The organism is Spirosoma areae (genome assembly GCF_054781775.1).
Genome location: NZ_BAAGTT010000010.1, coordinates 57,672 through 173,014 on the forward strand (window position 1 = coordinate 57,672; position 115,343 = coordinate 173,014).

Below are 115,343 nucleotides of genomic sequence, written 5' to 3' on the forward strand. Positions count from 1 at the left end.
AGCCGATGGTTTGGTAATGGTGCCATACGTAACCCGCCAGAAGCGCCATAATCAGCGGTTTGCATCCATACTGCAGCCAGCGAATGGACAGCGTATCGCCGAGCATTTCGAGCAGGGTAATCAGAATAAACGTGAACGTAAACAGCGCGCTGGGTTTAGCAGTCATGGGTCCGGAAATTAGTTAACCAGTCGTAGCGTTGGGCAAGGTAGCGGAGCCTTTACCTGATAAGATAAAACCATTTGCTGCTCAGCCCGTTTACATAGGTAGTATTTAACAAAAAATAGAGACAGATGGATAAGGCACAGAAATTTGAGCTGATGAACAAAATTGTTCGCGAACTGGAAGATTTGCAAAATAGTCAGACAGCGCTCATGACAAAAATCAGCCAGATTGAAGTCGATAATATGAATGGACTAAATGACTCCTATCTGGAAAAAAATCTGGGGACGATGCACGCCAAAATTGCTGAAAATGTTGATTCGGTTACCGAAATTTTCGCCCACTTTGAACAGCAGCGCGACGAATTCGCCACCGCCAATCGGTCAGCTATTGAGGCCATCGAGGCTGCGGCTGCTATTGAAGCAGTGAAATAAATAACTTTGTTGACTACAAAAAGCCGGATCGTTCATCCGGCTTTTTGCGTTTACGGTAGTTCAATCAGGCCAGTTCCTCACAGGCGAATCCGGCGTTCTGCATCACGCCAATAATGTCGTGAGCCGTAACGGGCCGCTCCAGCCTGCTCACCCGTTCAACACGAAGGATTTTGTCGCAGTCGTCTAAGTCAGCACTCCAGCGAAGGGCATCGCCAAATTGGCTGAAGGCGGCAGCAACCGTACTTCGGCAACCGTCGCCGACCATACTTGTCTTAAAAACCAGCACATTCATACCTGTTCGGTCGTATCCCGCAAGTGCCGGAAGATTTTGTAGTCGGCATAGAACGTTCCGCCTGGAATGATCGACGCCAGTAAGGCCAGCAGGGTTTTTCCCAGCGGCCAGCCATATTCAGTTTTGGCCTGAATGACCGTGAGTACGTAGAGCAAAAACAGCAGCCCGTGAATTGGACCAATGAGTTGCACGGCTTCAGGATGGCCGCCCAGCCGTTTCAGGGGCACAGCGATAAACAACAGCAGCAAATAGGAAAGCCCCTCGGCGAATCCCACGGCCCGCAACCGGATTTTAGGTGAGTTGAAGAAATTCATGCTGGTAGTAGTACGTATTAAGTTAGTAAGTAACAGGAGGGTAAGTACCTGCCACTTAAAAGAAACGAACCCACGAGCGACTTGCCAGGGGCGAAAACGGCCAGGGAATGGCCACCAGAATTAGTAACAGAGCAATGGTAAAATAAATAGCGGTGGTTTTAAATTTCTGCCGGGCCTGGGTCTGGCGTTTAGCCTTACTCGAACCGACCGTCATGACAACAATAGCCGTAAACATCAGGCTTATGTGAATCAGGCCAAAAAAAGGAAACTCCACTGATTTGCTGAAGGCAGACGAATCCAGACCGGGTTTAAACGTCCAGTAATACGCCACAATCGGGCTGATGACATACAGATAGAAACCAACCAGCAGTTGCGTGTGGGCAATCGACGTAGCCACTACGCGCAGCATCTGCGGTTCAACGATCGGGCCGGGACGGGGCCGCAGCCAACCCCAGTAACTACGGACTAAGGCGGCCAGCAAACTGCCCAGCACCAACCACCGCAGGGCATTATGGAGGAATAGAACAAGTGGATAAATCATTGGAGAGCACCGCTTAAATCAGGCGCAAAGTTCGGCAGAACTACCCCGTGCCGATTCGGCCAGAAGAAGCGAAGATTGGCCTGAATCAATCATTCGTCCCGCCCGGCATCGGCAACCCGGCCAGACCGGTCAGTATAGTGACTGCGGAAATGAGTCGGGCTGATACCGGCGTATTTCCGAAACAGCTTGCCAAATGTTGACTGATCATCGAAACCCAACTCGGCGGCAATCCGGGCAATGGCCAGGTCCGACTGAAACAGCCACACTTTGGCTTCCAGCACAAGGCGCTCATCGATCCATACCGACGGCGATTGACCCGTGCGGGATTTCACGACTTTGTTGAGGTGATTGGGGCTAACGTGCAGTCGTTCGGCATAATCGGCAACGAGGTGATGCTGGCGAATCTGTTTATTCAGCAGGTCCATAAAGCCCTGCAACAGCCGCTCACCGGCATCGGCTCGGGCGGGCGTTGTGCTGGCATATACCCGGTTGATTTCGCCCAGCAGGGCCAGCAGATAGGGCCGAATCAGGTCGGTTTTTTGAGCACCGTTCGCCGAGTATTCGGTTGCTAACCGAATCAATACAGGCATCATATACCCCGTTTCGGTGGGTGTCAGCGGCATAAACGGGTTGCCGGTCAGTTTCAAAAAAGCGAAGTCGTGATCGGCAGACGTTGTGCTGATCAGTTCAGGACTGAAAAAACACATAAACCCCGTTGTGTCGTCCCGAATGCTGTTTATCGAGAAAATCTGCAAAGCCGGAACGATGACCAGCGCCTGCGCCGGGAGCGTGTAAGCCTGATACCCGACCGTCATCTGAATGTGCCCGCCGGTAACCAGAAACAGGGCGTGATTGCCGGTTCGACCGGGTGGAACGGGCAGCTTGATCACAGGCGCGCCATCTTCAATGGTGCTGATAATGAACTGATTGAAATTCGGCTTGAAGCGCGTGGCCCACGACTCATCTTTGATTAGAAAACGCTCACGAGCCATCTCCGGGCTGATGGCGGGAAAGGGCTGGTCGGTTGTCATGGCTGATAGAGTAGTTTACCCGCCCGAAACGGCCCATCGGCGGTTTGCAGCAGCTTGGCCCGCAGGCGTGGATTATAGGCCGGGCGGTCAGCCAGAAAGGTACGGACTAAGCGGGCAACTTCAGGCGATTGATACGCCGACAGGGTGGACCGGAGCCAGGATTCAGGAAAGAAAATGTCGCCCGTGCGCTGGATTTCTTCCAGCAACTCCAGGCTTTTGGGCAGATACGCTGCCGACGTTCCGGCTCGTAGCGGGTGGTGCAGGTACCCCAGCGCGGCCGTCACCCAGGCTTCGTGGTCGCGGTTGGCTTCGGTGGCCAGCGATGCAAAGAAACGGTCTCGCTCAGCCACATCACCCGACAGGGCGGGCATCATAAAGTGCAGACGCTTCTGGCGGTCGGCGTTTTTGATACGGGTTAACTGTTTCAGCAGAATGCCGTCGGCAGGGTAATCGCGGACCGCCAGCGCAAGAGCCAGTGCGGTGTAATCATCTTCGGTAAGGGTCACACCGGCCGGTGCTTTTTGTTCGTTCCAGATGGTGTACAGCCGGAGTTGCGCGTCGCGGCTAAGGGCGATGGTTTGATAAAGCCGAAACAGCAGTTTCCGGCGTCCGGGGGTAGTTGCCTGCTCCATGGCCTGCCAGGCATCGCGCTCAACGTCAGCCGCCAGAGCCGCCCGGTTTTCGGGTTTGGTGACATTCCAGACGATGTCCGACAACTGGCCCGTCAGCAAGCGCAACGTCAATTCTTCCGGCTCTTTGTCCAGCAGATGGCGGTATGTTTCGGCCAACTGAGCCGGCCTGATGACTGACGGGCCGGTCAGCATTGTTTCGTAGAGATTGATGTAAGCCGATGCCCGCGTTACCGGATTTTTTAGGGAAGCCAACTGCGGAATCATCGCTGAATCGACCGGAAAAATCCCGTACCCTTGCCCCGACGAATTAAACACAACAAACAAAGGCGTGGGTTTGCCTACGGCTGTCTCCAGCGCAATCGTCGGCTGGGTCATGTTCACGGTCAGTTCGTCAACATGATCGGCATACACCAGCGCCACCTCGAACCGCTGGGGCCACAACCGGTTCGAGCCATCCTCACCGCGCTGCGAAACAACGAATCTGCTTATTTTATTCTGCTGTTTATCAAGTTGGTAGCTAATTATTGGCCGACCGGTTTCCTGAACCCAGACGTGGTTCCAGGCGGCAAGGTCGGTGGGGGTTCGGGCATCCAGAATGGCAATCAGGTCGGCCCAGGAAGCGTTGCCAAAGGCATATTTTTTCAGGTACTCCCGCAGGCCATCCCGCAGGGCCGTTTTGCCCATGATCTGCTCCAACTGCCGCATCATAATGGGCGCTTTGTGGTAGATGATGCCGCCGTAGAGCGTCCCGGCTTCCTGCAAATTGGCCAGCCGCTGGCCAATCGGATTGGCTCCTTCGGTGCGGTCAACAGCATAGGCCGCCGGAAAATGATCGACCACAAACTGAAGGTCGTCGTTGGCGTCTGGTGAGGAGGCTTCGCTGATTTTATCAGCCATGAAATTGGCGAACACTTCTTTCAGCCACACATCATCGAACCAGCGCATGGTCACTAAATCGCCGAACCACATGTGTGCCGTTTCGTGGGCAATGAGCGTTGCGCGGGATAGTTTCTGGTCGCGGGTGGCCCCGTTATCTAAAAACAGTGTCGACAGCCGGTAGTCAATGGCGCCCGCGTGCTCCATGCCGCCGTACTGAAAATCGGGAATGGCGGCAAAATCGAATTTCTGGAACGGATACGGAAGCTGGGTATACTCCTCCAGAAATCGCAGCGCGTCGGCATGGAGGGTGAAAATTGGGTCGGTACTCAGCCGGATTTTGGTGGTGTCGGTTTCCCGGTGCAGGAGAGTCATGGGTCGCCCCTGCATGGTTCGGGAGACGGCGGTAAACTTGCCCGCTACGAAGGAAAACAAGTAGGTTGGAATAACAGCCGACGGCTGGAAGTTGATCGTTTTGCGGCTGCCCGCTATAGTGGAGTCCAGCCGTGGAGCATTGGCCATTGCCTGCCAGTGAGCCGGAACCGTAAGCGAGAGGTGAAACGAAGCTTTCAGATCAGGCTGGTCGAAGCAGGGGAAAACAGTTCGGGCGCGGTCGGGTACGAGCAGCGTGTAGACATACTCGTCGTTGCGATTCAGGGATAAATTTCCCGCCGTAAACTGAATGGCGATCACGTTCCGGCCCGCCTTCAGAAAAGCAGTAGAAATCAGCAGATGTTCGCTCTCGATCACAACCGGAATGGTACGCCCATTTACCGAAACATTCTGGATATGAGCGCGTTCTTCTTTGAAATCGAGCAGGACCGGCGCGTTGTTTTTCTGCCACGCAAAGGTTATTGTCTCGCTGGCTGGAATGGGCTGGTTTTTCTGCTCAGGAATGTCGAACTTTAGTGCATACGCCAGTTGGCTGATGGTTTGCCGGCGGGCCGTTGCCAGCCCCTGCGCTACTCCGGTTTCGATAGCAGGTGAATTGGCAGGCATAGGCCGGGGGCTGCACGACATAGTGAGAAGACTAAACAGAATTGGACTGCCGTAACGAATCATAAACAGACGTATTGATAAATGGTGCTTGTTTAACTATCCGAGTCAAAAATACAGTACGCTATGAAACAATACATCACTTTTCTGCTTCTGTTGACAGCCCTTGCGGGCCGGGCTGGTTCCATTCTTATTCCGATGGATAACCAGCAGACCAATCACCTTAAAGCCTATGGCATTGCCTATAAAATTCTTAAGGATGACCAGGACGTCGACTGGCTGCTGAACTACCGGGGCGGCAGTTTTCTGGTCAAACACACGGCCGCCGTTGAAACCGAATGCCGGATTCGGGGCGTTTCCTTTGACGCGATTTCCGATAGCAAAGCCGCATCAATTCGCCAGCAGTTGGCCGACCCCGACCTGAACATGAACGTGGTGACGCTCCAGAAAGCCGCCAAAATTATTGTGTATTCGCCAATTAAGGTTGGCCCGGCGGAGTTTGAAAATACGGATGCGGTGCTGCTGGTGCTGACCTACGCCGAAATTCCCTATGAAGTTGTGTACGACGAAGAAATCCTGAAGGGCGATTTGCCAAAATATGACTGGCTGCACCTGCACCACGAAGATTTTACGGGGCAGTTTGGGCGGAGTATGCACCGGCAGTCCTTAGCCGACATTAAAGCGCAGGAAGACATTGCCAAACGATACGGCTACGCCAAAGTGTCGCAGATGAAACTGGCGGTTGCCAAAGCCATCAAGGAGTTTTGCGCGGGGGGCGGCTATCTGTTCGCCATGTGTTCGGGTGCCGAAACCCTCGACATTGCGTTAGCGGCTGAAGGCGTCGATATTGTTGGCAGCAGCTACGACGGCGACGGCACGGACCCGGATGCCCAGGCCAAACTCGATTTCACCAAAACCCTCGCCTTTGGTAATTTCACCCTCGAAGGGGACAACGGCTACCGGGGTTTTTCGACCTTCTCCGACATCAACTCTGCTGGCGGGCGCGGATTCGACCAGCCAGGCGGCTTCTTCGAGTTGTTTAATTTTTCGGCCAAGTGGGATGTTATTCCGGCCATGCTCACCCAGAACCACGAATCCATTATCAAGGAATTCTTCGGGCAAACGACGGCGTTCCGCAAAGGGGCCGTTAAGCCCAGTTCGTTGGTGATGGGCGAGGGTAAAACCTCCGACCGGTATATTTATGGCGAAACGGGTCGGGGTCAGTGGACGTTCTACGGGGGCCATGACCCCGAAGGTATTCGCGGGGGTGGTGGCTTTCGTAATCCCACCGATTTGAATCTGCACCCGCACTCGCCCGGTTATCGGTTGATTCTTAACAATGTGCTGTTTCCTTCGGCGCGTAAGAAAAAGCGGAAAACGTAAACCACCGTCTGACTTACCATCCCGTTTTCGGCTGGTTCCGGGCCTTTCATGCTCTTTGTTTTTTAGGCGTAGTATTTTCTATGCTGCACTATGAAGCGTGTTTCCCAAATCGTTCGGGAGGATGTCTTCCGTGAAATTGAAGTTATTGCCGTGAAATGATTTGGTTAGCTTTGGGGAAAAATTTCATTTTCTCCTCCTCCCTTCATGAAGAGAATTCTGGCTAAGGCAGTCCCCAAAAGTCTCATTACCAGGTTACTTAATTATCAGCACTGGCAAAAAACAGATCGGTTTCACCAACTTCAGGTCAATAACTTCCAGCTCCCTAAAGTCCGGCTGCAATGGTGGTATTTCGATTTTTTTCTTCACGATGGTAGTTCAATCGTGCTGGCGTTTATTCCCCAGCACTGGTGGGAAGAAACAGATTCATCAACCGGGCGGAAAGCGGTGTTTACCATGTCGCTCAAAACGAAACAGGGAGCGGTCAAACGGTTTCTAACCGTCGTTTCCCAATCGGAACTAAAAACTTCCGCCAGTCACCTGGAAATTCCGTCCCGCCTGGTTATTCGGGCTGAGGGGTCCAGTCCCCATAGTCGTCAATACACCATTCAGGTTAATTTCCCGGAGGTAAAGGCCAGTTTTACCATTACACCAACGAAGCCGCCCTTTGCGGCTTTTCCAACGGGCTTCATGCCGGGCCTCCTGCGGGCGGTGCTAACGCCCGCCCCGCTGAATTCGCCGGGTTTCAGCTACGTTTCCCAGATTCCCAACAGCACCGTTTCCGGCTCGCTCAACTGGGACGACTATCAAACGCAGCTCGACGGGCAGGCCTACCATGAACAGGGTCGCCTGAACGACACGCCGGCACGCCAGGGCGGAAGCTGGACCTGGTATCATTTTGTGGGCGGGGGATGGAATATTTTCGGCAGTCCGGGCAGCTACATTTACCTTCAGCACGGGGAGCGAATTGTACGGTCTGGCTTTCAGCTTAAGGCCACCGACTACACCTTGCTGAACCCAGCGTTCACCAGCCCCGACCACCCTAAAATTCTAACGGGTGGCGAGATTAATTTTCGGCATGAGGACGTCCTGTTTACGCTCACCCTTAGTCCGGCCTCAGCCGAAACGTTCATTTGTTTCCCCTCCGCCAACCCGAACCAAATCTGGGGTACCGCTGGGGGAACGGCAACGCTGTCAATTACTGAAGGAGCAGCCACAAACAACCTTAACGGCCGAATGTTTCTGGAAACCTGTTCGTGGGCAGCCGGTGAGGGACCCAAAAAACAATAAACGACCAACCTGAAAACACATGCCAGCAGTCCAGAACATCATCCTGACCAGCGCTGCCACCACAACCGCACTCATGGCGGGGCTTTTCTACGCGTACTCCTGCTCGGTAAACCCAGGGTTGCACCGTTTACCGGATGCAGCCTATCTGGCGGCCATGCAATCCATCAATAGAGCCATTCTAAACCCTGTCTTTTTCATTGGCTTTCTGGGCACCGCACTGCTGTTGCCCCTTAGCGTTTGGGTGCATTACGGTCAGCCGGTATCGGTTCGTTTCTGGCTTCTGCTGGGGGCAACGGTCGTGTATGTAGGTGGCGTACTGGGCGTTACAATGCTGGGCAATGTTCCCCTGAATGAGGCCCTGGATGCGTTTGATCTGCAGACCGCTTCCGTCGCCGGAATTACTACGCAACGAACCGCGTTCGAGGTGCCCTGGAATAAACTCAATACCGTCCGAACGGTTGCATCGGTAGTGGCACTCATTCTTGTTATTGCTGCCTGTCTGAGCCCAAAGGCTGACTAATAAATACTACTACGACAACAAGTGCTTCACTCAGGTGGATTCTCTTGCCCTGCTTGTCAGCTACAATAGCCTCAACAGAATCGAGAGAAACGAAAGTAGGCGAGTACGAGTGATCGGCCTGGTCATTCTGGAATTAAACTGTATTGGTCAATGGTGTTTCCGGTCTTTCGGCTTTCGGCCGTGCGTTCAAGGGTTAAAGACGCCCCATCGGGTTCGGCCAAAATGTAGTATTCAATGATGCCACCCGTGTTGGTTGGTTTAGGCGTGAGGTTTTCCAGAATCAGTCGTTTGTTGTCGGTCGAGACGCGCCAGGTGCCGGTCACAAGCCGACCGTCGATGTCCTTTAGGCTAACCTTGTCGGGCTGGCTTAAATTAAGCCTGTAGTTAGTGTAGCCGGGTTTAATATTTGTAGCTGACCCTAAGGTAAAGACCAGCCGGTCGGCTTCCTTAACCGTATTGGCTTTCCAGACCTTAGCCAACAGGTCGGTGATGGGTTTAACCTGCCGGACCTGGCAGCTTCCCAGACTAATCAGAACGAACAGGAGTAGAACGACTCGTTGGTTTTTCATGGCAGAAGAATCCGTTTGGTGAGTGAGCGCCCATCGGCGACAAGCGCAAGAATATACATACCGGAAGGCAGTCGGTCGAGGGCATAACTCCAGGCATCGGCCGGGTTTACTTTGCGGCTATCAGTCAGCACAAGCTGTCCGGTCGACGTTAGCAGCCGAACCGTCGTTTGCATGGGCTGATACCAATTGGTGATGATGTGCAGCGCTTGCTGGTTGGTAAATAGGGTCGTGTGGGTGGACAGTTCATCTTCCACGGCAATGATAACCTCTTCGACGCGGGCGTTGGCGACGTTGGAGTAGGTTGAATTACCCGCCAGGTTGGTTGCCCGAATGCGGTAGTAATACGTCGTGAACTCCTGCAAACCAGCATCTACGTAGCCCGTCTGTGCGGCTGGTTGCTGCCCAATCTGCATAAAACCCGTAATTGGATCGGTGGATCGCTCAATGATCACCGTTTCGGCTTTGCCCGACACGGGGGGCCAGGTCAGCCGAATCTGGTCATAGTCCGACACCTGAGCCGCCAGGTTGGTCGGCGCAGCGGGTGGCGCTAAGGGCGTAGTGGCGCAGGCAACGTCGGTATAGGCCGACGCGCCAGCCGCGTTCACCGCCCGCACCCGGTAGCAATAGGCGATGTTATCCGTCAGATTTTTGTCTTCATACGTCGTGGTATTGACGGGCAGGTCGGCAATTTTGGCAAACGTACCGGTGGCGCTGCTGCCCCGCTCAACCTCGAAACGGCTTTCGTTGGTGCTGCCGTCGGCCCAGGCCAGGTTAATCTGCGTGGGAGATGCGGGCAGGGCGGTCAGGCGGGCGGGAGCGCCGGGCGGCACGTCGGGGGTGGTGGCGCAGGCAACATTCGAGTAGGCCGATGCCCCGATGGTATTTTTAGCCCGAACCCGGTAGCAGTATTGCACGGCGGGCGTTAGTCCCCGGTCTTCGTAGGTGGTCACGTTGGCGGCTACATCGGCTACTTTCGTAAAAGCACCGGTTTCGCTCGTGCCGCGCTCAATCTCGAAGCCCGTTTCGTTAGCCGACAAATCAGCCCAACTGAGCGCAATGACCACCGCCGACGCCGGAGTGGCCGTCAGCCGGGCCGGTGCCGCCGGGGCTACGTCGGGCGTGGTAGCATCGGCGGTGTTGGAATACGCGGACTGACCAGCCACGTTGGTGGCCCGGACGCGGTAGTAATAGCGGGTGTTCGGTGTCAGGCCGGTATTCTGGAATGAGGTTGCATTGGCCGGGGCATCCCCAGTCTTCGTCCAGTTCGTGCCATCGGGGCTGCGTTCGATCTCAAAGCCACTTTCATTGTCCGACAGATCGGCCCAGTTCAGGTTAATCTGGTTGGCGGTTGCCGCCACTGCCGACAGCCGGGTGGGGGCTGCTGGGGGCGTCAGGGGTTTATCCTGCGTGGTGGCATCGGCCAGATTGGCATATGCCGATGCACCAACGGCATTGATGGCCCGAATGCGGTAGTAATAGCGGGTTGACGGATTCAGGCCGGTGTTTTGGTACGAAGTTGTATTGGCAGGTAGATCGGCAATCTTTGTCCAGTTGTTCCCGTCAAGGCTCTGTTCAAGCTGAAAGCCGGTTTCATTGTCGGACACATCCGCCCATTGCAGGTTAATCTGGTTGGGCGAGGTGGCCGTGGCTGTTAACCGGGCGGGGGTAGCCGGGGGTGCATCGGGGGTGGTGGCATTGGCAACATTGGAGTAAGGCGAATTGCCAGCCGTATTTTTGGCCCGAATGCGGTAATAATACGTTGTGCGCGGTTGCAGTCCCTGGTCACTGTATGCGGTTGCATTGGCCCCACTATCGGCCACTTTCGTGAAGTTCGTTCCATCCGTGGAGCGTTCGAGGTCGAACCCGCTTTCGTTGTCGGCGTTATCGGTCCAGGTCAGGTTAATCTGCGACGGGGAGGCTGCTGTAGCGGCTAAATTGCCCGGTGGGCGCGGAATGGTAACGGGTGGAGCAGGTGTTGTGGCGCAGGCTTCATTGCCGGGATTCGACAGGATACTGTTGTATTTGGTTCGGACCCGGTAGCAGTACTGCGTATTTGGCGAAAGCCCGGTGTTACTGTAGCTTGTTACATTCCCCAAATCAGCAATGACCGAATAGCCCCCCCCTGGCGAGGTCGCCCGTTCGACCTGATAACCCGTCCCAAACGTCGAGGTGGTGGCCGTCCAGGACAGGTTGATCTGCGAGGTCGATGCGGCTGATGCCACCAGATTCGTGGGCGGCTCAGGGGTTATCACGGGCGGAGTCTGGGTAGTGGCGCAGGCTTCATTCCCAAAATCTGATTGCGGAGCGCTATAGCGCCGTACCCGATAGCAGTATTGGGTGTTGGGCGATAAGTTCTGGCTGGCGTATGAACCGGCTCCATTGGCTCCGACCTGTGCATTACCGAGGGTTTGGTAACTGCCGCCGGGTGAACCCGCCCGCTGCACTTCGTAAAAATCCCCTTCTTTGGCGTTGGGGGCCGTCCAGGTCAGGTTGATTTGCGTAGGTGAAACGGCGGTGGCCACTACGTTCGTGGGTACACCGGGCACCGGCGTCTGCGTGGTGGCACACTCTACGCTGGAATAACCGCTGGCTCCAGCTCCATTTATCGCCCGAACGCGGTAGCAGTACTGCGTGCCAGCCGAAAGGCTTAGATCGCTGTAGGTCGTGCTGTTGGCGGGCAGGTCGGCAATTTTCGTGAACGAAGCTGTGGGGCTGCTGGCCCGCTCGACCTGAAAGCCCGTTTCATTGCCCGACACATCAGCCCATTGCAGGTTAATCTGCGACGGCGACACGGCCTGTACCGACAGGCGGGCTGGCGCGCTGGGCGAACTTTGCTGGGTGGTAGCGCAGGCGATGTTGGAATACGGAGCCGTTTCTGTCCCCTCGGCAAACTGAACCCGGTAGCAATACTCCGTCCCGGGCTGTAGGTTGTTGTCGGTATAAGACCCACTCCCCCCGCCAACCCGCTCAAAACGACCCGACTGCCCGGTTCGTCGTTCGATGGAGAACAGCGGTTCTTTGCCACTGGCGGTCCAGGTCAATTCAATGGAGGTCGTGCTTTTGGCGTTGGCTTTCAGATCGTTGGCCACTGGGGGCGCGGCCAGCGTGGTAGCGTCGGCGGTGTTCGAGTAGGCCGAGCCAGTTCCCCGCACGATAGCCCGAACACGATAGTAGTACCGCGTGGAAGGCGACAGGCCGGTATTCTGGAACGAAGTTGCATTGGCGGCTGCATCCCCGATTTTAGTAAATGACCGGTTATCGGTGCTGCGCTCGATCTCGAACCCCGCTTCGCCTGTGATGTCCTCTTTCCAGGTCAGGTCGATCCGGGTACTGCTTTTAGCGGTGGCCGCCAGGGTGGTGGGCGCGGTATTGGACTGAGCGAGCGCTAACTGGCTCACCAACCCCAATAGCAGGAACAAAACATATTTTTTCATGGTGATGCTTGAGTACGATGTGGTTTAGTCAGGGTTAGCGCCATTCAACACCGATGGGGTCAGTTGGCTCGCTTTCGCGTTTGTCGGGCTGAATAGCCACCAGGGTGTAGTAATAAGCAATGCCCGGTGTGGCCTCGCGGTCGAGGTATTGGGTTTGGCGGCCCGGCAGCGATCCAATCAGGCGGGGCCGCTCCGTCTTATCGGTATAGCGATACACGACAATTTTGTCGAGTGTCTGGTCTAACGGCTCGTCCCAGGCTAAGCGAACCCCCTGATTGGTGGTCAGTACGTTGATGCCGCGCAGGGGCAGCACCGGCGGCAGCGGCCGAAAATAATCCGCCGTACTGCTGAAGGCGCTTTCCCGGTTATCGGGCCGGAAGGCTTTCACACGGTAGGTGTAATGCTTACCGGCCCGCACCGTTGAATCGGCGTAGGCATTGCGACCACGATCACCGGGGGTTTGCTGGTGAATCTTAGTTTCTTTACCGGTTTCTTCTTTTCGATAAACCGTGTAGCCCGTAATATAGGGGTCAATTTCTTTCATGTTATCCCAAACCACCAGCACGCCTTTCGCCTGCCGCAAAACCACCGGGTTGAGGGGCGTGGCTACCCGGTCGGGCAGGCGCATGTCAGAGTATACTTCGTTGCTCTTCGGCCCAATGTTATAGCTGGTATTCAGCGCAGCTACGGCCCACCGGTAGCCCGTTCCGAGGGGTAGATTCCTGACTGGAACAGCGTACCGAATCACCGAATCCCGCGACTCGATCAGGGTTGAATATTGCTGCATAGGCGTATTGGGGCCGGTCGAATTATAGAGGTAGTAGCCCCGCGTGTCAAAGTCGGCGCGTTGCCAGGTAAACCGCAGGGTGTCCTTCACCTGACTTACCCGCAGAAACGAAGGGGGCAGCAGAGCCGGGCGGTAGGCTTTCACCATGCCAGAGACCTTAATCGAGGTCGCTAACTGGTCATACGTACCATTAGGCCGGAGTTGGTAATAATAGCTTTCAACTGGTTCTACCTGGCTATCGAAGTAAACCGTGTCCGTCGGTTGAGCCGATGCGATGCGGGTATACCCATCGTCGTAGCGATTGCTGCGCCATATCTCCACCGATCGCAGGTCGTTGGTCGACGATAGCTTCCACGCCAGCCGGATGGCTCCGGCCTTCCCGGCGCTGGTCGCGTTGACCGATGCGATAACCGGCAGGACCTCCCCTTTGCGGAGGTTAGTTACCGTCAGCGTGTCGGATGGGTGACCTTCGTTACCCAGCAAATCAACCGGTACGACCACGTACTGATAAATCATTTTCCGGCGGGCATCGTGGTCGGCTATAAAGGCGAATGTGCTATCCCGTTTGCCGGTTATAAATCCCCGTTCCGTGCCAATTTCCGTAAAACCGGTTTGGGCATATGTGGCCCGAAACACCCGCAAACCAGCCAGCTTAGGCGTTGTTTTTTTGAGCAGCCAGGTAATCCGTACCGTCCGTCCGTCGGCTTCGTAGCGCAGCGAGCGGGTGATCGTTTCCAGATGTGCGACCCGCGCATTGGCTTCCGGCATCGTGATGGTTCGGGTGGTGCGGATGGGCGCGTCGGCGGGTGCATCGGCCAGCCGGATGCGGTAATCGTAGCGGTGCCCGGCCACAACCGCCGTGTCCAGATATCCCACGCCCAGCGCTTCCAGAATTTGTGGATGCTGCCCGTAGGCAGCCAGGGAATCGGTGGTGGGCGCGGTCATAAACTGCCGGAACAGGGCCGATGCCAGCGTGTCGGATGGCAGTTCATAGAGCGGATTTTTGGGCGCAATGGCCACCAGTCTGATTTTCAGATCGCGGGCCGAGCGGGGCGCATCGGCGTTGGTATAGATACGTTTCCACGCGCGGGTGCCGGTTTCGAGCCGTTCCAGCCCGAAGCGGGGACCGTGCAGCAGCTTGTCAACCTGCACAAACACGCCGTAGCGACCGGCCTGGATTTGCGGGTACTGCGCCCGTGCCGACTGGGTCAGGCACAGGCCAATAAACAGGGTGAATAATATAGTAGCTTTCATAGATTTATTGCGAACAATCGCCTGTGCATTTGGTAGACTCAAACGTAAAAGAGGGTTTCGATACACTCACGCCCCCGCCGATGGTGTAGGATAATTTGGGATAACTCATGCCGAGACAGAAGCCTACATCGCCCGATGTGTGATAGGAGTCGATGCCCAAATCCACGTAAACGGCGGCCTTGAATTCAGCTCCCATGTTCATTTTAGCGTCCATAGTCACCTTTTTGATGCTGGTGTCGTAGCTAAGCTCGAACTGCGACGAGTTGTTGACGTTGATTTCTCCCCCAGCCGATACGTTCAGGACGCTGCCATAGGCGTAGAAATTGGCGCCCGCGCTCAGGCCCGTGCCGAATGTGAACGCTTTGTTTTCGTAGTTGGCAAACACGTAGCCGTCCAGGTAGGCAGTCAGACCCGTATTTACACTGCCGAAGCCAAAACTTTTTTGAAACTTGACATCGTCGATAATGGGAATGGGTATCTCGCCGTTGACAAACACGCCCTTAAACGTTTGCTTGAACGCGCAGGGCATGGCTTTGCGGTGGGTGTTGCCGAACAGAACCGGCTCGGCATCGGCAAAGTCGCTGCTGGCGTAGTAGCCCAGCATCAGCCCGGCTTTCATCGTGACGGGGATAATCAGGGGTACGTCGCGCACGGTGGCCGATGCTGCTAAGTAGAACCCGCTCCCGTCGATCCGAATCTGTGCCACACCCTGCTCAACCGTCATGGTGGGCGGCAGCGGCATATTTGGGGGAAGCGTAACCGTGCCGGTGAAGCGGCTTTTCGCCATGTCATATTCCAGTGTCATACCCGGAAAGCCATTGCTGCCCCCGATGCCGTCGGCTGTAAGTTTCTGGTTCTCAGCCCGAATCGACCCATAGTTGGTGAAGGTGAGCCGATTTTTCTCTTCGTCGGCAAGCATGGTGTAACCCGTTGGAATGCCCGAAAAGGTGAGCAAGTCCCATTGTCCATTTTTTACTTGCTGGTAGCAGCGCACCGTGCCAAATGTTTTGCCACCCAGGTCAATCTGCAACGGTTTGTAGTTGGCCGGAACAAAGGCCTGCACGGGCAGCGAGACCACTTTCTGGGGGTCGTTGAGATCGATGTTTACGTCGTGGGTGATGTAGGTGAAGCCACCATTCAGGGGCGAATGCACCAGCACCACACCCGCCGATTTTTCGTCGTCGCCCGGCTGCCCTAATCTCAGCTTACCTTTCTCCTCGACCCTGCCCCGAATGGCCATGACCCCATCGGCGAAATAGAAGGCCGTTTTCGGGCCGCTGTCTTTGCCTTTGTACTGCCCGGCTATAAACTGCACCTGCCCTTTGGTATCGATGGCATAGCCGCCCGACACGAGGGTTTTGAGCGTCACGGGGCCGTTGCCTCCCGGCCTGTAGTACGTCAGCCGCATGGGTACGTCTTTCGGCGCGTTGGGAATGGTGGTGGACATGCCCGCGTCGATGGCGAAATAATCCGCGCCGGTTTCGATGGTTTTGGGCCGGATGCTCATCACGCCCCCGTAATAGTTCACCAATTGGCTGCTGGTCCCGAACGAGAACACATCTTCGCCATTATCCAAAAGCGAAATGGTTTCAAATTCCAGATTGTTGCTCAGGCCTGGCAGTTTAGCGTCTGCCGTTAATACGCCCGCTTTCTTGTTGCCATCGGGTACGACCACAAAGGCCCAGTGCCCCTGCATATCGCTGCCGGTAGCTGCATCGTAGCCGAAGTAACCTTTCCCGCCCAGCTTGACGTTGGCCAGCCCCGCCAGGCTGAGGGTCTCGGTGGGTTGTGCGTCGAGCTTGAGAAAGTCGGCACGGAGGTTGAAGAGCGAGATGGGTATATCGGCTTTGCCCGTTTTCACGACGCCCTCAGTCGAATAGAAACCGCCCTGTTTGTAGTCGAGCACCCAGTTGCGGACTTCCACGCTCCACTTGTTGGCGAGGTTGAAGGTCAGGGGCGTTTTGCCCGATTTGGCATCGACGGTGTTGTTTTTCAGCACCAGGTCGCCCACGTTCACCGTCAGGCTGTTAGGGTTGGCATTTTTGAGCGTGCAGGTCAGCGTGGGGTTCAGGTGTATTTCGTCGCCCATCAGCCGCGATCCCTCCAGGCTGCTGGTTGCCTTGAAGGCCAGTAATTCGAGTTGAATCGGCTGGCCGTCTTTGGTGCAGATGCCGAAATTCGTGCGCTTCACAACGCCCCCGCCCGACCGGAAGGCGACGACCACCGGCTGCATACCGGGTTGACCACTGGCAGCAGGGTCGTAGAGAAAAAACTGACCTTTCTCGTAATTGAGCAGGTTTTCAGAGAATTTAAACGAGTTGTCGATGACCTGTGCCTGAGCCATCACCACGCCCGTTGATTCGGTGGGCCCCGACCGGACGATTTGCAGGTTGCCACCCGACAGGAAGTTGCCGGTTGCACTTAGCCGGATGTTGTAGAGCGGAACATCGCCAGGTTTGTAGTTAGACTTGCTGTAGTAACCGAGGTTGTCTAAGATACCCGTTTTCAGCGGTACGTTCACACTGGCGGGTTCGCCCTTTGTTGGGTCGCCCGCGCTGGGTTTAAAGACCACGTTCTCGAAGCGCACCCGCACGTCGGGATCGAGAATGGCGAATGGCCCAAACTGAGAACCGCTCAGTTCCACCTCACCCGATACGTTCGCCGTGCCGTTGGCAAGGGCCGTGAGCGATTCCACCTTGACGGGGAACCCCCAGATGTCGGCAATTTTGAATTTATTGAAACTGGTAAGCGTCAGTTTCAGCGACGCGTTCTTGTCCTGGGGCAGCCCGTAGTTTTTCTCAATGGCGCCTGTATAGCTTTGCCCCGGCGTGTTGGTAAAGCCCTTCCCGGACCCGTCTACGTTGATCGAACCGGATACCCCGTCGGCTTCCCGGAACGTGGCCTGAATAGTTACGCCGGCCAGTTGCTTGCCTACGGCCAGCGTGAAGGACCCACCCGGCCCGGCGGTGGTGCTGTAGGGCGACGGGGCGTTGCTGCCCCCGGCCACAAACACTTCGGCCCCCGGCAGCGGTGTTTCTTTGCCATCGCTCCCTTTCACAACCACGACGCCTTTTACCAAATTGGCGGCTTCGAGCTGAACGACTTGTGGGTTGGACGTTTTCGACTCCGTGTTGGTGACCGATACGGTTTTGGTGACGTAGTCCGGTGCGGATACTTCCACGAACAGGTTCTCGACCGAGACGTTTTTAAACTGCATTTCGACCATCCCCGACTTAGGATCGCTTGGTCCAAAGGCAAAGCCTTTCTCATCGCGACCGAAGAGTTTGACCATCCCCTCTTTGACGGGTTTGCCGGTCTGTTTGTCGATCAAGATAAAGTCGATCCGGTGGTCGCGCTGATAGATGGGAACAATACCCGCGTCGATAATGAACTGCCCCCCACCCACATCGGTTTTGGGAAGATTTTTAATCAGGCGATACTCATTGAAATAGCTGATGTTGACAGGGAATATTTTCAGCGAGTCGGCATCTGCGCCGGAGGCATACGCATCAAAAAACGCTTTCCCTTTATCAAATTTCGTTTTATAATACAAGCCATTATCAACCTGCACGTAGGCGTCAATACCGGCTGCGGGCACGCCGGTTTTGGCATCAGCATCGGTCGTCTGACCGAGTATGCGCGTATTAGGCTGCATCAGCACCCGGTCGATATAGACATTCTGGCCCAACGTCAATTCGCCGAGATTCACCTGCAGTTTTTCTCCAGCGGGCATCGTTACAGTGTCCTTCGTTGCGGGGCTATAATATTTATAGCTGTTGAAGATGTATCCCTCCTTTTCAATCGTCAGAATGGCGTTGAGGCCGGGTTTCAGGTCGGTGAACGACACGTGTCCATCGGGCGAAGACCACTGGCTACCTACTCCTTTTGAATTGATCGCTTTACCATCGTAGAGCCTGACTTCAGCCTGCCCGATGCCCTGCAGGGGATTGGTTTTGTCGACCACCCGCAGGGTAATGCTGGGCTTGCCGGGAATGAGGTAGCGGGAAATGGGATTGGCCTTAAAATACGTGTAGTCATCGGCGAAGGGCTGGACAATGTCTTTTGCCTGTTTAGCGCCGTATTGATCAATGTTTCCGTAATGAATAATGGTGTTTTCATTCACGCGAGTAAAGCCCAGCGTATAGCCCAGCCAATAATGAGGATCAGGTACATCTTGATAGTAACTGCCGAAACTACTGCTTACATACTCCTGTTTGGTACGCTTTACTATATGATCCGGCCCCATATTTTTAGCCTTTTCTATTTGCTCTGGTGTGGGGTTTTCTAAAATATCCGGCACCCAACCCTGATTGTAAAGCACACTTTTCAGTTCGACGGGTTTGCTGTTGTTGATGCCGGTAGCCTGCGATGCCGTAGCGATGAGGTAGGAGTTGGCATTGTCCAGCGCCATTACTAACCGGGTGAAGTTCACCAGACCCTCAGCGTTGGTTTTGTCTTTAGCGACAACCGGGTATTGAGTGCCATTGTAGGTATAGGTTTCGGTCAGTCCCTGCCCTTCTTCTTTCGGCCAGGCCACCACAGGCGGGTAGTCCGGCGACAGGGGCCGGCGAAGCACATACACCAGAATGCCGGACAATCCCTGCTGAATACCGCCAATCTGTTTCTGGGTTCCGCCGTAGCCCGTCGTGTCGGTACGAATGTTGACAGCCAGGCCGTAGCTCCGTACTTTGGCGGTCAGGTTGCCGAGGTCATAGCTGCCCTGCGGCTGAATCTGCTCATCGGGGCCGTCGCCGAAGTCAGTGGATGGGTGGGCGTAGTATTCGTTATCAACCAGCACACGCAGGGTGCGGATATAAACATTCTGGACGGTCTGACCCACGTTGTTTCCCCCGTTTTCAGTGACCGGATCAAGTTCACCGAGTTTGAGCGGTTTGGTTAACTTGACATGGAACGTAACGTTGCCATCCTTATCCGTTTTGCCGGTTGCCAGCGTTGGATTGAGTGTCTTATGAAATTCGTCGAAGCCGGGTGGTATGCCGTTCCCTCCATAGCCACTGTACATTGACTGGCCTACCCGTCGATATACGATCTGCAACCGGACGTTCGTGTTCGGTAATGAGCGGACAGTAGCCCCGTCCAGGCCCGCATCGGCAAATTTGTAGTTCAGCTTGCCTTTGAAGGTGACGGTTGGGGCTTCGGTCGTCTGGACGGTGAAGGTGTAGCTTTCCGTGCGGGCCAGCACGGGCGAAAGCGGTTTCTTCGGCAGGTCGAACCGGAAGGTCTCGGCATCGTCGGGTTTCTGGCCGCAGTCGGGGCAGTAAACGGCGTAGCGGTCGAGGGGGTTATAGCTGTACAACAGCCGCTCCAGGTTGCCTTTGTAGGCGCTGCCGTCGGCCTGTAGCGTCATGAATCCAACATACTGATACCCGGCTTTTTCAACCTCTGTCTGGGCGTTGATACCCGTCGATAAGCCATCGGTCGTTGTTGGGTTGGCCGCCGATTTTTGGGCCGTTGTGCCACTGGTTTTCGGGTTGGCCACCGTTCCTGTCGCCGATTGCTGGGCTGCTTTTTGTGCCGATTGCTGGTTTTTTTGCGCCCCGCTCCCCGCATTACTGTTCAGGGCCTGACTTTGCTGCATCACGCTGTACAGTTCCCGTTGCCCTTCAACGGGCAGCACATAGGAATCGACCTGCTTATTGGGCTTGCGGAAGAGCACGAGGGTCTTGCCCGCCAGGTTTACGTCGGGCGCGCCGGGCCAGTTTTTATAGGCTTGTCGGGCGGTTATGTTGACCCGGTAGCCCTTTGCCAGCACGGTAATGGTTCCGGCATCCAGTGTGCCAACCTGTAGGTGCGGTACCGTGAACGTTTGCTCGGCGGGCAGCAGATAAATATTGGCGGGCACCACCCGGTAACCAACGGTATAGTAGGTTGTATCTTTTGTCGTCTTCGTTACCTCTCCTGATTGGCCATTACTATTGATTGATGCACTGAGATACGTCGTTTTATTTTTAACAATCGTATCGGTTTTTGAAATTTCCCAGCGGGCCACCGCCACCCTGAATTCACCCTGTGCGTTGGTTGTGGCATAGCCGACGTTGTTTTCGTACCCACCAGCTTCGACCCGCTTCAACTGAACCAACGTATTGGGCATGATGTGGGGGCCGCCCGTTTCGCCGGGGTAGTTGAAGGCCAGTATCCCTTTCACAAACACCGAATCAGACTGGTTGCCTACGTTTTTCTGCTCCAGCGAGAACATGCGCGGCTCAGCGGCAATCGAACCGCCGGGCAGGCTATACGTCTTCCGTTGCAGATCGGTCAGGCCCACCAGTTCGACCTCGGCCCAGTAGTTTTTTCCAGGCTTAATCCCCGGTGGCAAATCAGCCAGTTCGGTGCTGAGGTACGGCGTTTTCACCTGCCGGTCCAGCACCGTTTCAAATGGCTTGCCCTTCAGTAGAGTTTTGATAAGAACCCGGTAGCTGAGGGCTGTTTTTGTTAAATCCAGCGCCTTTGTGTTCTGGGGCGCGTTGTTCTGTCCAGGGAGAGCAATCTGGTTATTGGGTTTTTGCATCGCGTTGCCTGGAATGGCGTTTAATACCGAGCCATTGGCCGACTTCGACTCAGTTTCGAGCAGGTCGGCCAGTTCAGATTTTACCCCCCAGCTTAAATAAAGCGGATTGCCGTAGCCAACCGTCAGCACCGGTAATTTCTTGCCCTGCATTTCGCCCGGTTTCGAGAACACCAGATGAGTGCCCATGAATACGCCTGTGCTGTCGGCCACCGGTATTTGCCCATACGTGAAAGCGCAAACCGGACTTTTGCCATCGTTCAGGAAGTTAAGTTTTCGCGAACGGTCGAAGGCCTGCACGCGCCAGGCGTAGCGTTTGCCCACCTGCAACGGCGGTTGCGTAGGGCCGTATAAAAACGTGCTTGTCCGCAGGTTCTGGATTTGTACGCCTGACTTTGGCAGGGCGATGGCGTCGATAAATACGTTGGGGTCAACGTCGGCCTGGGGCAGTTCCACAATCCGCAGGGTGTAGTCCACCTGCGCGGGCGATACACCCGCCGGGGGGGTCCACGTAAAGACCACCGTTTGGGGCGTAGTGGCCGTAATTTCGTTATTGCAAAGGGGAGAAATCAGGATGGGCGGCTCCACGGCCCGCACAATGATGGGCGCCGAACAGCCCAGCGGGAACTCCGGCGAAAGCGGTTGCCCAAAGGCGGTCGTGGCTGTGTTGGTCGGGGTTTCGTTGTAGGCCCGCACACAAAGCTGATACATGCCGTCGGGCAAGGGAAATCCCCTTGCCAGCACGTTTTTGTCGATGCCACTCACCTCAATCTGGTTCAGGTCGAACAGCCCTTCGAGGTCGTTCCGGCTGAGCAGGGTCTGGCCGGGCGGCACCGTCACGGGGCGTAGGGGCCGATAACTCGCTGAGGTACGAATGTCGATGCCATTGTCGCCCGTTAGCTGGCCCGTCAGCCGGATTTGATAGGTATTTCGGCTGGTGTTGATGAGCAGCACCCGCACCTGCTGCCCGGTGCCGGGGTAGTCCTGCAAATACGCGCTGTAGGGCGGCAACACGTTCACCTGAATTTGCAGCGGGAAACTTTGCCCCCAGCCGGTCAGGGCCAGCAGCAGGAAAGCCAGCGTTAACCCAGTCCGGCTACGAGAGACAGAGGGTGATTGACTTGCGTGGGTGTGGTTAGAAAGAGATGCCATAGCCGAGGTTGCCTCTGAGTTCGTTGAAAGTCTGTTCCTGAATGCCTGTATTTGAGTTCAGGTAGTTGAGCGACAGATTGAGCGTCTGCCGCTTTGCCACCTGATAGCCGCCATTGGCTGAAATCGACAGCACCTTGCCCAATACCCCCAACTGCTGATTGAACAGGTAGCTGGCATTGACCGAAGCCGTCAGTTTCTTCTCGAAGAAGGACTGCGTGACGCCCAGCGTTGGGCCATAGAATCGCACCGTTCGGTTACTGTCGCCAACCACCACCGGCAACTGGGTTTGGGTGTAGGATGCCATGCCGTTGAACCCCCAGCCGGTGGTCGTTTGCTGGTAGAAATAGCCCAGGTTCAGGTTGATGTTGTTGTTCTCGGTCTGGCTGGCCGTGCTGGCATTGAGGTCGCTTAGTTTCTGGTAAGTCGTTGTGAGGGTAAAGACCTGAAGCACGTCTTCTTTCTGGAGCGTGTAGCGGGTGTTTACCGTGGCCGAGAGGTTGTTCTGCGCCAGCCGGAGGGTATCGATCAGCGGCCGGACGCCCGCCTGCTGGCTGATGCCGTAGTTGCTGAACTGAACGTCGAGGCCGAATTTGGTGGCAGGGTTATAACTCACCACCAGCGACCCGATCCGCCGGCCCGTGCGGCTGTTTTTGTTCTGCGCGAGGTTGTCGTATTGCAGCCCGTAGCTGCCCGACAGCCTGAGTTTACCTTCCAGCAGGGTGAGGTTTGGCGCGATGGCGTAACTCTCAATGTCGCTCTGGAAATAATACGCGCCCATCGTCTGGAAGTTGGGGTCGATGCGCTTGTACTGGAGCTTGATGCCCGCATTTTTGGTGCGGTAGCCAATAGCAGCCTGAGTGGCCTGGGTGAGTTGGGTCGATAGCCGGGGGGTGAACAACCGTCCGAACAAGCGAACGATGGGCGAACTACCTTCCCCGGCCACTTCGGTGCTGCGGATGTCGCGGGTGTAGGCGCTAACGGCCGCGTCGAGTTCAACGGTAATGTGTTTCAGAATCAGCAGCCGGGATGTGGCCCCAACCACTAAGTTCTCTGCCGGTTGCAGGGCGGTTGGTGTTACCGCCGTTGCCGATGCGGGCTGGCCGATGGAGGAGGAATCATCCCGCGCCCGCAGCATGACCAGATCGACGTAGTTGCCTGGTTTGCCGTACCCAATTTTGACGGCATAGCCCATTCGCTGGTAGGCCGGAAGGATGTCTGGCTCGGCTAAGTTTGTCGAAATGGCTTTATTAAACCGGCCATACACAGCGCCCAGCCGCAGGTTGCCGGGGTTCAGTTCAACCCCACCGCCCAGAAATGTATGTCCTGCCAGGGTGAAGGGCGAGAACGAAACATTACGATAGCCCGCGTGAACCGTTGCCCATTTGTAGGTGGGCGACACACCGAACTGATTGAACGGTTGGCGAAAACTACTGCCCTGATTGCCCAGCACCGCCGAGAAGGGAAGCGAGATGCCACCCGGTAACGCCACCGTCACCGAGCCGCTCAACCCGAAGGGTGAAGGCTGGTTTCGTCCGGCAATGCCGCTGGCCGTGTAGAAGCCCGCGTAGGCATTCAACCCGCCCGATACCTTCACGGGTGAGGAGGCTTTGCCGGCGGGTGGATCGGTCTGAGCCAGGGCTGGGCAAGCCAGCCATAATCCACAAAGAAAGAGTCGTAAAGAGGAGCGCATTCTCTAACACAGATTTGGGTGTAACGTCGAATACTGTAAGTCAAAGCTACTGCCGGTGCCTACGCACATCAATCGGATAAATGTATGAGCGGGAAACTACGCAGTAAGTGATATACTGTTGATAATCAATATATTAATTGAAATTAGTCCCCTGAAATCAGGCTCGTCAGGAGGCCTATATCCCGTACTCTACAGGGCTGATTGCGTAGATATACCCGAATGAGGTTGACAGGCCCATAGCAGGACCCGTAAAGAAGATAGGTTTTCATGAGCGTTTTTGTTTATGACCAGCCGTAAAAACACACGAATTCTGTGCGTAGAAAGACGGTCACAAAGGAATACGGTCAGGCCGGAAAGCACCTTTGGCTACGTTGCATAAGCATTTGAAGACGTTGCAACGGATACTAAAAGCCCCGAAAAAGGCGAAGACCAGTCACGGAAGGTTATCCGTCGTTGCGGTGATTGGCAGATTCGGCCACCGCTTTTTTTCGGACTTCGCTGGGCGGGTACCCAAAATGGCGCGAGAAACTGGTGGAGAAGTTCAGGGGGTTGCCAAAACCGACCTGGTAGGCCACTTCGGCGACGGTGCCGACATTGGCCTTGAGGAGATCGTAAGCCCGTTGAAGTCGAACAAGCCGGAGTAAATCGCCGGGCGATTGGTTAATAACCGCTTTGAGTTTGCGGTGAAGCTGTGTTCGACTCAGGTTTACCGCATCAGCAAGCCGATCAACGCTGTACTGCTCATCGTCTAAGTGGCTTTCGATGGCCGCCCGAACCCGGTCCAGAAAAGCCTGCTCCATTGAGGGCAGCAGCACCTCAGATGGCCCGCCGGTATGCCATCGATCAGCCTGACTGTAGCGTTCCCGCAACTGTCGCCGAAGGGTAATCAGGTTCTCCACCTGGGCCAGCAATTCCCGCTGGTTGAAGGGCTTGGCTAAGTAAGCATCGGCTCCCGTTTGTAAGCCTTCTACCTTGCTGTCTATGTCGGCTTTGGCGGTTAGCATGATAACCGGAATATGGCTGGTGCGTTCATCTGTTTTCAGCGTTGCACACACCTGATAACCGTTCATCTTCGGCATCATCAGGTCGGTGATGACCAAATCGGGCACTTGCTGCTGCGCCAGTTGTGTGCCCTCTTCGCCGTTGGCGGCCTCCAGGATTCGGTATGTTTCGCCCATCGACATGCGGATAAACGCCCGCACGTCGTCGTTATCCTCAATCAGCAGCACCAGCGGAACGTCAGCAGCATGATGCCTGGCGGAATACCCCTCTGCCGGTTCGGGAAGTTGATCAGCCAGTGGGTCCGACGCGGCCAGGGAAGGGGCGGCTAAGGATGGGTCTGGTTCGGTCGTCAGGCCAGCGAATTCCTGCTCAATAGGTAACCGAACGGTTACCATAGTGCCGATGCCTTCCTGACTGGCCATGTGAATGGTTCCACCGTGCAGTTCAACTAATTCTCTGGTGAGGGCCAGCCCGATGCCAGTGCCCCCCTGCTCGCGGGTGTCGGAGACATCAACCTGATAAAAACGGTCGTAGACGTAAGGCAGTTTAGCCGCCGGAATGCCAATGCCCGTGTCCTGAATAGAAAGCTTCACCCAGGCTTCGTCGCCTGCCTGCTCACGGGTGATGGACACGGAAACGTCGCCACCGGCGGGTGTAAATTTCAGCGCGTTGGCAAAGAGATTGTACAGAATCTTTTCCAGCTTATCGCGGTCAATGGCCATCACCAGCCGATCCGGAGCGGCTATAAAGCGAAGTGAGATTTGTTTTTGCGCGGCCAGTGATTCAAACGAGAGAAAGTTGCCGCGTATTAAACTGATCAGATCGCCCGGTGCTGAGTTGAGTTCCATCCTGCCCGCTTCCAGTTTACTCAGGTCGAGGAGTTGGTTAATGAGCCGCAACAACTGCTGGGCGTTCCGCTGGACCAAGCCAACCTGCTGTTTGGTTTCAGCTTCCCCGGTCTGGGCCAGCACCCGTTCGGCAGGACCGAGGATCAGCGTAAGGGGAGTACGGAACTCGTGGGTCAGGTTGGTGAAAAAGTTGGATTTGACACCATCCATCTCCCGTAGCTTGTCGGTCTGTTGCTGAAGTTGAGCCGTTCGCTCCCGAACGGTCTGCTCTAATTGCTGGTTCTGTTGGGCCACTAACTTTAGCTTTTCGGCTTCCTGTGTCAACATTTTCGCCGACAGGTCTTTCACCTCCTGTAGCTTCGTCATCAACTGTCGGTTAACCCAGCCGTGTTCCAGCGCTAACCGCAGCGAGAGGGTGAACGGGATGCAGAGAAAAGCGGCTATATAGAGTAGGTGATACAGCCATGCATGATCGCCCACTGACACGTTAAAGGCTGACAGGAGCGAAAAAATAGCCCATAAAATCACGTTAATGAGGACACCAACGGTGATGATGGGGGCACCCAGCAGTTTTCGCCGGATAGCCACCACCGAAATTCGAATTAGTTCAATTTGTATGTAGTAGGTAAAAAAAATGATTAGCCACTGGTAGTCGGCCGGTAGGGGAAGAAGCTTAAATCCGACACTACCGATGGCCAGCCAAAACAACCACCCTTTGCGAAAATTGAACAGGCTGTAAAACGTAAGAATGGCAAAGCAGGGAATCCAGATGTCAATGAGCGAACCGTAATAAAGAACCATCCGGTCTTCCATGAGGTGGACAGAATTGTTGGCTGTTCGTGCCAGATACGTAAGCCACAACAGCAGGTACATCCCCGCTGCATACAGATTAGCGCGCTGCCGACGGTAAGCGATAAACAGGCTCAGGTGTAGAACGAACAGGATGAAGGCTATCCCGATTTTAAAGCTATCCAAATACGATGCCTGTAAACTGAGGGGCGAAAAAGCCGGTAGTTCAGCCGCCGGTTTCAGGATATATTCTAAAAGAGCCGCGTTCCAGTGAATGTATTTTTTATTGTAGTGTAAGCCCGGCTGATAAGCGATGCGTACCGCCAGCACCTGTCGGGAATCGGGCTGTAGGGGTAAACTGAAGGCGGCCGAGGGATTGTAAGCCTGCACCCGCTGTGGATTCGCACTGATTGTGCCGAAGCGGTAAAGTAACCGGCCATCTAAGTACACCTCCGAAGCAACCGCCTGAGTCATCTCCACCAGCACAGGCGGTAACGTATGGCCCGTTGTTAGGTGCAGCCGAAACCAGCTAATGCCCGCCCGCTGCACCTGGGGCATATCCTGAATCGCTTTCGTGGGATTAAGCAATGACCAGTCGCGGTCATCCAGGTCGGGTTTAGCCCAGTCGGGATGGTCGCCCGCGTGCCAGGTCCAGCCACTGTCGAGTAAAATGCCGGATGGGGGTAAACGATCAATTCGGAATGGGCCCTGAGCCAGAACGCCAGATAAGGAGACCCAAAAAAACAACAGCGGTAGAAAGTGCCTCATGCGTAACGGCCTGTCGCGCGGGCGCTCATAGCATAGTGAGCGCAACGCAGACTAAATCCCGGATTGACGAGCCATGAAGTTACGAAAATGCTTGACAGAAAGCACTGGCAACAGGCGTACTATTTTTATCGGTATAACTCACTTAAACAGACCCGTCTTTAACGCTTTAGCCACCGCTTCCGACTTGGAGTTGACGTGTAATTTCTCGTAAATGTTAACGATGTGGGTGCGAACCGTGCCCATACTGATGCCGCAATGGTGGGCAATCAGCTTGTAGCTGTCGCCCTCTACCAGGCGCAGCAACACCTCTTTCTCTTTCTCGGTGAGCAGAAAATTAGTGGAGCGGGGCTGGCGGAAGCTTTCCATCACTTTCAGGGCAATGGAGGGCGTCATGGCGGCCCCACCAGCCTTCACCTCCCGGATGGCGTCGATGATCTTGTCGGCGGGTGTTTTTTTGAGCAGGTAGCCCACCGCCCCGGCCGAAATAGCCGCAAAAATCCGCTCGACATCCTCAAACACGGTCAGCATCAGAATCTTCGGCTGCGTAGTTTTTTGCCGAATCAGTTGAACGGCTTCAATGCCGGTGCGGCCCGGCATGTCGATGTCCATCAGAATAACATCGGGCTGGTTGTACAGAACCTCTTCGACTGCCTGGAGCGCATTCGGGTATTGCCCCGTCACGATCAGATCGTCGGTCGCGTCGAACACCAGCGCGAGGGTTTCGCGCAGAGAATCGTTATCATCGAAAATTGAGACGCGAATCATACTGTTATAGGTTCTCTACCTGTACCTGTACCTTGACTGTACCATTGGTCACGACCACTTCCCGTTTCAGTTGCAGGTTGCAGGTCTTCATCATAACTGCCCGTAAGCGACTTAATTCGGAAAGCTACCCGCACCGGCCAAAATGTCCGGCCGTTGCTTACCAGACAAAAGTAACCGGTCTGCTTATGCCGGTAAATCGGATAAATGTATGACTCTCTTACTGGTGCATCAACAGGTGCAACCGAGTGCCCTGGCCCGGAGCCGAATGTATTTCCAGCACGCCCCCCATCGCTTTGGCCCGCTGCTGCATACTGGCCTGACCCGTGCGCTGGCTGGGCTGAGCTACATCAAAACCCCGGCCGTTATCCTCAATCAGGACGTTGATTTGCCCATTGTGGTGGTCGAAGCGCAGCGTGGCCTGGGTCGCTTGCGAATATTTGACCAAGTTATTGATAGCCTCTTTGCCGATTAGAAACAGGTTCCGGCGCACCTCCATCGACACGGGTAATTGATCCAGGGCCGGACCGACCGAAAAATTGAAGTCAATCTGTTTTGACTCCATCAGCGGTTGGGCGTACTCCTGAAGCCGCAGGGCAATGCGGTGCAGCGAGTCGTTGCCGGGGTTGATGGTCCAGATAATCTCATCGACCGATTCGAGAATCTGGCGGGCGTCGCTGTAAATCTTCTTCACCATCCGCTGGGCTGACGCCGACTCATCGGTAGGCAAACTGATTTCAGTCAGTAATTTATCTGTCATGCCGCTCAGCAGGGAAATACTGCTCAGGGTGCTGCCCACCTCGTCGTGGAGGTCGTGGGCGATCTGTTGGCGCAGGGATTGGGCTTCCTGAAGCCGCCGAAGCCGGGCGCGGTTCAGCAGCCAGGTCGCCAATAAGAGGATTAGAATCAAAAGAAAACCAGCACCTATCAAATAGGCGTTGCGCTGAAATCGGGCGTTTTGTTTTTGCTGATTGAGCAGCTTAATCTGAGTCTCTCGTTTTTCAATTTCGTGCCGGGTTTCCAGGTCGCGGATTTTCTGAGCAGTTTGGTTTGAGAACAAGGAATCATCCAATGTATTAATTTTTACCTGATTCTGGAAAGCCTTTTCAAACTGCCGTGTCTCCGCATATAGTCTCACCAGATCATGGGCATTCAACAATTGTTCCATAAGTTCTTTATTCTCTTCTGAAACACGTGTGGCCTTTTTGAAATAGGTTTCCGCCAACTGATATTGTTTATGGTTCAGATAATAATTACCCAGGCCAGCGTAAGCGCTGTATTCTGCTCCCGGACCTACCGAAGGTGCATCCCGTTCAGATTTTTTTAAAAAGTAGAGTGCCTCTATATCCTGACCAAGGTGTTCGTAACAATGACTAATTTGAGACCAGAGCGTTATTCTGTAGGTTTTACTGGAGTAGCTATTAGCATAAGTCAAGCCTTTGTTTAAATGGGCCAGCGCTTTTTTATACTTATGCTGGCCTTGGAGCAGACCGGCCATTCGTTCTTCTGCCCAAACAATCATGCCTTTATCCTGATCCTGATAAGCGATAGAATAGGCTTTCTGGTAGTAGCGAGCCATTTCTTTATGCTGATCCATCGCGCCCATAACTTCACCCGCACCGATATAAGCCCGTGTTACGTAATCGGTAAGTTTGTACTGCTCTGTAAGCCGAATAGCAGCCAGAAAGTAGGGAAGGGCCGTCTCAAACTGATTATCATAAAAGTAATACTGACCTAATGCTGATAACACGCGCTGTAATTCAGAGGGGGGAAGGTGGGCTTTTTGAACAACCTGATGGGCTTTTTGAAAATACGGTAAGGATTCGGGGAAATACTTTACGAATGGATGATGCATACGAATTTTCCCCAGATGGAAATATATCCGCTGTAATCCCATTGGATCGTTCAGGCGTTTGGCCAGCGCTTCGGTACGTTTCAACAGGGAATCGGCCCGATCATACTCGCCCAGCGGATTGATCAGCCACCAAGTGTATTGATTAGCCGCCCGCACATAGGTCGTGTCTTGTTTGGCCGTTTTCAGATAACGTAGCAACGAGTCGGGGATGGCCGATGGCTTCTGTCCCCAACTTAGTGTTGTAAGGAATAGACTTATCAACACACTTGACCCGTATTGCCTAAAGTGCATAGCCGTTTTGGTTAAGCAAGTGAAGTAGTTACCAATAATCGAGTGCCTTGCTCGGGAGCGGAACGTACTTCCAATGAACCGCCTATGGCTTCGGCCCGCTGCTGCATACTGGCCTGCCCCGTGCGCTGGCTGGATAAGGCCGGATCGAAGCCCCGCCCGTTATCTTCAATCACGACTTGAAGTTGCCGGTCTTTTCGCTCAAAGCGAACTGCCGCTTCTGTCGCTTCCGAATACTTCACTAAATTATTGATGGCTTCCTTGCCAATCAGAAACAGGTTCCGGCGCACCTCCATCGAGATGGGTAAGTTGTCCAGCGAAGAGTCAGCCACGAAGCTAAACTGGATATTCTTCGACTCCATCAGGGGTTGGGCGTACTCCTGCAAGCGCAGGGCAATGCGGTGGAGCGAGTCATTGCCGGGGTTGATGGTCCAGATAATCTCATCGACGGCTTCGAGAATCTGACGCGCATCGGTGTTAATTTTCTGGATAGCCCGTTCCACCGATTCGGGGCGGTTCTGGGCAATCAGCTTGTTGACCATCCCGCTCAGCAGGGAGATGCTGCTCAGGGTACTGCCCACCTCATCGTGCAAATCGTGGGCAATTTGCTGACGCAGCTTCTGGGCTTCTTCGAGTCGGCGGACCCTGGCGCGGTTAAGGAGCCAGGCGCTGACGGCCCCGCCCAGTAGCAAAGCCATTAACCCACCAATCAGCAAGGCAGTGGCCTGCCAGCGTTTAGCCGTCAGCTCTTTCTCCCGAAGCTGCGCTTGCTGTCGAAGCAACTTTATCTGGGCTTCTTTTTTTTCTGTTTCGTAGCGGGTCACTAATTCGTTGGTGCGGACTTTCTGCTCGCCGGTCATCATCGAATCCCGCAGTTGCTGCTCCCGAATTTTGTAGGTATAGGCACTCCGATAGTTGTGGCGCAGGGCGGCTACTACGGCCTGTTCGCCCACAAACAGGGCCTGATTGTTCAGACTGCCGCTTTCCTGGGCGACTGCCGTAGCCCGACTCAACTCGGTTTCGGCGGCAGCATATTGTTTCAATTTCGTATAAACCTCGCCCAAGGTGTAATGAGCATTTGCAATATTGTTCGTAAAACCAAGCCGTTTGGCCAGGGCCAGGGCTTTCCGGCCAAACTTCAGCGCCTGCTGCGGACGATCAATCTCCGAGTAGTTAAGCGCCAATCCGTTGAGTGCATCCACCTGAGTGTATTCAAACCCACTCTGCCGACTATGCGTGAGGGCGTTTCCGTAAGCTACGATAGACTCCTTATAGTGTTCACGTTCATTATAGAGCGCACCCAGATCCACCTCCAGCGATGCCTGTTCGTACAGGTCGTTGTTTTCGCGGGCAATAGCTATGCCTTCGCGCACGTAGGTCAGGGCTTTGTCAATCTGGCCCGAACTGCGGAACAAAAAACCCAGTGTTGCCCGCAGACTTGAATTTCGTGGCCGCAGATTGTAACGGGTCTCTATCCGGGCTGCCTGCATCGTTGCGTCGAGGGCTTCTCTGGTACGTCCCTGAAGCCGGTACACCATTCCCAGATTACCCAACACCTTACATAGGTATTGTTTAGATAATTTGTAATGGTCTATATCCCTGATGATTTGTTGAAACCGTTGAATGGCCTTTTCTGGCTGATTGAGTTGAGCCCATGCGCCTGCCTGCGTGACAAGGGATAGGTATACGCCCGACCCGAAGTTTAGCTTTCTCGACAGCATCTCGCTCTGACGTGCTATCGAATCAGCCTGTTGGCTGGCCCCGCTTATGTACAGTTTGTAGGCATATTGGGTGAGTGTGCTGGCATATGTTGTGTCGCGGATTTTGCCAGCCGATGCTAGTTTTTTTACCTGATGAGCTAACGAATCTACCTCATCAGCTAATGTAATACGCTGCCGTACCTGCGCTAAGGCATTGGGCAGGGAGATGAGCAGAAAAAACCAGAAAAACAGAAATCCTTTTTTTAGGAAGGGCGTGAACACCCGCTCCCGGTTTATTGGCCTGTTGAACTCTGTTGCGATGGAATTTGGCCGATACAAGCTTGAGGAGGGTTTGGGCCTGCCTGCGTTGTTAGGCATCAGAACCATTTCTGCGATTAGCAGATGGCTTTTCAGGTAGAGAACCGGCATGATAAAGTAGGGTTTGCAGGCGTAGAGGCTATCGCCAAAACAATACAATCCGATAGCCTTTCTAAGGCGCTTCAGAAGGTCCAGAAGCAAAGTACGAAATTATTTACCTGGAATATATATACTCCTTAGGCTATGGTCATTGTGTCGGTAAATCGCTTTCTGTAATCCATTGGTTCAACGAACCGATGGGCTGGTGTAGCGGGTCCTTTTTCCTGATCGAAAACCAACGTTTAGTTTATAGTTTAGTTGATTGTATGCAGGAGCGCTACGTCTACCCAACAAGGCCCCTACCTGAAATCAAAATAAAGCACACCCTGAAACGTATCTGAACCCCCATTGGCGCCGGTCAGCGCTGGCTGACTCTGGGGGCCGAGTCCAGCCGGTTTCTGAAATTTAGTGCCAATGGCCGGAATGTCGTGCAGAAACGAAAGCCCGCCCGCCGGGAAGACTGGCACGGTGTTGTCATTGGGAGCAGCCTTCGGTCGGGCCGGGGTGAACACCCGCAGAAACAAATCTTCGCTGGATGACAGGATGCTAAACCCACCTTCGTTTGTCTGGATGCGGGCGCCGTAGAAGTTGGCGTAGTAGCCTTTGAACTCCGGGTATTCCCAGCGTTCGCCCGTGATGGCGTCGTTGTAGGGCTTGTTCCAGCCGCCAAACGTGCCGCCTTTGAGCCGGTTTCGCCACACCCGGTAGGGGCCATTGCCCAGCAGATACATGCCGGTCACGTTCTTTTCCGGGTAATCGAACGTGACGCCGGGCGTTTCCAGACCGGACGGCGCACCGTTGCCGCCGGGCCGATAACGGTAGGTTAATTTCAGCCAGCCCGACGGGTACATCGTCCAGACGACGCTGAACCGGAATTTACCGTCATACGTAGCCTCCACAACGTGCGTACCCAGCGTATCGACATGCCGGAGGCTTTTGAAAACAGCATCTCCATCGATAAGTACCGGCCCGTTGGTCAGCGAAATAGTATTTTTCGGGTTGGCAACGCGCTCCAACAGCCCGGTTTTGGTGTTCAGCACGACGGACACACCGCTTGCAGTCAACGTGAGCTGGTCGTTTTTTTCGCTGGCGGTTACCGTACCGCTGCCCGCCGTCATCAACCGACTGGCCACGCGGTCTGGCAACGAGATGGGCCACGACCAGGTATGAACTTCCCGGCCATAGTAGTCGTGAGCAGTCACGTAGAGCGCATCATAGTCTGTCCAGGCTTTCGGCAGTGCGACGGTCAGCATACCGGCACTTTGGGGTTTAATGTCGGGGGCGGTTACGCTGCCCGTTGTCGACGTGGTATCGCCCGGCGTCATTCCCGTGAATTTTTTGAGTTTCCAGCGGAAGGTGCAGCGGTTGAGGTTCGTCTGGTAATAGCGGTTTTCGATGGGCAACTGCCCGTTGAACTGGGGCGTAATGAAGCGTTTCGGGAAGAATAGTGGCGACCAGATTTCCCGGATGGTGAAAAAACTGGCTTCTTTCTCGCGGTACGGCCCCAGAATGCCGTCAGCCGCCGAATTGCCTTTCGTGTCGAGTGGGCCGGGTGTCCCCTCTCCGGGGCTATTGTCGGTGCGGGAGATGGCCTGGTCGCAGAAATCCCAGAGGAAACCACCCGCCGACAGGGGGTTGGCCCGCATCAGGTTCCAGAAATCATCTAAGCCAGCGCCCTGCCCACCGTCGTAGAGACCATGCAGAAATTCGGTCGGGAAGAACACGTCGTGGCCGTTGAAAAACGTGCCTAAACCGTAGTTGTAGTTGATGTAATGCTTCGTATTGGTGCCGTAGCGGTTGAGCCAGGGGTGAATTACGGGTCGTTTCTGAATGTCGTAACGTGGGTAGTCGGGGACTAAATCGAAGTTGAAGCCACCCTCGTTGCCGTTGGCCCACAACACCACGCAGGGATGGTTCACATCACGGACGATGAGTTCCTTCACCAACTTCCGGCCTACCTGCGTGTCGTAGGGTGGATATTGCCACCCCGTTAGCTCGTCGATGACAAACAGCCCCAGCGAGTCGCAGACCTCCAGAAAATGATTGTCGGGCGGGTAGTGCGACATCCGCACGGCGTTCATGTTCATGTCCTTCATCAGGTTCACATCCATCAGGCTGATTTGCCGGTTAGTGGTGCGGCCCGTTGTGGGCCAGAAACCACCCCGGTTCACCCCCCGGAACATGATGCGCTGCCCGTTGATGTAGATACCATCCCGTTCGCGGAGTTCGACGGTGCGGAAACCAAATCGCTCGGTCAACGTATGAACCACTGCCGTTCGGGACGTCAAACTGACAGTCACCCGGTATAGATTGGGGAATTCCGGCGTCCAGAGAGCGGGGTTATTGACCTTGCCACGAATCCGAACAACGCTGTCGCCCGGCTGAACGGTTGCCGTCATTGGCTGCCCAACGGGTTGCCCGCGCTGGTCAACAATCCGGGCCTCCACCGATGTCGCTGTTTTATCACCATCCATGAAAACGTCCATACTGAACGAACCGTCGGCTTGGGCGTCGATGGCCGTTCGGGCGATGCGCTGCTGCGGGTAGGCTTCCAGAAAAACGGGCCGGAAAATGCCGCCGAACACCCAGAAGTCGGCTCCGCGTTCGGCTTCGTTCACCGATTTGTTGGCCGATACTTTACTGACCCGTACCTCCAGTTGGTTCGGCTGGCCCGGTTTCAGCAACGGGGATATTTCATAGCGAAATCGGTAAAAAGCGCCCTGATGCACCGGCCCGGCCAACTGCCCGTTGATTTTCACCTCCGTGTCGGTCATGGAGCCATCGAAAACGATGAACACCCGTTTCTGCTGCCAGTTGGCCGGAATGGTGAACGTATGCCGGTACAGGCCAACCTCCAGCGAGTCCTCTTTTTCGTTGCCGTAATGGTAGGCGCCAAACCCCTGCAACTCCCAGTTCGACGGCACCGGAATGGTGGTCCACTGGCCACTGTTGCGGCCCCGCGTGCATTGAAACTCCCAGTTAACGGTGTCGTCTTTGCCCGTGCCCGACAGGTATTTAATCTCCGTTCGCTGGGCAAGAAGCGGCTGAATGACCAGCAGACAGCCAACAAGCCAAAATAGTATTGTACGCATGGGTAAGTAAGTCATTGAACGTGTGTTGGCTTGTTTTTTTGTCATGCTTCCTCCGTCAGCATGACAAATCCTCTATACGTTTTTTACTTTTGATTAGTCGTATTCTTCTGTTCCTGCTGCAAGGCTTCCAGCGCAGCGGCCAGATAGACCAATGGGGCATTCCAGTTGATGGCAATTTCGTTGGAGGCATACGAGCAATCGGCGTCGATGTACACTTCATCGGCGTTGGTGGTCGTGTAGCCGGGGCATTTGTCCTGCCGGGCAGCATTGGCGTTGGTACCCCCCGACAGCAAACCCGGCACGGGGGCTTCGATGCCATCGGCAACCGACGGGCGGTGGTGCGGGTGCATGGGGGTTTTGTCGCCGAAACCCGTCACGAATGAGTACCCAACCGCATTGCGGCCCAGCAAATAATCCAGATTGCCGAGGGCGTAGTGGAGATAGCGGCTGCGATTGGGCGAATTCGTGAACCGGTACGCCTGAATGAGCGCAATGCCCTGATTGGCGGCCTCGGCGCTGCTGCCCCAGATGAAATCCTTAGCCGACTTGCCCATCACCGTTTGAAACGCCTGTTGGTCGGCTCCATCGATGAGAGAATCGGCCATTGTCGTTAGCCGCTGCTTCACTAACGGCAGGTCTTTTTTGCCAACCGTCGTCAGGCCACTACCCGACCGTGCCAGCGTATAATAGGCCAGGGTTCGGACCTGCGCCCACGACGGCAGTGGCGTTCGGGCATCAGGAAACAGGTTCACGGCAGTGTAATAGTGGTCGTCGTTGGTCGTCACATAGAGCTCAGCAGCGGCCCAAATCCATTCGTCGCTGGCGCTGCGGTCTTCGTAGCCGCCCGTCACCACGTCGGGGTCGAAGCTGGCGTTCATTCCGCGCTGATTATAGACCACATCGGGGTTGGCGTTTGCCCAGGTCCAGGCGTTCACAGCCGCCGACAGGCAGGAATCGGCCAGGCCGGGCAGTTCGCGGTTGTACGGTTTCAGCACCCGGCTTGCCTGGGCCATCACGGCGGCAAAGTCGAGCGTGGCGGTGATGCTTTTTGCCACAACATACCGGTCTTTTGTTGCTTTATCCGGCATCACCATCCCGTCGAAACTGGCATTGGTCAGTTTATGATAAACGCCCCCGTCGGCGGGGTCCTGCATGGTCAGCATCCAGCGGAGGTTCCAGAGGGCCTCATCGAGCACGTCCGGTACGTTATTGGTGCTTTCGGGAATGCTGGTGTTGAGCGACTTAACATAGTCCGGGAAATCCTCGCAGAGCGACAGCAGCGTTCCCATTGTGATGCCGGAGTTGACGATGTACTTGTTGTAGTCGCCCGCGTCGTACCAGCCCTTCGGCGACGCAATTACCGTTCCTGCCGGGCGGGTGGCCGACGCTGCCGAGGGGTGAATCAGGACCCGCGTGTCAGGATGGCCCGCCGGACGCGCCCATTGCCCGGCAAATTTGGGTATCAGGTCGACGGCCGTCCGCTGGTAATAAAAACCTTTGATGGCGCCGATGGCGAGGGACCGGTGAACGTCGGGGCGAATCTCGAATGGATAGGAGTGACCCAGCCCCGGAATGTTGACGACGAAGGTGCCCGTCTGGGAAAACGATGAGAAATCGGCCGTTCGGGTAATTTTTCCGGAAAGAGAATTCTGGCGCGAGTCGCTCAGGGGTCCGACGAAGACCACTTTTTTGAGGTCGGGCGTCATCACCTCAAACTTGCCCGGCGTATCGCCAACCACCACGGCAACTTTGGCCGCATTCGGGTAAAACCCAACCTGATTCAGTCGAATGCGGTCCGGCGGTTCGGCCTGGGCAAGGGTCTGGCTTTGAACGAACGGGCTGGCCCGTGTAAACAGAATGATCAGCAGGGCCCTTAAAGCGGTCAATTTGATGGCGTTCGACGGAAAAGGTCTGCTCATTTAGATTGGATTTTTATGTTCATTCAGGTGGCGGCTATAAAAGCGGACCCTCGCGCTTTGCCTACTATAGATAGAGGTAGTAACTATTTTGTGGCAACGCCAGCCCGATTTACGGCGCCAGTGCATAGGCGACGTAGCGATCACCGGATTTCGATTTTAGTTTCCCACCTCCGCAGGCAATTACGATAAACTGCTTCCCGCCAACCGAATAGGTGCTGGGCGATGCATAGCCAGCCGCCGGTAACTGAGTTTGCCAGACGGTTTTGCCGGTTTTTTTGTCGATGGCCCGGAGTTGCTCGTCTTTGCTGGCGGCAATAAATAGCAGGCCGCTGCCCGTTACGAGCGGGCCACCGTAATTGTCGGTGCCGGTTGGCGGAATGCCCCTGGCTGTCAGTTCTTTATATTCACCTAACGGCACCTGCCACCGATGCTCGCCCGTGTTGAGGTCGATGGCCGTCAGCGTGCCCCAGGGGGGCGCACTAACCGGGTAGCCGTTGCTGTCATACCAGCGGTTATAGCCCGTGTGCTGGTAAGGAGCGGCCTTGCCGGTTGTTTTTATGGATTGATTTCCAGACGTTTTGTTACTTAGAAAATCAACAATGGCTTTGCGTTCGCCTTCGGGAACGTGCGCGAACGAAGGCATCATGCCCCGCCCGTTCAGCAGCACTTTATGAATGGCATCCGTCGAAAGCCGCCCGTTAATGCCCAGCAGCGAGGGATACGAGCCGTCGTGGTTGCCCTGCCGGTCGGCCCCGTGACAGGCCCGGCAATTCAGGGCGTACAATTGCGCGCCCGTAACCGACGTGTTGGCATCGGGCTGTTTCTGCTCGATTAATGACGAATAGCAGGGATTCTGCTTGGCCGGAATATAAATGATTCCGTCGGGGTCCGTCGCTGACCCACCCCATTGAGCGCCCCCGTCCGTGCCGGGGAAAAAGATGGTCATGGTTGCTGTTAACGGCATGTAGGGGCTGCCCGTCCGGGCTTTTCGGAGCGTAGCCACTACTTCTGAACGATTAGCCGCCCAGGGATTAATATCGTTCTCGGTTAATGTCTGCTTCGTAAACGGGGCTGGTCTGAGCGGAATAGGCTGGGTAGGGCTAACGGATTCACCCGCTATTCCGTCCGTCGGAAACGGGCGTTCCTCAATCGGAAATAACGACTTTCCGGTAACACGATCGAAGACGAAAATATGCCCCTGCTTCGTCGTTTGGGCGACGGCGTCAATGCGTCGGGGCCGACCGTCGGTTCCAGTCTGCGTTATGGTCAGCAGGTTGGGCGGAGCCGGTGGATCGCGATCCCAGATGTCGTGGTGAACAAATTGAAAATGCCAGAGTCGCTTGCCCGTGTTCGCATCTAAAGCGATTAAGCAATTCGCAAACAGGTTGTTACCCTTGCGATTGCCCCCATAAAAATCAAATGCTGCCGAGCCGGTGGGTACATACACAATTCCCCGCTGCCGGTCGATAGCCATACCGGCCCAGGCGTTGGCCCCGCCGAGCCGTTGCCGCGGGTTGGCCGGCGACCAGGTGCCATACCCGAACTCGCCGGCTTGTGGAATGGTATGAAATGTCCAGACAGTTCGCCCGGTTCGGGCATCGAACGCCCGGATATCGCCCAGCAGGGCCGATTCGTTTTCGGCAACCCGCGCGCCAACGATCAGCAGGTTTTTATAAGCCACATTGGGCGTGTTGGCCCGTACATACTCATCGGCGCCGGGCCGGCCGATGCCTTCCTTCAGGTCAATTCTGCCATTTTTGCCGAAATGCTCAATCAACTTGCCCGATTCGGGGTCGATGGCGTATAACCAGTTGCCCGCGCCCCAGAAAATACGCTTCTCGTTCCCCTCCGACCAGTAGGTGACGCCCCGGCTGGTTGTTCCGCCGTTGTCGCCGACCTGCGTTTTCCAGCGTTGCTTTCCGGTGGCGGCATCAAGGGCAAATACCTGCGTATCGGCGGATACGCCATAAAGCACGCCATTGATGATGATTGGATTACACTGCATCTGCGTCCGGTTATTGACCGTGTCCGCTCCTCCTGACGAATACGTCCAGGCGACGTTTAACTGGTGAACCGTGGCGGGATTGATCTGGTCTAACGGCGAATAATGACTTTTCATGCCATCGCCGTTATACTCCGTCCAGTCGGTGTCGGGAGCCGGATTTCCCGGCATCACGCTCCCCATCACCAGAAGAAGTGAACTAATAAAGAGGAGTTTGAGTACAGACAGCGGAAATTGCATATAAGTAATTGTGGGGAATGACTATAGCCAATCAAAGCTACTCATGTATTCAAACCAAACTGGTCGCTTACCGCCCCGGTTCCTGTAAGTACCGCTCTAAACGGCTTTCCAACTCGGGCTGGCTGAGGTTTGTGTATAACTCCCCATTGAGCGCCAGTGCCAGCCGGCCACTTTCTTCCGAAACCGCAACAACAGCCGCATCGGTGGCCTCGCTCATGCCTAAGGCGGCCCGGTGGCGGAAACCCAGGGAAGGGGGGAGCTCATCATCTTCTGAAACGGGCAAAATACAGCGGGCCGCCCGAATCCGGCCCTCGCTGATGATAACGGCCCCATCGTGCAGGGGACTATACTGACTAAAAATAGCCAGCAGCAGTTGTTTCGATATATCGGCGTCGATGACCTCGCCCGATTGCGCGAATTTCTCCAGATCATCATTTTTCTGAAGCACTAATAACCCGCCGGAGAACTCGGCGCTTAGGGCCTTGCAGGTATCCAGGATCGGTTTTAGGGGCGTTTGGGCGTCTGTCATCGTACCGTCCCGGAGTAACCAGCGCCGAAGCTGACGACTACTGGTAAGGTTGGTCGATTTGCCAATGAGCAGCAGAAAGCGCCTGATTTCGTGCTGAAAAATAATGATCAGCGCCAGGGCGCCTACACTGATGAAATACTCCAGAATGGTCGTCATCAGGTTCAGGCCGAGGGCTTTCACGAGCAAATAGGCCAGATAAACCAGCAGATAGCCAACAAACACCCGGCTGGCAACACTCCCCCGAACGAGGTTATAAATCTGATAAATCAGAATGGTTACCAGAAGAATGTCGAGCAGGTCGAGCCAGCTAATATCTAAAAATCCCAGCCGAAATGCCAGCATGAACAAATGAGTAAAGTTTCCGGGCTAAAGATAAACAGAATCCAGTCGATACGTTGGTTATTGAGTTATTGGTTAATGCGTAATTGGTAAAACGCAGCCTACTACCAACTCATTTGTAATCAATCAGACAGGATTAGGTATAGTTAAGGCTATAAATTAATGGTTTGTCCTTCAATAGCCAGATAGGTTTCGGGAAAGACCTGCCGCGCTTCGTCCAGAAATGGGTCAAATTGCTTATAGCGTGACGAAAAATGCCCAATCAGGAGTCGGCCTGCTGAGGCTTTAGCGGCAATGGTAGCGGCCTGCTTCGCGGTTGAATGGTAAACTTCGGCGGCTCGCAGCGCATTGTCTTCCAGAAACGTGGCTTCGTGGTAAAGCAAATCGACACCCCGCAGTTGCGGTATCAGCGTGTCAACATAGCGCGTATCGGAGCAGAAAGCGTAGGAACGCGGAGCGGGTCCAGGTTGGGTATAGTCGGCGGCTGCGTAGAGCAGTTGCCCGTCAGCATCCCGAATATCCTCACCGTCTTTAAGTTGCTTCAGGTAGGCCACCGGCACATCATCGGGCAGTTTATCCCGCAGCAGATGGGGCTTGTGGGGCTTTTCCCGAAATAGAAAACCGGTGCAGTCGATGCGGTGTTGCAGCGGAATCGACTGTACGGTTAGTTGAGGATGATCGAGGAGCAGGGCGGGCTGACTGGGGTCAATCGGCTGAAAATGGAGTTTGTAGCCCAAACGTGAATCCGACACCCGGAAAATGGTGGTCAGGACTTCATCGAGTCCGCGCGGCCCAAACAGGTATAAATCCTCCGTGCGGCCCGCCAGATTTAGCGTCGACAGGAGAGGAGCGAGGCCAAAATAATGGTCGCCATGCAGGTGGCTGATAAAAATATAGCGAAGTCGGGCGGGCCGAATCCGCTGTTCAATCAGCCGCAGTTGGGTGCCTTCGCCACAGTCAATCAGGATATAGTCAGTACCAACCGTGAGCAATTGGGCTGTTTGGTGAAGCCGTAGGGAGGGCGTAGCTGAGCCTGCCCCCAGAATGGTAAGGGCAAAGGGCAACTGAGCCGGTCGGCTGGTTTCCGGTTCGGTCATGGCATCAGGACCGGCCTGGACTGGCCGGTCGGGCCGGTCAGACTTCGTCGCGACCGACGCTGCCTCCGGCGTCGTACTCATCATCGGCTTCGCTGCGAAAATCGTTTTCTAATTCGTTCATAAACACCGCGTCTATGGCTTCCTCCACCGTTGGGAGAATGGTTAGATCGCTCAGGCTGACCTTGTCTAAATAGTCGATGAGGTCATCGTTTTTGGTAACGACTACCAGCAAGCCCACTTCATTGGTGCATTGCCGGTTTACTTTCCGGAGTGTGGCCGTTCCGGCGGGGTCCACCGACTGCACCGGTGCCATATCGACAATAATGTTGCTGTATCCTTCCCGGAATAAGCCCCGGCTAAGGGTTTCGAAGTCGGTGGATACGACCTCGCTAAATTCGCTTTCGGCTAATCGAATCAGGGCGTACTGTTCGTTTTTTTCGATGCTATAGTTCATGGTAAAAAGAGTAAAATGAGTAAACGGGACCGGCCTTTATAGCTGGTTTCAGTATACACGAATCATTTTACGGTATTAACAGCGTTCAAAATGTTGGTTTCAATGCGTGTGAGTGGGTTGCTGGATTGATCGACCTGGAACGATTGCCCCGTAACTGTCTCATACAGTTCAATATAGCGGGTTTTGATCTGCTCGATCCACTCATCCGACATGGCGGGCATTACCTGGCCGGTTTTGCCCTGAAACCCATGGCTAATTAGCCATTCTCTAACGAATTCTTTCGATAATTGTTTCTGTGGCTGGCCAGCCCGCTGATTCTGCTCATACCCGTCGGCATAAAAATACCGGGACGAGTCGGGCGTGTGTACCTCGTCAATCAGGTAAATGCGGCCATTCAGGTTGCCGAACTCGTATTTTGTATCCACCAGAATGAGGCCCCGCTCGGCAGCCATGTCGGTGCCCCGCGCAAAGAGCGCCAGTGCATACTGTTCCAACTGAACATACTCGTTTTCCGGCACAAGGCCGCTCCCCAGAATTTCCTCACGGCTAATGTCTTCATCGTGGCCTTCGTGGGCTTTCGTCGACGGGGTAATGATGGGCGTGGGCAACCGGTCATTTTCGCGCAGGCCCTCGGGAAGGGCAACGCCACACAGCGTCCGGCGCCCTTCCCGATACTCGCGCCAGGCGTGCCCGGCCAAGTAGCCCCGAACCACCATTTCAACCGCATAGGGTTCGCAGTTAAGGCCGATGCTTACATTCGGGTCGGGCACGTCGAGCAGCCAGTTTGGTACCAGATTAGCGGTGGCCCGCAGGAAATAAGCGGCCGTTTGATTCAGCACCTGCCCTTTGGCCGGAATAGGCCGGGGTAGGACCACGTCGAACGCTGAAATCCGGTCGGAGGCAACCATAACGAGTTTCTCCGGGAAGGCGTACACATCCCGCACCTTGCCGCGATAAAATCCGGTTTGACCGGGAAATTGAAAATTCGTCTCCTGAATGGCGTTCATGTAGTTTATTTCAGGTTCCAGGTTTCAGGTTTCAGGTTCGCTACTGTGTACGGCAACTACACCGACGGCCTGGTTGAAACCTGGAACAATTAAAGCTTTTCAAGAATAAGAGCTGATGCGCCACCGCCCCCATTGCAAATGCCAACGGCGCCATAGCGTCCGTTCTTTTGGTGCAGCACATTGGTAAGCGTGGTTACGATCCGCGCTCCCGACGCCCCCAGCGGATGACCAATGGCTACGGCTCCCCCAAATACATTCAGTTTCTCCTGCGGCACCTCCAGTACTTTACTGAACGTGAGTGGCACCACCGCAAACGCTTCGTTTATTTCAAAAAAGTCGATGTCATCGGCTTTTAAACCGGCGCGGTCGAGTGCCAAAGGAACGGCTTTGGTGGGGGCCGTCGTGAACCACTGCGGCTCCTGTTCGGCATCGGCGTAGGCCAGAATCCGGGCCAGTGGTTTTACCCCCAGTTCATCGGCTTTCCGGCGACTCATCACCACCAGGGCCGAGGCTCCGTCGCTGATGGGCGAGGAACTGGCGGGGGTTACGGTACCATTGGGCGTAAAAGCAGCTTTCAACGTCGGAATTTTGTCGTAAATAACGTTTTTGTATTCTTCATCTTCGTGCACCGTCACGCTATTTTTTCGGCCTGCGACCTCCACCGGCACAATTTCGGCGCTGAATTGGCCACCCTGCGTGCTGGCTTCGGCCCGCCGGTAGGATTGCACCGTGAAGTCGTCCTGCGCCTGGCGGCTGATGGCATAGGTTTGCGCCGTTTGATCGGCAAAAACACCCATCGCGCACTGGTCGTAGGCGTCTACAAGTCCATCTCGTGCCAGCCCGTCAACCAATTCGGCGTTTCCGTACTTATAGCCAAAACGGGCTTTCGGAACGTAGTAGGGCGCATTCGACATGCTCTCCATACCGCCCGCCACAACCACGTCGGCCTGGCCGAGTTGAATAGCCTGGGCCGCCAGCATAATGGCTTTTGTGCCCGATGCACACACTTTATTGATGGTCGTACAGGGAATGTTGGCCGGTAAGCCAGCTTTCAGAGCGGCCTGCTTGGCGGGTGCCTGCCCTACATTTGCCGAGACAACGTTGCCCATATAGACTTCCTGGACCTGGTCGGGTTGTATGCCTGCCCGGTTAAGCGCGCCCCGGATAGCTGCCGCGCCAAGATCGGTGGCCGACAGGGTTGATAAAACGCCCCCAAAACTACCAATTGGCGTTCGAACGGCAGCAATAATTACGACTTCATTCATGTGTTTTGTTGATTAAAGCGAACCAGATCCGGCTGTTGGCTACCCCATTACCAGCGATTGGCCCCGGCGGTCGGCTTTGTTCCCGACCGCCGGGCCGACCGCGTCAGCGCATACGGCAAATCATCACTCTGCATCGCATCGAGAAGCTGTACGGCCTGCTCTTCACTGAGGTTTAGCCGCTGAAACCGGCGCAATACCTCATCCTGCCGCTCCGACCGTTCGACCTGTTGCCCACCTGCCGGGCGAGGTTTGTTGACAAGGGCTGGGTTTCGATCCGATGGTTTGGGCTTTGCTTTTTTGGCGGGTGGTTTCCCCGAATAGTATTTCTTAATTAATTCAAAATTATACCGGGCGGATTCATTATCCGCATTTTCCAGGAGCGCCTGCCGAAACAGTATCAGCGCTGTGGCGCTATCGCCTTCTAAACAGGTCATAACCCCTAACTGCGTGGCGGCTGCGGTCCGCAGATCGGCCCTGTCGGAACGAAGCTGGGTTTCGTACTGGAGCCGGGCTTTGGTGTACTGCTTCAGGTGAAAATAAGTATGCCCCAGATTTAAGCGCACAGCCGGATCGAGGGTTGTGGTGGTACGGCTCAGGTAACTATATAACGATAGCGCACGGGCATAATGCCCGGCCTGGTAAGCGGCCTGCGCTTCCTGACGGATCTGGTTATTCCGGGAAATCTGGTTTACGGGGAGTAACGTGCTCCACCAGAGCCAGGCGGTGATCAACACATATAGCATAGATGGTAACCCTAAAGCTCGCCAAAAATAAGACGAAACCCCGACATCCGCTTACAATCGGAACGTTCGGATCACGATAATCAGATCAAGGCCGATTAGCCCCAGTGCAGCCAGCAAAAAATAATAATATTTGTTGGTCGAAACGGCCAGTCTGCGCTGGTCAACGGCCTGGCCTTTCAGCGAGCGCACCAGGTTGGCTAACTCATTGACATACCGACCACTGGCATCGGCTTCGATGTACTGCCCCCTGGCATCGCGGGCCAATTCCTGCAAAAACGGGCGGTTCAACCGGCTGCGAACAATCTGGTGGTCATCATCGCGGATGAAATCGCGCCCGGCCCGAATGGACGCACCCGCTTCGGTGCCAACGCCTACGGTAATGAGCGACACCCCCTGCGACCGGAGCCGGGTAAGCTCCGGTCGGTTGCAGGTCGCAAAATTTTCACCATCGCTAAACAACACAATGGCTTTGCTGTTTTGCCGGGTGGACGAATCGGTGAGGAATTTCTGGCGGGCCAGTTCAATGGCACTGCACAGGTCTGTGCCACCCGTTGGGGAAGCACTCGTGTGTACGTCGCGGATAAACTGACCGAGCGCGTCGTGGTCAGCCGTCAGGGGCGATAACACGAATGATTCAGCGGCTGTCAGTACCAGTCCGAAGCGGTCGCCGGGTAGGGTGTCTGCTAACTGCAGGATATCATATTTAATTCGTTCCAATCGGGTTGGCACCACGTCGCCCGCATCCATCGACCGCGAAATATCGACCAGCAGAAACGTATCGCGACCGGCAGTTATCAACTCTCCTTCGGCTTCGCCGAAGGAAGGGCCAAGCAGGGCAATGATCAGCAGAGTGAGGTAGCTGCCGCGCAGAAAAAACTTGGGTACCACACCCCAGGCCGACGTATTTAGCTGTTTGGCCAGCCGAAAAGTTCGCCAGATATAGAGCGCGTACAGGCTGAGGAACAGCCCGATAATACTAAATTCGGTTTTGGTAAAGGAATACAGCCAGTTCATTCAGAGCAAGTATCAGGCTGATGCTGACCTGGTTTAGGCAGGGACGCATCGGATCAGAAAAGGCGAAAGTAACAATTAAGAAAAGATTTTGCCCGGTGCCTCTTGCTCAAAACGTTAAATTGCCCTACCTTTGTGTCCCAATCGTTCAGGAAGGGAATGATTGGCTTCGGAGAGATGCCTGAGTGGCCGAAAGGAACAGTTTGCTAAACTGTCGTACTGGAAACGGTACCGAGGGTTCGAATCCCTCTCTCTCCGCTGAGTGACCATTAATCTTCGGGGTGTAGCGTAGCCCGGTATCGCGCCTGCTTTGGGAGCAGGAGGTCGTAGGTTCGAATCCTGCCACCCCGACACTGAATATCAGCCAGTTAGCTTAATTGTTAACTGGCTTTTTTAATTTGGTTTACACAATGGTTTACACAACTTGGTGATAATTTTAGATTAAATATGACACGCGAACAAAAAATTGATAGTATTAAGGATATTGATAAAGAGGTGCAAATTCATGAAATACTGATTGATTTATTAGAAGGTATGGGGTATGCCGATGTGACATTAACGCATGAAAGAGGAAATTTGCCGGAAAATGGAAAAGATATAGTCGCGTCAAGAATTGATTCTATAGAAAATAAAAAAGAATGGACGGCATTTGTCATAAAGAAAGGAGATATTCGAGGCACATCGCAAGGAGTACAAGAAATAGTGGCACAGGTAAATGATTGCTTCACTTACACTTGGAATTCCTTAACTCATGGCAGAAATATTCGTATTAGCAAAGTTAAAGTAGTTACAAACGGAAAATTTAATTCGGGAGCCGAACAAAAGATTTTGGAGAATAATTCTTTAAACAGCCCAAACATAGGTTTTTGGTCAAACACTGAATTAGTAAAATACATTGATGATTACTGTGGGCGTATATGGTTAAAAGGAAATAGAGATTACAAAAAGTATATTGAGATATTTCAAAAGAAAAATAAAGATGATGATATAACAAAAGCTATTGGGCTTGATGATAAAAAAATAAAAAGAATTATAAACTTTTCTATTCAACCTAAACTCATAGATGTTAGTATAAATGATTCAGGAGAACTTAAAAAAAAATGGTTTGATTTACACTCTGTTGCTAACTATTCTGGCAACTCATTAATTGTAGGAGAAGCAGGTTCAGGAAAGTCAACGTTTTTTAAATTATTAGCGGGAGACATTATAGAACAAAATTTTATAAGAGACAATTACGAGTTGTACCCAATAATAATAACATTCTCTGATTTAAAAGCAGAAGGTTATGATATCAACAAATCAATACATAATTATTTTTTATCATCTGATTACAAAGATATTTTAATTGATAGTAATAGTATATTATCGAATCAAAAATTTATTTTATTTATCGATGCTTTAGATGAACTAGGTAATGGTCAAGATAAGTCTAAAGCTTTAATAGCAGTATATGATTTTAAAAAAGAATACCCAGATGTGCGTATCTACTGCTCTTCGAGACCTGCGGATTCATTGCTTGAAGATTGTCAAAAAATTAATTTCAAATATTTAGAAATTAGTAACGTGACAATGCAACAGGCCGAGCAATTTATGAATCGCTATTTTAATGAAGATGAAATTAAATGTCAACGACTATTAAAGTCTCTACGAGATACGAATTTGCTCGATAAAATGCCTAAAACCCCATTGACCTTGGCGTTAGTTGCAGCAATATTTGACGAAAATCACTACGAGATTCCGGCCACTATATCAGACCTGTATAAATACTTTGTAGATACTTTGTTAAATAAACAATTTAAGAATAGTACTTTGGAAATAATGAATATTGGTGTACATAGAAGTGTTTTGTCTTTTTTAGCAGAACATCTTCATGTGAATCGAATTAAAACTATTGGGAGAGAAAAATTAATAGAAATTGTTACAGACTTTGCAAAGGATCGAGGTCATAAATATAATGTTGATGAATTAATATCTGAATTTGTAAATAGCCTTGGATTATTAGTTGAAAATGATAGAAAAGAGATACAATTTAAACATTTATCCTTCCAAGAGTATTTAACTGCATATCAATTTTATAATCATAGCATTAATGGGAAAGATAAATTTATTGAGAATTTCAATGATTTATGGTGGCAAAATGTTGCTATATTTTATGCAGGAATGACAAAAGATTCACCGGAGTTAATTGACGAAATTCTTGCAAAATCAGTTCCTACTAATTTCAAAGAGTATTTAGTTAATTTAGGTGGTATGGGGCATTTGATGCAAGCTCTTTATAATACCCCAATTTCAGCACTGACTAAAGGTATAATTAGCAATTTAAATAATGCAAATAAAGCTGTTGCGGCAATAAAAAGTTCTGATAGGACGGAATTTGAGTTAATCAAACGTATGTGGAATACGGAATTTGGATTACTCAAGGTTGTTAGCAACTGGTTCGAATTTCATCATAATTCAATCACTTTACGAGCTTCATTAGAAAAAGTTTTTAATGAAATGATTGATTTTATTAAAAATCCTTTAACTAATTTAGTTGACAGACGTACTTATGAGTATTATGCATACATATTAGCTGTAACTTTGTATGCGTTAGGAGATGAAGACTTTCAATTTTTAAGTAAAATTTATGTAGAAGTTGATAAAAAAAACTTTCATGTTTTAGCACTAATTGATGCAGGATTTAGAGAAGAGTATGATAAGTTGTCTAGGGATAGGAAAAACCGAAAAGCAGTAAAACGTTTAAAAGACAATCTTGAATTGTTATCAAAAAATAAGAGTATTATTGTTGACAATGTTAATATAAGATTAATTGACGGTACATTTATGAAAACGTTTTCCAAAAGGCCACGATCTAATATGACTAAAAGCCGTAAAAATAACCGTAATAAAAATTAGTGAAATATAAATAATGTATATGAAGCAACGGGTCGTGACGTAATCGTGGACTTTACGTCTTTACTGCATGGTCACTCTCATCGTTTCGTGCCGTTACTGCGGCAATCAGGATGCAGTCCGGCGTAAAGGTCTGAGCACCAACGGCAATCAACGCTACAAATGTGAGCACTGTAGACGTAGTTTTCAACTGGCCTACACCCACAAAGCACACGAACCCGGTATCAAAGAGCAAGTCATTGACATGGCCCTGAATGGATGTGGCATTCGGGATACAGCCCGGGTGCTGAAAATTAATATGAACACGGTCATGAGCACATTAAAAAAAAGGCTGCCCAAATCGTCTCCGTAAATCCAGCCTACTCAGGTTCAGAAACCCGGCTGATGATTCGCTTAGAAGCTGACGAGCAGTGGTCTTACGTGCAGAAAAAGCGGCAATCCCGCTGGTTGTGGTGGGTCGAAGATCATGATGCGGGGCAGGTCGTGGCGTTTCTATTTGGCCGACGGACGAATGCGAGTTTTCGGCGATTACTGGGTTTGCTGGCCCAGTCTGGTGTTGTTGTTAGCCGCTGGTATACTGATTACTGGTGGGCTTACTACGACGAGTTACCCGCAGAGATTCATCAGGCTGGGAAAGATCAGACACAGAGTATTGAACGAAAACATCTGGATTTACGCACTCGGGTCAAGCGGTTAGCCCGTCGAACCATCTGTTTTTCGAAGTAGGTTTTGATGCATGATATGGTGATTGGATTGTTGATTAACCATTTATTTTTCAAGCTCAATGTCCACTCTTAAATCATGATCTACTAATTTGTAACCAAATAACAGATTATAGATACGGGTAAAACCCCATTGCTATCCATTTAAACAATGTCTTAATTTACAAAAGGTTAAGCAATTCACGAAGACTTATAAGCACTTTTTATTGAAATGCGTATTAGTTCGTAAAGCAAATTAGCCTATTTGTTGCTATCAGGCCGAAAAGAATCATAAGTCATCATTTTTGAGTTTACAGACTTGCCCACGGATCAATAATTTGATAACCTTATGGTTGTACTATAGTAGAAACTGAATATTCGAAAATTTGGTCAATTGACTCTGTACAAAATAAATTTCATAAAATGAAAAAATATTATTTAGTCCCTGTTTTTATATTACTTTTTAGTTCACTTTCTTATGCCCAAGCATGTCAAGGAATGCCTGCTGGATGGCATATTAGAATATGTTTAAAAAAGACACAAGCAGTAGGGGTAAAATTTTGGGTAGGAGTTGGAGGTGATGCAAATTCTCATAGGCTGTGGGGCGATTGGACACAGAAACCTGATAATACATTCTTCTTGCCATTAGATCTAAGGTATTCCAAAGAAGTGTGGGTAAAAGCTCAGACATTAGAAAGGGGTAAAAGGATTCATTTTTGCCTTAGATATGATGATACTGACGTAAAGCATTTCGATTCTGATGGTGATTCTGAGGAACACGAGCGTAGTCAAGATGACAAAGATCCATGTGATTGTAATTAACCACCTAAATAACTATGCGATACTTATCTTTAGCGTTTATCTTATTTGGTTGTTGCTTTAATGATTCGGTAGCTCAACAAACTAATTCGCCTACAGTTATATGCTTTACAGTTAAGGTACCTACGCCACCATATAAGAATTTAAATTCACAAATTTGTGAGTACTATCAAGGTGCTCAACAATTCGCAGGAAATATCAATGTAAAATATAAGATATGGAGAGACGCGAATCTTGACTTATGTGAATTAAAAGGAGATAGTCTAAGTATTAAAGAGCGTTTTTTTTACCATATAATTGGAGAATCAAAAGGTTTAGGTGTCCAATGTGGTTACGATGAAGAAAATGCACGTCAAATTGTATTATCATCAACGTCAAAAATAGGGTTTAATCCAGACTACTCGTTAGATGTAAAAACTAAATTCGGTAAAATCGAAAATCCAAATCGTTGCAAATTGTCTTTTGGATCAATTGACATTACTGATGATTTAAACAAGCTAACACTAAACTATTTAAACAAATTAAATAATAAATTTACGAATGATATAAAAAATAAAAACAACTTTAAAAGCAAAGTTGAAGCTGGCTGGAGGAGGATTAACGAGCCTATAAGTATTGATAAGGACATCTGGTTTATGCTAAACCCGAGCTCATTGAGCTTAGGAAATATCAGGGCAGATGATACCAATATTAATGTAAACCTCGGGATAACTTGCAGCCCAACGATAATTTATGGCTTACAGCCTATAGCAAATACTTCAGCACTTCCAAAGTTAACTAACAGCAACTGTGATGCAGCAATTACAATTAAAGCCCTAATTCAACTTGAAGAAGCCGAACTTAACAATACATTAAATAACTTTAAAACAAATGAATCAAATGGCTCATTATTCAATGATTACATAGTAGGTAATCGGCGTATAATTATAGAGAAAGTAAATATAAAATCCTCAGAAAGTAAACCATTATTAATCACCCTGAAAGCACGTAGTTACCCTATAAAACCAATTGGAAAGCTTTCATCAATCAAACATATAGGCTTTCTCATTAATAAGCTCTTTACAACAGTTAAAGGAAAAATGATTATAACCGGCGAGCCGGCATATGATTCAACTACACACATATTCAGTTTAACTCAAACAAAATATTCATTAAAAACTAAAAATTATTTTATCAAGGTATTCAACGGAATATATAAAAATGAAGTATTAAAGAAAGTAAATCAAGCTTTAACCATAAACCTAGAAGCAAGAATTAAACCATTAGAAAAAAATATAACTGCTGGTCTGAATAAAGATTTAGGTTCAGTTATTATTACCGGAAAAATAAGCCATCTAAATTTTGACAGTCCTAAAACTAAAAACAAAGCTGTTGACATAAATGCGTTTTTTATAGGATTCTTAGATATATCTGTAAAATAACCCTCACTTATAGCAAAGCAAACTTTGACTTTTATTACTTGATCACTTATACGCTGATGGAGTCTTACTTGCATAACCAACTGCCACGTTATATCTATCGAAAATCGTATTTGTCGTTTCAAAGGCGATTATAAGTACACCATGTATAGAGAAGGTATTCCGTTTTCGTCAGAAGCCTTAATGAGGTTTGACTCTGCTGTTACCTACATAGATCACTACCATCTACTAAATGCTTACCTCTCATAAAGTGGCAGCGGTACGTGCCATTTATTTTTCATGCTCAATGTCCACTCTTAAGTCATAATAAAGCAACGTACAATATTAGGATTATGTTATGCTAATTTATAAATTGATTACATGTGAAATTTATAGGAAACAGTTGTCGTATTTGGTCAACTTCACATTTCGTAATCTACAATTTCTACCATTTTTTCATAAAGTTTGAATCGAGACTTATGTATCAGATCGAGTGGATAAAATGCAGGCGGGGTTACTTTATTAATTTAGCTTCGGCGGCTACAGTAGGCGTTAGGTTGTTGACAAACTTTAACATTTCGTTGGCTTATTGGCAAAAACTTTATAATTCATCATTGGGGCTAAGGGTTTTGTTATGTTGATAGGTTAGTACCCTCACCGGCTGATTATAGTTTGGCTAATCTGCGTTCTTTCGGGCGGCTTTGGCTTGATCGAATTTATCTATTGTTAGCCTCCTGCGCCTGTGATTGTCAGGCAGAACAGTTAATACCGCGCCTTTCGCTATAGTTTGCATCTGAGCGTGGGTTAGGTATTCAGTTATTTCAGGTCCGTTTTGTAAACGATATGTTGCCTTAACGGGCGTGTCGTCTGTGTCGTGTCCAAACCAGCCTTTAGGGTGTTCATCCACAACAAACAAAAACACCTTCTGACGTTGAGCTTGTTTCATCCCATATAATTCAGCAATGTTGCCCTGTAACGCCTGGGTCAATAGGGCAATCTTTTCGGCTCGTTTCATCGGCTAATCCAGTTTATTCATCATTTTACTTAACAGTTTATCTATTTGCTCTTCTGTCAACGTAGTGAAGTCTATTTTCTGTTCCCGCTGTTTTGGCAAAACGTACTCTAAAAACTTCAGATAGGCCGTTACGCGCTCTTTGGGGTCAAGCATTTCCAAATCCACTTTTATAGCGTCGAAATGGTTGTCAATTAGAGCCGAAATCTTTGCTTTTATGTCGGACGATGACTTATTGGTACTGCCGGGCTTTCGGCCCCCGGTCTTTTCGCGTCCTTTCTCGAATTGCATATGTGTGTCTGTTTTAGAGAAAAATTAGAGGTAGTACAGCCACCGGAACGGGCTTTCTCCGGTTAGTTTATTCATCGTTTGGTATCAATTCCCGTTGAAGAAATTTATGAACCCGGATTTTATTCCAGACCAACGGCGGCAAGGGCCATGATTGCCAAAAGATGTGTTGTTGTGGCGGCTTGGGTTCTGTACGCGTTGAAGGTGGATTAAATGGCCGTAACGGTAGTTCTTCTGATTTGCCCGGTTGTTGAGCGTCAGGCGTATACTCCAACACTTCGCCGTAAATCGTTCGTCCGTCGATTACCCAACGGGGCCGAACCGTAGCGGGTATTAACAGAAAATCAGCCAAGTCTAAGCCGTTGTTTCGCTGCTCATCGGTGGCCCTTTTTTCCAATAAATCCGATACCTGAATCTGATAACCCGTTGCGTTCATTTCGTCGGCTACCCGGCTCCATTGGATAAACGCTTTTCCGTTTTTCGACAAATCAGGGAACAGCATAACCGCCCGGCCGCGTAAAGGGGCTAACCGGTCGGCATTGAGGTACGACAACGCACCAACGGCTAACCACACAAAATCCGGTATCAGAGCCGAACAGACAACCGCCGTTTTCGGGGCCTCTACAATGGCAACAGGTTGATCTATTGGCGCGGTTGCCAGTTGATGAAGCCCGAACAGAATAGGCCAACGCGGGGCGTTTTGGTCGTAATCAGTTAACCAGTCCGGCGCGGGCTGCTGTTGCTGTTTATACCGTCGTATCAGGCTATGACTTACCGAACTAATACAAACTTTTGAATTGTCTTCTTTGTCAATGTATTTAGCCTTATGCCAATCGTCAGCAAATAGTATCACTTGTCCGGCCCGAATCCGTTGTTGTTTATCTTTTAGCCAGAACACGCACGAACCCGGCCAATGAGAGGACGTACCGATCTGAAAGCGTTGTAACAGTTCGTCGGCTTGGATTGGGCCGAACTCTCGAACGAGTAACTGAGCGAATTGATTATGTTCGTGGCGCCCTAATGACGCGGTAAAAACCTCATCTGGAATCATGTAGACTTTGGCCGGGACGGGTTGGTTGGTTGGGCGTCGAGCCGGTTTTTCACTACGGGCGGCTACGGGCGGCTTATCGAACTTGGATTGCTCATACAATTCGTCGGTGTAACTCAACCCTAACGGACCTTTGGTGTAGGGGCTTAGTTGGTAGCCACAATTTGACTCCCGGTCGCACCGTCCGTATTGTTCCGGCAATGGGTCGCCTGTTCGGCTATCAACGTAGCGGGATAAAGTTCGCCGGTGTTTGGGGCCACATTCGGGGCAATCGGCTTTGATGGCCTTTTTGGGCAAGTGATAACGAAGTTGCTTGGTTAGCGTTTTCATAGGGTAGGTTGTTTATTGCATTTAGCATTTAAGGAGCCCACTGTGAAAGGGTATGTATCCGCCTGTACACACATACCCCCGGAGGGTGGAAAGCTTAAATTCTAAATGCAATTTTTTAGCACGATTTTAAGGTGAAACTGATACCTCGCTGATCGCGCCCCCGCTCATATTTCCATCCGTTGCCTTTCGCAAACTGGCCGATATTATTAGTGAATGCACGAGTAGCCTGTACGTTGTCCGGGAGGCCCGCATAGGTCTTGTAATCGCGCCAAAGTTCATCTCGACTGTATTCCTTGTTAGCAATTAACCCCGTGCACTGGTACGTTGTAATCCACTCAAAAAAGTCGTCCCCGGCCGTTTGTCTCAGCCGATTTTTGTCGGCACTTCGTAGTTTGTATGATTGTAATCCGTCGCGGAGGTATTCGACCACACACGAAATCATAAACTCATCGAATTGCGCCCATTCGTCGGTGTTCCAGTCTTCGGAAAAAAAGACGCAACCGTGTTCTGATTGTATAGGCCTTTCGTTGCCCGTCCGAATCTGCTTTTTGTAATGGTCCGAAAACTCAAGAATGAACTGACGCCGAATGTTGCTACTGCCATCGTTTGGCATCACAACGTTTGATGAAATTAGAAGCTTTGGACCTTCTTTGGCCGGAATCCTAAAAGCGTGTTGGTTCTTTTTCTCAACCGCCCATCCCTCGGTTAATGTGCTAAAAAAACGCTCTAAAGTAAATCGACGCTCGGCTTTCGGGTGACTTACGGTCGGGTCATCAATCCAGACAACCGCCGTATCCTCATCGACCGATTGAAAACAAAAGCGGTCGTTTTGATCAAATTTCTTTCCGTCCAAAACAGCGACGGGCCTAATTTGTCGCAGGGCATTCCCGAACACGCCCTTTCCGGTCCCACCTTCGGGCTTTCGGGCGTCGGTAATCTCCTGATCGTAACAGACGACGCATTGGCCCTCTGCCGGGTTTCCGTAATGGTGAAGCAAAAACCCAATAGCGGTACGAAAAGCACGAAGGCGGTCAGGTTCGTTGTTAGCGACGTTTCGTAGAAATTTCGCGTAATGGCTTTGTTCGCCGGTCGCGTTAGGGTTGTAGTCCCGATTCAGCACCTGGCTTTTCCAGACGCATCGGTCATTCAGAATTTTGTAAGGTCGTAGCGTTGCCCCGGCTCTTGTAACCTCGACAATGCCATTTTGATACGGCACGAAACAGGTCGTCGGGTTGTCACGCAATAATGGCCTATCGTGCGTTTTCAGGGACTCCAAACCCGTCGCGTTGACCGTTAGATGCTGTTGCCTGTTGAAAATCTCTAACCGGCCCTCAAACGTCGCTTCTACAAAGTCGCTAACCATTGGCTTACTATTGCCTTCGATATATGATTTAATGCAATCACGGGCTTTTGTGGCACTGGTTAGTTCGATAACGGATTCTCCACAAATGAGAAATGTTGTTGCCCCGTCTGACCGGTATCGCTTGAAGAACCGTTGATTTTCTAAATAACCCAATATTCCGGTCCGGTATAGTGAGGCTAACTTCCAAACATTAGTTTTGGCATCACGCTCAAAAGTCCACAAATCCAGAGCAACCTCATCGGTACGAATTTTAACGAGTTGGGGGCTTGGTGATAGAGTTCGTAACCGCTCAGCTTCGGCGGCAACTTGCGCTATTATATCCAACGCGGTTAACGTATCTTTGTCGTGTTCAACAGTCATTGTATGAGCGAGTTAGGGGCGTTCGGGAGAACGCCTTTTTTTATGAATAGGCTGAATAGTTGGCGCGGCATCCACGAAAAGCCATAACGTGTAAATCAGTAGCGCGAAGTCTTGTGTATACAGACCAAACATTTGCATAAGACCGGGCATCCAAACGCCGATGGTTGGCGAAAAGAAGGGGCTATTCATACAGCGGTAGGGGTAAGAAATTGAGCCGTAAACCAGTTTATAAAGCCTTGAAAATTGTGAGCGACATAAACGCCCCGGCTCGTTGAAGGTCTGAAATGGTCTGCTTTTGAACGTCAGATAACCTATCGTTTCCGGCCTTAACCTCGATAAATACACCCCGTCCATTAACAACGGCGAATACGTCAGGCATTCCGGCCCGTTGTTGGCTCGGTACGTATTTTTTAAGGTCTGCTCTATACGTGCCGGTTGATTGTAGCCGGGTGGCAAAGTGTCCGTTGTCCTGAATATGGGCAACAATACGCCAGGTTAGCGAATTAGCCGTTTCAGGTTTTGGCCCTTTTCTACGGGGTTTGCGGGCGGTCTGTTCGCCAATAAAGACCTGGAGTTGACGGAAAGCAGGTAACTGGCTCATGCGGCCTTACGCCCTCCATACGATTGTTTATGTAGTTGCGTGTTTACCTGTTGATCGGCGGTCTGCTCAATTTTCGCCATATCAACCGTCTGCCGGGTCTGACTGCGAAGCCAGTTCAATACAGCGGCTTTTTCGTACAATCTCCGCTTACCGAATTTGACGACTCCGGGTATTTTGCCCGCTGCGGAATAAATACGTAGGGTGCTCCTCGGTATGCCGGAGCAAGTGGCCACCAACCAATTGAAATCGCCGTAGGGGTCGGCGTTGAGTGAAGCGGCAGGAGAGGGTTTGTGTTTGAGGTCAAGTAGTAAATCCTCAATATTGCTTAACCGCCTTGCAATTGTTTCAAATGGATTTTCCATTGCATCAGTGTTTTTTTTGACTGTGCAATGTTAGAGGGTAAAATAGGTGGTTAGGGTCAGGTAAGGGTTACGGAATGGGGTTACGTGTTTCAGCCATTTGCAATTCATCTTTGGCCAATTCTAAGGCTTCGGGATAAGAACTCAATAACTGCATAGCAGCTTTCAATGAATGTCTATTTTCAACTGCGAGTCTATCTTTTCTACTTTTATTGAACCGGTTATAAAATTGCTGAAATGGCTTCCAAGCTAAACCATAGGGTTCGGTAGCCTGCTTGTACTCCTGCTCCATTTGCCCGGCTTTAAACGGCGGTAAACACTTTTTTTCATGGCAATAGTGGTAGAATAAAGCTAATTGGGGCTGGGTTATTGTTGACTTTCGTTCATTACAATTGTTGGCTTTTTGTGACGATAGAAGTTCCCGTAGTTGCTGTATTAGCCAGTCGGCTGTTTGATACTTTCTATAAAATCCATTTTTTAAGTCTTCTAATAACGGCATTTTATCATGTGAACAATCTGTCTCAAATAGCCAGATGATATGATTAGTATTTATTGCAAAATAGTTTAATAGTTCTTGTATCAGTTTATCTGCACCCCAAGTATTTTGCCTCAGGTTGTAATATTTTGACCAAACCAAAATAGCATCATCAATATACTTTTTATGCTTTTCTAGTAGAGCAATGGCTTCATTTTTTTGCTCTTTTGGTAAAAATACCAACTCTGCCAATACATTATGGCCAAGACTTTTAATAGAAGATTCGTACGAAGGATCGGCATGGGGACTATATTTCTTTGCTCTGACTGATTCTTTAAACGTCTTTACATTAGGCCCTGCATCAGCCAAATTACTATCAAGTTCAAATGTTGATAGTTCTAAAATGAGTTTATTCCAATACTCCATTTTGTGGCAACTATAAAATAAGTTTAACAGGAATTATATAAACTTCAAATAAAACCCTTTACAAGTTATCAAAAGCGGCATCAACTAAATCCGTTTCAAACTCAGATAAGTAAATCTGCGTTGTTCTTTCATCGCTGTGGCCCATCGCTTCGCTGATGACTGCTGTAGCCACGCCGGAACGTTTCAGAGCCGTAGCAAAGCTGTGACGCGCTACGTAGGTGGTTAGCGTTGTCTCAATGCCTACTGCGGCTCCAATCGTTTTCAGATCAAGGTTTACTTGCCCCATAATTTTACCGCACCGGTTTTGCCGCTGGGTCGGGGTGGTGTGTAATGTTGTGTTGAGGATTGGAAACACATACCCGGCAGGGCGTACCTCATCCGGTCGGTAGCGGTCAAGAATAGCCAAAACAACCGGCATTAGACGCAACGAAAACTTACCGCCTGTCTTTTGTCTGATATACGTCAGACGCGGTTTATTGTCTAAGTCCGTACCGATATTTGACCACCGCAAAGCAGCCATATCTACGAAGTTGATACCACCACAGTAATACGAAAACAAGAACAGGTCCCTTGCCAACTGAAGCCGCTCCTGCGTGTTGCGTAACGTAGCATATTTGCCGTTCTCCTGCGGGGGTTGGTAAGCTTCTATTCTTCGGATATCGGCTTTACTGATTGCTCGTTTGGTGGTCCGGGTGTCAAACTTACCAATCTGGAATTTATGGTATTCGGCGGTGTTACGGGCGAAGGGGTATGATGTAGGTTTTGCGTAACCGTTGGCAATGGCTTTATTCAGTACAGCGCGTAGCGTCCTGAATCTGACCGATAACGTAGAATCCGTTACTGACTCGCTTCTCATTCGGTTTTCCCATTGGTTGCAGAACTTGACTGTAACACCGTCAAACGGCACGTCCTGACCTTCGCCAATGAACCAGCGCAGACTATTCTGAACATCGCGGTAAACCCTTCGATTGCCAACATTGCCAGTCTTGTCAAACTGGCTGATTAATTCATCAAAGTAGGCAAGCAACTTGAACTTTCGGGTTGCCAGGCGTTCACTGCTGACCTTCGTAGCGACAGACCCCGCGTCGTGAACCTCATCAGCGTCAGCCAATGTTTCGGCGGCATCGCTGTACTTTTCTTCCCATTTGCGTAAAGCCGTCTCAATGGTTTTTCTTTTGTCAACCGGTACGCTCTTTCGAAATGTGTTGGTTTCTTCGTTCCAAAAAGAAGGGTGCAACGTCAGGCCGGTAGCGATGTACTTGCGCTTGCGGTCTTTGGTAATTCGGACCATGAACGGGTGTGACCCATCGGCAAGCGTTTTGGACGTAAAATAGATTGCTTTGACGCTTGCCCTACTTTCTTTATGATCGGTTGACTGCCCCATTCTGTGTAAACCGGTTTACTCGTTGGTTTACACAAATCTACTAAATCAACCATAAACAACCAAATACAGTAGAAACAATATAGCCATAATTGGCTGATAAATAAGGTTTTATATGACTGTTGAAAAGTAGTAGAGGATGTAGGTTAGTGCTTTGGGAGCAGGAGGTCGTAGGTTCGAATCCTGCCACCCCGACATTGAAAATTCCTGTAAAAAACCGATAAGCGTACCGGCTTATCGGTTTTTTTATGTTTAATTTAATCTGATTAACACGTTGGTTGAAACATCTCCTCTGGTACTTCTTTGTGCCTACAATCAAACTAACGGCTCATGGCGTCAACACCTGCAAACCTTCTTACGGGCCTATAGCCACACCAAACGATTAACGACTTTGCGGGGATTAACTCCAGATGAATTTATCTGTATTCCGTGGCACACAAAACTAACTATCTTTACGCGTAAGCCAATCCATCACACGCTGGGACTATACACCTACTACATGGACAGCCCGCTGGGTCGAGCCGACAGAACAATCTTAACCCAGCAGGAAGGGCGTTTAGGATGCGGAACGCCCTGTTTTAGTGTTTCACCAAAGTGGATTCTGTAGCATCTATTGCCCTGCTTGTCAGCTACAATAGTATCAACAGCAGCAACAGAAACTAAAGTGGACGAGGACTGGTCTATGATTAGCGGGAGCGACACTATGAAGTTGTTTAGGATTTCAATTTCGACTTAGTTCTAAGAGTGACGCGACATGCCGAAACGACGAGGCCACCCGTGCGGTTCGGCATGTCGTGCCATCTCCTGAAACCGCCCCCCTATAGAAAGTTTAAACAGCTTCAACAGGCATAGGTCTCAATCGGCTACTGTTTAACCGGGGTTATCGAAATGTCTCGAAATTCGATAGGCTCGTGGTCGCCCTGTAGCATGATAGGACCGGGATCCCCTTCCCGACTATCAAGCGCACCGCCCGTAATACCGGGAATCACCTGGTCTGTGATTACCGGAATGCCATTGGCTACGATGGTCACTCTTCGTCCGATGAGCGTAATGTCGATGGATTGCCAGTCGCCCGCATCTTTGGCTACCATTTCATTAGGTGCCAGGAGGCCATAAACCCCGCCAAATTGATCGTCAAGCGGCTCTACTCCTTTGCTGTCAGTTACCTGTACTTCATAGCGTCCCCGGAGGTATATCCCACTATTCCCTCCTTTGGGGTAACGAAACGCAGCATGCAATTTAAAATCAGTAAATACTTTATCGGTAATCAGGTTGGTGCCAGGTGTTGGGCTTTTCAACACACCGGACTCTACAATCCATTGAGTTTGACCGGTTGTATGCCAGCCCTGGATGTCTTTTCCGTTGAATAGCTGTTGCGGACTGCCCCATTGAGGAGCTTTGTTTCTCCGAAGAGAAGGGGCTCTGCCACCTGTCCACGTATACACCTTATTGTCGACGTATTTAACGGTTCCGGTCAGGGAGTCGGCGCTAACGGTCCCTTCAAACTGAAGGTCGGTGTTGCCCTTATCCCACTGGGGCGGGACTGAGAAGTCAAACTTCCCATTCGTATAGTTAATCTTTGCAATGGGCCGGGCACTGCCAAACATGAACATCACCCGCCCTACGAGTGTGTGATGTCCTGAATGCCTTATTTCCAACCAGGCTGGCGATCGTTTACCGGCCATGTCAACCACAATATCCCATCTGCCTTCTACAGAATTAGACGCTGATAGTTCCTGCCCCTGCCCGGTTATTGACAAGAGGAATAAGGAGAGACAAATCAATAAATAGCTGAGGTTCATAAACTGGATTTGGTTTCTGCCAATACGATCATTTTGTTTGGCACTTGCCATACAGGCTACAAGGTGCAATTAGTACGTATTTACTCACTTCTCTATAACAGGTTCGCCATGTATGAAAAAGCCCCGCCCTACACGCCCTAAGGGCGGTAGACGGGGCTATAACCAACACGTGGAGTACCTATCTGTCGGGTATATACGAAAGGGAGGACGAATCAGGATTGGATGTGTCCCGAAAAAAATCCGGTCGCAAACTGGGCCGGACTTTTAGAACTCCACGTAAGGTTGCAGTAAATGCAAGAACTTTAATAACAATTTTCACAAACAAATTGTTTAGCGGGGCCTTCACCCGCAAAACCCCGCTTCCAGAATGGACCGTTGCCGCACAGTCTGTCAGAAAAGTTAAGCTTATCGAACTGACGACATCCGGAAAGGTGAGTAAATCAGGACTTTCGCAGGCTTAACCCCTGAAGGGAGGGGCTGTTAAATTCTGGTTTTTAATCCCGTAAGGGTGGTATGATTCTGTTTTTATAAATAGGTCATTCCTATGGGATCAGCACGTAACAGCCTTGCCCTAAAGGGAACTTTTAGTCCGTCGTTTTTAGCCTCCTTTAGGGTAATCTTAGGGCCTGTTTAAAATAGATTTTTAGGCATTGCTTGTGTGTGCTTAAGCGTTTACCCCCGCCCAAAAAGGAGCCAGTTGGCGCAATACGGGGTGCCATAAGGCTTCTGGATGCGCGGGGGTATGGGCGCCAAACTCACTTTTGAAGAAATTTAAACAGGCTCTTGCTATAAAAACCGTGAGTTGCCAACCCACTCCTTATGAAAAGAACTCTCTTTAGTCTACTCGCGCTTACCTGCTCGCTTGCCTATGCACAAATGCCGGTGGATTTGTCTGGTTTTCAGCGGAAAAATGGCGTAGACATAACTCGTCAGGGGAGTCGCCTTATTATAAACTGGCCTGCAGCCGCCAACGAAGAAGGGAAGCTTATCCTGGACATGCAAACGGGCAAACCCCTCTTCAACAGCATTCAGTTATCGCAGCAGGGCACGTTTAAAGAAATTGCGAAGGCCCTCGACCCCGCCTTTGTGCTGACCGTAGGCAAACGCGATTTGATTTCACAAAACGGCTGGAACATCTTCTTCGACAAGACCAATAAACTACCCCACAAAGCCTATGCCGTCGAGTTAACCAAACGAACGGCCAGCGTCAGGACCATCGGCACCCGAACCGTCATCAGCGTGTCGGATGCTAAAGCCGCTACGTTCAGCGGTTCCCTTGAGATTACGGTGTACAACGGCAGTCCGCTGGTCAATGTCGCGGCTGTAATGGCTACGGACGTGGATTCTACGGCGATTCTTTACGATGCGGGCCTGACTACCAAACAGCCTGTCTGGACGAACCTTGCCTGGTCGGATACCGACAATAAGATGCAGGCCGTTCCGGCTGACCTGAAACAGCCCAACAAAGCGCAGGGCGTTAAATACCGCACAATTATCGGGACAAATCCGGCTGGTAGTTTAGCCGTGTTTCCCGCACCGCACCAGTATTTTTACCCGTTAGACGAAGCGTTCAACCTTGATTTTACCTGGTATGGCACCGGCTATCGAAGCTTAATCCCTGATTTTGGCATTGGTATTCGGCAGGATTTGATGGGCGACAAACGCTGGGTTCCCTGGGTGAATGCCCCCCCGAAAACCCGGCAACGGCTCAACTTTTTCTGCCTGCTCAGCACTGACACGCCCGACAAGGCACTGGCCGAGGTCAAGAAATTCACGCATAACGATACGTATCCGGTAGTGCCTGGTTACAAAACCATGTCGAGCCACTTTCACAATGAATTCACGATGAACGTGGTGCTGGCCGGGAAGCCCGTGCCCGAAGTGCCCAACTTCGTCAAGGTCTTTAAAAACTCCGGTGTCAACATCGTGCATCTGGCCGAATTTCACGGGCCGGGCCATCCCAAAGGTCCCGATAGCCTGCGACTGCTGGAACTGAAAGCCCTGTTTGAGCAATGCAAACGCTTGTCGGATAAAGAGTTCCTGTTGCTGCCCGGCGAAGAACCGAATAACTTTTTTGGCGGTCACTGGCTCGACTTTTTCCCCAGGCCGGTCTATTGGATTATGTCCCGCAAAGCCGGGATGCCCTTCGTAGTGGACGACCCGTCGTATGGAAAAGTGTACCGCATTGCTGATAAAGCCGATATGCTCAAACTGCTGGAAGCCGAAAATGGCCTGGCCTGGACCGCCCACGCCCGCACGAAAGGGTCGACGGGTTTCCCGGACAACTACAAAGACGAGGATTTTTATAAATCCGACCGCTTTTTCGGGGCGGCCTGGAAAAACATTCCCGCCGATATGTCGGAGCCGCGATTGAGCCGCCGGGTGCTGGATTTGATGGACGATATGGCTAACTGGGGCCTGAAAAAACACGTCATTGCCGAGTCTGACATTTTTTCGATGGAACCAGAAAACGAAACTTACGCCCACCTGAACGTCAATTACCTGCAATTGGACAAACTGCCCGATTATAACCGGGGCTGGCAACCCATTCTGGATGTCATGCAGCAGGGAAAATTCTTCGTCACAACCGGCGAAATCATGCTCCCTATCTTCACCGTGAACGGCAAAGGGCCTGGCGAAACGGTTGCCCTGCCCGCCGATGGTAAAACCACTATAGCCCTAAACGTAAACTGGACCTACCCCCTGACGTTTGCCGAGATTGTTTCCGGCGATGGCAGGCAGGTGTTCCGCGACCGTATCGACCTGACCAATACTCTGCCATTCGGCCAGCAAACATTCACGTTTACGCCTAATCTCAAAAACAGAACCTGGGTACGGGTCGAGGTTTGGGATGCCGCCGTCAACGGGGCGTTTACCCAGCAGGTCTGGTTGAAACCGTTCTAACTAAAGCCGGCCAATTTTCACCCCGAAGTAGCTATTTGGTAATATGGTTTAAAGCGCATAACTACGGAAACAATCTGATTAAGACCAATGTTGCTTACGTATAAACCAATGAACTCATTCTCGCATCTTAACGCAGAGGGCAATCCGGCTATGGTCGACGTGGGTGCCAAAGCGGTTTCGCGCCGGACAGCCCGCGCCCGGAGTACCGTCGAACTTGGCCCCGATGTTATGCAGCACCTTGTTGGTCAGGACATTGCCACCAAAAAAGGGCCTGTTTTTCAAACGGCTGTCATTGCTGGAACGATGGCTGCCAAACGCACCGATGACCTGATTCCGCTTTGCCACTCACTCGGTTTGGACAATTGCCAGATTACCATCACGACCGAGGGCACCAATGCCGTCGTGGACTGTTTCGTTTCAACAGAAGGCAAAACGGGTGTCGAGATGGAAGCCTTAGTGGGCGCGTCGGTGGCGGCATTGACCATATACGATATGTGTAAAGCCATATCGCACAACATTATTATTCGGGAAACAAAACTGATGGAAAAAACGGGCGGTAAACGAGACTTCCGGCGCGATGACTAAGCCTGACCGTAACGACGGACCGGTGGCTCCGCTTAACGGGCTGATTTTAACTGGCGGACGAAGCACCCGAATGGGGCAGGATAAATCATTGCTGACCTACCACGACAAACCCCAGCGCGAACACCTGACCGATTTACTGCGGCCTTTTTGCGACGCTGTCTTCTGGTCGGTGAATGTGGATCAGCTAGCATACCTGGGGCAAATTAACTCGCCCATTATCATTGATAGTTTCGCTATGTCGGGACCCCTCAACGGAATTCTGTCCGCGTTTCAGTACGATGCCAAAGCCGCCTGGTTGGTGGTGGCCTGTGATATGCCTCTGCTTACCAGCCAATCGCTTGCTATGCTTGTGTCGGGCCGGCATTTCGCAAAACCGGCAACCGCCTTTTACGACTCCGACGGGCGATTTCCTGAACCGTTGCTGAGCATTTGGGAACCCGCCATCGCACCAATTTTACAGCGGGCTCTCCAGCAGGGCTATCAATCACCCCGTCAAATACTGATGCTGGCCGACTGCCATATATTGACTGCTCCTGATGTTCAGGAACTGCTGAATATAAATGATCCGGCCGGGCAAAAGGCACTCAACCAGCGTACCTGATTCTGAGGTTTTTTCTGCAAACAAGTCTCGATGTCTTCCTGCCGAACCCTTCTCGTTGCCGCCGGTTCATTCTTCCTCGGGTATGCCGGGCAGGCCCAGCGTATAACGCCCTCGCCCGAACTGCGGGCGTTTAGTGAGCAACGCATTCGGCACCAGAAAACGCTTGGCCTGGCTCTTGGTGGTTTTGCGGTAGCCACTATCGCCGTTGGCGCAGTGGCAGCAGGGCAAACGACGGGCGAGGTAAAACAGTTTCATAAGATGAACGTCTATTGGAATCTGGTTAATTTCGGTATTGCCGGGGCCGGTTTGCTGAGTTCCCGGAAACAAAATGCTGGGGGCGAAACCCTTGCCGATGCGGTTCGGCAGCACGAGAATATGAAACAGTTCCTGTTGATCAACACTGGGTTAGATGTAGCTTACGTTGTGGGTGGCGCTTATCTGCGCGAACGTGCGGACTCACATCCCGACAAAGCCGATCAACTGCGTGGCTACGGCAAGTCAATCATGGTTCAGGGTGGTTTTCTGCTGGCCTTCGATTTGGTCAACTACTTCATGTTTAAGCGCCGGGGTGATCGGCAGGAACGGATGCTGCTCTCCGCCAGCCCTGCCAGCCTGGGCGTTGTGGTGCCAATTCGATGAACTTTAGGCTAAATGCTGGCTTCATTTCGTAGCGAACCACGACTATTGATTGCCCTGTGCGACTCACCACTGCTGCACGTTGATATTAAATTTCTGACTCCCCCGGAGTTTTACCGGCGCATTGAAAACCCGGCAATTCTTTGGGAGCGTGAGGGTTTGCTAACAGCCATTATCCAGCAATCAACAGCGCAGTATCCTTCGTTTGACTTTCAGTAGATCGACGACCGTTTCTGGATATGGGTCCATTATGCAGCCCAGAAAATTGGTCGGGGTGAGTATTTTGAAGTCCTGGAATTTCTTTCCTTTGTGCGAACTACGGCCTTGGCCCCGCCCACATTGCAAACAAACCACGAGGCTCAGGTGGCCGTTCAGGCCTACTTTGCCATTAGTTAATGACAATAAACCGAAACACATTACCTGTGATCAGTGACGACTTTTTTTTGCGCGAAGCCATTCAGTTAGCTCGTGACGGCATGACCGCCGGGCAGGGCGGCCCCTTTGGTTCTGTTGTTGTCCGCAACGGCGATATCGTTGGGCGGGGGTGCAATCAGGTCACGTCGACCAACGACCCAACGGCTCATGCCGAGGTGGTTGCCATTCGGGATGCCTGCCGGAATCTGGGTACGTTTCAGTTGGACGGCTGTACACTCTATGCCTCCTGCGAACCCTGCCCCATGTGCTTGGGAGCCATTTATTGGGCGCGGCCCAGCCGGATTGTGTACGGGGCATTTCATTCCGATGCTGCCAGCGCCGGTTTCGACGATCAGTTCATCTACGAAGAATTAGACAAACCCCGCGAGCAGCGGCACATCCCGATGCAGCAACTCCTGCGCGACGAAGCCAACGCGGTTTTTCGGGAGTGGCTGGCGTTGGGGAAACGAATTCCATATTGAGGGTCCGGAGACGCAACATCTTGCCACTCTGGCGGACCGGTCTCCACAAAATCCTGTACTTTTGTATAAAAACCGGTCGCTTATAGAGAATAAGTTTCCAAAGCGGCTTTCTAAACGGATTACGCTATGCCAGGAATGGAATTTTTTGGAGCCGCCGAGCGCAGGGAAATCAACGATGTGCTGGAGACCGGCATCCTGTTTCGGTACAATCACGAAGCGCAGCGCAACAACATCTACAAAGCCCGTGAGTTCGAGGCCGAAGTTGCCAATTTAGTCGGAGCGAAATACGCTCATGCCGTATCGAGCGGGTCGACAGCCGCTTTGTGCGCGATGGTGGCGGCTGGTATCGGGGCGGGCGATGAGGTAATCGTACCGCCGTTTACCTACATCGCGACCGTCGAAGCCGTTCTGATGGTGGGGGCATTACCCGTTTTTGCCGACATCGACGACACGCTTTGCCTGAGTGCCGACGGTATTCGCCGGGCCATTACGCCCCGTACAAAAGGCGTTTGTTTGGTGCATATGTGCGGACAAATGGCTGATATGGATGCGATTATGGCCGTTATACACGAACATAATTTAGTGCTGGTCGAAGATGCCGGGCAGGCAATGGGTGCCAGCTACAACGGCGTTTCGACGGGCTTGTGGGGGAAAACCGGCGCGTATTCGTTCGATTTTTTCAAGATTGCCACGGCGGGTGAAGGCGGTATTATGGTGACGAACGATGAAACGGCCTATAAACATGCCGACTCCTATTCCGACCACGGCCACGACCATATCGGCAGCAACCGGGGCATGGAGCAGCACCCCATTCTGGGCTTCAACTACCGCATCAGCGAACTGCACGCGGCTGTCGGTCTGGTGCAAACGCGCCGGGTGCCGGAAATTATTAAAAACAACAACAGCCACAAGCAGCAGTTGATGAGCGCATTGGAGCGGGTGCCAGGCGTTTCGTTTGCGCGGATTCCTGATACCAACGGCGATTCAGCCACGTTCCTGAACATGCTCCTGCCTGACACCGAAACCGCCGGGCGCGTCGTGGCCGAACTGAACGCGGCTGGCGTGGGCGGGTTCAACTACTGGTTCACGAACATGTACCACTTCATTAATCAGTGGGACCACATCAAACAAATGCGGACGGCATCAGCCCTGCCCATCGAGAAATTCGGTGCGCCACAGGACTATAACAACCTCGACATACCTAATGCACAAGCCGTTATTGGCCGACTGATTTCGTTCGGTATCCGGGCAACGTGGACAGCGGAAGAGGTAGCGAAACTGGCCGAAAACATCGAAGCGGCCGTTCGGAAAGTGACGTTGGTCGAAGCGTAATGCTGACGTTATTTTTTAACGCTGGCTTTCGGTTATTCTTTGTCATGTTCGACCTGCTAAACGAGCCATTTCATATTCACGTAGGTGACGGTGGTCGTAAGCTATGCAAATACTGGATTTTTGCTGATGGTAGCTTTAAACGTGCTGAATCAAAGGCATTTAAACAACGCGAACTGAACGATATTGAAGCGACGTTACGAACGCAGATGACATTTATTCAGGAATCGTATGGAACCTATTGCACAAAAAACGGCATCCCGGTTGATTACAAAACCAAACGTAGTTCCTGAATCAGCAATGATAGCTGAACTGCCTACGCTGAAACACGTTTGGGTCGATAATGAACGGGTTCATTTTGACCTTGAAGACGGTCGGTCAATTGCCTGGCCCATATCCTGGTCGCCTTTGCTGACTAATGCAACACCTGAGCAGCGGCAAAACTTCTCCCATTCTGCCTATCATGTTTTCTGGGATGAGATTGACGAAATAATTGGTGTTAAAAACGTCTTGAATCCTCCTGTTTAACGGCCGGATTAGATTATTTTAAACAACACAATGGTAGCTACCCAAACACAAACCACGCATAAGAATTTCAAGGGCATCGAGAAGACCGTTTTTGGCCGGGGGAGCTTTTCCCAACTCGACGCCATTCTGGCTCCGCACCGGGCCGATAACGAAGGCTATTTCGTCTTTCTGGTCGATAAGTATTTCAAAGGCAAGCCCCTCGAAGACCGTGTGCCGGCGCATCCCGAAGATCTGACGTATTACATCAGCGTTGAAGAACACGAACCCACCACCCATCAGATTGACCAGTTCCGCGATGAGATTCTGGCTAAAAAAGGGCTTCCGTCGGGCGTGGTGGGTATTGGGGGGGGCAGCATCATGGACATTGCCAAAGCCCTGTCGCTGATGCTGACCAACGAAGGGTCGTCGACGCTCTATCAGGGGCTGAACCTGATTAAAAAACCGGGCATTTATCACGTTGGCGTACCGACTATTTCCGGCACGGGTGCCGAAGTGTCGATGACCGCCGTGCTGACCGGACCGGTCCTGAAACTGGGCCTTAAATGCGAGTGGACGGTGTTCAATCAGGTTGTGCTTGACCCCGAACTCATCGCCAGCGTGCCGCGCAACTGGTGGTTCTACACCGGCATGGATACCTACATTCACTGCATTGAGTCGGAGAACGGGAACCTGAATAACGCCTATTCACACGCCTACGCCGAGCAGGCCATGAAACTCTGCCGGGAGGTTTACTTAGGCGAAAACTCCGGTCAGACGCCCGAAAATGACGACAAACTAATGGTGGCCTCGCTCATGGGTGGCCTTAGCCTGACCTACTCCGAAGTAGGCGTTTGCCATGCACTGAGCTACGGTCTGTCGAAAATTCTGGGAACGCGCCATTGCTACGCCAACTGTCTGATAATGAATCATCTCGAAGATTATTATCCGCAGGGCGTAGCCGAGTTTAAGCAGATGGTGGCCCATCACCAGATTGATTTGCCGCAGGGTTTATCCAAAGACTGGAACGACGATACGCTTACGCAAATGGCCCATATCTCGTATAATCTGCCGCACATGTGGCTGCACGCTATAGGCGACAACTGGCAGGAAGTCATCACGATTGACCTGCTGAAAGACTTGTTCCGGCGGTTGTAAAACAGAGATAAATGAATAATTCCGTTATTACATTCCAGAGTATGAAAGACCTGTATCCTGATGAATGGGTATTGATTGGTAATCCTGTATTGACCGAACCCGATACGATAGGGTCTATAGCCAGCAAGCTGATAGCGGGCGTCTTATTATTTCATAGTACAGACAAACGCGAGGTTGCTCAAAAAGCAAAAGACGTTCGGGCCAGATTTCAGCAAACAGCCTGTGTGTTTACTGGTGAACCTGCTCGTAACCGTAAGTTCTGGTTATGAATCGGTTTAAGTTTCGTCTGGATGATGAAGACAGTTTAATTTTAGTAAACAGTGAGTTGGATCCTGATGTACTCTCGTTAGCTTTAGATACGGGCGCAACAAATACAATTATTGATTTAAGTATGTTGCTGATTGCTGGTTATGAAGTGAAAAATGCTATCAAACAAGTGGAATTAGAAACGGCAAAAGGTCCGGTACAGGCGTATGTGTTTACAATTAGGCGGCTGCCTGCATTAGGCGTAACCCGCAATAGTATGGAGGTATGTGGTTACGATTTTTTTGAAAACGGAATTGTGGCTGAAATAGATGGCGTTTAAGGATTAGACTTTTTTCGGGATTTAGTATTGACCCTAAACTTCCGAACATTTGACATCATTATCGACTAAAAAAATGTCTCAAAAAATCGTTCGCGTTGGCGACATCGACTGCGGGTCGGATGAGTTGTTTCTCATTTCGGGACCCTGCGTGATTGAAGAGGAGAAAATTATGATGACTGTGGCCGAGCAACTCCGCGAAATCCAGGAACGGCTCGGTATTAAGATCATCTATAAATCGTCGTTTCAGAAGGATAACCGCTCCAGCCTGAACTACTATACGGGGCCGGGACTCGAAAAAGGTATCAAGATTCTGGCCAAAGTAAAAGAACAGTTCGGCTTCCCGCTCCTGACCGATATTCACTATCCCGACCAGTGTGCGCCCGTTGCCGAGGTGGTCGATGTGCTGCAAATTCCGGCTTATCTCTGTATGCAAACCATGCTGGTGGTGGCGGCTGCCAAAACGGGCCGGGTCGTTAACGTAAAGCACGGGCAGTTTCTGGCTCCCGAAAACATGAAGCACCCGGTCAAAAAAATCGAGGATTCGGGCAACGACCAGATTATTCTGACCGAGCGGGGCTATACCTTCGGCTACAACGATTTGGTGGTCGATCCGCGTAGTTTTTATCACATGGCCCGCACGAACTACCCGGTTGTGTTCGATGTAACCCATGCCATTCGTAAGTATGGTATTCCCTCCGCTGATGCCAAAGGTGGAGCGCGGGAATACCTGCCTGTGTTGGCCCGTGCGGGTGTAGCGGCTGGCGTCGATGGCCTGTTCGTGGAAGCGCACACCTGCCCCTCCGAAGCCCTTTGCGATGCTGCCAGTCAGTTGGATATTCGGTATTTAGAAGAGTTCCTGAAGCCGCTCATCGAACTCCACGCGGTGGAAGTAAAATACCGGAACACCTTGCCGGAGTTGGCGTAACGACAACCCTAAAAGGTTTCAAAAAACCTTTTAGGGTTAAATTTATGACTGAAATCGAACAGATCTTCACCGCCCTCGGCGGGCAATTCGTGATACCCGCCGACGCGCTGACCGAGAAACTGCGGGCCGTGCGGGCTATCGTCTTCGACTGGGATGGCGTATTTAACGATGGTGTTAAAACTGGATCGGGCAGCAGCAGTTTCAGCGAGGTGGACTCAATGGGAACAAACCTACTCCGGTTCGGTTTCTGGCTGCATCATGGCGGGCAACTGCCTGCCGTCGCCATTGTAACGGGCGTCACCAACAATCTGGCCGATGCGCTTGTGCGCCGGGAGCATTTCCACGCCTGTTATTCGCAGGCCAAGCATAAGGTAGACATCCTCGCACATTTTTTGGACCAGCATAACCTGCAACCCCAGGAAGTCCTGTTTTTCTTCGATGACGCGCTCGATTTGTCGGTGGCCGAGATCGCCGGGGTGCGGGTCATGGTTCGTCGGAACGCCAATCCGCTCTTCACGAACTACGTCATAAAAAACGGGCTGGCTGATTACATCACGGGCAACCAGAGCGGGCAGTTTGCCGTGCGCGAAGGCTGCGAACTGATGCTGGGATTACTCGATCAGTACGATTCCGTAATGGCCGAACGGCTGCGCTACCGACCTGTCTATGACCAGTATTACCAGCAGCGGCAGGCAATTGAGCCAACGTATTGGACCGTGGGGCCGAACGGCCCGGAACGGAAAGTTTAGCGTAAATTTTTTGTCATGCTTTCGGCCCAACTTCGCACTTTCGCTCATTCACTCTTTCGCTCTTTATAATGATAATCGGTATCATTCCTGCCCGGTATGGCTCAACTCGTTTTCCGGGAAAGCCGCTTGCCGACATCGGCGGGAAATCCATGATTCAGCGCGTGCTGGAGCAGGCAAAGCAGGCTGCATCGCTGGCAAAAGTAGTAGTGGCAACCGATGACGACCGTATCGCTGAGGCTGTTCGCCAATTGGGCGAGACGGTTGTGATGACCCGCGCCGACCACCCCAGCGGCACCGACCGTTGTCAGGAAGCTTATGACCGACTCATTACCGACGAACTCATTATAGGGCATCCATCTGATTATATCCTTAACATTCAGGGGGATGAGCCATTTATTGACCCCGCGCAGATTGAGGAATTAGCGGCTATTCTGGACGGAACGGTTGAGTTAGCGACGCAAATGGCTTCTTTCGATTCGTCGGCCATGCTCCACGACCCGAAAGAAGCCAAGATTACCATCAACGCGCACAACGAAGCCCTGTATTTCAGCCGCCAGGCTATCCCGCATTTATGGGGCATAACACCCGATCAGTGGCACATGCACCATGCTTATCATCGGCATGTGGGCCTGTATGCCTACCGCGCCGACGTGCTCAGGAAAATTACGCAACTGCCGCCCTCACCCCTCGAACAAGCCGAATCGCTGGAGCAATTGCGCTGGTTAGAAGCAGGTTATCGAATCAAATTGGTATCGACCAACTACCAGACGCCCAGCGTGGACAGCCCGGCAGATATTGAAAAAATTGTTCGTAGTTTGTAGTTTATGGTTGGCTGACGCAAGTGATTCTGCCGCGTCAGCCAACCGTAAACTGTAAACTGAAAGCTATTTCCCATGTCCTCCCACCACATTGTCCGCGACAAACAGGAACCCGCCCTGATCATTGCCAATGGCGAAGCCTGCCAGCCCGAACTGCTCGGCCAACTTCTGGAGTGGAGTCCGATGGTGGTGGTACTCGACAGTGCCATCTGGCGGGTGCTCGATCTGGGCATTAAAATCGACGTGCTGCTTGGTGACTTTGATCGTGATTTGGACCTGAATGCCATTCGGGCGCAGCAGTACCCGCTCGAAATCGTTCATACGCCCGACCAGAACAAAACCGACCTCGACAAAGGCATCGAATACCTGATTGACTGTGGTTTTCCGGCGGTCAACATCGTGTGGGCAACCGGCCGTCGGGCCGACCACAGCCTGACGAATATGACCAGCATTGTGCGCTACAAAGACCAGATTCGGATTGTTCTGCTTGACGACCATTCCAGGATTTTTCCGCTTGTGGGGCGGTTTGAAAAATGGTATGAAGCCGGAACACCTGTCTCGCTCATTCCGGTCGGGACGGTGACGGGATTTACCTCGGAGGGCTTGAAATACAACCTTCAGGACGCTACCCTGACGCTCGGCTACTACACCAGCAGCAGCAACGAAGCCGCGCAGGATGGCTTTGTTCGCATCGAAGCGAAAACCGGCGATTTATTAGTCATGGAATGCTGGGATTGACGCCATTCCGCTGACGTTTCTAAACCCAGGACATCCGGGTAAAATTTAATCACCTCGTCAGAATTTCCTACTGCCAGAATAATCCTTAATTCGGTTAGTTTCAGGATTGTTTGCCTTGATAGTTGAACTCACTACTTACACTAAAAATTGCCGGACGTAAATGTTGAATAAATAATTTCCACCACTAATAATGAGTAGCGTTACGGCAATTGCCAATGAAAGGACAGCCCATCCAAAGGCTCCGAAATAAGTTAATACCATTGGGTTTTCAGGGTTGTCTGTACGATAAATAACGGTCACTTTTTCGCCTATTTTCCAATCAGGTGGAGAACTTGCGATCGTATATGGGTAATGTATTTCTTTACCAGTAACAGTCGTAAATCTAAAAATTGGCCTGTAGCTGAATTTTCCTTTTCTTCCGCTTTCTTGCTGTAATTGTTCAACAACCGCAATTGTGCGGTTCCCGGTTTTAATCAGAGTGACAGACTCAGAGAATAAGTACAATGAGAGTAGAAACGATAGAACGCCAATCGAGAAGGTAATAACATAGCCCATGTAGTTCACGTTAAAGGTTTGTTAGTCAAAACTATCCTAAATCACTTTAGCTTTCCCTGCGAACAGCGCATCTTATCGACCGAAATCCGCTGAACGCAGCCGTTTATGGTATTTTACTCAAGGCCCGTTGTTGCCGGAAAGGTGGCAGCACGGAGCGAACAACGCACACCAGCAAACTAAAATGCAGACTGTCGAGACGTGCCGCGTGTCGCCGGGGAGTTACCAAACTCACTTTACTCAGTCTTCAATTGCCTCAATACCAAGTTGCTTAAGTCGCTCAAGGTTATCCTTCATTGTTTCTAATTGTTCGGGTGAGTGACCTTGCCATTCCGTAAGCTCACCAATGACCCTAAACGCATACAGAGAACGGTATGACTTTGTTGGATTACCTGGAAATTTCTTGTCAGTTAAGTTGGGGTCATCCTCAAGTAAACCTGTTGGCTCTACCATATAAATTCGCTCGCGTCCCTGGCCCAGGGCAAGTTCAGCGCCCCAAATAGCCGCATCCAAAGTGGCTGTCAGGTAGATATATTTCGCTTTATTTCTTCGTCCATAATTTGAGTAAAAGCCGGGTTCAATTAAATCTCCTTGTTTCAGATCTGCCTTTGTCCCGTGATAGAACGTCTCTGAACTCAGGCCGTTTGTCGTTTCTATTGATTTGTCCATTCGTATGTTTGTTTTTTCTTAATTGTCGCACAAACGCTACACACATAGCTGGACTGTCCAATTCCACCCGGAGGCAAGCGCCCTGTTTCTGGAAAGCTGCATAAATGGAACAAAACAACAACTGGTTCGCCCCTTTAGTCTCACATTTCTACGGCCTCAGCCACGTATCAAACCAGCTACTTTTGTGCGTTCAGTCTATTGTCAAACTTACTCTTTTAGCCACTTTTTAAGCATGCGCTTCCCATTGGCTTCGGCAACGATAAAGTATATGCCGGTAGGCAATACACGCAGGTCGGCCTGTTGCTCGTGGTCGGTTTGATTGGCGGGTAACCGCCATTGTCGAAGCTCACGCCCCAGCAAATTAGTGATGTATAGCGTAGCTGGGGCGGGTTCGGCGAGTTGTAGCCGAATGAGAATCTGACCTGACGACGGATTTGGCGACACCGTTAAAGCCGCCAGGCCACCAACCGGCTCTGTTGCTACCCGGCCACTGCCGGGCACTGGCGCAACGTTTACTACCAAACCCGGCGAAATTCCTGTGCAACCTTCATTCGTAACAGCAATTTTGTAAGAACCAGTTTGTTGCACAGTGTAAGTTGATGAGGTTGCTCCCGTCAGGGCGGTTTCGTTCAGGCTCCATTGGTGGGCCCAGCCCGGCCCGCTACTGGCACTAAGCGATGCTGTGCCGTTGAGTAATACGCTTACCCCGGTAATCTGCGCGATGGGATTGGGTTTTTGCGTGAGCGAGAAACTGGCCGACGTGCCAACGCAGCCTTTGGTATCAGTCACTGTAACCTGGTAAGTGCCGGGCAACGAAACCGACAGACTACCGGTAGTTATGCCGATAGCAACCCCGTCGCGTTGCCAGTTGGAGGATAACGCGCTCAGACTGCCCACTGCCGAAGCGGTGAGGGTAACACTGTTGCCCTGGCAAAATGTAGCTGAGGTAGCGGTGAGGTTGGCCGTCAGTGAGCAGGTAGTGGTAGGTTCGGGTACGTTGAAGAACAGGCCGAACTGGTCGCCTTTCATATACGTGTTGAGCGTTAGGTTGTCTGACATCTGATAGCATAACTTGTCAATATCGGCGTAGTACTGGTCAGACGCATCGCGGGTATTTATCAAAATGGCAAATGAATAAGTGCCAATTTTGAGCCAGTACGAAGCGCTACCGGCCATACCGCCATCTTTCCAGAAGGCATCATTGACCGACGCACTCCATCCTGCTGCAAACCCGGCATACCCCCCCGATGGCACACTTACCGGGATAGGTTTTACCATATCTCGTTGCGATTTCGTGGTCAGAATGTCTTTCTGTTGCAGGCCGCCGTCTACGTGAACCATCAGCCAGGCGAGGTTAGCCGGGGTTGTTACCCAGCCACCATGTGCGTCCAAACGCGGCACCGGAAAATCGTAGGGCTGGTCATAGCCAGGATAGGGATGGTAATAAACGACTTCGTTGGGAAAGCGTTCGGTTAATTTACTGCCGCCAATCCGCATGGTTTCGGGCGAAATGCCCAGCGGAGTCAGAATGTTATCCTGCACGTATTTTTCGTAGCCCACGCCCGCTATTTTCTCGATAACCCGCCCGGCAATATTGACACCTACGTTAGAATACACGCCTTTGGTGCCGGGTGTTTCGGTAACGGGCCGGGTGTCAATCGTGGCCGAGATTACCTGTGCCTGTGTATAGTCGAGCCATTCTTTCTGGTAAAACGGGTCAATCCGGTTGGTTGCCAGGTTCCACTTATGACTCCAGGCATCGCCCCCGGCGGTGTGGGTCAGCAGGTGGCGCATCGTAATCTGACCCATCTGCGGGGTATAAGGCTGACTTCCGTAGGTAGTACCCAACACGTTACCCACGCCAAAAACCTTCTGGTCGAGGTCGAGTTTACCATCGTCCACCAATTTCATGGCGGCAATTCCGGTAATGGCTTTCGATACGCTGGCAACCCGAAACATACTGTTGGTTGTCACGGGCAGGCCTTTGTCTTTATCGGCAAACCCATAGCCTTTGGCATACACCAACCGCTCGTCTTTGGTGATAGCAACCGACAGTCCCGGCACGTTGTATTTGGTCATAAACGCCTTCACCGCGTTCTCGACGGTTGCCAAATCAACCTGCACACTGGTTTCGATGGTATAAGAAGTGGGCGTGGCACTGCTACCCGACGATACCTGATAAACAACGGGTTTCGAGAAATCATTGACCGACAGGCCACTGCTCTGATTCACACCGTTTACGGTAGCCGTGGCCCCGCTTACCGTGGTGAAGCTGGCTTTCAGGGCTGTCAGGCTTGTGCCGGTCGGCAGCGTCACGAGCGTATACCCGCTTGCGATACTGACTGATACGTCGGTGGTTAAGGTTGGGTTGCTGGCTTTCAGGAAAGCAAACGAGTGTAGCGGAGCTGCCCCGGCACTGCCCGGCAGTGGATTCAGATACGCCCAGTCGGCATCGCTAATGGGGTAGTTGATGGCCCGGAAATCAGCTCGGAGGTCTTTCTCGAAAGCATAAGACATCGCGGCTACTATCATTGTGGCGCGGAATGAGTTACCGGCGGGTGTGTCGTTGAATTGGTCGTATCGTTTTTGCCAGTCAGCAGTAAACCGGCTCAAAAACTGGGTTAATCGTTTGATGGGTTGCCGATACCCTTGCCCCTGTTGCTCCGCATATGTGTAGAACTTATATGGAACCGACAGAAACGACTGGAACACGTCGCGGTTTCGCCGGGCATCAGTCGTGTTGAAAGTCTGAAACCGCATTCCTTCGTTCACGTAGTCGATATAAGTGCCACGCAGCCGCGCTACTCCGTTGAAAAACAGGTTTTTAAATTTGAATAATAGCTGCTCGTCTAAGCCGTACTTCTGGTAATTATTGATGATTTCGTACCCAACGGCATACTGAAAAATCTGGGCCATTGCTTCCGAATAGAAAGCGTTAGCCGGCCCGTCGATCTTGCCGCCGTAAATAAAATTGGCCGGAAAATTCAGCGTAAGATTGTGACCCATTTCGTGGTACATAGACGAAAAATCGCTGTCGGAGCCTTGTATGAATCCGTTGCCGATACCGAACACGACGGGGCGACTGTACCATAGCGCGTAAGCCCCGCCAAACGTGGTATCCCGAAGCGCGTACTGCTCAAATTTCCCGTTGGAAAGCAGTACGTTTTCGTTCACAAAATCATATTCTATGGTGGCCCCCAGATGAAACAGGTACTCGAAATCACTACGTGAGAGTTCTGAGAAAAAATTATCAGCAAACGGTTTCAATGCGGGGACACCGTACCCATTTGAACTACTGATGGATAAAGGCTGGCTGGGTATAGATACCTTCAGCTTTGGGTCGAGCGCAATAGGTTTTATGACTGGCTTTACAAAACCGACCAGTACCTCAACTGTATCTTTTTCTGTAGCTGAATAATTCGATATAACGCTGGCGGTGTAATTCTTTGTGACATCGGCATATTTTTTGGTCTGCGGAAAAAAGCCGTTGTTGCTTGTGCCATCGCCCCAAATCCAGGTAAATGTCAGGCCGGGCGTAGTGGGTCCTTTAGTATCCGTACCCCCAAACACAACCTCGCCCGTTGTGCGGTTTATGCTCTGGATGCTGGCACTGAGCGTCTTGCCAGAGCCGCTTAATGCCCGTTTATAGTTAAATGTTTCGGTCTGGGCCAGGCTAGGCAGCGCGAATACAATCCAGACAAGAATAAGCAAGAGGAGACGGTTTTTCATTCGCATAGCCGTTTATAGACCTGAAGTATATGGAAAGAGGCACTCGATAGGATAAAATTAAGCTTTCGATTAGTTCACAATTTTTGCTAATCCTGCCCAATCCAGGCGTTTGCTGCGCCATCCCCGATATGAAAATAAAAGTTTAAGCCTATCTACACGGCTGGCTAACGCCTGAGCGGCCTGTTAATTCTATTCAAGGCCCGAAAGGGCTGATGGTGGACGAGTTACTTGCCTGAGCACGAGACGCTTATCACCTTTACACTCGTTGTCTGTTGGGCTGAATGACCTCTTCCGGGACGTGCGGCCTGTTAACGGGAAGCTGACCCAAGCGGAGCGAGTAAAACGCACGGAACCGATTTCTACACCGGGCGCGAAGCCCAACACCGCAACCAATCCAATTCTGTCGAGCCTGACTCTGCGGAGCGTTTCCTGTGTCACACGCTACCTGCCCAACGAGCCAAAACCGCCCTGTCACCGGACGTGCGCCTTGTCACAAATGACCCGGAACACCCGCTTTTTTTATGCTTGTATATCCACCCAACGCCCGAATGGGCTGATGGACAACGAGTTATCTACCTGAACGCGAGACGCTTGCACCTTTACACCCTTTCCTGGTTGGGCTGCAAAGTCTCCTTCGGGACGTGCATCTTGTCGCCGGAAGCCTGCCTGCGCGGAGCGGACAACGACACAACAAATCCGATTAAACCGACGGGGCCGCCCGTGCGGCCTGGTTGTTAGCCGATTATTGTCCACCGAGCCTTGTCCAAGCCTGCCCTGTGGGGGCGGTTGACCTGTCGCAGATGAGCCGCCGAACTCACAAAAAGTTTTGCGTGTCGGGGCGTACGCCCTGTCGCCGGAGAGACGGAACACACGTTTTTTATGCTTGTTTGGGCCACCCAACAGCTCAAAGCGCTGATGGTGAGGAACGAACCTTTACACCCCTGCCCGGTTGGGCTGCAAAAATTAGCCCACCCGGCTAGCATCCTGTCAGCGAGAAACTGGCCCACGCAGAGCGAGTAATTCACCCGCAATCAACGTTGAAGCATTGGTGTTGTGGTTGAAATAGAATTCCGTCAGCCGAATATAGTACAAAAGCTAAATAGTAGTACAAATGTTGAGCCTATATTCGTCAGCCGCCATAATGCCAATGCAATGTTAGTGGAAGTTTTTATATTTTATACTTTTCAATGATTTCAATGATTGCTTTTATTGCTTCTGCCCATTTTTTACTTGCATTTTTTACATACCTTTCTAATTCTATGTAGACCCATTTTTTCAGCTCACTTTCATCATTTTTTCTTATTCTAATTTCTTCGCATATTTTTTCTAAAACAAAATAGTTGCTACCGGCTCTCGCTATACGTAATGTTTTAATTAAATCATCACTCCCTTTTCTCATTACAGTAAAATAAGGGATGTATTTTTCTATTAATGTTGCATTAGATTTTAATAGTATAATTACGTCAGCAATATCCGAATTTGATGTAATATTTAATTCATTTCTTAATTGAGACCAGTTAGAAGGGAATTTTTCTTCAAAATTTTGAAAAAAAGGTGAGCTACTAGTGTATGTTTGATTATTTATCAGTGTAAATGCGGCAACCTTGATCATATCAAGTTTTAAGTAAGCCTCCTTTGAGCCATATATAGTACCATCATCCGCATCTTTAAATGTACTTGTTGAGTCAATGCTTACCTGATTATTTTTTCGCAATAAATATCCTAACAAAATAATTAATATTGGCGATCCCAAACCCAATATATGAATAGGCAATTTCTTATTTGACAATCCATCGCTAACACCAATGATTATTGAAGAAGCAATGATATATGGCTCAGGCAATAAAGCATCAAAATTTTGATACCTATTTTTCAATTTTATTCTACTAATATAATCTCTGCTAGACATTGGCCCACCAAAGCTAATTGCGACACCTTCTTGATCATTCTGTTTAAATAATTCGGCTCCTTGTCTTGCACTACTATAATCATAAGAATGCAGTACCAAATATTTAACTGTTTTTGATAGCAATTCTTTATTTCCATAGAAACCACCTTTTTGCTTTAAATATAAGTTGATGGTATTTTGTTGAAATAGTTTTATGTTAATTCTTTTTGGTTTGAAAATTGGGTGAAATAGTCCGCACATGTTAATTACAGGAATTGCGAAATCTTCTAGCCCTATCAAACAATCAGGATTTGATTTTAATTGCCTTTGAATTATTTCTTCAAAATTTATTTTTTGAAATTCAACTTGGCATACTTCCTCAATTTCATTAATTAATAAAGCTCTATTGAGGAGAATATCTCCGCTTATTTTTTTATGATTTAGGATTGATAATTCTGCACTCTTCTGCAATTCCAAACCTTTTGTTGAAAAGTGTTTTGCAATTGCAGACATTCGTGTGAAATTACCATTATCGCTAATAATTAAACATCCGTTCCCTTTAGCTTTTTCAATTTTTTTTAGAGAAGACTTAGTTGTGTATTTTGCAGATAATAATACTGCCTTCACTACTTCAGGAAAAGGATTTCCATCTAGAAGCAAAGGGTCACTATAGTTAGTAGAAAAAACAAACTGTTTTATTGAATACATTTTAATTTTAATAAATAAGTAGTTTTATGGAAGTTGTATATTAGCAAAGGTCATGAGTTTATGCATTCATTATAGGCAGTTTTAGATTGTTCTAATAACAATTCAGCCAATTTGTAATCTGTATATGCATCTGCCAACTGGACTTGCTGCCTGAGTAATCGTGCTTCAAGAACTGCTACTCCAGCTGCGGCTAACCCTATTCCTACGGTTGTAAGTGGAGTGAAGATAGCCAATCCAGCTGTGCCAAGAGCAAGTTGAGCACCTATCTCCAGTACATCAAAAAATTCTGATAACAACTCACCCTTAACATTTTGAAAATCTGCTTTAGCAGCTTCATATTCAGTTTGTTCAGATTCACATGCCATAATTAAAATATTAATTGGTTAAATGAAAAAATATTTGGATTTGAATAAGTAGTGTCATATTTAACAGAATTTATTCCACCATCGTTACCTAATTCTATACTAAAAGATACAGTTAAATTATGTGCAATTGGTTCAAAAATTGTTCGCATTTGATAGCGTAAGTGAGCCGTCCAATTTGTTTTTGATTTTTCTTTTAGTGCCAATCTATTAATTGAAATAGCAGGTTGATTATTTGCTTCTGGGTTAGTTACAATAAATTTTCCAGAAATTTCTACATAGCATCCATTTACTAATCCACTAGAATCTAATTTAATATAGGGTAAAGTAATTTTTATTAACCTACCATTAGCATCAATAACATCTGCAATTGACAGTACTTTTGTTGGCGACAAGTGCCTTACATTTAAATTTTGCACTACGCCATTCACAATAACATCTTTATTGTCATAAGCCAACGGGTTAGATAAAAGTACACTAATTGCAATTCTATTTCCAGCATATTGTATTGATGTGTTAATTGTAGTTTGTGCAGCAGAAAACAAATCTTTTGCAGGCTCAAATTCTTTGTGCCATTTACTATTCCATGAAATCCATTTGCACGAACACATTGAGAATAGTAAATTTTGTAGTAATATGCCTGCCTTCATTGCTCTTTTTCCATCAACTGTAAATGTTGCAGTGTCAACTATTCTTTCTTGATGAGCATAAGCCAAAATAGGAATAATATCTGTTTCTATTATAGATGATATCCATAAGTTGAAATTAGAAGTTCTATTGATGATACTGGTAATATTTTCATCTTTTACATTTTTATAAATTGTACTACTTCTGCTCTTTATACTATTAAGTAAACTTGTAATTTTACTTGAAACATTGTAATTCAATGTTAGAGTTGTATTTCCAATCAAATTATAATCAGCATAAACGATGCATGACTTATGGTACATATACATAGTTAAATGTCTTTCAAATGAATAATTAAGTAAACTTAAAATATTAGTATATAGTATTTTCTTAGTGTTATACGCTTTGATCCCGCCGTTAGCGCCTAATGTTGCTATAAAATTACTTATATGTTCTTGAGTAGCACCCCCATTTGACATTTCATTTTCTAAAGCAGTTTTTAATATTTCCCAAGTTGATTGGGTATTGGGTTTTAAGTAAAAATCTTGAAATCCAGTTTTAAGATTATATAAACGATTTACAAATGCATTTATTTCTAATTGATGTATTTCCATTGCTTGTAGTTTTTGGTCTATTTCAATTAACCTATTCAGACTGTAATCTTTAAGCGCGTTCCACTCATTCGTTTTTACAAACCTAACAATTGCTGGGCTATCAATTGTTAATCTGCCAATTTCAAATATCTCTAAAGATGCTGGAAGCAATCTAGCATATTCTTGAGTGTCTATGTCAAGTTGATTTAATTGGTTGAAAAAATCTTCTTTTGTCATTTTTGTTGGTGTTGAAATATTTTAAGTTTACCTATATTCTATTTGTGTGACAATTTCTGCTAACTCACCGATTGACGCACTTTCAATACAAAATACGCACTTCGTATTTTGTATTGCTATATTGTTTCAAGCCTGACCTGCGGGGCGGTTGGCCTGTCGCCGGGACGCTGGCCTACAAACCCAAACCTGCCTAACCGGGGCGTTTCTGGTGTCAACCGAAACCCGAAAATGGAAGCTAAAAGCCTGCCTGTCACGAGACGTGCGCCTTGTCACAAATGACCCGCAACACCCGCTTTTTTTATGCTTGTGTGTCCACCCAACAACTATTGCATGCAATACAACTGAACGAAACGGCTCTTATTACCGGAATTGCCTGGTTTGGTAAGACTTGATTCCGTTTACTGCCAGCACAACCTTTGCAAAACCCGGCGCAATTGAGGACGACCGAATGTACGAACAAAAAACGCCCCCGGTCGAAAGACCGGGGGCGTTTTTATTAAACGGTGCCAAACGCAACCTGCGCTTACATCATGCCGCCCATGCCACCACCTGCGTGACCATGACCGCCACCTGCCGGAGCTTCTTCGGGCTCGTCGGCAATGACACACTCAGTCATCAATAATGCGTCAGGAAGAGGTAAATTTTTTTAATATATCGATAAGGGTTTTTTGTTTTCATTTTACTGGATATTTTGCGTAGATTTTATGCAAAATATCCAGTAAAATGTTTCTAAGAACATTGTATCCGTCATTAGAAGATCATATGGCTGCAAAGCAGGTCACGGTGATTACAGGAATGCGACGGGTTGGAAAGTCAACGGCGCTACAGTATCTGCTTAGTAAGATAGAGCATACTAATACACTACTGCTCGACTTTGAACGCATTGAAAATCGAGTTCTGTTTAATCAATCGTCTTACAATGATATTGAGCGGGGACTTGCCGCGCTGGGCTTAGACCTGAGCCAACCGGCGGTGCTGGCTTTAGATGAGATTCAGTTGGTTCCCAATAGTCCCAGCGTTATTAAAAGTCTGTATGATACCTATGGGTTAAAATGTTTGGTGACGGGGTCGAGTTCGTTTTATCTCCGAAATCACTTTTCAGAAAGCCTGGCGGGTCGCAAGCAGATATTTGAGATGAGTCCGCTCGATTTCACTGAATTTGTTCGTTTTCGGGGAGCCGATGCCGAAGCGTTGGTAGTAGGTCGGCAACAACCGTTTCTGTTTACGTTCTACGACCGCTGGCGGGGCTTGTATGAAGAGTACCTGCGTTACGGCGGCTTCCCGGAAGTTGTGCTGACCGATACGCCCGCGTCTAAAATCAATTACCTTAAAGACGTACTCAATTCATACATTGAATTGGATGTCAGACTGTTAGCTGATTTTAGCCTGAGCGATACGCTCTACAAACTAATAGCCATGCTATCCGTTCGGGTGGGAAGCCGGATGGACTACGCCAAATTAGCCAGCCTGATTGGATTGAACCGCAATCAAATTAAGGATTACATGCATTTACTGGAATATACTTATTTTATTCAGACAGTTCGACCGTTTGTGGGGGGGCTGGATAAGGAACTAACCAAGCAGCCGAAATTTTACTTTGCCGATACGGGGCTGTTGCAGGTGATGGGGCAGGTAAGTAGTGGCCAGGTATTCGAGAATGCCATCGCTAATCAATTGGCCCGGTTAGGGGAGGTTCAATACTATCAGCGGAGTAGCGGTTCTGAAATTGATTTCATTCTGAATCGTCAAACTGCTTTTGAGGTTAAAGAAACGCCCACACCTGCTGATTTGACCACCGTAACCGGGCGGGCAAAAGCCATTAAACTGGCCGAAGCACACCTGATTGGCCGCCATCAGCCCGCGTCAGGTTTTGGACAGTTCTGGTGGGGAGGGGGTGTGTTTTAAATCAAATCAGGTTGGAATAAAAAACGCCCCCGGTCGAAAGACCGGGGGCGTTTTTACTAAACGGTGCCAAACGCAACCTGCGCTTACATCATGCCGCCCATGCCACCGCCTGGGTGACCATGACCGCCACCTGCCGGAGCTTCTTCGGGCTCGTCGGCAATGACACACTCGGTCGTCAGCAACATACCCGCAATCGAGGCTGCGTTCTCCAGCGCCAGACGCGTTACCTTCTTAGGGTCGATGACACCGGCCGCAAACAGGTCTTCGTAGGTATCGTTTTTGGCATTGTAGCCAAAACCGCCTTTACCATCTTTCACCTTGTTTACAACTACCGAACCTTCGCCACCGGCGTTGGCAACAATCGTGCGTAGCGGTGACTCCAGCGCCTGACGGATGATGTTGATACCCGTTTTCTCATCTTCATTGATGGCGTTGATGGCGTCCAAAGACGAGATGGCGCGGATCAGAGCGATACCACCACCCGTCACGATGCCTTCCTCAACGGCAGCGCGGGTTGCGTGCAGCGCATCATCGACGCGATCTTTCTTCTCTTTCATTTCTACTTCAGTAGCAGCACCGATGTAGAGAATTGCCACACCACCCGACAGTTTGGCCAGACGTTCCTGCAATTTCTCGCGGTCGTAGTCTGACGTCGTGTTTTCGATCTGGGCTTTGATTTGGTTCACGCGACCCGTGATACCGTCTTTCTCACCAACACCATTGACAAGCGTTGTGTTGTCTTTGTCGATGAGGATTTTTTCGGCCTGGCCGAGGTAGTCGATGGTTGCGTTTTCGAGTTTGAAACCGCGCTCTTCGCTGATAACCTGACCACCCGTCAGGATAGCGATGTCTTCCAGCATAGCTTTCCGACGGTCGCCAAAGCCCGGTGCTTTCACAGCAGCAACTTTCAGCGCACCCCGGATTTTATTTACCACCAGCGTAGCAAGAGCTTCACCGTCAACGTCTTCGGCGATGATCAGCAACGGGCGGCCCGTTTGAGCAACCTGCTCCAGCACTGGCAGCAACTCTTTCATCGACGATACTTTCTTCTCCGAAATCAGGATGAACGGACGCTCCAGTTCAACTTCCATTTTCTCGGTGTTCGTCACGAAATACGGCGACAGGTAACCCCGGTCGAACTGCATTCCTTCTACGGTTTTCACTTCCGTTTCAGTTCCGCGGGCTTCTTCAACTGTAATCACGCCTTCTTTGCCCACTTTCTGCATGGCTTCGGCAATCATAGAGCCGATTTCCTCGTCGTAGTTGGCCGAGATAGTCGCTACCTGCTTGATTTTGCTGAAGTCGTCGCCAACGGTTTGTGCTTGCTCCGTCAGATTGGCTACTACAGCATGTACCGCTTTCTCGATACCACGTTTCAGGTCCATTGGGTTCGCACCGGCAGCCACATTTTTCGCGCCGATGGAGTAGATGGCCTGCGCCAGAACGGTAGCGGTGGTTGTACCATCACCCGCCGAATCAGCGGTTTTCGAGGCTACTTCTTTTACCAACTGAGCACCCATGTTTTCCATGGCGTCCTTCAGTTCAATTTCTTTGGCAACCGTCACACCATCTTTGGTGATGACCGGCGAGCCGAATTTCTTATCCAGGATAACGTTGCGGCCTTTAGGACCCAGGGTTACTTTTACCGCGTCGGCCAGGGTGTCAACACCCTTCTTGATGCGCTCGCGGGCTTCGGTATCGAAAAATATTTTCTTAGCCATTTCTTTAAAGGAATGAAAAATGAAGATTGTATAATGGATAATGTTGCCTGCTTAAGTACATTTAGAGTTGTAGCTCCGTTGTACGTTATACATTAAACATTATTCATTTGAATTAAACGATTGCGAAAATGTCGGATTCACGCATGATAAGATACTCCTTTCCTTCAACAGTGATTTCTGTACCGGCATATTTGCCATACAGCACCGTATCGCCCACCTGAACCGTCAGCGGCTCATCTTTCTTACCTGCTCCAACGGCAATGACCGTACCGCGCTGGGGTTTTTCTTTTGCCGTATCGGGGATGATGATCCCAAATGAGGTTTTTTCTTCGGCCGGGGCGGCTTCGACAAGCACCCGGTCGGCCAGCGGTTTCACGTTCACTGTAACGCTTTCCGTTTCTGCTACCATGATAAAGAGTTGATTAAGGTTATTAACTTGTTTGTGTACTTACACGTCGTTCTCGACTCGCCAATTACTGTGCCAACCCGGTCAGACTGTCAAATTTTCAGCTTTTTAGCTGACATACTGCCATTTCCTTCATTTGCTAAACTTTATTTGGTGAGATGCGTCTTAGTAGCAAACAGAATTTGGTCGTTTGGCAGCGATTGATTAGATTAACCAGATCATACGCCCACAAAATGACGTTAATGGTTTATGAAAAAATTACAACCTGACTGGTTTACGCAAAATTGGCTTGACGCCGAATACCAAAAATATGTCGTGATGGCATACCTGCAGGCTGTTCAGCAGAATTTTACGGAATATAAACTCTGCCCCGACCTGCCCGACCTGCGCGATCACTACAACGCTGGCATTCGTTTTTCGAGGGGCAAAGGTACGCTAAATGCCGCGTTCCCCAAGCGCCTAAGTCGAATTACTGGCCCCCCGCCCCGAATTGAATACCAATCGGAGGTGACCGACCCTGACTTTATGACGGAGATGGATGCCATTATGGAATTTGCGCTACCGCGCTTTCTGGCTATGCTGACCGAAGGACAGCAACGCTGGGCCGATATTGCACACTCGCTAACCCTCGCGCCGGTGGGTTTGCTGCCGCTTCGCCCGGAAGAAGGGTATCTCCTGATTCAGGCAACTAACCATGCCGAAACTCAGATTTACTATTTCTGCATGACGCTTTATTCCGAGCAGGAACCGGGGGGGCGGCTCATTCAGTTGCGTTTTCTGGAAGCTAAGCCGAAAAGTTTAGTCAATACCGTAGAGAACATTAAACTCGATCTCATCCGGCGGCATCAACAGTTGCCCAACCCGGCAACGTTTATGCTGGAAAGTCAGCGTGCTTATCCTGTTCAGGAAACGCTGCTACCCATTGCCCGGCAATTGCTGGCGCAGGCCGTAGCCTGATTTCCTCTCACCTCAGCCTGTTAAGTGTGGTCCATCTCCAACTTATTGGTTTATAAACGTAGCCTATAGTAATGTCGGGCGCATCTTCCGTCTTGCCAGCGTATCAGCCGTCGGTTATAACCAGTTGTTAACACAAATTTAACCGGCTGTATGGTAAAATAGCAGCTCAAAAAATTGACTAAGTGCCTTATAGTGTGTTACTTGCTTTTCGTGATGCGATTGCTCTTTTTACTACGTAGCAGCGAACGATATGTACAGATACCACTGGTTGCTGAGGTGTCTGGTAGCGTTCATCGGCTGTAGCCTGATGGCGCTTGTACCCGCGTGGGCGCAGCCTCCCGACCAAACAAAGCAGGAACTGAGCCAACTCCAGAACGAATGGGCAACGGCCCGCATAAAGGGTGATGTTGCCTTTCTCGAAAAGCTGTATGCTAACGAGTTTCGCATCACGGCCATGAACGGTTCGGTAGTAGAACGGGATGCGGATATCGCCGTATTCGCCAGCCGGGACATAAAGCCTGAGATTATCGAGGATGACGATATCCCGGTACGGCGAAGTAGCTATAGTCACCGGGCGCGAACATGTAAAAGGCACCTACAAAGGCAATCCCGGCGATTTCAGGCTGCGATTCACCAACGTGTTTGTCCGCCGTGACGGACGCCAGCAGATGATTACGCATCACTCGACCGAGGTATCCAAAAAGTAGTATTTGCTGTTATGCAACGCCGAACATTTATAGAAGGAATAAGCTTGTTTGCCGTCGGAATGGGGACATTCGGCTCTGTAAGCTGGCGCGAGGGCCGCTTCGTTGGCGACAGCCCCACCACGACCGATATTCTGGGCCCCTGGTACAGGCCGGGTGCTCCGTTCAGAAAGAACCTGAATCCAACAGGTTTTCAGGGCGAAACCCTACAGTTGTCTGGCACCATATTTAAAGAAGACGGCAAAACGCCGATGAACAACTGCCTGGTCGAAATCTGGCAGTGCAACAAGGATGGTCTCTACGACAATACGTCCGATGAGTTCCTCTACAGGGCCAGTCAAAAGGTAAGCCGGAATGGAACATATTCGTTTATTACCGGCATTCCGGTTGCTTACCCCAGCGAAGCCGATCCTGCCCAATACCGGCCCGCTCATATTCATATGCGGATATCGGCCGAAGGGCAACAGGATTTGATCACGCAACTGTACTTCAAAGGCGACCCAAATTTAGAAACCGATCCGAGCACCAAATCGCCCTTAGCGATCAACCGAATCCTCCCGTTAACTAAAATCGGCAATAACGAAAGCGCCATAAGGTTCGATGTCGTTCTGAGAAAAGAGTATCTGCCGAATGACACCGTTTTCCACCGTGTTTCGGGTATCTATAAAATGAGCGACAACTCGATGATGGAGTTCTACCGGGAAGGCGACCTCCTGTTTTATAAACGGAACAACCAGATTTCGGGGGCCTTATCGTACCGGGATGCCAATACGTTTACCGGGGGCGTCAACGATACAGAAGCAACGTTCGACTTACAGCCACAGGGTAACGCAACGGTTCAGTTCAGGTTCTCCAGACGACGGGACACCCGGCTGACCGGTACCAAGATAGTCAGCTACAAGCGGTAGGCAGAAGGGTAGCCGAGAATTATGATGATCAACGCAATATCATTCCTAACGACTATTTTATTGCTCCATCTGGCATGGATTCAAAACCTATTGCCCCGTCGGGAAAAACAGCATTCTAATGATCGGAAGCGCTTCAACCAATTATCAGTTGCACACGACACACCACGAACCAATGCCAACTCGGTTTACTGGATACAGGTGTCCACTGATAGCGGCTCCATTCACGCGGCAATCGCGATGCTATCAGGGAAAGGGTCGTTTCCCGCATTAATTATTCTTCATGGCACGCATGGGTTTGCGGAAGAGTATGTTCAGTTCGCCCGTCGCGTCGCCAGGTATGGCATGGTTGCTGTCGCTGCCTGCTGGTTTGCTGGTCGACAAGGAACAGGGGTACGGTTTATTACCCCAATCGATTACCCCGATGCCCTTCCCTTATCCATTCTGCCAGGGACCGATCGGTTTCGCAACGCGCGTCAACCAATCGATTCGCTGGTTCGAAAGGTAAGCACATTAAGCCATGTACGAGCCAGTCAGTTGGTACTCTTTGGACATTCGCGCGGGGGGGAGCCGCATTGGATTATGTGCTGACCCACTCCGGCAGGGTGCAGGCCGTTATCCTGAACTCCCGCAATTACCCTCCTGTGGACACCAAACGGGTAGATGCTGAAGTCAGGGCTCCGATTCTGGTGTTGCATGGCACCGCCGACAGTCCGGCCGATGGCGGTTCAACAGTCACGGCCATTGACATGGCCCGTCAATTTGAAGCGGCCTTACGAACCGCGAACAAACCCGTTGACGTAAAGTATTACGACGGAAGCGGGCATAACGGTATCTTCAGTGATTCAGCGCAGGTTAACGATACGGTGCACCGCATAGCCCAGTTTGTTCGTAACCGGGTCGTCAGGTGAAGCCATGATTCATTCCTCTGAGTCGTTTAAGATTTTTCTATTCATCAGTATACACCACACCGTTGTCTGACTTGCCTAAACGTCAATAGTTAAACCATGCGTAACGCGTTCATTGGGTTTGCCTCCCTTCTCTTCCTGAGTATATTGGGTAGAACAGCCGTTGCCCAGCAGCAATCCTCCCGACCGAACGTCGTGCTGATTTATGCCGACGACATTGGCTATGGCGACCTGAGTTGTTACCGAAGCGGAACCTCTGAGAAGTCTCGTGTAAAAACTCCTAACGTCGACCGGCTGGCAGCGGGTGGACTGCGTTTCCGTCACGCGCATACTACGTCTGCTACCTGCACACCATCCCGGTATTCGCTCCTAACCGGAGAGTACGCCTGGCGACAGAAAGGGACGGGTATTGCACCAGGCAATGCTCCACTAATTATTAAACCGGGCCGCAGTACGTTACCTGGTGTCTTTAAAGCCGCTGGTTATCAAACGGCTGTCGTAGGCAAATGGCACCTGGGCCTCGGCGGACCAGAAGGGCCCGACTGGAACAGCGATATTAAACCAGGTCCGCTCGAACTGGGCTTTACGTATTCGTACATTATGCCCGCCACTGGCGACCGGGTGCCGTGCGTATACGTGGAAAACCATCGGGTAGTAAACCTTGACCCCAATGACCCGATTCGGGTTGATTTTAAGGCGAAGATTGGCAACGAGCCCACTGGTCGGGAAAATCCTGAACTACTCCGGGTAAAACCCTCACATGGCCACGGCATGACTATCGTGAACGGCATTAGTCGTATCGGCTATATGACGGGCGGCAAAGCGGCTCTCTGGAAAGACGAAGACATAGCCGATGTCTTTACCCGGCAGGCCGTGCAGTTTCTGGAAACCAGCCAAAGTCGGCCGTTCTTTTTGTATTTTGCCACCCACGACATACACGTGCCACGAATGCCGCATCCCCGGTTTGCAGGCAAAAGTGGCCTGGGACCGCGCGGGGATGCACTGCTGGAATTCGACTGGTCGGTGGGCGAAATTCTGAATACGCTGGACCGATTGGGTCTGAGTAAGAATACCGTAGTTGTCCTGTCGAGTGATAATGGTCCTGCTATTGACGACGGTTACCAGGACCAGGCCGTAGAGAAGTTGAGTGACCATCGACCGGCCGGTCCACTACGGGGTGGTAAATACAGTGTTTTTGAAGCGGGTACCCGTGTGCCGCTGCTGGTACGCTGGCCGGGGCAGGTGAAGGTAGGGGTGTCCGATGCGCCCGTTAGTCAGGTTGACTTCCTGGCCAATTTTGCAGCCCTGCTCGGGCAGTCCTACAACCGCACGGACGCCCCTGACTCCGAAAATCAACTAAATGCATTGCTGGGCCGCGACCCGGCCGGCCGTGCCAACATCGTCGAACATGCGGGCACGTGGGCGCTCGTGCAGGGTCCGTGGAAGTACATCGAACCGAGTGATGGGAAGGCTTTTCTGGCAGAGACCGCGACCGAGTTGGGTAATGACCCAAAAGCGCAGCTCTACAATCTGGCCAGCGATCTGGGGGAGAAACGGAACGTAGCTGAGCGATATCCCGAACGGGTGCAGCTACTAAAGCAGCGATTGGATCAGATTCGGTCAGGCAACCCACCATAAGAAGAAAAAGCCGGTCGCCTTTTATATGAATTGCAAGCCAGCCACCGGGTTGATTTATAAACTATTACCGTTCACTCAATGAGCGGCTTATCGTAAAAAATCAAAAGCGTTATTCGTATGACTGTCGTAATACAACTACTTATCAATGAGTTAGAAACAATCAACAACATCTGGTCATGAAAAAAATAGTATTGCTATTCTTCTTCGTTCAGCTCGTTGCCCAGGCTCAGCCAAAAACAAAACAGCTACTGATGGAAGGCAAGGGCCAGCCTATTGTACTACTGCATGGCGGCCAATTCGACATGACTGCATATGCCGATCACGCCAAGTTACTGGCTGATTCGTTTACCGTGATTCGACTGCAACAATTCAATGTTCAGTATGCCAACGAAGGCAAGACCCTCTCCTCCACGTATTCGGTAAAAACTGAAAGTGCAGCTATCATAGCCACACTCGACTCCCTTCACATAACCGAGCCCATCATTCTGGTTGGCCATTCTTATGGGGGCGTCATCGCCTTTGATTTTGCGCTAAACCATCCTGACCGCATCCGGTCGCTTGTCCTGATTGAAGCCCCGCTGTACGATCTGACCAAACAAAAAGGGCAACTGACGGAGCAGATGAAAGACATCGAAGAACTGACTAAGCATTTTACGCCAGACGCCCAGATAACCGAAGACATGGTGAAAGCCTTTCGCTGCAAACTTTCGAATTGTGATACGGTTGACATTCGTCAGCATCCCATGTGGCCCAGGTGGGTAAAGCAAAAAGACAGGCTGAGAGGATTATCGGCAGCGGCAAACTATAAAGTTGATCTAAAAAAAATGCATGACTTTCAAAAACCGGTGCTCGTCCTAACCGGATCGGCAACGATTGCACCCAATAAAGTAGTTGACAAGCAACTTGCCCAGGAATTTTCACGGGCAAAAACGGGGAGTTTGCCCGGTGACCACATTGCGGTATATCGAAACGCAGAGACGTTTGTTCAACTCGTAAAATCATTTCTGCGATAGACAGACAACGGGTACTGACATGCATTGACAACATGGTGTCTTAGGTAATAACTTCTTGATGTATGGACAACTTGACAACAAGGCGCAAGTTTTTGAAGGGGCTCTCTCTGCTGGCAACCATGCCGTCGGTGGTAGGCGGTAACGGTTTGTTTAGGGATCAAACCACTCACCGCATCGGTTATATGGTAGGGGCGGGTTTTCTGGAGTTGGAGAAAGCCTTCGTCGAAGAACTGCAAAAACTCGGTTTTAAAGAAGGGGAAAACATCCATATCGAGAAAAGACTGCCACGACCTAACACTACGGATGCAATAGCTATGGCCGCAGAACTGGCACAAATGGACCTGTCCCTGATTGTTGCTGCCTCCCTGCCTTTAGCGCTGGAAATACGGAAGAACAATCCCAACATGCCCATGGTGCTTGCCACCTGCCCTGGCATGGTCAGCAACGGATTTGCGAAAAGTTTGGAACACCCCGGAGGCATCTATACCGGAATGGACGAATTGCCCAAAGGCGTTACGGCAAAACGCCTTCACCTCTTAAAAGCTGCTGCACCCACCGCAACACGCATTGCCTTGATTTCGGGAACCCCCGGCGTGGGTGGTCATGAAATTCAACTTGCCGAAGCCGAAAAAACGGCGGCAATCCTGGGGGTAGAAGTCAAGCCCTACCGGGCAGCTTCCCTACAGCAGTTAGAAAAAGCCTTAGCCGATTTGGTGAGCGACGGCATGAATGGAATGGTCAGCTTTCAGGGAGCACTTACGTTGGCCAACCGGAAGCTGATGGTTGACTTCGCGGCCCAAAACCGCATCCCCGCCATGTACCAGGCGACCTTGTTTGCTGAAGCCGGTGGACTGATGGCATGGGCGCCGGATTTGCCACAGCAATTTCGGGAAGCGGCTCAGTACGTTTCGCAAATACTGAACGGGGCCAAACCCGGCGACCTGCCCGTTAAGCAGCCCGAGAAGTACTACCTGACACTGAATGTAACTGCGGCCAACAAAATAGGTGTGAGTTTCTCTAAGGAATTGCTGGCAGAGGCAACCAGGGTCATTGGGTAAAAGCGGTGGTCGCCAGAAAAACAATTGACAAAGAAGAATTCAGCAGCCTATAGAGGCTACCTACGTCTTGCATTGTAAGAGGTTGCTCACACGGTTGGTGCCTGCCGGGGCAGGCTTATGGCCAGCCATGTAGCCGCCTAACTCGCTAAGCAGCAGCCCCATCTTAGTATTGCTGACATGCCCTGGCTACAAAAAGACCTCCCTTCTGGTTTTGGCATTGTGGTGATGCTCAAAACTAAGAAAGGAGGTTCTTTTTTAGTCATCCCTACTAAATTCAGGATGACTCATGTTTTTGGGTAAAGAAGCTTCTGTTGCCTATTTCTTAGGTGCAGGAACTGGCGCAATTGGGGTAGCCGCACCGGGTGCAGCCTGAGTTGGAGCCGCGCCGGGAGTTGGGACAGCCGCACCGGGCAGCGTTTGCGTTTGCGCCCGGTCGACGTTGGCGCTGTTGATGGTTGATGCCTGATTGCGGTCAATCATGATGTACGAGGCCAGTGACAGCACCATAACGCCGATGCCAAGACCCCAGGTAATTTGTTCCAGCAGGTCGGTCGTTTTCTTGACGCCCATAAGTTGGTTGGAACCCAGCCCGCCAAACTCGCCGGTTAGCCCTCCGCCTTTTGAATTCTGGATCAGAACAACAAGTATCAGCAGGACGGTGAGAATACAAATGAAAACAATAAGTGTCGTTAACATGAATGTCAGTTGTCAGTTTCACCGGAGCGCCGGTGGGTTTGTTTATCGAAAAATTGAGTTTATCAGGAATAAACGAGTACTTACGACTCATTCGAGTCATCCGCTTTGGTCGTTAACTCACTGATTTTGGCCACAAAGTACGCCTTTTTTTCGGGATTTTTTACCATCAATTTTTTGTAGATGTCGCGGGCCTTGTCAATTTTTCCCTGCTTCTCTAAAATTTTTGCAAAGCTTTCGGTTACTAAACCGCCCCCGGCGGGTTTAGTACGTTTCGTTAAGTCTTCCTGATCGAGCGGTTCGCCAGGTTTGGTTCTTACGGGCGAGATGCGCGGCTCACTCTTAATAAAACTGTCAATGAGGTCAAATTGACGCTGACGCTCCAGATCGGCTGGCGAAAGCACAGGTTCTGCCGGGATTGCTTCGGCTATCTGTTCAAGATCGTTTTGCAGGTTTGTTTCGGCCAGCGTTGGGTCTTCGGGTGTGGGAACCGTAATAGTCCGTTCAATGTCGCTCTGAGTAGGTAAATGCAGGAGCGACAGTCTCGGAAACCCATTGCTTACACCTGATTTTGACTTGAAAAACGCATAGCTTTCGTGCTGATAGTCGTCGGGAATGGGAACGTGCCTGGCCGATAATTCATTTAACTTCGTGAGTAGGTTTTCCGACCATTGAAACTCATTATCAATTAGTTTACGCAGCGCATTGCGGCTCAGCGCATGGGCGGCCGCCTGACGAACATAGGTGATGGTTTGGCTCCGCTGATGCACCGAAGCAGCTTTGGCCGTGAGCGTGTAGAGCGACTGGCAATAGGGATATAAATCCAGGCTTTCCTGCAATTGCACAAAGTCAGTAGGGGTAAGGTCGTCGGGATGAGTTACCCAGTACGAAAAAGTTTCTTTATCAAGGGCCAGCATAGGACGAAAGTAATGATGAATGATGAATGATAAATGATGAGCGCAAAAAAATAATTACAATTTATCATTTATCATTCATCATTCATCATTCATCATTACCAGTCGGCGGCTGTTTTGTTGAAGATGTCTAAAACGATTTGGTCCAGAATTTTCGGTACTAAGCGACTTTCATTCTGGCTCAGGGTTTGACCCTGCGGGAAATCCTGGTAAAACGAAAACGACTGCTCGAAATTTTTGGTTTCATCCTTGTTATTGTAAAAGCGAGCCAGCACCGTGATTTGCAGGCGGTTAACGCCCGCCTGATCCTGCGAGGTGGGAGCTACGGCCAACAGATCATAGCCTGTAATGTTGCCTTCCAGCACCATATCACCATTGGCAGGAACTACCTTCAGGTTGGTGTATCGCTGATAATATTCCTTTAATTTTTCGTTGAACGTCAGTGGCAGGTTAGCCGGTCCACCGGCGGTAGCCAGCACGAAATTATTCACCGTCACCGTTTTTATATCCGGTGAGAGCGTTGTACCGGTGAATGAATACACCCCGCAGGAGGAAATGAATAATGAACAATGAATAATGAATAATGCTTTGAGAAAGAGACTCGTTCCCTGAGCGCCATTATCCATTATCCATTGTACATTATTCATTAACATTTTACTCTTCATCAATCTCATACTGTTTGATTTTGCGGTATAACGTCCGCTCGGAGATGCCGAGTGCCTGGGCCGCATATTTGCGTTTGTTATTATTACGCCGGAGTGCTTTCAAAATCATTTCTTTCTCCTGCCGTTCGAGCGAGAGCGAATCGTCCTCTTCGGTTTCGTGGGTCACATCTTCTACCTCGGTCACATCATTAACGTCACCTTCTACATCGTCGAAAATCTGCACGGGTGGATGACTGCCGTAGGTTTCGGATGGGGGTACGACAGGCCGGGGTGGGCTTTCTGGCCGCAGCGATCCGTTTGTAGCGGGCAGAAAGCGCGTAATATTCCCATCACCCGACGGGTGGGCATCGCCATCGGGAGCAATCGAGTCGAACAGGTCTTTGTGCGTATGCAGAATCTGCCGACCGTCCTGCTCACTGCCCAACACATCGCGCACGAGTTTTTTGAGGTCATTAACGTCCCGGCGCATGTCAAACAGCACTTTATAGAGCAATTCGCGCTCCGAAAAATTCTCGGTGCCGTTCACCTGCGAAAAAAGGGCCAGCGACCGGTTGGGTTGCTGCGACTGGGGCAGGTATTTGGCCAGCGTTTCGGTGTCGATTGGCTTATTCTGCTCCGATTCCAGAATGGATACCTGCTCGGCAATATTTTTCAACTGCCGGATATTGCCCGGAAATGGAAAACTAATCAGCAGTTGTTTCGCCCCTTCCGTTAGTTGCAGCGGCTTGATTCGATACCGTTCGGCAAAGTCGGTAGTGAACTTACGAAACAGTAATTCAATGTCGGTGCCGCGCTCGCGCAGGGGAGGCACATAAATGGGCACTGTGTTGAGCCGATAATACAAATCCTCCCGAAACTTGCCCTTATCGACGGCTTCCATCAGATTAACGTTCGTGGCAGCCACAACCCGCACGTCGGTTTTCTGAGTTTTGGAGGAGCCTACCCGGATAAATTCACCATTTTCCAGCACGCGCAACAACCTTGCCTGGGTGCCCAGCGGCATTTCGCCAATTTCGTCTAAGAAAATAGTGCCGCCATTGGTTGTTTCGAAATAACCTTTCCGCGCATCGACAGCGCCCGTAAAGGAGCCTTTTTCGTGACCGAACAGTTCCGAATCAATGGTACCTTCGGGAATGGCTCCGCAGTTGATGGCAATAAACTGTCCGTGTTTTCGGGCACTCAGGCTGTGAATAATCTTCGAGAAAGACTCCTTCCCACTACCACTTTCGCCCGTAATCAGCACAGTCAGGTCGGTAGCGGCCACCTGCATCCCTACGTTGATGGCGTAGTTGAGGGCGGGTGCGTTACCGATTATACCGAAGCGTTGTTTAACGGACTGTATTTCCTGTTGATTCATAAATTTAATGGATAATGACTAATGGATAATGAATAATGGACTGAAGGCGAACCTATTGTGCATTATTCATTATCCATTAGTCATTGATAATCTCACCCCGCAGCGTGGCCGACGTGCATTCGGTAACTAACACGTTGACATACTGGCCTTTCTGGTGATTGCCTTTTGGGAAAACGACCATCTTGTTCTGGTCATTCCGACCACACAAAAAATCGTCGGAGCGTTTGGAAAATCCCTCGATAAGTACCCGCTGCACCTGCCCGATGTGGCGTTTGTTGCGTGCGGCAGAGTGTTCCAGTTGCCGGGCGATGATTTCGGTCAGCCGCCGTTTTTTCACGGCTTCGGGAATGTCGTCAGCGTATTTTTTTGCCGCCAGCGTACCGGGTCGTTCTGAGTAGGCAAACATGTAGGCATAGTCATACCGAACGTAATCCATGAGCGAGAGCGATTCCTGGTGTTCATCTTCGGTTTCGCTGCAAAATCCCGAAATCATGTCGGTTGAAATCCCGCAGTTGTCACCCAGAACCTCCCGAATCCGGTCAATTTTGCCCATATACCAGGAACGGTCATAAGTTCGGTTCATCAGCCTCAGTACCCGGCTGTTACCGCTCTGAGCGGGCAAATGGATATACTTACAGATATTGTCGTATCGAGCCATTGTGTGCAGCACATCGTCCGTAATGTCTTTCGGGTGCGATGTCGAGAAACGCACCCGAAGTTCAGGATGAATGCGCGCCACCTGTTCGAGGAGATGGGCGAAGGAAATGAGAGCAGGGAGCGGGGAGCCAGGAGCAGGGGGCACAGAGCGGGGGGAAAGGTGCTCAGCATATTGCTCACCCTGCCCCGCGCCCCCTGCTCCCTGCCATTTATAACTATCCACATTCTGCCCCAGCAGCGTTACTTCGCGATAGCCCCGGTCGAAGAGGTCCTGCGCTTCGCGGACGATGGAGTGCGGGTCGCGGCTGCGCTCCCGACCGCGGGTGAACGGCACCACGCAGAAACTGCACATGTTGTCGCAGCCGCGCATAATGGAAACAAAGGCCGATACCCCATTGGAATTCAGGCGGATGGGCGAAATGTCGGCGTAGGTTTCTTCCCGCGACAGGAAGACGTTTACCGCTTTCTGACCCGATTCGGCCTCCTCAACCAATTTCGGAATGTCGCGGTAGGCATCGGGGCCGGCCACAATGTCAACCACTTTTTCTTCTTCCAGAAGCTTGGTTTTCAGTCGTTCGGCCATGCAGCCAAGCATCCCGACGAGTAGTTCGGGTTTTTGCCGTTTAAGACCCGTGAGGTGCTTGAGCCGGTGGCGAACCTTCTGCTCGGCGTTATCGCGGATGGCACATGTATTCAGGAAAATTACATCGGCATCTTCCGCCGAGGACGTGGTGGCGAATCCCGCATTCCGCATGACGGCCGCCACAATTTCGCTATCGGCAAAGTTCATTTGACAACCGTAGCTTTCGATATAAAGCCGCTTTTTGCCAATAGCCAGCTCATCCTCAGAAATTCGTGGCAGTTCAACTGGTTCCTTATCAGCCGGTTGCAGTATGGTTAGTTCGGGAATGAAGGTCATTGTTCGTCGTCAGTCGATAGTCATCAGTAGCTATTGGGTATCGACTGACCGCAACGGCGGACCGTGACTATCGACTTTTTTTACAAATTTACGAAGAAAGCCCTGATTAAGCTGTCATTTTGGCAGGAGGTACCGTTAAATTCTCTTAAGATAATCTCAGCTACTAAATAGCCCCGCATTTCCTGAACGCAGGGGGCAGGCCTCTCATAGCCGGGCCACCGGAGCGGCTGGTACTTATCGACAGTGTGGCCGAATAAATGGTACCGTTGCGTCGGCCCTGAAAAAGCCTGGACATGGTGTGCGGCTGGACTACCGATGTCAGTCGGTTCAGGCGGTTTCTTAAAATGGATAGCCGATGCCAAAGTTGATGACTAACGGGTTTGGACCGCTCGATAGTTTGCTGAGGGAGAATTTCGGCAGAATGAACCGGTCGTCGATAAAGCGACCCTCTATGGGGCTAAAGTACCGCCGGGCGGGGTCCCAGACTTTGACTCCGCCATCGAACCGGATAACAAAAAAAGAAAAATCGAACCGCAGCCCAACGCCAGTGCCTACGGCAATTTGAGGAATAAAGGTATCGAAGTGAAAGACCGTACCGGGGCGCGTGGCGTTATTGCTTAGCGTCCAGACGTTGCCTGCATCCACAAAAATGGCTCCGTCTACATCGGCCCCGAGGTGAAACAGTCGCCCGCGCAGTTCGGCAGATCCCTCGATGAGCATATCGCCCGGTTTCTCAATGGTGTATAGAAATTGTTCTTCTCCGGGATATTTTGGATTAAATACGGGGTGGTTCCCTTCTTTTTGCGGCCATTCGGAACCGGGGCCTATCCGACGGGGCAACCACGCCCGGATGCTATTACTGCCCCCAATGAAAAACAATTTTTCGTAGGGGGCCGTACTGTTCGAGCCGTACCCATACACCAGTCCTGTATTAATTCGGAACGCCAGCGTAGTGCGGGGTCGCAGGGGAATGTAATGCCGGTAATCGACGTTGAAGCGCAGAAATTTGTAGAATTGCAAACCACTGGTATCAGTTGTGTTAAAAAACTGACGTAACTGCGAATCCCGAAAGAAATTTAACGTCGTGCCGCCCGATTCGACCACGGTGCGTAGAAAATTGGCGCGCCGGTTTTGCCCCGGTATGTTCGTATTATAGGTGTAGGCAAAACTAAAACTTGAACTGACCGACCGTCGAAAACTCAGGTAAACGGTACTGCCCTGCTTTTGTAGTAAATCTAATTGATCGTTAAAGGCTTTAGTAATTACTGGGCTATTACCATCTCCGGCGTCGATAAGGTTGATATCGGCGATCAGAAAGCTAAACTGTCTGGCCGGTGTGGTTTGCCAGTTATACGCCATCGTTGCCCGGAGCAGCGACCGTTTAAAGTCGGGCCGAAACGTATTATTGAAACTCAAACTGACCTGAGTACGGGGCGCAAATCGGTTAAAGCGAAACCGAAATTGACCCGGAAACAAAATCTGCGGAAAAATGAGTGAACTGCTGACCCCTAATTCCTGAGATGTGTAAACAAATTTAGCTTTGTTATTCGGGTCGGCCACAAAACCGGTCTGGGCTTCCAGCCCGTAGCGAACGGAGGTTTCGAAGGTTTCAAGTCCGCCAAACATATTTCGTACCCGGAAAACCAAACTGCCAAACCCCCCCGGATAGCCCTGCCCCTGATACAACAAACCCGTGGCGCCCCCCTCGGCAGTCGCTTCGTATTTGTCTAAGGTAGTGGCCGTTATCAGCGTTCGCAGTTGGCGGTTGGTTGTATCTATAAAGTTGAGGTTGACGAATTTGAACTGATTTAACAAGAACAACTGCCGCTGGGTATCCCGGTAATTGGTCTGACTATACAGAGCGCCGGGGCGCAGTAAAATTTTGGAATCTAATAACCGTGCCGAAATATCCCGACCACCCAGCAAATACCGGATGCCATTGCGATTGACGGTGTCAGGCGTGGTTAGTAAGCCAGATCGTCCTGGTTCACCGGACACATTCGCCGGTTCGTCGTTACGCACCGGCCGGTCCGCCGGTGTAGTGTACTCGCCGGACAGGGCGTCGCTGGCACTGATGTGTACCTCAACGTTGCCCACCCGATAAAGTGGGTGAGCCGATTTGCCGGTTGGGTTGGCAATCTGCAGGGCGACATCAACGTTTCGCCGGGTAGAGTCGCCGGGTTCGAGCCGGTCATAAAAGCGACGGTCGTTGCCGCGCCGAACGGTATCGACGTCCGTGGCCCGGATATACTGCCGCGAGAACGTATAATACCCCTGGTCGCGCAGAAGCGATTCGATGCGAACACGCTCACCGGTCATGTTGTCGAAGTCGAAGCGGTCGCCGGTTTGAAGCTTCGACTTATCGAACGTTTGCCGGACAATGGAGTCGATGCGTGGGTCGGCGATTTCGTAGACTATGTTTCGCAGGTAAAAGCCTTCATTTTCGGTTACTACGTAATTTACCCGAATTTGGCGACGGCGAAGCGTGTCTAATCTATAACTTGTCTGGGCGTTGAAGAACCCTTTGTCGATCAGGTACTTCTGCATTTTAGCCGCGTTGGCTTTGGCGTCGGTTTCGGCAAAATAGGAGGGAGGTTCGCCTAAGCTACGCATGAACCAATTGCCTTCTTCGGCTTTCAGGCGGAGCCGCTTCAACTGACGCCCGTATCGCCGGTTTAGTTTTTTCAGCTCATCGGGCTGATTGGCGAATTGCTCGCTTTGCTGTTCAAATTCGTTAGTTTTGGCTTCCAGCTCGCGTCGGGCGGCTTCGCGGTCGTACCGGCGCAGGCCAAGTTGATAAAACCAGAGTGGGGGCGTAATGGGCAGCGTCAGGATTCGGCGGTTGGGTTTCTGCGGAATCAGGCTTTCTAAGGCATCGGCTGAAATGGCCCGGTTGCCACGAACCGTCTGGGCCGTCAGAATGTAGCCATTGCTCCCTAACTGTTTGGAACTCAGACAACCCGACAAACAGAAAATTAATGTACAATGAATAATGGATAATGAATAATGATGAAGGCGATACCAGCGCCTGCCATTATCCATTATCCATTGTACATTATTCATTATAAACTTCATGCTTTCTAAAAATCAACTGAAATACATTCAGTCGCTGCACCAGAAAAAATACCGGCAGCAACATAGCGCGTTTTTAGTCGAGGGGGCTAAAAGCGTACAGGAGGTGCTACAGTCTGATTTCCAGACCGAACTGGTAGTGGCGACCGAAGTATTCTACAAAGAAAACGTTCACTTGACAGACCACCAACGAACAGCGGTCGAAATTGCATCGGTGGCTGACCTCGAACGGGCGGGTACGCTCGACAGCAACAATGCGGCTCTGGCTGTAGTCAGAACGAAAGAAAACCGCCCGCTATTGGCTGAAGCGGGCGAGATCGCCTTAATTTTAGACGACATTCGGGACCCCGGCAACCTGGGCACCATTCTCCGCATCGCCGACTGGTATGGGGTTCGTAAAATTCTTTGCTCCGAAACGACCGCCGACGTCTACAATCCCAAAGTTATTTCGGCCAGCAAAGGCTCGTTCACGCGGGTGAACTGGTGGTATGGCGATATTCGGGAGGTACTTGCCGCCCTGAACGGGCAGATGGCGGTTTATGGTGCGTTTCTGGCGGGCGATACGGTGCATACACTGCCGTTTGCGCCATCAGGCTATTTAGTCATGGGCAACGAGTCGAACGGAATCCGGCTCGATGTAGGTCAATACGTAACCCAGCGCGTAACGATTCCGCGCTATGGCGAGGCCGAGTCATTGAATGTAGGCATTGCTACGGCGGTGTTGCTGGATAACTGGCGGAGACGGCTGGGATAAACTTACATAAATGAACTCATGGCCGACTCATTGGCCAGTTCTTCAGCGTGTTGCTTTCCTAAATAGCTGTCGATAAAATAATGGGCTACGTAAAGCACGGGCGTTAGCAGCACGGCGGTGGTAGCTTTGTAGAGGTAATTGATAATGCCCACGGCCAGCACCTGCGCCAGCGACCAGTTGCCGAACACATAGAAGGCAATGCCCAGCACCACGAACGAATCGACTAATTGCGAGATGAGCGTTGAGCCGGTGGCCCGCAGCCAGATTTTGCGATTTCCTGTGATCGTACGCAGGTACTGAAACACATAAGCGTCCAGAATCTGGCCGATCAAAAACGCCGTTAACGAACCGATGATGATACCCAGCCCCTGCCGAAAAATCATCTGAAAGGCGTTGTTGATGTTGATGGAATTGCCCGCCCCATCTTTAGCATTGACGTCGAGCCAGAACTGCGCGGGTGGCAGGGTCGTAACGGCATAAATAATCAGGAAACTATAGGCGACAAAACCGGCGGTCAGAAACGAAATACGCCGAACCCCCGCTTTGCCAAAGTATTCGTTGATGATGTCGGATGTAATGAATACAAATGGCCAGATAACCGCCCCCGCCGTGAGATTAAAATCGAGTACAAAGTCGCTGAAGAGAGGAATCTGAGCCGGTTTTGTGCCGAGCAGCGTTTCGACCGAGAAGATCTTGACGCCAATGATTTCGGCAATGAGGGCGTTGGTCAGAAAGACGGCGCTTAAAAAAATATACAGGCTGGTGCGTTTGGTGGTAAAGGAGGAAGGCATAGGGTTTGTGGTTTTTGAGTTAAACTGTTTTATTTACGTTTATACACATCAGCTACTGCCGTTTTTTCATACTGAGCCGCTAAGCCGGGAGCACGCTGGAATAATTTTTCGATCACCTTTTCCCGATCAACGATGTAGTCGGGTGGGTCCTGCCGAAAATGATCGAACACATTAATGACGGCTTCGTAATTATCTAAATTTTTCAGATCGTACTTCGCCAAATCCCAGTTAAGATACGGCGTAGCTAAGCGATTCTGGCGGTAAGCGCTCAGGTCTTCGCCAATGATTAACACCCGACGGTTGCGAATATTGCCGGGCAGGGGTGAGGGTTGCACCTGCAGATTACTCAGCCGGCCCAGTTCGGCACCCGGAATCAGACCCAGCGCACCCTGATAAAACAGCAGCAGCATGAGCACAAACGCAATCAGGAACGTCGTTTCGGCGAGCCATTGCCTGCGGACGTTCTCGAAATAGTAATACGTGAAAAAGGCCATCGGTGGCACAAAACTCAGAAAGACCATCGGGGCCAGAAAGGGCATCAGGGCAATGGTCAGAAACGCAATAACAAACCAAATCATCATCACCTGCTGCACCCGCTGCTGGAAATTGACGTATCGGCCTGCCCGGTTGAACAAACTCAAAAACCCCAGGACCCCCAACCCCAGCGGAATAAGCAGCGAGGCCAGCAGCGACTGAAAATCGGATAACGAATATTGCCGAACCCGAAAGACCGAGGCCAGCAGGTTACGGTTGAAATCGTCCAGACTGTCGAAGAGATAATAGTACAGAACGGTAGCGGCAAACGGAAACAGAAACCCGAACAGGGACAGTGAATATTGCCGAAAGCTGGCGCCCGTGTAAAAAAGCAGCGACAGCGTAGCCCACAAAACAAACAGGGCCGAGGGCAGGTAAAACAGGGCCGCCACGCCAATATAAAAACCTACTTCAAACACTTCGTCGGTGGCGCCCCGGCGATCCATCTGCCGAATGAGCGTTCCGAAGGCCAGCAGCAGAAAACTCGTTGACATCAGCACCGGCGACAGCGTCAGGCAATCGAAGGAGAGGTGCATGAACAGCATATAAATCAGCCCCGGCCAGAACGTCCGGTCGGGATAAACGTCGCGGTTGTTGGTCAGGTAATTGAAATAAACGATCTGAAACACCGATACGAGCGTAGCAGCCCCATGCAGGGCAATGGGCGAGCGGCCAAACAAGGTGTCGATTGCCCAGTAAACCATCGCCGACAGCGGGCTGATGCTGTCCCAGATGTCGCGGTACAGCAAATCACCCTGACTCATTTGCTCGCCCACAAGCATCCAGTTGAGTTCGGGCGTTAGCAGCGGAAACGGATGCAGCAGCAAGGGAAGCCGGATAAGCAGCAGCAACCCCAGCAGGCTGATGTATTGATAGGGATAATACGATTGAAAGAAGCGCAGCAAAACAGATAGCAGTTAATCAGTAGAGACGCAATACCTTGCGTCTCCTGTGCGTTAGCAACACCATCCGGTCAGGAGACGCAACACCATCCGGTCAGGAGACGCAAGGTATTGCGTCTCTACGTCTACCCGTAAAATTACGGCCAATTTCGGCGGAATGGAAAAATGAATGGATATTTGCAAAATAGTCCCGAACAGTATGGAATCGAAACGACAGCAGAAAGTATCCCGGCAGTTACAGCGAGATTTAAGTGAAATTTTTCAGCGCGATGTGCCGCATTTGTTTAGTGGAGCTTTCATTACGGTCACGAGCGTTCGCGTTTCGCCGGATTTGAGCATGGCCCGCGTATATCTGAGTTTTCTGGCGACCAAAAATAAACAACTCTTGCTGGAAACAATTCAGGAGAAAGGTAAAATCCTCCGCCAGCACCTCGGCGAGCGCGTTCGGCACCAGCTTCGCATTGTTCCCGAACTGAGCTTCTATTTAGACGATACCGCTGACTACGCCGACAAAATGGATAAGCTCTTTGCCGGCATAGAAATACCCCCCGCCCCCGAAGATGAAGAATAACAGAGTTTTGAATGATTGACTGATTGAATAATCCCTATATGAAACTATTCAATCAGTCAATCATTCAGGCATTCAAAACTGGTACATGAACCTCCCCGCCTGGATTGCCCGCCGGTATTTTTTCTCCCGTAAGAAACGCAGTTTCATTAGCTGGCTGTCGGTCTTGTCGATGCTCGGCGTGGGCGTAGGCACGATGGCATTAGTTGTGGTGCTGTCGGTGTTTAACGGGATGGAAGAGCTTAACCGTCAGATTTTCAAGACGTTCGAGCCAGATATGACCATTCTGCCCAGGCAGGGTAAACGGTTTATGGCCTCGTCCGACCTACTCACGCGCCTGCGCCAGATAGCGGGCGTGAGCCTGCTGACGCCCATTGCCCAGGACAACGCCCTCGCCCGCTACGCCAACGGAACAACCGTTATAAAACTCAAGGGTGTTGCCGATAACTACGTTCAGCGTGCCCAGCTCGACTCAGCCATGCTCGACGGTGAGATGTTGCTGCAGGCGCAGGGGGTAAATTATGCCATTGTTGCCGAGGGTGTTCGCAACGACCTGAGCATTTCGCCGGTCGACATTACAACGCCGTTGGAAATTCTTTACCCAAAAAATGATCAGACCCTCAGTGTACTGAATCCCGATGCCTTCAATCGGGAAGCCCTGACGGTTTCGGGCGTATTTTTTATCGAAACCCGCTACGATAATATTGTGTTGGCCCCGCTATCGGTCGCGCGTGATCTGTTTGGTTATCAGCCCACTGAAGTCACCAGTATTGAACTGCAGCTTTTGCCCGGCACCAGCGAGAGTGCCGCCAAAAAGGCGTTGCAGGCTGCGGTGGGTGACAAGCTGTCGGTGCGGAGCCGCGACGACCTGAACGTGGATTTATACCGGGCCATCTACGTCGAAAAACTCTTCGTTGCCGTCACGCTCTCGTTTATTATTCTGGTGGCCTCGATCAACATTTTCTTTTCGCTGTCGATGCTGGTCATCGAAAAGAAAGCCGACATTCAGATTTTGTTTGCCCTGGGCGCTACCAAACCGATGGTACGCCGTATTTTCCTGACCGAAGGCGCCATTATTGCCCTGACGGGGGCCTTCACGGGACTGGGGCTGGGTGTTGGCCTGTGCTTGCTACAGGAACGGTATGGCCTGGTTAGTATGGGGATGGTAAGTTCAATTGTCGATGCGTATCCGGTTCGCCTGGAGAGCAGCGACATTGTGCTGACGGCTATCCTTGTTGTAGTGGTGACGGTGCTAACCTCGTGGTTTCCGGCAGCGCGGGCGGCTAATACGCAGGTTTAACCTGAGCCTGGGACAGACTTTTATAGCGCTATTCGTTTATGAATATTTAAGCAGTTTCCAGAAAATAAGCCCTACGAAGCCAACCGCCATCATCAGCCGACCGATCTTCTTGGTCCGCTTATCATACGGGCCAAAGGTAAAATGGCCGCCAATCAGGATACCCAGGAAGCCGCCCAGAATGCCGAAGACAAACCCGGCTATGAGCCACGCAGTACTGGCCTGCTTAATTTTTTTGGGTTGATTATCAGCCATATGCTCTGAGAACCTGGAATAGTAAACCTGAAACTTTTTAAACCGTCGTCCCTTTATCGACGGAAATGATAAACGATTTTCCACCTTCGCGCTCAATAGCTTCGGCCACCTGTTCCGGTTTGTTCGGTGCGTAGGCAAACATGCAGCCGCCCCCACCCGACCCATTGATTTTTCCGCCCAGGGCACCGGCTGTCAGGGCGGCATCGATCATCCGGTCTATTTTGGGTGTACTGATCCGTTGGGCGTCGCGGAGGTTAGTCTGGTGATCGGTCAGGAGTTGCCCAAACCGATGGTGATCCAGTCCGTGAGGTGCCTGTAAAACGGCTAATGCCTCACGCAGAATATCGCGGTTAGCGAGGTTGCCCTTCAATAATATGTAATCGTCTTTGGTTAAAAAGTCTTTGAATTCCGTTGCTGCTGTAATGGTTGACTCATGCAGGGAAAAGGCCGGATTGATGCGCTTCAGTTGGTCAATAATCCTGATCATACCAACTTTCACCCGTTTCAGAATGCCAATCGTGTCTTTCGGTTCCTGAGAGTCGCCAAGTACGAACGTTCCCAGGGCAGGATGTAGTTTGGTGAGCGCAATGGTTGGCGTTGACTCTAAATAAATTACGTCGCCCACGGCGGTTGAGTAATGGTCCATCATGCCACCGGGTTCGCCAAACTCCAGCACTTCGGCAACGTAGGCCAGTTCGGCTAATTTTTCGGCAGAAAGCTGACGGGGTTCATCGGCTACTTGCGTCAGTACATTTAGCCATGTGACCAGCAGGGCCGATGAACTCGACGTGCCGGAGTTGATCGGAATATTGCCCCGCACTTCCCCCTCCACACCCTGCGAAAACGCGAACCCCTCGCGCAGCAACACATTGATGGCCGAGCGGAAATAGTCTCGTGTTCGTGGATAAGGCAGGGGTTGCCCATCGAATGGTATGCTTAGCCGTTGCTCAATATCAGGCAGATTTAGCCGGAACCCCCGCTTCGGAGCGCGTTGTGCCGACACCTGAATCCGGCGCGAGATGGCAGCCGCAATCACGGGCAGACCCAGATAATCCTGGTGTTCACCAAAGAGACAAATGCGTCCGGGCGTTGAGGCTGTCATAGGAGTTAAACACAGAGAAACGGAGACCTGCACAGAGGTCACGGAACGGATACATGTTGCTTTATGTACTCTGTATAAACCTTTAGTTCCTCTGTGGTTGACGTTAAGCTTACCAACTCGTTTTCTTATGACCCGACACGGCATAATAAAGGATAAACCCAAACAGCGGAAGCAGCAGACCATAAGCCGCTTGAGGACTAAACGCATCGGTCAGATAGCCGTGCAGCAAGGGCAGCAAGGCACCACCCGAAATCCCCATGATCAGCAGAGCCGAACCAATTTTAGTGAATTTGCCGAGTCGGTTCAGGGCCAGTGGCCACAGAGCGGGCCAAACCGGAGCCAGCCCAAAGCCCAGCAGTGCCACGCAGAGTATCGACGGGAAGCCGCTTGTCAGCAGGGCCGCAATGGTCAGCACAATACCATACACCGCGCCGAAACGAAGGGCCGTTTGCTGCGAGATAACGCGCGGAATCAGCGCGATGCCCAGCAGATAGCCCGCCAATAATCCGTAAAGCGTATAGGTGGTGAAATACTTGGCCTCGTCATTACCGAAACCGAGGGCTTTGCCATAGTTAATGATGGTGTCGCCCGCAATCACTTCGGCGCCGACGTAGCAAAACAGGGCCAACACGCCCAGAACAAGGTTCGGAAACTGCCAGACACTCGTGTGAGCAGCCGCATCGGCGGGGGCGTCGTCCTGTTCTTCCGACACTTCGGGCAGGTTTGAGAAGCGAATCAAACCCGCCAGCACAACCAGCACACCGGTCAGAATGAGATAGGGCGTCACCACTTTTTCGAGCGAAGCCGCCCCCGATACGGCATTAGCCCCCGTCAGCAGCAGCCCGCCAAAGATATACTGGCTGGCAATTCCTGCCAGTTTGTTGGCAACACCCATAAAACTAATGCGCTGGGCGGCACTTTCGCGCGGGCCGAGGATGGTGGCGTAGGGGTTGGAGGCCGTTTGCAACACCGTCAGGCCAATTCCGATCAAAAACAGCCCCCCCAAAAACAGTGGGTACGACAGGGATTTAGCGGCTGGTACGAAAATCAGCGTGCCAACGGCCATCACCAATAACCCCAGCGACATACCATTTTTAAAACCCGTCCGCTTCAGCACCGCCGACGACGGGATGGCCATTAACGTATACGAAATGAAAAAGGCAAAGGCTACTAAATTGGAGCCTACTGTGCTGAGGTTGAATGCCTGCTTGAAAAACGCAATCAGCACACTGTTGACCCACGTAACGAAGCCAAAAATGAAGAATAGCGCACCGATAATCAGGAGAGGGCCGGTGTAATTCTGGGTTTTAGGGGGAGCAGTCGGGGTCATTTGTTGGAAAAGGGATAATATAAAATGAATAATGAGCCACAGAGGAATTGTAGGCGATTTAAGTTGCTAAACTACACTTTTCTACGTTCATTATCCATTTGAGGCCGTCCTTGGGATTCATTCTACATTTTTCATTAGAAAGCATCCGTCAGGCCAAAAATTGGCTTGTTTGTTTTCCATTTGCCCCGCGTGAAATCAGGAATATCAACGGGTTTGCTGCCGCCCGCAATGCTCTGTTCCGACAGCGGGCTGATGGCGCTCCAGACAGCCGCATCATACACGTCGATGGGTGGGGGTGTTTTGGTCTTGACCGACTCAATGAAGGCCCGAAGTACGAAAAAATCAATGCCGCCATGTCCGGCGTTTTCGGCCGTTTGGGCGTGACGTTGCCAGAGCGGATGATCGTATTTCTCCTGATAGGCCCCAAATGGCTCCCAACTGTGGGGCTTAGGCGAAACACCCTCCAGATAAATCATGTCATTATCGTCCATCCAGATGCCCTTGGTTCCCTGCGCCCGGAAACCGAGCGAGTAGGGGCGGGGGGAGTTCGTATCGTGCATGATAACGATATTCTCGCCGTTGGCGCACTGAATCATGGTTGTGACAACATCGCCCAGTTTGAAGTTGACTTTTGCATTCGGGTGGTCGGCTCCGCCCTTATCGACCACGTAGTTGTGTAGCCCCCGGCTTTTAGTGGCCATGCTGGTGAGGTGCAGGAAACGGTTGCCCCGGTTAATATCGAGCCAGTGGGCTACCGGGCCGAGGCCGTGCGTTGGGTAGAGGTCGCCGTTGCGATCGACGGAATGCTGCGTTCGCCAGTGGGCTTCCGAATATCCTTTGGCGCCAAACTCGGCACCCACGCCGGAAATCGACTTGCCATCGTTGAATTTAATGTTTCGCAAATCGTGCTGATAGCCGCAGTGGGCGTAGGTCATCTCGCCAAACATACCCTTCCGAATCATGTTCAGCACGGTCAGCACGTCGCGCCGGTAGCAAACGTTTTCCAGGATCATGCAGGGCGAGCCGGATTTCTCAAAAGCTTCGACCAACTCCCAGGATTCTTTGAGCGTGACCGTTGCCGATACTTCGACCCCGGCGTATTTGCCCGCTTTCATCGTCGCCACGGCCATTGGCACGTGCCATTCCCAGGGCGTGGCAATCACAACGCCATCAATATCGTCACGTTTGAGCATGTCCTCAAAGGCTTTGTCGCCTTTGGTGTAGGCCACCGGAGCCTTGCGCCCGGCCTTTTCAATCAGTGCGTTGGTCCGGCTGATGGCTTCGGGTGCCGGGTCGCAAATGGCCGTTATCTCAACATCCTCCCGATAAAGCGCCTGCTGAACGTGACTGCGTCCGCGTGCGCCAACACCAATAAACGCCAGCCTGACGTTCGACTCAGCCGGTTTTGCCTTGGTCAGAATAGCCGGAAAAACGGAAGGGGTTGCAACAGATGTTACGGCACCAGCGAGAGCCGCCGTGCGGATAAATTCGCGTCGGGTAGGAGTTTGCATGACGGGCGTTCGGTAGAGAAAGAGTTTACCCGCCAAAGAACGATCATTATTGGAAAAAAGAGAAAAGACGTGGGAAGAAAGGCACCGTTTGGGCGTGATAGGCTGGCGAAAAGATTTGGTTGGGGGTGGTTGGTTCGCTCAAAATTCCCACCAAACGGCTCTTGGATACGATGCGTTCAGCACAAGCGGCTCGCCAATTTTGGGCGTCGTTACATCTGACCCCTGTTCATTTGCCCTTTTGAGAAGCCGTCGAATGGGTTCATTCCAACTGTGGTAGGCCAACGCAAATTTCCCCCAGTGAACCGGCAAAATCGTTCTGGCCCGCAGGGCCTGCCCGGTAGTGACCACTTCTTCGGGAAGCATGTGAATATTGGGCCAGTCTTTGCCGTATTGGCCGCATTCGAGAATGGCCAAATCGAACGGGCCGAGTTTATCGCCAATTTCCTGAAAGTGCTTGCCATAGCCCGAATCGCCACCCAGAAATAAGTTGTACCCATGCAGTTTCAGCGCGAAGGCCGTCCAGAGGGTTTTGCCCCGCCTGAAACTACGCCCCGAAAAGTGCCGCGCCGGAGCCGCCGTAAGGTCGATTCCAGGAGTAACCGAATGATGATCCCACCAGTCGAACTCCACAATTTTGTCAGCCGGAGCGCCCCAGCGTTCGAGGTGAGCACCTACGCCTAAGGCCGTGTAGATTTTCCTGACTTTCGGGATAAGCGCTGTAACGGTCTTGTAATCAAGGTGGTCGTAGTGATCGTGGGTAAGAATCAGGTAGTCGATAGCGGGCATGTCGTCAACGCCATATACGTAGGTGCTGGGGAAGGCCTTCCCGAAAAACGATACGGGCGAGGCACTGCCACTAAACACGGGATCGACTAAGATCGTAACACCCTTTGATTTAATCAGATACGATGAGTGGCCGAACCAAACGATGGTGGGTTTATCGTCGGTTAAAGCGTTCAAATCGGTTTTGACGGCGGGCAGCGGCATGGGGGGCGTATTGTCTTTGGGTTTGTTGATAAAATCCGACATCAGGCCCATATACGACGCATTCTGGCGCATTACGTCGGTGGGTTCGGGGTTTTGGAAAGATCCGTCGCGGTAGTTTGGCGAACGCTTAATGCGGTCCAGCCGGGCTTCGGCGGGGTCGCTCCCGAAGGTGCTTTGCTGCATGAAGAGAAAAGTGGTGGCAATCAGCCCGGTAAGGATAAGTATGGTCAGTAGCATAGGTTTTCGCAGACGTTTCATGGGGGCTAAACGGGTGGGTACTGCATCTGGTTCCGTACGTACTAAAGCAATAGACAGGTGGGAACAATACCGGATAAGCGGGTGTTATTGACCTGAACCATTAGAATGCTTGTTTAACTTTTTTTGAAAAAGGTTGAACAAAATTTATCAATGGGTGGTTTATTAGTTTATACGTCGCATACGAAAGAGCGTCCTGGCTACTCGCTCTGCTGTCTGCCTGTGTTGTACACAAACTTTGTAACGACAGGTTGATCGAACCCTATTTCGATTCATTTTTTATGGACAATTCCCGAACGGAGGTTCCCCGAACGGACGTTCTGAGGGCTAATGCCCCACGGGTTGCTGTGTTTCGGAAAGAACATTTCAACGCGGCTCATCGGCTGAACAACCCAACCTGGACAGACGAGAAAAATGCCCGTGTGTATGGGAAATGCAATAATCCCAACTTTCACGGACACAACTACGACCTGATTGTGCAGGTTATTGGACCTATCGACCCCGAAACGGGCTATGTCATGGACATGAAGCACCTCGGCGACCTGATCAAAGAGCATGTGACTGACCGATTCGACCATAAAAATCTGAACATCGACACCGAAGAGTTTGCCGATTTGAACCCCTCGGCAGAGAATATTGCCATCGTTATCTATAACCTTTTACGCAACCAGCTAAGCGAGGGCTTAGATCTTAAAATCCGACTTTATGAAACTGAACGGAACTTCGTCGAATACCCCGTCTAATGGCACTCCACTGAATGGCCGGGCTGTGAACGGCTCGTCATACAATGGCACCCACAAAAACGGGCATTCAGTAACTTGTGCCTGCGATCAGACCGACGAACTGGTTGACGAAATTGGTGATGCCCACGGAGCAGCGTCCATCGACACGCCTATGCGGGCTGATGCCTTCGACCTGGATGATGCTACGAAAATTGACCTCATTGAAGCGCATTTTCGGGAAATCATGACCATTCTGGGCCTCGACTTGACGGACGACAGCCTTAACGGGTCGCCCCGGCGCGTGGCTAAAATGTATGTGAATGAAGCCTTCAAGGGCCTCAATCCGGCCAATAAACCCGAGCCAACCCTGTTCGCTAATAAGTTTCGGTATCAGGAGATGCTGGTCGAAAAGGACATTATTGTTCAGACGTATTGCGAACACCACTTCGTTCCCATCATGGGCAAGGCGCACGTCGCCTACATTTCGAGCGGCAACGTAATTGGCTTGTCGAAACTGAACCGCATTGTCGATTATTTCTGCAAGCGGCCTCAGGTGCAGGAACGCCTGACGGTGCAGATTGCCGAGGAACTGAAGCAGGTGCTGGAAACCGACGACGTGGCCGTTATCATTGATGCCAAACACCTGTGCGTCTCAACGCGGGGCGTTCGTGACCTGAACAGCTCAACCATCACCTCGTCGTATAGCGGTAAGTTTGCCGAAGAAGCCACGCGGCAGGAATTATTACGCTATGTTACCCAGCCGAGCGTAACAATTTAGGTTAGTCATAAAGTTATAGGGTTATAATGTTGTAAAGTTGGCTGAAGCAAAAACACGCACGCGTCAGCCAACTTTACAACATTATAACCCTATAACCGCTACGGCGGACCGTTTTATAACTCTTCATACATGCAGGGTAAAAATATTCTCATTATTGGCGCCAGTTCGGGCATTGGTTACGCGCTCGCTCAGGAACTCCAGGCACAGGGCGCAACGCTCTTTACCGCCAGCCGCACACTGCCCAACGGCATCCAGTCCACCCACATGCTGTGGGATATTACGACAACTCCAGCCGCCGAGGCACTTACTCAACTGCCCGACATCCTGCATGGGCTTGTTTACTGCCCCGGCAGCATCAATCTTAAACCCTTTCAGCGATTGACCATCGACAACTACCGGGCTGACCTGGAAGTTAATGTGTTGGGAGCAGTAGCGGCCATTCATGCGGCCTACCAGGCCCTAAAAGCATCGAAATCAGCCAGCGTTGTTATGTTCAGCACCGTAGCGGCTAAGTTGGGAATGGGTCTGCATTCGTCGGTTTCGGTGGCCAAATCGGCGGTCGAAGGGCTTACTAAGTCGTTAGCTGCCGAATTTGCTCCTTCAGGCATTCGCGTCAATGCCATTGCGCCTTCACTGACGGATACACCCATGGCGCAGTTTTTGCTCAGCGATGACATCAAGCGCGAGTCTGCTAAAAAACGTCATCCGCTCAATCGATACGGTTCTCCACAGGATATTGCCAGCATGGCTGCTTATCTGCTCACCGACCAGGCCAGTTGGATCACGGGCCAGATTATTGGCGTAGATGGCGGTATGGGGAGCTTGAAATGATGTGCTTTCTAACGTAAATGCTGAGAACAGGTAGTTATCTCAGCATTTACGTTAGAAAGCACATCATTACACCATCGGCCCGACGCGTTCCAGTAGGGTTTTGGTTTTGCGAATGCCTTCGTACTCCTCTAACTTATCGCCCTCGTATTCGATACCGGCGATGCCTTTGAAGTTGCTGTCT

The 115,343-nt window shown here is 51.0% G+C and carries 95 protein-coding genes, 2 tRNA genes and 1 pseudogene (2 of these 98 cut by a window edge); 42 read left to right on the forward strand and 56 right to left on the reverse strand.

Annotated features, from left to right (window positions below; translation table 11 throughout):
* Positions 1–166, reverse strand: the 5' end (the start) of a protein-coding gene (locus tag ACYVI1_RS03890; RefSeq protein ID WP_460906902.1) for a lysoplasmalogenase. Its footprint begins 536 nt before the window's first position; only the first 166 of its 702 coding nucleotides appear in the window; it begins with the start codon at positions 164–166; its stop codon lies beyond the left edge, outside the window.
* A 125-nt stretch (positions 167–291) separates the two neighbouring features.
* On the opposite strand from ACYVI1_RS03890, the gene ACYVI1_RS03895 reads away from it, so the two are divergent.
* Positions 292–594 carry a hypothetical protein gene (locus ACYVI1_RS03895; RefSeq protein WP_460906904.1) on the forward strand — a complete coding sequence of 101 codons (303 nt, stop codon included), beginning with the start codon at positions 292–294 and terminating at the stop codon, positions 592–594.
* Positions 595–658: 64 nt separating this feature from the next.
* Here the strand turns inward: ACYVI1_RS03895 and ACYVI1_RS03900 are convergent, their stop codons facing one another.
* The 5 genes from ACYVI1_RS03900 to ACYVI1_RS03920 form a co-directional block, all read right to left on the reverse strand.
* Entirely contained in the window at positions 659–886 is a 228-nt protein-coding gene (locus ACYVI1_RS03900) for a hypothetical protein (protein WP_460906906.1), read from the reverse strand.
* Entirely contained in the window at positions 883–1,200 is a 318-nt protein-coding gene (locus tag ACYVI1_RS03905) for a DUF3817 domain-containing protein (RefSeq protein ID WP_460906908.1), read from the reverse strand. The genes ACYVI1_RS03900 and ACYVI1_RS03905 overlap by 4 nt, the downstream gene beginning before the upstream one ends.
* Positions 1,201–1,255: 55 nt before the next feature.
* Complete coding sequence (locus ACYVI1_RS03910; protein ID WP_460906910.1) at positions 1,256–1,741, reverse strand: hypothetical protein; 486 nt, start codon at positions 1,739–1,741, stop codon at positions 1,256–1,258.
* A gap of 89 nt (positions 1,742–1,830) precedes the next feature.
* Positions 1,831–2,772: a helix-turn-helix domain-containing protein gene (locus tag ACYVI1_RS03915; protein WP_460906912.1), complete on the reverse strand. Its 942-nt coding sequence runs from the start codon at positions 2,770–2,772 to the stop codon at positions 1,831–1,833.
* Positions 2,769–5,342, reverse strand: coding sequence for a M1 family metallopeptidase (locus ACYVI1_RS03920; protein WP_460906914.1), 2,574 nt, complete (start codon positions 5,340–5,342; stop codon positions 2,769–2,771). The genes ACYVI1_RS03915 and ACYVI1_RS03920 overlap by 4 nt, the downstream gene beginning before the upstream one ends.
* Before the next feature lie 60 nt (positions 5,343–5,402).
* On the opposite strand from ACYVI1_RS03920, the gene ACYVI1_RS03925 reads away from it, so the two are divergent.
* The 3 genes from ACYVI1_RS03925 to ACYVI1_RS03935 all read left to right on the forward strand — a co-directional run bounded on the left by ACYVI1_RS03925 (position 5,403) and on the right by ACYVI1_RS03935 (position 8,466).
* Complete coding sequence (locus tag ACYVI1_RS03925) at positions 5,403–6,659, forward strand: asparagine synthetase B (protein WP_460906916.1); 1,257 nt, start codon at positions 5,403–5,405, stop codon at positions 6,657–6,659.
* Positions 6,660–6,863: 204 nt separating this feature from the next.
* On the forward strand, positions 6,864–7,946 hold the full coding sequence (locus ACYVI1_RS03930; protein WP_460906918.1) for a hypothetical protein: 1,083 nt from the start codon (positions 6,864–6,866) through the stop codon (positions 7,944–7,946).
* A gap of 19 nt (positions 7,947–7,965) precedes the next feature.
* The gene (locus tag ACYVI1_RS03935) at positions 7,966–8,466 is read left to right on the forward strand and encodes an anthrone oxygenase family protein (protein ID WP_460906920.1); all 501 of its coding nucleotides are present in this window, start codon (positions 7,966–7,968) and stop codon (positions 8,464–8,466) included.
* A gap of 122 nt (positions 8,467–8,588) precedes the next feature.
* Here the strand turns inward: ACYVI1_RS03935 and ACYVI1_RS03940 are convergent, their stop codons facing one another.
* From ACYVI1_RS03940 to ACYVI1_RS04030, 19 genes are all read right to left on the reverse strand, one after another.
* On the reverse strand, positions 8,589–9,035 hold the full coding sequence (locus ACYVI1_RS03940) for a hypothetical protein (protein ID WP_460906922.1): 447 nt from the start codon (positions 9,033–9,035) through the stop codon (positions 8,589–8,591).
* Positions 9,032–12,469 carry a fibronectin type III domain-containing protein gene (locus tag ACYVI1_RS03945; protein ID WP_460906924.1) on the reverse strand — a complete coding sequence of 1,146 codons (3,438 nt, stop codon included), beginning with the start codon at positions 12,467–12,469 and terminating at the stop codon, positions 9,032–9,034. Before ACYVI1_RS03945 ends, ACYVI1_RS03940 begins: the two co-directional genes overlap by 4 nt.
* 34 nt (positions 12,470–12,503) lie before the next feature.
* Entirely contained in the window at positions 12,504–14,510 is a 2,007-nt protein-coding gene (locus tag ACYVI1_RS03950; RefSeq protein WP_460906926.1) for a fibronectin type III domain-containing protein, read from the reverse strand.
* 4 nt (positions 14,511–14,514) lie between these two features.
* A complete protein-coding gene (locus tag ACYVI1_RS03955; RefSeq protein ID WP_460906928.1) occupies positions 14,515–22,188 on the reverse strand; it encodes a hypothetical protein in 7,674 nt (2,557 codons plus the stop codon).
* The gene (locus ACYVI1_RS03960; protein WP_460906930.1) at positions 22,172–23,878 is read right to left on the reverse strand and encodes a porin family protein; all 1,707 of its coding nucleotides are present in this window, start codon (positions 23,876–23,878) and stop codon (positions 22,172–22,174) included. The genes ACYVI1_RS03955 and ACYVI1_RS03960 overlap by 17 nt, the downstream gene beginning before the upstream one ends.
* 443 nt (positions 23,879–24,321) lie before the next feature.
* Positions 24,322–27,285, reverse strand: a complete 2,964-nt coding sequence (locus ACYVI1_RS03965; RefSeq protein ID WP_460906932.1) for an ATP-binding protein — start codon at positions 27,283–27,285, stop codon at positions 24,322–24,324.
* A 138-nt stretch (positions 27,286–27,423) separates the two neighbouring features.
* On the reverse strand, positions 27,424–28,050 hold the full coding sequence (locus ACYVI1_RS03970; RefSeq protein ID WP_460906934.1) for a response regulator: 627 nt from the start codon (positions 28,048–28,050) through the stop codon (positions 27,424–27,426).
* A 217-nt stretch (positions 28,051–28,267) separates the two neighbouring features.
* Complete coding sequence (locus ACYVI1_RS03975; RefSeq protein ID WP_460906936.1) at positions 28,268–30,193, reverse strand: tetratricopeptide repeat-containing sensor histidine kinase; 1,926 nt, start codon at positions 30,191–30,193, stop codon at positions 28,268–28,270.
* Between the two features lie 11 nt (positions 30,194–30,204).
* A complete protein-coding gene (locus ACYVI1_RS03980; protein ID WP_460906938.1) occupies positions 30,205–32,319 on the reverse strand; it encodes a tetratricopeptide repeat-containing sensor histidine kinase in 2,115 nt (704 codons plus the stop codon).
* A gap of 287 nt (positions 32,320–32,606) precedes the next feature.
* Positions 32,607–35,399 carry a glycoside hydrolase family 2 protein gene (locus ACYVI1_RS03985; RefSeq protein WP_460906940.1) on the reverse strand — a complete coding sequence of 931 codons (2,793 nt, stop codon included), beginning with the start codon at positions 35,397–35,399 and terminating at the stop codon, positions 32,607–32,609.
* A gap of 83 nt (positions 35,400–35,482) precedes the next feature.
* A complete protein-coding gene (locus ACYVI1_RS03990; RefSeq protein ID WP_460906942.1) occupies positions 35,483–37,318 on the reverse strand; it encodes a glycoside hydrolase family 9 protein in 1,836 nt (611 codons plus the stop codon).
* A gap of 109 nt (positions 37,319–37,427) precedes the next feature.
* Positions 37,428–39,560, reverse strand: coding sequence for an outer membrane protein assembly factor BamB family protein (locus ACYVI1_RS03995; protein WP_460906944.1), 2,133 nt, complete (start codon positions 39,558–39,560; stop codon positions 37,428–37,430).
* Positions 39,561–39,627: 67 nt separating this feature from the next.
* On the reverse strand, positions 39,628–40,431 hold the full coding sequence (gene cdaA / locus ACYVI1_RS04000) for a diadenylate cyclase CdaA (protein WP_460906946.1): 804 nt from the start codon (positions 40,429–40,431) through the stop codon (positions 39,628–39,630).
* A gap of 149 nt (positions 40,432–40,580) precedes the next feature.
* Positions 40,581–41,525 (reverse strand): ribonuclease Z, encoded by a 945-nt coding sequence (locus tag ACYVI1_RS04005; protein ID WP_460907480.1) that lies wholly within the window; start codon positions 41,523–41,525, stop codon positions 40,581–40,583.
* Between the two features lie 37 nt (positions 41,526–41,562).
* Complete coding sequence (locus ACYVI1_RS04010; RefSeq protein ID WP_460906948.1) at positions 41,563–41,979, reverse strand: STAS domain-containing protein; 417 nt, start codon at positions 41,977–41,979, stop codon at positions 41,563–41,565.
* Between the two features lie 62 nt (positions 41,980–42,041).
* Positions 42,042–42,986, reverse strand: a complete 945-nt coding sequence (locus tag ACYVI1_RS04015) for a phosphoribosylaminoimidazolesuccinocarboxamide synthase (RefSeq protein WP_460906950.1) — start codon at positions 42,984–42,986, stop codon at positions 42,042–42,044.
* Between the two features lie 89 nt (positions 42,987–43,075).
* Entirely contained in the window at positions 43,076–44,251 is a 1,176-nt protein-coding gene (locus ACYVI1_RS04020) for an acetyl-CoA C-acyltransferase (protein WP_460906952.1), read from the reverse strand.
* Positions 44,252–44,298: 47 nt separating this feature from the next.
* On the reverse strand, positions 44,299–44,994 hold the full coding sequence (locus ACYVI1_RS04025) for a tetratricopeptide repeat protein (protein WP_460906954.1): 696 nt from the start codon (positions 44,992–44,994) through the stop codon (positions 44,299–44,301).
* 51 nt (positions 44,995–45,045) lie between these two features.
* Entirely contained in the window at positions 45,046–46,008 is a 963-nt protein-coding gene (locus ACYVI1_RS04030; protein ID WP_460906956.1) for a vWA domain-containing protein, read from the reverse strand.
* Positions 46,009–46,176: 168 nt separating this feature from the next.
* Between ACYVI1_RS04030 and ACYVI1_RS04035 the strand changes: the two genes are divergently transcribed.
* The 7 genes from ACYVI1_RS04035 (at position 46,177) to ACYVI1_RS04065 (ending at position 51,838) form a co-directional block, all read left to right on the forward strand.
* Positions 46,177–46,263, forward strand: a tRNA-Ser gene (locus ACYVI1_RS04035).
* A gap of 19 nt (positions 46,264–46,282) precedes the next feature.
* Positions 46,283–46,356, forward strand: a tRNA-Pro gene (locus ACYVI1_RS04040).
* Between the two features lie 96 nt (positions 46,357–46,452).
* On the forward strand, positions 46,453–48,900 hold the full coding sequence (locus ACYVI1_RS04045) for an NACHT domain-containing protein (protein WP_460906958.1): 2,448 nt from the start codon (positions 46,453–46,455) through the stop codon (positions 48,898–48,900).
* A 67-nt stretch (positions 48,901–48,967) separates the two neighbouring features.
* Positions 48,968–49,249 carry an IS1-like element transposase gene (locus ACYVI1_RS04050; protein WP_460906960.1) on the forward strand — a complete coding sequence of 94 codons (282 nt, stop codon included), beginning with the start codon at positions 48,968–48,970 and terminating at the stop codon, positions 49,247–49,249.
* Positions 49,250–49,281: 32 nt separating this feature from the next.
* Positions 49,282–49,623 carry an IS1 family transposase gene (locus ACYVI1_RS04055; protein ID WP_460906962.1) on the forward strand — a complete coding sequence of 114 codons (342 nt, stop codon included), beginning with the start codon at positions 49,282–49,284 and terminating at the stop codon, positions 49,621–49,623.
* A gap of 398 nt (positions 49,624–50,021) precedes the next feature.
* Positions 50,022–50,420: a hypothetical protein gene (locus ACYVI1_RS04060; protein WP_460906964.1), complete on the forward strand. Its 399-nt coding sequence runs from the start codon at positions 50,022–50,024 to the stop codon at positions 50,418–50,420.
* 14 nt (positions 50,421–50,434) lie between these two features.
* Complete coding sequence (locus ACYVI1_RS04065; protein ID WP_460906966.1) at positions 50,435–51,838, forward strand: DUF4403 family protein; 1,404 nt, start codon at positions 50,435–50,437, stop codon at positions 51,836–51,838.
* A gap of 652 nt (positions 51,839–52,490) precedes the next feature.
* Here the strand turns inward: ACYVI1_RS04065 and ACYVI1_RS04070 are convergent.
* From ACYVI1_RS04070 to ACYVI1_RS04110, 9 genes are all read right to left on the reverse strand, one after another.
* On the reverse strand, positions 52,491–52,829 hold the full coding sequence (locus ACYVI1_RS04070) for a hypothetical protein (RefSeq protein ID WP_460906968.1): 339 nt from the start codon (positions 52,827–52,829) through the stop codon (positions 52,491–52,493).
* Between the two features lie 3 nt (positions 52,830–52,832).
* A complete protein-coding gene (locus ACYVI1_RS04075; RefSeq protein ID WP_460906970.1) occupies positions 52,833–53,117 on the reverse strand; it encodes a hypothetical protein in 285 nt (94 codons plus the stop codon).
* 67 nt (positions 53,118–53,184) lie between these two features.
* Positions 53,185–54,492, reverse strand: coding sequence for a DUF6371 domain-containing protein (locus ACYVI1_RS04080; protein ID WP_460906972.1), 1,308 nt, complete (start codon positions 54,490–54,492; stop codon positions 53,185–53,187).
* Positions 54,493–54,607: 115 nt separating this feature from the next.
* On the reverse strand, positions 54,608–56,215 hold the full coding sequence (locus ACYVI1_RS04085) for a hypothetical protein (protein ID WP_460906974.1): 1,608 nt from the start codon (positions 56,213–56,215) through the stop codon (positions 54,608–54,610).
* Positions 56,216–56,441: 226 nt separating this feature from the next.
* Complete coding sequence (locus ACYVI1_RS04090) at positions 56,442–56,816, reverse strand: VRR-NUC domain-containing protein (protein ID WP_460906976.1); 375 nt, start codon at positions 56,814–56,816, stop codon at positions 56,442–56,444.
* Positions 56,813–57,178, reverse strand: a complete 366-nt coding sequence (locus tag ACYVI1_RS04095; RefSeq protein ID WP_460906978.1) for a helix-turn-helix transcriptional regulator — start codon at positions 57,176–57,178, stop codon at positions 56,813–56,815. The genes ACYVI1_RS04090 and ACYVI1_RS04095 overlap by 4 nt, the downstream gene beginning before the upstream one ends.
* A gap of 67 nt (positions 57,179–57,245) precedes the next feature.
* Positions 57,246–58,076 carry a hypothetical protein gene (locus tag ACYVI1_RS04100; protein ID WP_460906980.1) on the reverse strand — a complete coding sequence of 277 codons (831 nt, stop codon included), beginning with the start codon at positions 58,074–58,076 and terminating at the stop codon, positions 57,246–57,248.
* A gap of 58 nt (positions 58,077–58,134) precedes the next feature.
* A complete protein-coding gene (locus tag ACYVI1_RS04105; protein ID WP_460906982.1) occupies positions 58,135–59,460 on the reverse strand; it encodes a site-specific integrase in 1,326 nt (441 codons plus the stop codon).
* Between the two features lie 860 nt (positions 59,461–60,320).
* Positions 60,321–61,259, reverse strand: coding sequence for a 3-keto-disaccharide hydrolase (locus ACYVI1_RS04110; protein ID WP_460906984.1), 939 nt, complete (start codon positions 61,257–61,259; stop codon positions 60,321–60,323).
* An 819-nt stretch (positions 61,260–62,078) separates the two neighbouring features.
* Here ACYVI1_RS04110 and ACYVI1_RS04115 point away from each other — a divergent pair.
* The 16 genes from ACYVI1_RS04115 to ACYVI1_RS04190 all read left to right on the forward strand — a co-directional run bounded on the left by ACYVI1_RS04115 (position 62,079) and on the right by ACYVI1_RS04190 (position 73,688).
* Entirely contained in the window at positions 62,079–64,163 is a 2,085-nt protein-coding gene (locus tag ACYVI1_RS04115) for a CehA/McbA family metallohydrolase domain-containing protein (protein ID WP_460906986.1), read from the forward strand.
* A gap of 108 nt (positions 64,164–64,271) precedes the next feature.
* Positions 64,272–64,748 (forward strand): cyclic pyranopterin monophosphate synthase MoaC, encoded by a 477-nt coding sequence (gene moaC / locus ACYVI1_RS04120; RefSeq protein ID WP_460906988.1) that lies wholly within the window; start codon positions 64,272–64,274, stop codon positions 64,746–64,748.
* Complete coding sequence (locus ACYVI1_RS04125) at positions 64,741–65,349, forward strand: NTP transferase domain-containing protein (RefSeq protein WP_460906990.1); 609 nt, start codon at positions 64,741–64,743, stop codon at positions 65,347–65,349. The genes moaC and ACYVI1_RS04125 overlap by 8 nt, the downstream gene beginning before the upstream one ends.
* A 30-nt stretch (positions 65,350–65,379) precedes the next feature.
* The gene (locus tag ACYVI1_RS04130; RefSeq protein WP_460906992.1) at positions 65,380–65,988 is read left to right on the forward strand and encodes a DUF6992 family protein; all 609 of its coding nucleotides are present in this window, start codon (positions 65,380–65,382) and stop codon (positions 65,986–65,988) included.
* 12 nt (positions 65,989–66,000) lie between these two features.
* Positions 66,001–66,204, forward strand: coding sequence for a hypothetical protein (locus tag ACYVI1_RS04135; protein WP_460906994.1), 204 nt, complete (start codon positions 66,001–66,003; stop codon positions 66,202–66,204).
* Positions 66,205–66,410: 206 nt separating this feature from the next.
* Positions 66,411–66,881: a nucleoside deaminase gene (locus tag ACYVI1_RS04140; protein ID WP_460907482.1), complete on the forward strand. Its 471-nt coding sequence runs from the start codon at positions 66,411–66,413 to the stop codon at positions 66,879–66,881.
* Between the two features lie 126 nt (positions 66,882–67,007).
* Entirely contained in the window at positions 67,008–68,213 is a 1,206-nt protein-coding gene (locus ACYVI1_RS04145; RefSeq protein ID WP_460906996.1) for a DegT/DnrJ/EryC1/StrS family aminotransferase, read from the forward strand.
* Positions 68,213–68,503, forward strand: a complete 291-nt coding sequence (locus ACYVI1_RS04150; RefSeq protein ID WP_460906998.1) for a DUF4160 domain-containing protein — start codon at positions 68,213–68,215, stop codon at positions 68,501–68,503. Before ACYVI1_RS04145 ends, ACYVI1_RS04150 begins: the two co-directional genes overlap by 1 nt.
* Positions 68,504–68,510: 7 nt before the next feature.
* Positions 68,511–68,738, forward strand: a complete 228-nt coding sequence (locus ACYVI1_RS04155) for a DUF2442 domain-containing protein (RefSeq protein ID WP_460907000.1) — start codon at positions 68,511–68,513, stop codon at positions 68,736–68,738.
* Between the two features lie 30 nt (positions 68,739–68,768).
* A complete protein-coding gene (locus ACYVI1_RS04160; RefSeq protein ID WP_460907002.1) occupies positions 68,769–69,872 on the forward strand; it encodes an iron-containing alcohol dehydrogenase family protein in 1,104 nt (367 codons plus the stop codon).
* Between the two features lie 11 nt (positions 69,873–69,883).
* On the forward strand, positions 69,884–70,141 hold the full coding sequence (locus tag ACYVI1_RS04165) for a hypothetical protein (protein ID WP_460907004.1): 258 nt from the start codon (positions 69,884–69,886) through the stop codon (positions 70,139–70,141).
* A complete protein-coding gene (locus ACYVI1_RS04170) occupies positions 70,138–70,458 on the forward strand; it encodes an aspartyl protease family protein (RefSeq protein WP_460907006.1) in 321 nt (106 codons plus the stop codon). The genes ACYVI1_RS04165 and ACYVI1_RS04170 overlap by 4 nt, the downstream gene beginning before the upstream one ends.
* A gap of 73 nt (positions 70,459–70,531) precedes the next feature.
* The gene (gene kdsA / locus ACYVI1_RS04175; RefSeq protein ID WP_460907008.1) at positions 70,532–71,383 is read left to right on the forward strand and encodes a 3-deoxy-8-phosphooctulonate synthase; all 852 of its coding nucleotides are present in this window, start codon (positions 70,532–70,534) and stop codon (positions 71,381–71,383) included.
* Between the two features lie 44 nt (positions 71,384–71,427).
* On the forward strand, positions 71,428–72,132 hold the full coding sequence (locus tag ACYVI1_RS04180) for a phosphatase (protein WP_460907010.1): 705 nt from the start codon (positions 71,428–71,430) through the stop codon (positions 72,130–72,132).
* A gap of 68 nt (positions 72,133–72,200) precedes the next feature.
* A complete protein-coding gene (kdsB, locus tag ACYVI1_RS04185; RefSeq protein ID WP_460907012.1) occupies positions 72,201–72,953 on the forward strand; it encodes a 3-deoxy-manno-octulosonate cytidylyltransferase in 753 nt (250 codons plus the stop codon).
* 72 nt (positions 72,954–73,025) lie between these two features.
* Positions 73,026–73,688: a thiamine diphosphokinase gene (locus ACYVI1_RS04190; protein ID WP_460907014.1), complete on the forward strand. Its 663-nt coding sequence runs from the start codon at positions 73,026–73,028 to the stop codon at positions 73,686–73,688.
* Positions 73,689–73,823: 135 nt separating this feature from the next.
* Here ACYVI1_RS04190 and ACYVI1_RS04195 read toward each other — a convergent pair whose 3' ends face one another.
* The 3 genes from ACYVI1_RS04195 to ACYVI1_RS04205 form a co-directional block, all read right to left on the reverse strand.
* The gene (locus ACYVI1_RS04195) at positions 73,824–74,243 is read right to left on the reverse strand and encodes a DUF3592 domain-containing protein (RefSeq protein ID WP_460907016.1); all 420 of its coding nucleotides are present in this window, start codon (positions 74,241–74,243) and stop codon (positions 73,824–73,826) included.
* A gap of 237 nt (positions 74,244–74,480) precedes the next feature.
* Complete coding sequence (gene arr / locus ACYVI1_RS04200; protein WP_460907018.1) at positions 74,481–74,909, reverse strand: NAD(+)--rifampin ADP-ribosyltransferase; 429 nt, start codon at positions 74,907–74,909, stop codon at positions 74,481–74,483.
* A gap of 207 nt (positions 74,910–75,116) precedes the next feature.
* The gene (locus ACYVI1_RS04205; protein ID WP_460907020.1) at positions 75,117–78,638 is read right to left on the reverse strand and encodes a serine hydrolase; all 3,522 of its coding nucleotides are present in this window, start codon (positions 78,636–78,638) and stop codon (positions 75,117–75,119) included.
* 265 nt (positions 78,639–78,903) lie between these two features.
* Here ACYVI1_RS04205 and ACYVI1_RS04210 point away from each other — a divergent pair, with 265 nt between their 5' ends.
* Positions 78,904–79,218, forward strand: coding sequence for a hypothetical protein (locus ACYVI1_RS04210; RefSeq protein WP_460907022.1), 315 nt, complete (start codon positions 78,904–78,906; stop codon positions 79,216–79,218).
* Positions 79,219–79,806: 588 nt separating this feature from the next.
* On the opposite strand, the gene ACYVI1_RS04215 is transcribed toward ACYVI1_RS04210, so the two are convergent.
* The 3 genes from ACYVI1_RS04215 to ACYVI1_RS04225 are packed head-to-tail and all read right to left on the reverse strand — an operon-like array spanning position 79,807 to position 83,053.
* Positions 79,807–81,234: a hypothetical protein gene (locus ACYVI1_RS04215; RefSeq protein ID WP_460907024.1), complete on the reverse strand. Its 1,428-nt coding sequence runs from the start codon at positions 81,232–81,234 to the stop codon at positions 79,807–79,809.
* Between the two features lie 50 nt (positions 81,235–81,284).
* Positions 81,285–81,599, reverse strand: coding sequence for a hypothetical protein (locus tag ACYVI1_RS04220; RefSeq protein ID WP_460907026.1), 315 nt, complete (start codon positions 81,597–81,599; stop codon positions 81,285–81,287).
* A 2-nt stretch (positions 81,600–81,601) separates the two neighbouring features.
* On the reverse strand, positions 81,602–83,053 hold the full coding sequence (locus ACYVI1_RS04225) for a hypothetical protein (RefSeq protein ID WP_460907028.1): 1,452 nt from the start codon (positions 83,051–83,053) through the stop codon (positions 81,602–81,604).
* A gap of 723 nt (positions 83,054–83,776) precedes the next feature.
* On the opposite strand from ACYVI1_RS04225, the gene ACYVI1_RS04230 reads away from it, so the two are divergent.
* Positions 83,777–84,958 carry an ATP-binding protein gene (locus tag ACYVI1_RS04230; protein ID WP_460907030.1) on the forward strand — a complete coding sequence of 394 codons (1,182 nt, stop codon included), beginning with the start codon at positions 83,777–83,779 and terminating at the stop codon, positions 84,956–84,958.
* An 83-nt stretch (positions 84,959–85,041) separates the two neighbouring features.
* Here ACYVI1_RS04230 and groL read toward each other — a convergent pair whose 3' ends face one another.
* Together groL and ACYVI1_RS04240 are read right to left on the reverse strand one after the other, a co-directional pair.
* Positions 85,042–86,679 (reverse strand): chaperonin GroEL, encoded by a 1,638-nt coding sequence (gene groL, locus ACYVI1_RS04235; protein WP_460907032.1) that lies wholly within the window; start codon positions 86,677–86,679, stop codon positions 85,042–85,044.
* A 112-nt stretch (positions 86,680–86,791) separates the two neighbouring features.
* Positions 86,792–87,088 (reverse strand): co-chaperone GroES, encoded by a 297-nt coding sequence (locus ACYVI1_RS04240; RefSeq protein ID WP_460907034.1) that lies wholly within the window; start codon positions 87,086–87,088, stop codon positions 86,792–86,794.
* A gap of 246 nt (positions 87,089–87,334) precedes the next feature.
* On the opposite strand from ACYVI1_RS04240, the gene ACYVI1_RS04245 reads away from it, so the two are divergent.
* From ACYVI1_RS04245 to ACYVI1_RS04275, 7 genes and pseudogenes are all read left to right on the forward strand, one after another.
* On the forward strand, positions 87,335–88,042 hold the full coding sequence (locus ACYVI1_RS04245) for a hypothetical protein (protein WP_460907036.1): 708 nt from the start codon (positions 87,335–87,337) through the stop codon (positions 88,040–88,042).
* Between the two features lie 307 nt (positions 88,043–88,349).
* Positions 88,350–88,749: pseudogene (locus ACYVI1_RS04250) on the forward strand (nuclear transport factor 2 family protein).
* A gap of 11 nt (positions 88,750–88,760) precedes the next feature.
* On the forward strand, positions 88,761–89,654 hold the full coding sequence (locus ACYVI1_RS04255) for a dioxygenase family protein (RefSeq protein WP_460907038.1): 894 nt from the start codon (positions 88,761–88,763) through the stop codon (positions 89,652–89,654).
* A gap of 572 nt (positions 89,655–90,226) precedes the next feature.
* A complete protein-coding gene (locus ACYVI1_RS04260; protein ID WP_460907040.1) occupies positions 90,227–90,562 on the forward strand; it encodes an alpha/beta hydrolase family protein in 336 nt (111 codons plus the stop codon).
* A gap of 96 nt (positions 90,563–90,658) precedes the next feature.
* The gene (locus ACYVI1_RS04265; RefSeq protein WP_460907042.1) at positions 90,659–92,197 is read left to right on the forward strand and encodes a sulfatase family protein; all 1,539 of its coding nucleotides are present in this window, start codon (positions 90,659–90,661) and stop codon (positions 92,195–92,197) included.
* Positions 92,198–92,373: 176 nt separating this feature from the next.
* Complete coding sequence (locus ACYVI1_RS04270) at positions 92,374–93,210, forward strand: alpha/beta fold hydrolase (protein WP_460907044.1); 837 nt, start codon at positions 92,374–92,376, stop codon at positions 93,208–93,210.
* Positions 93,211–93,302: 92 nt separating this feature from the next.
* A complete protein-coding gene (locus tag ACYVI1_RS04275) occupies positions 93,303–94,268 on the forward strand; it encodes an ABC transporter substrate-binding protein (RefSeq protein WP_460907046.1) in 966 nt (321 codons plus the stop codon).
* A gap of 315 nt (positions 94,269–94,583) precedes the next feature.
* Here the strand turns inward: ACYVI1_RS04275 and secG are convergent, their stop codons facing one another.
* The 6 genes from secG to tamL all read right to left on the reverse strand — a co-directional run bounded on the left by secG (position 94,584) and on the right by tamL (position 102,536).
* On the reverse strand, positions 94,584–94,964 hold the full coding sequence (secG, locus tag ACYVI1_RS04280) for a preprotein translocase subunit SecG (RefSeq protein ID WP_460907048.1): 381 nt from the start codon (positions 94,962–94,964) through the stop codon (positions 94,584–94,586).
* Between the two features lie 80 nt (positions 94,965–95,044).
* Positions 95,045–95,878 carry a hypothetical protein gene (locus ACYVI1_RS04285; RefSeq protein WP_460907050.1) on the reverse strand — a complete coding sequence of 278 codons (834 nt, stop codon included), beginning with the start codon at positions 95,876–95,878 and terminating at the stop codon, positions 95,045–95,047.
* A gap of 95 nt (positions 95,879–95,973) precedes the next feature.
* Positions 95,974–96,522, reverse strand: a complete 549-nt coding sequence (gene lptE, locus ACYVI1_RS04290; protein WP_460907052.1) for an LPS assembly lipoprotein LptE — start codon at positions 96,520–96,522, stop codon at positions 95,974–95,976.
* A 7-nt stretch (positions 96,523–96,529) separates the two neighbouring features.
* Positions 96,530–97,897: a sigma-54 interaction domain-containing protein gene (locus ACYVI1_RS04295; protein ID WP_460907054.1), complete on the reverse strand. Its 1,368-nt coding sequence runs from the start codon at positions 97,895–97,897 to the stop codon at positions 96,530–96,532.
* A 76-nt stretch (positions 97,898–97,973) separates the two neighbouring features.
* Complete coding sequence (locus ACYVI1_RS04300; protein ID WP_460907056.1) at positions 97,974–99,473, reverse strand: MiaB/RimO family radical SAM methylthiotransferase; 1,500 nt, start codon at positions 99,471–99,473, stop codon at positions 97,974–97,976.
* A 339-nt stretch (positions 99,474–99,812) separates the two neighbouring features.
* The gene (gene tamL, locus ACYVI1_RS04305; protein WP_460907059.1) at positions 99,813–102,536 is read right to left on the reverse strand and encodes a translocation and assembly module lipoprotein TamL; all 2,724 of its coding nucleotides are present in this window, start codon (positions 102,534–102,536) and stop codon (positions 99,813–99,815) included.
* 10 nt (positions 102,537–102,546) lie between these two features.
* Here tamL and ACYVI1_RS04310 point away from each other — a divergent pair, with 10 nt between their 5' ends.
* Positions 102,547–103,299, forward strand: coding sequence for a TrmH family RNA methyltransferase (locus tag ACYVI1_RS04310; protein ID WP_460907061.1), 753 nt, complete (start codon positions 102,547–102,549; stop codon positions 103,297–103,299).
* 2 nt (positions 103,300–103,301) lie between these two features.
* Here ACYVI1_RS04310 and ACYVI1_RS04315 read toward each other — a convergent pair whose 3' ends face one another.
* A complete protein-coding gene (locus ACYVI1_RS04315; protein ID WP_460907063.1) occupies positions 103,302–104,090 on the reverse strand; it encodes a queuosine precursor transporter in 789 nt (262 codons plus the stop codon).
* A gap of 29 nt (positions 104,091–104,119) precedes the next feature.
* Positions 104,120–105,529, reverse strand: coding sequence for a hypothetical protein (locus tag ACYVI1_RS04320; RefSeq protein WP_460907065.1), 1,410 nt, complete (start codon positions 105,527–105,529; stop codon positions 104,120–104,122).
* A 196-nt stretch (positions 105,530–105,725) separates the two neighbouring features.
* Between ACYVI1_RS04320 and rbfA the strand changes: the two genes are divergently transcribed.
* Both rbfA and ACYVI1_RS04330 read left to right on the forward strand, forming a co-directional pair.
* Positions 105,726–106,097 carry a 30S ribosome-binding factor RbfA gene (rbfA, locus tag ACYVI1_RS04325; protein ID WP_460907067.1) on the forward strand — a complete coding sequence of 124 codons (372 nt, stop codon included), beginning with the start codon at positions 105,726–105,728 and terminating at the stop codon, positions 106,095–106,097.
* 85 nt (positions 106,098–106,182) lie between these two features.
* Positions 106,183–107,394, forward strand: coding sequence for an ABC transporter permease (locus ACYVI1_RS04330; RefSeq protein WP_460907069.1), 1,212 nt, complete (start codon positions 106,183–106,185; stop codon positions 107,392–107,394).
* Positions 107,395–107,430: 36 nt separating this feature from the next.
* Here ACYVI1_RS04330 and ACYVI1_RS04335 read toward each other — a convergent pair whose 3' ends face one another.
* From ACYVI1_RS04335 to ACYVI1_RS04355, 5 genes are all read right to left on the reverse strand, one after another.
* A complete protein-coding gene (locus tag ACYVI1_RS04335) occupies positions 107,431–107,646 on the reverse strand; it encodes a hypothetical protein (protein WP_460907071.1) in 216 nt (71 codons plus the stop codon).
* Positions 107,647–107,683: 37 nt separating this feature from the next.
* Entirely contained in the window at positions 107,684–108,748 is a 1,065-nt protein-coding gene (locus ACYVI1_RS04340; protein WP_460907073.1) for a mevalonate kinase family protein, read from the reverse strand.
* Between the two features lie 109 nt (positions 108,749–108,857).
* Positions 108,858–110,078, reverse strand: a complete 1,221-nt coding sequence (locus ACYVI1_RS04345) for a sugar MFS transporter (RefSeq protein ID WP_460907075.1) — start codon at positions 110,076–110,078, stop codon at positions 108,858–108,860.
* Positions 110,079–110,212: 134 nt separating this feature from the next.
* On the reverse strand, positions 110,213–111,589 hold the full coding sequence (locus tag ACYVI1_RS04350; RefSeq protein WP_460907077.1) for a Gfo/Idh/MocA family protein: 1,377 nt from the start codon (positions 111,587–111,589) through the stop codon (positions 110,213–110,215).
* 138 nt (positions 111,590–111,727) lie between these two features.
* Positions 111,728–112,813: an MBL fold metallo-hydrolase gene (locus ACYVI1_RS04355; protein WP_460907079.1), complete on the reverse strand. Its 1,086-nt coding sequence runs from the start codon at positions 112,811–112,813 to the stop codon at positions 111,728–111,730.
* Between the two features lie 299 nt (positions 112,814–113,112).
* Here ACYVI1_RS04355 and ACYVI1_RS04360 point away from each other — a divergent pair, with 299 nt between their 5' ends.
* The 3 genes from ACYVI1_RS04360 (at position 113,113) to ACYVI1_RS04370 (ending at position 115,162) form a co-directional block, all read left to right on the forward strand.
* The gene (locus ACYVI1_RS04360) at positions 113,113–113,574 is read left to right on the forward strand and encodes a 6-pyruvoyl trahydropterin synthase family protein (RefSeq protein WP_460907081.1); all 462 of its coding nucleotides are present in this window, start codon (positions 113,113–113,115) and stop codon (positions 113,572–113,574) included.
* Positions 113,537–114,331 (forward strand): GTP cyclohydrolase I FolE, encoded by a 795-nt coding sequence (folE, locus tag ACYVI1_RS04365; RefSeq protein WP_460907083.1) that lies wholly within the window; start codon positions 113,537–113,539, stop codon positions 114,329–114,331. The genes ACYVI1_RS04360 and folE overlap by 38 nt, the downstream gene beginning before the upstream one ends.
* 129 nt (positions 114,332–114,460) lie before the next feature.
* The gene (locus ACYVI1_RS04370) at positions 114,461–115,162 is read left to right on the forward strand and encodes an SDR family NAD(P)-dependent oxidoreductase (protein WP_460907085.1); all 702 of its coding nucleotides are present in this window, start codon (positions 114,461–114,463) and stop codon (positions 115,160–115,162) included.
* Positions 115,163–115,228: 66 nt separating this feature from the next.
* Here the strand turns inward: ACYVI1_RS04370 and ACYVI1_RS04375 are convergent, their stop codons facing one another.
* Positions 115,229–115,343, reverse strand: partial view of a sugar phosphate isomerase/epimerase family protein gene (locus ACYVI1_RS04375; RefSeq protein ID WP_460907087.1) — the 3' end only. The gene runs 812 nt beyond the window's last position; only the last 115 of its 927 coding nucleotides appear in the window; its start codon lies off the right edge, out of view — the gene reads right to left on this strand; the stop codon is at positions 115,229–115,231.

What these genes read in the sequence shown, in the direction of transcription:
- ACYVI1_RS03895 (WP_460906904.1), top strand. Translation starts at nt 292, where the DNA reads ATGGATAAGGCACAGAAATTTGAGCTGATGAACAAAATTGTTCGCGAA.
- ACYVI1_RS03900 (WP_460906906.1), bottom strand. Translation starts at nt 886, where the DNA reads ATGAATGTGCTGGTTTTTAAGACAAGTATGGTCGGCGACGGTTGCCGA.
- ACYVI1_RS03905 (WP_460906908.1), bottom strand. Translation starts at nt 1,200, where the DNA reads ATGAATTTCTTCAACTCACCTAAAATCCGGTTGCGGGCCGTGGGATTC.
- ACYVI1_RS03910 (WP_460906910.1), bottom strand. Translation starts at nt 1,741, where the DNA reads ATGATTTATCCACTTGTTCTATTCCTCCATAATGCCCTGCGGTGGTTG.
- ACYVI1_RS03915 (WP_460906912.1), bottom strand. Translation starts at nt 2,772, where the DNA reads ATGACAACCGACCAGCCCTTTCCCGCCATCAGCCCGGAGATGGCTCGT.
- ACYVI1_RS03920 (WP_460906914.1), bottom strand. Translation starts at nt 5,342, where the DNA reads ATGATTCGTTACGGCAGTCCAATTCTGTTTAGTCTTCTCACTATGTCG.
- ACYVI1_RS03925 (WP_460906916.1), top strand. Translation starts at nt 5,403, where the DNA reads ATGAAACAATACATCACTTTTCTGCTTCTGTTGACAGCCCTTGCGGGC.
- ACYVI1_RS03930 (WP_460906918.1), top strand. Translation starts at nt 6,864, where the DNA reads ATGAAGAGAATTCTGGCTAAGGCAGTCCCCAAAAGTCTCATTACCAGG.
- ACYVI1_RS03935 (WP_460906920.1), top strand. Translation starts at nt 7,966, where the DNA reads ATGCCAGCAGTCCAGAACATCATCCTGACCAGCGCTGCCACCACAACC.
- ACYVI1_RS03940 (WP_460906922.1), bottom strand. Translation starts at nt 9,035, where the DNA reads ATGAAAAACCAACGAGTCGTTCTACTCCTGTTCGTTCTGATTAGTCTG.
- ACYVI1_RS03945 (WP_460906924.1), bottom strand. Translation starts at nt 12,469, where the DNA reads ATGAAAAAATATGTTTTGTTCCTGCTATTGGGGTTGGTGAGCCAGTTA.
- ACYVI1_RS03950 (WP_460906926.1), bottom strand. Translation starts at nt 14,510, where the DNA reads ATGAAAGCTACTATATTATTCACCCTGTTTATTGGCCTGTGCCTGACC.
- ACYVI1_RS03955 (WP_460906928.1), bottom strand. Translation starts at nt 22,188, where the DNA reads ATGGCATCTCTTTCTAACCACACCCACGCAAGTCAATCACCCTCTGTC.
- ACYVI1_RS03960 (WP_460906930.1), bottom strand. Translation starts at nt 23,878, where the DNA reads ATGCGCTCCTCTTTACGACTCTTTCTTTGTGGATTATGGCTGGCTTGC.
- ACYVI1_RS03965 (WP_460906932.1), bottom strand. Translation starts at nt 27,285, where the DNA reads ATGAGGCACTTTCTACCGCTGTTGTTTTTTTGGGTCTCCTTATCTGGC.
- ACYVI1_RS03970 (WP_460906934.1), bottom strand. Translation starts at nt 28,050, where the DNA reads ATGATTCGCGTCTCAATTTTCGATGATAACGATTCTCTGCGCGAAACC.
- ACYVI1_RS03975 (WP_460906936.1), bottom strand. Translation starts at nt 30,193, where the DNA reads ATGCACTTTAGGCAATACGGGTCAAGTGTGTTGATAAGTCTATTCCTT.
- ACYVI1_RS03980 (WP_460906938.1), bottom strand. Translation starts at nt 32,319, where the DNA reads ATGCCGGTTCTCTACCTGAAAAGCCATCTGCTAATCGCAGAAATGGTT.
- ACYVI1_RS03985 (WP_460906940.1), bottom strand. Translation starts at nt 35,399, where the DNA reads ATGCGTACAATACTATTTTGGCTTGTTGGCTGTCTGCTGGTCATTCAG.
- ACYVI1_RS03990 (WP_460906942.1), bottom strand. Translation starts at nt 37,318, where the DNA reads ATGAGCAGACCTTTTCCGTCGAACGCCATCAAATTGACCGCTTTAAGG.
- ACYVI1_RS03995 (WP_460906944.1), bottom strand. Translation starts at nt 39,560, where the DNA reads ATGCAATTTCCGCTGTCTGTACTCAAACTCCTCTTTATTAGTTCACTT.
- cdaA (WP_460906946.1), bottom strand. Translation starts at nt 40,431, where the DNA reads ATGCTGGCATTTCGGCTGGGATTTTTAGATATTAGCTGGCTCGACCTG.
- ACYVI1_RS04005 (WP_460907480.1), bottom strand. Translation starts at nt 41,525, where the DNA reads ATGACCGAACCGGAAACCAGCCGACCGGCTCAGTTGCCCTTTGCCCTT.
- ACYVI1_RS04010 (WP_460906948.1), bottom strand. Translation starts at nt 41,979, where the DNA reads ATGAACTATAGCATCGAAAAAAACGAACAGTACGCCCTGATTCGATTA.
- ACYVI1_RS04015 (WP_460906950.1), bottom strand. Translation starts at nt 42,986, where the DNA reads ATGAACGCCATTCAGGAGACGAATTTTCAATTTCCCGGTCAAACCGGA.
- ACYVI1_RS04020 (WP_460906952.1), bottom strand. Translation starts at nt 44,251, where the DNA reads ATGAATGAAGTCGTAATTATTGCTGCCGTTCGAACGCCAATTGGTAGT.
- ACYVI1_RS04025 (WP_460906954.1), bottom strand. Translation starts at nt 44,994, where the DNA reads ATGCTATATGTGTTGATCACCGCCTGGCTCTGGTGGAGCACGTTACTC.
- ACYVI1_RS04030 (WP_460906956.1), bottom strand. Translation starts at nt 46,008, where the DNA reads ATGAACTGGCTGTATTCCTTTACCAAAACCGAATTTAGTATTATCGGG.
- ACYVI1_RS04045 (WP_460906958.1), top strand. Translation starts at nt 46,453, where the DNA reads ATGACACGCGAACAAAAAATTGATAGTATTAAGGATATTGATAAAGAG.
- ACYVI1_RS04050 (WP_460906960.1), top strand. Translation starts at nt 48,968, where the DNA reads ATGGTCACTCTCATCGTTTCGTGCCGTTACTGCGGCAATCAGGATGCA.
- ACYVI1_RS04055 (WP_460906962.1), top strand. Translation starts at nt 49,282, where the DNA reads ATGATTCGCTTAGAAGCTGACGAGCAGTGGTCTTACGTGCAGAAAAAG.
- ACYVI1_RS04060 (WP_460906964.1), top strand. Translation starts at nt 50,022, where the DNA reads ATGAAAAAATATTATTTAGTCCCTGTTTTTATATTACTTTTTAGTTCA.
- ACYVI1_RS04065 (WP_460906966.1), top strand. Translation starts at nt 50,435, where the DNA reads ATGCGATACTTATCTTTAGCGTTTATCTTATTTGGTTGTTGCTTTAAT.
- ACYVI1_RS04070 (WP_460906968.1), bottom strand. Translation starts at nt 52,829, where the DNA reads ATGAAACGAGCCGAAAAGATTGCCCTATTGACCCAGGCGTTACAGGGC.
- ACYVI1_RS04075 (WP_460906970.1), bottom strand. Translation starts at nt 53,117, where the DNA reads ATGCAATTCGAGAAAGGACGCGAAAAGACCGGGGGCCGAAAGCCCGGC.
- ACYVI1_RS04080 (WP_460906972.1), bottom strand. Translation starts at nt 54,492, where the DNA reads ATGAAAACGCTAACCAAGCAACTTCGTTATCACTTGCCCAAAAAGGCC.
- ACYVI1_RS04085 (WP_460906974.1), bottom strand. Translation starts at nt 56,215, where the DNA reads ATGACTGTTGAACACGACAAAGATACGTTAACCGCGTTGGATATAATA.
- ACYVI1_RS04090 (WP_460906976.1), bottom strand. Translation starts at nt 56,816, where the DNA reads ATGAGCCAGTTACCTGCTTTCCGTCAACTCCAGGTCTTTATTGGCGAA.
- ACYVI1_RS04095 (WP_460906978.1), bottom strand. Translation starts at nt 57,178, where the DNA reads ATGGAAAATCCATTTGAAACAATTGCAAGGCGGTTAAGCAATATTGAG.
- ACYVI1_RS04100 (WP_460906980.1), bottom strand. Translation starts at nt 58,076, where the DNA reads ATGGAGTATTGGAATAAACTCATTTTAGAACTATCAACATTTGAACTT.
- ACYVI1_RS04105 (WP_460906982.1), bottom strand. Translation starts at nt 59,460, where the DNA reads ATGGGGCAGTCAACCGATCATAAAGAAAGTAGGGCAAGCGTCAAAGCA.
- ACYVI1_RS04110 (WP_460906984.1), bottom strand. Translation starts at nt 61,259, where the DNA reads ATGAACCTCAGCTATTTATTGATTTGTCTCTCCTTATTCCTCTTGTCA.
- ACYVI1_RS04115 (WP_460906986.1), top strand. Translation starts at nt 62,079, where the DNA reads ATGAAAAGAACTCTCTTTAGTCTACTCGCGCTTACCTGCTCGCTTGCC.
- moaC (WP_460906988.1), top strand. Translation starts at nt 64,272, where the DNA reads ATGAACTCATTCTCGCATCTTAACGCAGAGGGCAATCCGGCTATGGTC.
- ACYVI1_RS04125 (WP_460906990.1), top strand. Translation starts at nt 64,741, where the DNA reads ATGACTAAGCCTGACCGTAACGACGGACCGGTGGCTCCGCTTAACGGG.
- ACYVI1_RS04130 (WP_460906992.1), top strand. Translation starts at nt 65,380, where the DNA reads ATGTCTTCCTGCCGAACCCTTCTCGTTGCCGCCGGTTCATTCTTCCTC.
- ACYVI1_RS04135 (WP_460906994.1), top strand. Translation starts at nt 66,001, where the DNA reads ATGCTGGCTTCATTTCGTAGCGAACCACGACTATTGATTGCCCTGTGC.
- ACYVI1_RS04145 (WP_460906996.1), top strand. Translation starts at nt 67,008, where the DNA reads ATGCCAGGAATGGAATTTTTTGGAGCCGCCGAGCGCAGGGAAATCAAC.
- ACYVI1_RS04150 (WP_460906998.1), top strand. Translation starts at nt 68,213, where the DNA reads ATGCTGACGTTATTTTTTAACGCTGGCTTTCGGTTATTCTTTGTCATG.
- ACYVI1_RS04155 (WP_460907000.1), top strand. Translation starts at nt 68,511, where the DNA reads ATGATAGCTGAACTGCCTACGCTGAAACACGTTTGGGTCGATAATGAA.
- ACYVI1_RS04160 (WP_460907002.1), top strand. Translation starts at nt 68,769, where the DNA reads ATGGTAGCTACCCAAACACAAACCACGCATAAGAATTTCAAGGGCATC.
- ACYVI1_RS04165 (WP_460907004.1), top strand. Translation starts at nt 69,884, where the DNA reads ATGAATAATTCCGTTATTACATTCCAGAGTATGAAAGACCTGTATCCT.
- ACYVI1_RS04170 (WP_460907006.1), top strand. Translation starts at nt 70,138, where the DNA reads ATGAATCGGTTTAAGTTTCGTCTGGATGATGAAGACAGTTTAATTTTA.
- kdsA (WP_460907008.1), top strand. Translation starts at nt 70,532, where the DNA reads ATGTCTCAAAAAATCGTTCGCGTTGGCGACATCGACTGCGGGTCGGAT.
- ACYVI1_RS04180 (WP_460907010.1), top strand. Translation starts at nt 71,428, where the DNA reads ATGACTGAAATCGAACAGATCTTCACCGCCCTCGGCGGGCAATTCGTG.
- kdsB (WP_460907012.1), top strand. Translation starts at nt 72,201, where the DNA reads ATGATAATCGGTATCATTCCTGCCCGGTATGGCTCAACTCGTTTTCCG.
- ACYVI1_RS04190 (WP_460907014.1), top strand. Translation starts at nt 73,026, where the DNA reads ATGTCCTCCCACCACATTGTCCGCGACAAACAGGAACCCGCCCTGATC.
- ACYVI1_RS04195 (WP_460907016.1), bottom strand. Translation starts at nt 74,243, where the DNA reads ATGGGCTATGTTATTACCTTCTCGATTGGCGTTCTATCGTTTCTACTC.
- arr (WP_460907018.1), bottom strand. Translation starts at nt 74,909, where the DNA reads ATGGACAAATCAATAGAAACGACAAACGGCCTGAGTTCAGAGACGTTC.
- ACYVI1_RS04205 (WP_460907020.1), bottom strand. Translation starts at nt 78,638, where the DNA reads ATGAAAAACCGTCTCCTCTTGCTTATTCTTGTCTGGATTGTATTCGCG.
- ACYVI1_RS04215 (WP_460907024.1), bottom strand. Translation starts at nt 81,234, where the DNA reads ATGTATTCAATAAAACAGTTTGTTTTTTCTACTAACTATAGTGACCCT.
- ACYVI1_RS04220 (WP_460907026.1), bottom strand. Translation starts at nt 81,599, where the DNA reads ATGGCATGTGAATCTGAACAAACTGAATATGAAGCTGCTAAAGCAGAT.
- ACYVI1_RS04225 (WP_460907028.1), bottom strand. Translation starts at nt 83,053, where the DNA reads ATGACAAAAGAAGATTTTTTCAACCAATTAAATCAACTTGACATAGAC.
- ACYVI1_RS04230 (WP_460907030.1), top strand. Translation starts at nt 83,777, where the DNA reads ATGTTTCTAAGAACATTGTATCCGTCATTAGAAGATCATATGGCTGCA.
- groL (WP_460907032.1), bottom strand. Translation starts at nt 86,679, where the DNA reads ATGGCTAAGAAAATATTTTTCGATACCGAAGCCCGCGAGCGCATCAAG.
- ACYVI1_RS04240 (WP_460907034.1), bottom strand. Translation starts at nt 87,088, where the DNA reads ATGGTAGCAGAAACGGAAAGCGTTACAGTGAACGTGAAACCGCTGGCC.
- ACYVI1_RS04245 (WP_460907036.1), top strand. Translation starts at nt 87,335, where the DNA reads ATGAAAAAATTACAACCTGACTGGTTTACGCAAAATTGGCTTGACGCC.
- ACYVI1_RS04255 (WP_460907038.1), top strand. Translation starts at nt 88,761, where the DNA reads ATGCAACGCCGAACATTTATAGAAGGAATAAGCTTGTTTGCCGTCGGA.
- ACYVI1_RS04265 (WP_460907042.1), top strand. Translation starts at nt 90,659, where the DNA reads ATGCGTAACGCGTTCATTGGGTTTGCCTCCCTTCTCTTCCTGAGTATA.
- ACYVI1_RS04270 (WP_460907044.1), top strand. Translation starts at nt 92,374, where the DNA reads ATGAAAAAAATAGTATTGCTATTCTTCTTCGTTCAGCTCGTTGCCCAG.
- secG (WP_460907048.1), bottom strand. Translation starts at nt 94,964, where the DNA reads ATGTTAACGACACTTATTGTTTTCATTTGTATTCTCACCGTCCTGCTG.
- ACYVI1_RS04285 (WP_460907050.1), bottom strand. Translation starts at nt 95,878, where the DNA reads ATGCTGGCCCTTGATAAAGAAACTTTTTCGTACTGGGTAACTCATCCC.
- lptE (WP_460907052.1), bottom strand. Translation starts at nt 96,522, where the DNA reads ATGAATAATGTACAATGGATAATGGATAATGGCGCTCAGGGAACGAGT.
- ACYVI1_RS04295 (WP_460907054.1), bottom strand. Translation starts at nt 97,897, where the DNA reads ATGAATCAACAGGAAATACAGTCCGTTAAACAACGCTTCGGTATAATC.
- ACYVI1_RS04300 (WP_460907056.1), bottom strand. Translation starts at nt 99,473, where the DNA reads ATGACCTTCATTCCCGAACTAACCATACTGCAACCGGCTGATAAGGAA.
- tamL (WP_460907059.1), bottom strand. Translation starts at nt 102,536, where the DNA reads ATGAATAATGTACAATGGATAATGGATAATGGCAGGCGCTGGTATCGC.
- ACYVI1_RS04310 (WP_460907061.1), top strand. Translation starts at nt 102,547, where the DNA reads ATGCTTTCTAAAAATCAACTGAAATACATTCAGTCGCTGCACCAGAAA.
- ACYVI1_RS04315 (WP_460907063.1), bottom strand. Translation starts at nt 104,090, where the DNA reads ATGCCTTCCTCCTTTACCACCAAACGCACCAGCCTGTATATTTTTTTA.
- rbfA (WP_460907067.1), top strand. Translation starts at nt 105,726, where the DNA reads ATGGAATCGAAACGACAGCAGAAAGTATCCCGGCAGTTACAGCGAGAT.
- ACYVI1_RS04330 (WP_460907069.1), top strand. Translation starts at nt 106,183, where the DNA reads ATGAACCTCCCCGCCTGGATTGCCCGCCGGTATTTTTTCTCCCGTAAG.
- ACYVI1_RS04335 (WP_460907071.1), bottom strand. Translation starts at nt 107,646, where the DNA reads ATGGCTGATAATCAACCCAAAAAAATTAAGCAGGCCAGTACTGCGTGG.
- ACYVI1_RS04340 (WP_460907073.1), bottom strand. Translation starts at nt 108,748, where the DNA reads ATGACAGCCTCAACGCCCGGACGCATTTGTCTCTTTGGTGAACACCAG.
- ACYVI1_RS04345 (WP_460907075.1), bottom strand. Translation starts at nt 110,078, where the DNA reads ATGACCCCGACTGCTCCCCCTAAAACCCAGAATTACACCGGCCCTCTC.
- ACYVI1_RS04350 (WP_460907077.1), bottom strand. Translation starts at nt 111,589, where the DNA reads ATGCAAACTCCTACCCGACGCGAATTTATCCGCACGGCGGCTCTCGCT.
- ACYVI1_RS04355 (WP_460907079.1), bottom strand. Translation starts at nt 112,813, where the DNA reads ATGCTACTGACCATACTTATCCTTACCGGGCTGATTGCCACCACTTTT.
- ACYVI1_RS04360 (WP_460907081.1), top strand. Translation starts at nt 113,113, where the DNA reads ATGGACAATTCCCGAACGGAGGTTCCCCGAACGGACGTTCTGAGGGCT.
- folE (WP_460907083.1), top strand. Translation starts at nt 113,537, where the DNA reads ATGAAACTGAACGGAACTTCGTCGAATACCCCGTCTAATGGCACTCCA.
- ACYVI1_RS04370 (WP_460907085.1), top strand. Translation starts at nt 114,461, where the DNA reads ATGCAGGGTAAAAATATTCTCATTATTGGCGCCAGTTCGGGCATTGGT.